Origin of the sequence: Citrobacter sp. MGH 55 (assembly GCF_016906145.1) — a bacterium.
Taxonomy (GTDB): domain Bacteria; phylum Pseudomonadota; class Gammaproteobacteria; order Enterobacterales; family Enterobacteriaceae; genus Citrobacter_A; species Citrobacter_A amalonaticus.
Map to the genome: position 1 here is coordinate 1,654,021 of NZ_CP070239.1, position 109,100 is coordinate 1,763,120.

At 54.4% G+C, this 109,100-nt stretch carries 96 protein-coding genes and 2 pseudogenes; 54 read left to right on the forward strand and 44 right to left on the reverse strand.

The features are described from left to right. Positions 1–1,543 (reverse strand): maltose ABC transporter permease MalF (gene malF / locus JTI98_RS06770; protein ID WP_216082070.1); only part of this gene is annotated, 1,543 nt, incomplete at its 3' end. A 79-nt stretch (positions 1,544–1,622) separates the two neighbouring features. Further along, positions 1,623–2,813, reverse strand: a complete 1,191-nt coding sequence (gene malE, locus JTI98_RS06775) for a maltose/maltodextrin ABC transporter substrate-binding protein MalE (RefSeq protein ID WP_042999028.1) — start codon at positions 2,811–2,813, stop codon at positions 1,623–1,625. A 369-nt stretch (positions 2,814–3,182) separates the two neighbouring features. On the opposite strand from malE, the gene malK reads away from it, so the two are divergent. From malK to ubiA, 5 genes are all read left to right on the forward strand, one after another. After that, positions 3,183–4,292 carry a maltose/maltodextrin ABC transporter ATP-binding protein MalK gene (gene malK / locus JTI98_RS06780; protein WP_042321056.1) on the forward strand — a complete coding sequence of 370 codons (1,110 nt, stop codon included), beginning with the start codon at positions 3,183–3,185 and terminating at the stop codon, positions 4,290–4,292. 74 nt (positions 4,293–4,366) lie between these two features. Further along, positions 4,367–5,692: a maltoporin gene (locus JTI98_RS06785; RefSeq protein WP_042999029.1), complete on the forward strand. Its 1,326-nt coding sequence runs from the start codon at positions 4,367–4,369 to the stop codon at positions 5,690–5,692. Between the two features lie 107 nt (positions 5,693–5,799). Further along, entirely contained in the window at positions 5,800–6,744 is a 945-nt protein-coding gene (malM, locus tag JTI98_RS06790; RefSeq protein ID WP_104445928.1) for a maltose operon protein MalM, read from the forward strand. 179 nt (positions 6,745–6,923) lie between these two features. After that, positions 6,924–7,421: a chorismate lyase gene (gene ubiC, locus JTI98_RS06795; protein WP_042999031.1), complete on the forward strand. Its 498-nt coding sequence runs from the start codon at positions 6,924–6,926 to the stop codon at positions 7,419–7,421. Positions 7,422–7,433: 12 nt separating this feature from the next. Continuing rightward, a complete protein-coding gene (gene ubiA, locus JTI98_RS06800; RefSeq protein ID WP_044253361.1) occupies positions 7,434–8,306 on the forward strand; it encodes a 4-hydroxybenzoate octaprenyltransferase in 873 nt (290 codons plus the stop codon). Positions 8,307–8,436: 130 nt separating this feature from the next. On the opposite strand, the gene plsB is transcribed toward ubiA, so the two are convergent. Then, entirely contained in the window at positions 8,437–10,857 is a 2,421-nt protein-coding gene (gene plsB / locus JTI98_RS06805; RefSeq protein WP_042999033.1) for a glycerol-3-phosphate 1-O-acyltransferase PlsB, read from the reverse strand. Between the two features lie 170 nt (positions 10,858–11,027). On the opposite strand from plsB, the gene JTI98_RS06810 reads away from it, so the two are divergent. The 4 genes from JTI98_RS06810 to JTI98_RS06825 all read left to right on the forward strand — a co-directional run bounded on the left by JTI98_RS06810 (position 11,028) and on the right by JTI98_RS06825 (position 13,878). After that, on the forward strand, positions 11,028–11,396 hold the full coding sequence (locus JTI98_RS06810) for a diacylglycerol kinase (RefSeq protein WP_042999034.1): 369 nt from the start codon (positions 11,028–11,030) through the stop codon (positions 11,394–11,396). A 122-nt stretch (positions 11,397–11,518) separates the two neighbouring features. Beyond that, positions 11,519–12,127: a transcriptional repressor LexA gene (gene lexA / locus JTI98_RS06815; RefSeq protein WP_042321072.1), complete on the forward strand. Its 609-nt coding sequence runs from the start codon at positions 11,519–11,521 to the stop codon at positions 12,125–12,127. 85 nt (positions 12,128–12,212) lie between these two features. After that, positions 12,213–13,538: an MATE family efflux transporter DinF gene (gene dinF, locus JTI98_RS06820; protein WP_216082071.1), complete on the forward strand. Its 1,326-nt coding sequence runs from the start codon at positions 12,213–12,215 to the stop codon at positions 13,536–13,538. Between the two features lie 130 nt (positions 13,539–13,668). Further along, positions 13,669–13,878, forward strand: a complete 210-nt coding sequence (locus tag JTI98_RS06825) for a CsbD family protein (protein ID WP_043001802.1) — start codon at positions 13,669–13,671, stop codon at positions 13,876–13,878. Between the two features lie 77 nt (positions 13,879–13,955). Here the strand turns inward: JTI98_RS06825 and zur are convergent, their stop codons facing one another. Continuing rightward, a complete protein-coding gene (zur, locus tag JTI98_RS06830) occupies positions 13,956–14,471 on the reverse strand; it encodes a zinc uptake transcriptional repressor Zur (protein ID WP_042321076.1) in 516 nt (171 codons plus the stop codon). 281 nt (positions 14,472–14,752) lie between these two features. On the opposite strand from zur, the gene traF reads away from it, so the two are divergent. From traF to pspG, 3 genes are all read left to right on the forward strand, one after another. Beyond that, positions 14,753–16,063, forward strand: a complete 1,311-nt coding sequence (traF, locus tag JTI98_RS06835; protein ID WP_216082072.1) for a conjugal transfer protein TraF — start codon at positions 14,753–14,755, stop codon at positions 16,061–16,063. 84 nt (positions 16,064–16,147) lie between these two features. After that, a complete protein-coding gene (gene dusA / locus JTI98_RS06840; RefSeq protein ID WP_046401382.1) occupies positions 16,148–17,143 on the forward strand; it encodes a tRNA dihydrouridine(20/20a) synthase DusA in 996 nt (331 codons plus the stop codon). 133 nt (positions 17,144–17,276) lie between these two features. Further along, a complete protein-coding gene (gene pspG / locus JTI98_RS06845; protein ID WP_044257370.1) occupies positions 17,277–17,519 on the forward strand; it encodes an envelope stress response protein PspG in 243 nt (80 codons plus the stop codon). Positions 17,520–17,698: 179 nt separating this feature from the next. Here the strand turns inward: pspG and JTI98_RS06850 are convergent, their stop codons facing one another. Further along, on the reverse strand, positions 17,699–18,682 hold the full coding sequence (locus tag JTI98_RS06850) for a quinone oxidoreductase (protein WP_044328615.1): 984 nt from the start codon (positions 18,680–18,682) through the stop codon (positions 17,699–17,701). A 64-nt stretch (positions 18,683–18,746) separates the two neighbouring features. On the opposite strand from JTI98_RS06850, the gene dnaB reads away from it, so the two are divergent. The 5 genes from dnaB (at position 18,747) to JTI98_RS06875 (ending at position 24,032) form a co-directional block, all read left to right on the forward strand. Further along, on the forward strand, positions 18,747–20,162 hold the full coding sequence (gene dnaB, locus JTI98_RS06855) for a replicative DNA helicase (protein ID WP_042321088.1): 1,416 nt from the start codon (positions 18,747–18,749) through the stop codon (positions 20,160–20,162). A gap of 95 nt (positions 20,163–20,257) precedes the next feature. Continuing rightward, positions 20,258–21,337: an alanine racemase gene (alr, locus tag JTI98_RS06860; protein ID WP_216082073.1), complete on the forward strand. Its 1,080-nt coding sequence runs from the start codon at positions 20,258–20,260 to the stop codon at positions 21,335–21,337. 130 nt (positions 21,338–21,467) lie between these two features. Further along, a complete protein-coding gene (gene tyrB, locus JTI98_RS06865) occupies positions 21,468–22,661 on the forward strand; it encodes an aromatic amino acid transaminase (RefSeq protein ID WP_046401383.1) in 1,194 nt (397 codons plus the stop codon). Between the two features lie 174 nt (positions 22,662–22,835). Then, a complete protein-coding gene (aphA, locus tag JTI98_RS06870; protein ID WP_042999042.1) occupies positions 22,836–23,549 on the forward strand; it encodes an acid phosphatase AphA in 714 nt (237 codons plus the stop codon). Between the two features lie 126 nt (positions 23,550–23,675). Further along, on the forward strand, positions 23,676–24,032 hold the full coding sequence (locus JTI98_RS06875) for an MmcQ/YjbR family DNA-binding protein (protein WP_042999043.1): 357 nt from the start codon (positions 23,676–23,678) through the stop codon (positions 24,030–24,032). A 41-nt stretch (positions 24,033–24,073) separates the two neighbouring features. On the opposite strand, the gene uvrA is transcribed toward JTI98_RS06875, so the two are convergent. Continuing rightward, positions 24,074–26,896: an excinuclease ABC subunit UvrA gene (uvrA, locus tag JTI98_RS06880; RefSeq protein ID WP_042999044.1), complete on the reverse strand. Its 2,823-nt coding sequence runs from the start codon at positions 26,894–26,896 to the stop codon at positions 24,074–24,076. A 252-nt stretch (positions 26,897–27,148) separates the two neighbouring features. Here uvrA and ssb1 point away from each other — a divergent pair, with 252 nt between their 5' ends. The 3 genes and pseudogenes from ssb1 (at position 27,149) to JTI98_RS06895 (ending at position 28,865) form a co-directional block, all read left to right on the forward strand. After that, a complete protein-coding gene (gene ssb1, locus JTI98_RS06885) occupies positions 27,149–27,676 on the forward strand; it encodes a single-stranded DNA-binding protein SSB1 (RefSeq protein WP_042999045.1) in 528 nt (175 codons plus the stop codon). A 206-nt stretch (positions 27,677–27,882) separates the two neighbouring features. Beyond that, positions 27,883–28,146, forward strand: a pseudogene (gene tnpA, locus JTI98_RS06890) (IS200/IS605 family transposase); the annotation flags it as partial. Between the two features lie 287 nt (positions 28,147–28,433). Continuing rightward, the gene (locus JTI98_RS06895) at positions 28,434–28,865 is read left to right on the forward strand and encodes a universal stress protein (RefSeq protein WP_042999046.1); all 432 of its coding nucleotides are present in this window, start codon (positions 28,434–28,436) and stop codon (positions 28,863–28,865) included. Positions 28,866–28,930: 65 nt separating this feature from the next. Here the strand turns inward: JTI98_RS06895 and JTI98_RS06900 are convergent, their stop codons facing one another. Continuing rightward, a complete protein-coding gene (locus tag JTI98_RS06900) occupies positions 28,931–31,639 on the reverse strand; it encodes a cation-transporting P-type ATPase (protein ID WP_216082229.1) in 2,709 nt (902 codons plus the stop codon). A gap of 558 nt (positions 31,640–32,197) precedes the next feature. Beyond that, positions 32,198–32,479 carry a YjcB family protein gene (locus JTI98_RS06905; protein ID WP_042999048.1) on the reverse strand — a complete coding sequence of 94 codons (282 nt, stop codon included), beginning with the start codon at positions 32,477–32,479 and terminating at the stop codon, positions 32,198–32,200. A 596-nt stretch (positions 32,480–33,075) separates the two neighbouring features. On the opposite strand from JTI98_RS06905, the gene JTI98_RS06910 reads away from it, so the two are divergent. Further along, positions 33,076–34,662, forward strand: coding sequence for an EAL domain-containing protein (locus JTI98_RS06910; protein ID WP_044326548.1), 1,587 nt, complete (start codon positions 33,076–33,078; stop codon positions 34,660–34,662). 2 nt (positions 34,663–34,664) lie between these two features. Here the strand turns inward: JTI98_RS06910 and soxS are convergent, their stop codons facing one another. Continuing rightward, positions 34,665–34,988 (reverse strand): superoxide response transcriptional regulator SoxS, encoded by a 324-nt coding sequence (gene soxS, locus JTI98_RS06915; RefSeq protein ID WP_042321117.1) that lies wholly within the window; start codon positions 34,986–34,988, stop codon positions 34,665–34,667. 86 nt (positions 34,989–35,074) lie between these two features. On the opposite strand from soxS, the gene soxR reads away from it, so the two are divergent. The 8 genes from soxR (at position 35,075) to mgtU (ending at position 44,484) form a co-directional block, all read left to right on the forward strand. Continuing rightward, the gene (gene soxR / locus JTI98_RS06920) at positions 35,075–35,539 is read left to right on the forward strand and encodes a redox-sensitive transcriptional activator SoxR (RefSeq protein ID WP_042321119.1); all 465 of its coding nucleotides are present in this window, start codon (positions 35,075–35,077) and stop codon (positions 35,537–35,539) included. 254 nt (positions 35,540–35,793) lie between these two features. Further along, positions 35,794–36,462, forward strand: coding sequence for a glutathione S-transferase family protein (locus JTI98_RS06925; protein ID WP_044326547.1), 669 nt, complete (start codon positions 35,794–35,796; stop codon positions 36,460–36,462). A 346-nt stretch (positions 36,463–36,808) separates the two neighbouring features. After that, the gene (gene ghxP, locus JTI98_RS06930) at positions 36,809–38,158 is read left to right on the forward strand and encodes a guanine/hypoxanthine transporter GhxP (protein WP_042321123.1); all 1,350 of its coding nucleotides are present in this window, start codon (positions 36,809–36,811) and stop codon (positions 38,156–38,158) included. 149 nt (positions 38,159–38,307) lie between these two features. Continuing rightward, entirely contained in the window at positions 38,308–39,954 is a 1,647-nt protein-coding gene (locus JTI98_RS06935) for a Na+/H+ antiporter (RefSeq protein WP_042999051.1), read from the forward strand. A gap of 736 nt (positions 39,955–40,690) precedes the next feature. Further along, positions 40,691–41,386: an MgtC family protein gene (locus tag JTI98_RS06940; RefSeq protein WP_042999052.1), complete on the forward strand. Its 696-nt coding sequence runs from the start codon at positions 40,691–40,693 to the stop codon at positions 41,384–41,386. A 155-nt stretch (positions 41,387–41,541) separates the two neighbouring features. Next, positions 41,542–44,274, forward strand: coding sequence for a magnesium-translocating P-type ATPase (mgtA, locus tag JTI98_RS06945; RefSeq protein WP_042999053.1), 2,733 nt, complete (start codon positions 41,542–41,544; stop codon positions 44,272–44,274). 18 nt (positions 44,275–44,292) lie between these two features. After that, complete coding sequence (mgtR, locus tag JTI98_RS06950; protein WP_094030729.1) at positions 44,293–44,385, forward strand: protein MgtR; 93 nt, start codon at positions 44,293–44,295, stop codon at positions 44,383–44,385. Between the two features lie 12 nt (positions 44,386–44,397). After that, the gene (mgtU, locus tag JTI98_RS21150) at positions 44,398–44,484 is read left to right on the forward strand and encodes a magnesium transporter protection protein MgtU (RefSeq protein ID WP_252869633.1); all 87 of its coding nucleotides are present in this window, start codon (positions 44,398–44,400) and stop codon (positions 44,482–44,484) included. Between the two features lie 368 nt (positions 44,485–44,852). On the opposite strand, the gene JTI98_RS06955 is transcribed toward mgtU, so the two are convergent. Next, positions 44,853–45,755, reverse strand: a complete 903-nt coding sequence (locus JTI98_RS06955) for a LysR family transcriptional regulator (RefSeq protein ID WP_042999054.1) — start codon at positions 45,753–45,755, stop codon at positions 44,853–44,855. A 103-nt stretch (positions 45,756–45,858) separates the two neighbouring features. Here JTI98_RS06955 and JTI98_RS06960 point away from each other — a divergent pair, with 103 nt between their 5' ends. Then, on the forward strand, positions 45,859–46,269 hold the full coding sequence (locus JTI98_RS06960) for a CidA/LrgA family protein (protein ID WP_042999055.1): 411 nt from the start codon (positions 45,859–45,861) through the stop codon (positions 46,267–46,269). Then, positions 46,262–46,951 (forward strand): LrgB family protein, encoded by a 690-nt coding sequence (locus tag JTI98_RS06965; RefSeq protein ID WP_044257358.1) that lies wholly within the window; start codon positions 46,262–46,264, stop codon positions 46,949–46,951. Before JTI98_RS06960 ends, JTI98_RS06965 begins: the two co-directional genes overlap by 8 nt. Before the next feature lie 42 nt (positions 46,952–46,993). On the opposite strand, the gene actP is transcribed toward JTI98_RS06965, so the two are convergent. The 3 genes from actP to acs all read right to left on the reverse strand — a co-directional run bounded on the left by actP (position 46,994) and on the right by acs (position 51,148). Next, complete coding sequence (actP, locus tag JTI98_RS06970; RefSeq protein ID WP_044326718.1) at positions 46,994–48,643, reverse strand: cation/acetate symporter ActP; 1,650 nt, start codon at positions 48,641–48,643, stop codon at positions 46,994–46,996. Beyond that, positions 48,640–48,954, reverse strand: a complete 315-nt coding sequence (locus JTI98_RS06975; RefSeq protein WP_042999058.1) for a DUF485 domain-containing protein — start codon at positions 48,952–48,954, stop codon at positions 48,640–48,642. The genes actP and JTI98_RS06975 overlap by 4 nt, the downstream gene beginning before the upstream one ends. A 235-nt stretch (positions 48,955–49,189) precedes the next feature. Continuing rightward, positions 49,190–51,148, reverse strand: coding sequence for an acetate--CoA ligase (gene acs / locus JTI98_RS06980; RefSeq protein WP_044257356.1), 1,959 nt, complete (start codon positions 51,146–51,148; stop codon positions 49,190–49,192). Positions 51,149–51,580: 432 nt separating this feature from the next. Here acs and nrfA point away from each other — a divergent pair, with 432 nt between their 5' ends. The 8 genes and pseudogenes from nrfA (at position 51,581) to gltP (ending at position 59,793) form a co-directional block, all read left to right on the forward strand. Beyond that, positions 51,581–53,017 carry an ammonia-forming nitrite reductase cytochrome c552 subunit gene (nrfA, locus tag JTI98_RS06985; RefSeq protein WP_042999061.1) on the forward strand — a complete coding sequence of 479 codons (1,437 nt, stop codon included), beginning with the start codon at positions 51,581–51,583 and terminating at the stop codon, positions 53,015–53,017. A gap of 44 nt (positions 53,018–53,061) precedes the next feature. After that, positions 53,062–53,625, forward strand: coding sequence for a cytochrome c nitrite reductase pentaheme subunit (gene nrfB, locus JTI98_RS06990; protein ID WP_042999062.1), 564 nt, complete (start codon positions 53,062–53,064; stop codon positions 53,623–53,625). Beyond that, a complete protein-coding gene (nrfC, locus tag JTI98_RS06995) occupies positions 53,622–54,293 on the forward strand; it encodes a cytochrome c nitrite reductase Fe-S protein (protein WP_042999063.1) in 672 nt (223 codons plus the stop codon). Before nrfB ends, nrfC begins: the two co-directional genes overlap by 4 nt. After that, positions 54,290–55,246: a cytochrome c nitrite reductase subunit NrfD gene (nrfD, locus tag JTI98_RS07000; protein WP_044326579.1), complete on the forward strand. Its 957-nt coding sequence runs from the start codon at positions 54,290–54,292 to the stop codon at positions 55,244–55,246. The genes nrfC and nrfD overlap by 4 nt, the downstream gene beginning before the upstream one ends. Before the next feature lie 26 nt (positions 55,247–55,272). Then, a pseudogene (locus JTI98_RS07005) lies at positions 55,273–57,044 on the forward strand (heme lyase CcmF/NrfE family subunit); the annotation flags it as partial. Further along, the gene (gene nrfF / locus JTI98_RS21390; protein WP_371811927.1) at positions 57,026–57,490 is read left to right on the forward strand and encodes a heme lyase NrfEFG subunit NrfF; all 465 of its coding nucleotides are present in this window, start codon (positions 57,026–57,028) and stop codon (positions 57,488–57,490) included. The pseudogene JTI98_RS07005 and the gene nrfF, both read left to right, overlap by 19 nt. Beyond that, complete coding sequence (gene nrfG / locus JTI98_RS07015) at positions 57,477–58,085, forward strand: heme lyase NrfEFG subunit NrfG (protein ID WP_187251340.1); 609 nt, start codon at positions 57,477–57,479, stop codon at positions 58,083–58,085. The genes nrfF and nrfG overlap by 14 nt, the downstream gene beginning before the upstream one ends. Before the next feature lie 397 nt (positions 58,086–58,482). After that, entirely contained in the window at positions 58,483–59,793 is a 1,311-nt protein-coding gene (gene gltP / locus JTI98_RS07020; RefSeq protein WP_044326576.1) for a glutamate/aspartate:proton symporter GltP, read from the forward strand. A gap of 97 nt (positions 59,794–59,890) precedes the next feature. Here gltP and yjcO read toward each other — a convergent pair whose 3' ends face one another. Together yjcO and fdhF are read right to left on the reverse strand one after the other, a co-directional pair. Beyond that, the gene (gene yjcO / locus JTI98_RS07025; RefSeq protein ID WP_042999069.1) at positions 59,891–60,580 is read right to left on the reverse strand and encodes a Sel1 family TPR-like repeat protein YjcO; all 690 of its coding nucleotides are present in this window, start codon (positions 60,578–60,580) and stop codon (positions 59,891–59,893) included. 103 nt (positions 60,581–60,683) lie between these two features. Beyond that, positions 60,684–62,831 carry a formate dehydrogenase subunit alpha gene (gene fdhF / locus JTI98_RS07030; RefSeq protein ID WP_080343192.1) on the reverse strand — a complete coding sequence of 716 codons (2,148 nt, stop codon included), beginning with the start codon at positions 62,829–62,831 and terminating at the stop codon, positions 60,684–60,686. Positions 62,832–63,108: 277 nt separating this feature from the next. Here fdhF and yjdP point away from each other — a divergent pair, with 277 nt between their 5' ends. Next, complete coding sequence (gene yjdP / locus JTI98_RS07035; protein ID WP_042999071.1) at positions 63,109–63,444, forward strand: DDRRRQL repeat protein YjdP; 336 nt, start codon at positions 63,109–63,111, stop codon at positions 63,442–63,444. On the opposite strand, the gene phnP is transcribed toward yjdP, so the two are convergent. The 16 genes from phnP to JTI98_RS07115 all read right to left on the reverse strand — a co-directional run bounded on the left by phnP (position 63,441) and on the right by JTI98_RS07115 (position 75,399). Further along, positions 63,441–64,199 (reverse strand): phosphonate metabolism protein PhnP, encoded by a 759-nt coding sequence (gene phnP, locus JTI98_RS07040; protein ID WP_046401387.1) that lies wholly within the window; start codon positions 64,197–64,199, stop codon positions 63,441–63,443. The genes yjdP and phnP overlap by 4 nt on opposite strands. Before the next feature lie 63 nt (positions 64,200–64,262). Continuing rightward, positions 64,263–64,697 carry an aminoalkylphosphonate N-acetyltransferase gene (phnO, locus tag JTI98_RS07045; protein ID WP_044257341.1) on the reverse strand — a complete coding sequence of 145 codons (435 nt, stop codon included), beginning with the start codon at positions 64,695–64,697 and terminating at the stop codon, positions 64,263–64,265. Further along, positions 64,684–65,238, reverse strand: a complete 555-nt coding sequence (gene phnN, locus JTI98_RS07050; protein ID WP_216082074.1) for a ribose 1,5-bisphosphokinase — start codon at positions 65,236–65,238, stop codon at positions 64,684–64,686. Before phnN ends, phnO begins: the two co-directional genes overlap by 14 nt. Before the next feature lie 2 nt (positions 65,239–65,240). After that, complete coding sequence (gene phnM, locus JTI98_RS07055) at positions 65,241–66,377, reverse strand: alpha-D-ribose 1-methylphosphonate 5-triphosphate diphosphatase (RefSeq protein ID WP_044328957.1); 1,137 nt, start codon at positions 66,375–66,377, stop codon at positions 65,241–65,243. Further along, positions 66,374–67,060 (reverse strand): phosphonate C-P lyase system protein PhnL, encoded by a 687-nt coding sequence (phnL, locus tag JTI98_RS07060; protein WP_054176713.1) that lies wholly within the window; start codon positions 67,058–67,060, stop codon positions 66,374–66,376. The genes phnM and phnL overlap by 4 nt, the downstream gene beginning before the upstream one ends. Positions 67,061–67,132: 72 nt before the next feature. After that, positions 67,133–67,891, reverse strand: a complete 759-nt coding sequence (gene phnK, locus JTI98_RS07065; RefSeq protein ID WP_044328531.1) for a phosphonate C-P lyase system protein PhnK — start codon at positions 67,889–67,891, stop codon at positions 67,133–67,135. Continuing rightward, positions 67,888–68,679, reverse strand: coding sequence for an alpha-D-ribose 1-methylphosphonate 5-phosphate C-P-lyase PhnJ (gene phnJ, locus JTI98_RS07070; RefSeq protein ID WP_252869634.1), 792 nt, complete (start codon positions 68,677–68,679; stop codon positions 67,888–67,890). Before phnJ ends, phnK begins: the two co-directional genes overlap by 4 nt. A gap of 46 nt (positions 68,680–68,725) precedes the next feature. After that, positions 68,726–69,793 (reverse strand): carbon-phosphorus lyase complex subunit PhnI, encoded by a 1,068-nt coding sequence (locus JTI98_RS07075; protein ID WP_042999079.1) that lies wholly within the window; start codon positions 69,791–69,793, stop codon positions 68,726–68,728. Beyond that, positions 69,793–70,377: a phosphonate C-P lyase system protein PhnH gene (gene phnH / locus JTI98_RS07080; protein WP_058587237.1), complete on the reverse strand. Its 585-nt coding sequence runs from the start codon at positions 70,375–70,377 to the stop codon at positions 69,793–69,795. The genes JTI98_RS07075 and phnH overlap by 1 nt, the downstream gene beginning before the upstream one ends. Continuing rightward, the gene (gene phnG / locus JTI98_RS07085) at positions 70,374–70,826 is read right to left on the reverse strand and encodes a phosphonate C-P lyase system protein PhnG (RefSeq protein ID WP_042999081.1); all 453 of its coding nucleotides are present in this window, start codon (positions 70,824–70,826) and stop codon (positions 70,374–70,376) included. The genes phnH and phnG overlap by 4 nt, the downstream gene beginning before the upstream one ends. Continuing rightward, the gene (gene phnF / locus JTI98_RS07090; protein ID WP_044328534.1) at positions 70,827–71,552 is read right to left on the reverse strand and encodes a phosphonate metabolism transcriptional regulator PhnF; all 726 of its coding nucleotides are present in this window, start codon (positions 71,550–71,552) and stop codon (positions 70,827–70,829) included. 20 nt (positions 71,553–71,572) lie between these two features. Next, positions 71,573–72,352: a phosphonate ABC transporter, permease protein PhnE gene (gene phnE, locus JTI98_RS07095; RefSeq protein WP_042999083.1), complete on the reverse strand. Its 780-nt coding sequence runs from the start codon at positions 72,350–72,352 to the stop codon at positions 71,573–71,575. A 97-nt stretch (positions 72,353–72,449) separates the two neighbouring features. Then, positions 72,450–73,466 carry a phosphonate ABC transporter substrate-binding protein gene (phnD, locus tag JTI98_RS07100; protein WP_042999084.1) on the reverse strand — a complete coding sequence of 339 codons (1,017 nt, stop codon included), beginning with the start codon at positions 73,464–73,466 and terminating at the stop codon, positions 72,450–72,452. A gap of 148 nt (positions 73,467–73,614) precedes the next feature. Next, positions 73,615–74,403, reverse strand: a complete 789-nt coding sequence (gene phnC / locus JTI98_RS07105) for a phosphonate ABC transporter ATP-binding protein (protein ID WP_042999085.1) — start codon at positions 74,401–74,403, stop codon at positions 73,615–73,617. Between the two features lie 132 nt (positions 74,404–74,535). Next, positions 74,536–74,982, reverse strand: a complete 447-nt coding sequence (yjdN, locus tag JTI98_RS07110) for a VOC family metalloprotein YjdN (protein WP_044257322.1) — start codon at positions 74,980–74,982, stop codon at positions 74,536–74,538. A gap of 81 nt (positions 74,983–75,063) precedes the next feature. Further along, positions 75,064–75,399, reverse strand: a complete 336-nt coding sequence (locus JTI98_RS07115; protein ID WP_042999087.1) for a zinc ribbon domain-containing protein YjdM — start codon at positions 75,397–75,399, stop codon at positions 75,064–75,066. Positions 75,400–75,927: 528 nt separating this feature from the next. Between JTI98_RS07115 and crfC the strand changes: the two genes are divergently transcribed. Next, positions 75,928–78,282, forward strand: coding sequence for a clamp-binding protein CrfC (gene crfC, locus JTI98_RS07120; protein ID WP_216082076.1), 2,355 nt, complete (start codon positions 75,928–75,930; stop codon positions 78,280–78,282). After that, positions 78,279–79,169: a diguanylate cyclase regulator RdcB family protein gene (locus tag JTI98_RS07125; protein WP_044328369.1), complete on the forward strand. Its 891-nt coding sequence runs from the start codon at positions 78,279–78,281 to the stop codon at positions 79,167–79,169. The genes crfC and JTI98_RS07125 overlap by 4 nt, the downstream gene beginning before the upstream one ends. Positions 79,170–79,186: 17 nt before the next feature. On the opposite strand, the gene kdgT is transcribed toward JTI98_RS07125, so the two are convergent. Further along, a complete protein-coding gene (kdgT, locus tag JTI98_RS07130) occupies positions 79,187–80,185 on the reverse strand; it encodes a 2-keto-3-deoxygluconate transporter (protein WP_042999090.1) in 999 nt (332 codons plus the stop codon). A gap of 700 nt (positions 80,186–80,885) precedes the next feature. On the opposite strand from kdgT, the gene proP reads away from it, so the two are divergent. After that, positions 80,886–82,388, forward strand: coding sequence for a glycine betaine/L-proline transporter ProP (gene proP / locus JTI98_RS07135; protein WP_042321219.1), 1,503 nt, complete (start codon positions 80,886–80,888; stop codon positions 82,386–82,388). A gap of 60 nt (positions 82,389–82,448) precedes the next feature. Beyond that, a complete protein-coding gene (gene pmrR / locus JTI98_RS07140; RefSeq protein WP_042999091.1) occupies positions 82,449–82,538 on the forward strand; it encodes an LpxT activity modulator PmrR in 90 nt (29 codons plus the stop codon). Here pmrR and pmrB read toward each other — a convergent pair. The 12 genes from pmrB to JTI98_RS07200 all read right to left on the reverse strand — a co-directional run bounded on the left by pmrB (position 82,535) and on the right by JTI98_RS07200 (position 98,992). Then, positions 82,535–83,620, reverse strand: coding sequence for a two-component system sensor histidine kinase PmrB (gene pmrB / locus JTI98_RS07145; RefSeq protein WP_042999092.1), 1,086 nt, complete (start codon positions 83,618–83,620; stop codon positions 82,535–82,537). The genes pmrR and pmrB overlap by 4 nt on opposite strands. After that, entirely contained in the window at positions 83,621–84,295 is a 675-nt protein-coding gene (gene basR, locus JTI98_RS07150; RefSeq protein WP_042999093.1) for a two-component system response regulator BasR, read from the reverse strand. Continuing rightward, a complete protein-coding gene (gene eptA, locus JTI98_RS07155) occupies positions 84,292–85,935 on the reverse strand; it encodes a phosphoethanolamine transferase EptA (protein ID WP_216082077.1) in 1,644 nt (547 codons plus the stop codon). The genes basR and eptA overlap by 4 nt, the downstream gene beginning before the upstream one ends. A gap of 98 nt (positions 85,936–86,033) precedes the next feature. Then, a complete protein-coding gene (adiC, locus tag JTI98_RS07160; RefSeq protein WP_044328920.1) occupies positions 86,034–87,371 on the reverse strand; it encodes an arginine/agmatine antiporter in 1,338 nt (445 codons plus the stop codon). A 128-nt stretch (positions 87,372–87,499) separates the two neighbouring features. Continuing rightward, complete coding sequence (locus JTI98_RS07165; RefSeq protein WP_042999096.1) at positions 87,500–88,261, reverse strand: AraC family transcriptional regulator; 762 nt, start codon at positions 88,259–88,261, stop codon at positions 87,500–87,502. Between the two features lie 334 nt (positions 88,262–88,595). After that, entirely contained in the window at positions 88,596–90,863 is a 2,268-nt protein-coding gene (adiA, locus tag JTI98_RS07170) for an arginine decarboxylase (protein ID WP_216082232.1), read from the reverse strand. A gap of 230 nt (positions 90,864–91,093) precedes the next feature. Next, complete coding sequence (locus JTI98_RS07175; protein WP_044327642.1) at positions 91,094–91,729, reverse strand: DUF2238 domain-containing protein; 636 nt, start codon at positions 91,727–91,729, stop codon at positions 91,094–91,096. Positions 91,730–91,873: 144 nt separating this feature from the next. Then, entirely contained in the window at positions 91,874–93,520 is a 1,647-nt protein-coding gene (gene fumB, locus JTI98_RS07180) for a class I fumarate hydratase (RefSeq protein WP_216082078.1), read from the reverse strand. Positions 93,521–93,596: 76 nt separating this feature from the next. Next, positions 93,597–94,937 (reverse strand): anaerobic C4-dicarboxylate transporter DcuB, encoded by a 1,341-nt coding sequence (gene dcuB, locus JTI98_RS07185; protein WP_042999100.1) that lies wholly within the window; start codon positions 94,935–94,937, stop codon positions 93,597–93,599. 635 nt (positions 94,938–95,572) lie between these two features. Beyond that, positions 95,573–96,292 carry a two-component system response regulator DcuR gene (gene dcuR / locus JTI98_RS07190; RefSeq protein WP_042999101.1) on the reverse strand — a complete coding sequence of 240 codons (720 nt, stop codon included), beginning with the start codon at positions 96,290–96,292 and terminating at the stop codon, positions 95,573–95,575. Next, entirely contained in the window at positions 96,289–97,920 is a 1,632-nt protein-coding gene (locus JTI98_RS07195) for a sensor histidine kinase (protein WP_044257312.1), read from the reverse strand. Before JTI98_RS07195 ends, dcuR begins: the two co-directional genes overlap by 4 nt. Positions 97,921–98,041: 121 nt before the next feature. Continuing rightward, positions 98,042–98,992: a nickel/cobalt transporter gene (locus JTI98_RS07200; protein ID WP_216082079.1), complete on the reverse strand. Its 951-nt coding sequence runs from the start codon at positions 98,990–98,992 to the stop codon at positions 98,042–98,044. A 478-nt stretch (positions 98,993–99,470) separates the two neighbouring features. Between JTI98_RS07200 and JTI98_RS07205 the strand changes: the two genes are divergently transcribed. From JTI98_RS07205 to JTI98_RS07250, 10 genes are all read left to right on the forward strand, one after another. Further along, positions 99,471–101,903 (forward strand): DMSO/selenate family reductase complex A subunit, encoded by a 2,433-nt coding sequence (locus JTI98_RS07205; RefSeq protein ID WP_216082080.1) that lies wholly within the window; start codon positions 99,471–99,473, stop codon positions 101,901–101,903. Between the two features lie 13 nt (positions 101,904–101,916). Continuing rightward, on the forward strand, positions 101,917–102,543 hold the full coding sequence (locus JTI98_RS07210; protein ID WP_042999104.1) for a DMSO/selenate family reductase complex B subunit: 627 nt from the start codon (positions 101,917–101,919) through the stop codon (positions 102,541–102,543). Next, positions 102,536–103,309 (forward strand): DmsC/YnfH family molybdoenzyme membrane anchor subunit, encoded by a 774-nt coding sequence (locus tag JTI98_RS07215; protein ID WP_044257303.1) that lies wholly within the window; start codon positions 102,536–102,538, stop codon positions 103,307–103,309. Before JTI98_RS07210 ends, JTI98_RS07215 begins: the two co-directional genes overlap by 8 nt. A gap of 44 nt (positions 103,310–103,353) precedes the next feature. Next, complete coding sequence (locus JTI98_RS07220; protein ID WP_042999106.1) at positions 103,354–103,950, forward strand: molecular chaperone; 597 nt, start codon at positions 103,354–103,356, stop codon at positions 103,948–103,950. Further along, positions 103,947–104,483, forward strand: coding sequence for a ferredoxin-type protein NapF (gene napF, locus JTI98_RS07225; RefSeq protein WP_216082081.1), 537 nt, complete (start codon positions 103,947–103,949; stop codon positions 104,481–104,483). Before JTI98_RS07220 ends, napF begins: the two co-directional genes overlap by 4 nt. 214 nt (positions 104,484–104,697) lie before the next feature. Further along, positions 104,698–105,033, forward strand: coding sequence for a type II toxin-antitoxin system PrlF family antitoxin (locus tag JTI98_RS07230; RefSeq protein WP_042999108.1), 336 nt, complete (start codon positions 104,698–104,700; stop codon positions 105,031–105,033). A gap of 4 nt (positions 105,034–105,037) precedes the next feature. After that, the gene (locus tag JTI98_RS07235; RefSeq protein ID WP_044327726.1) at positions 105,038–105,514 is read left to right on the forward strand and encodes a type II toxin-antitoxin system YhaV family toxin; all 477 of its coding nucleotides are present in this window, start codon (positions 105,038–105,040) and stop codon (positions 105,512–105,514) included. 423 nt (positions 105,515–105,937) lie between these two features. Continuing rightward, positions 105,938–106,468, forward strand: coding sequence for a fimbrial protein (locus JTI98_RS07240; protein ID WP_042999110.1), 531 nt, complete (start codon positions 105,938–105,940; stop codon positions 106,466–106,468). A gap of 68 nt (positions 106,469–106,536) precedes the next feature. Continuing rightward, positions 106,537–107,085: a fimbrial protein gene (locus JTI98_RS07245; RefSeq protein WP_042999111.1), complete on the forward strand. Its 549-nt coding sequence runs from the start codon at positions 106,537–106,539 to the stop codon at positions 107,083–107,085. Positions 107,086–107,148: 63 nt separating this feature from the next. Then, a partial coding sequence (locus tag JTI98_RS07250; RefSeq protein ID WP_216082233.1) for a fimbria/pilus outer membrane usher protein occupies positions 107,149–109,100 on the forward strand: 1,952 nt, incomplete at its 3' end.

Genomic DNA, 109,100 nt, shown 5'->3' on the forward strand with positions numbered 1-109,100 from the left:
AGTCAAATTTCATGCGTGTGGCTTTCAGGTTCACAATCGCCAGGGCGCCGACCAGCAGGAAGATCAGCGTGGCGATTGCCGCCGCCAGACCAAAGTCCTGACCGCCGCCGCCTTCAAAGGCGATGCGATAGGTATAGCTCACTAACAGGTCGGTATACCCGGCTGGCGTGGTCGTTCCGAGGCGATCCGGACCGCCGTTGGTTAACAGTTGAATCAGCACGAAGTTGTTAAAGTTAAAAGCGAAGCTGGCGATCATCAGCGGCGTCAGCGGCTTGATCAGCAGCGGGAGCGTAATCTTAAAGAAGTTCTGGAACGGGCCTGCGCCATCCATTGCCGAGGCTTCGTACAGGTCGTCCGGAATCGCTTTCAGCAAGCCCATGCACAGGATCATCATGTACGGATAACCGAGCCAGGTGTTGACGATAATAATCATCGAACGGGCAGTGGTCGGATCGCTGAACCACGCCGGTTTGATGCCAAACAGCGCGCTCAGCATCATGTTGATTTCACCAAAGCTCTGGTTGAACAGCCCTTTGAAAATCAGAATTGAGATAAACGACGGCACGGCGTACGGCAGGATCAGCAGGACGCGGTAAATGGCCTTACCTTTCAGCGATTCCCACTGCACCAGACACGCCAGCACCATCCCCACAGCGACGGTCAGAATCACGGTCAGCACTGAGAAAACCACCGTCCACACGAAGATGGCGAAGAATGGCTTCTGGATCCCTTCGTCCGTAAAGACGCGGGTAAAGTTATCCCAGCCGATGGTTACGGTGTAGCCTGGACTCAGCTTTTCATCACCCCAGTTGCCGTCCGCATTGATGGACTGGTAATAGCCGATGTCGTTATTGGGACGGTATTTCACGCCGCTCTGGTTGTTGGTCAACATGCCGTCCTCAGCGAGGGTGTACAGCGGCTGCGTACCGGAGAACTGGCGCAGCGAGCTCATGATCACTTTGCTGCCATCGGGCATCACGGCGGTAATCTGATTCAGCGCCTGGCGATTCTGGGTGATGATGCGCAGCGTTGCACGTTCACCGGTTGGCAGGGCGTCTGTCTCTTTCAGCGCCAGCTTTTGTTCGCCACCAAATTTAAAGGCGTCGGAGAGGTAATTCTTTCCGGTTTCGCCGTCGGTGAGGGCCAGTTGCCACTCTTCACCGGCAGGATACAGCCCGAAGTTAAAGGATTTACCCGCCTGATAAGAGCGGTCCATCAGCACCTCTTGGGCGCGTTCGAAAGTGAGCTGGTTGGTGCTGCTGTAGTTGGTAAAGGCAATGGCGATGGTGCAAATCAGCGGAAACAGGACAAACAGTCCCATACCAGCCATGCCAGGGTAAACGTAGCGCCAGGCGTAGGTCTTACGGTTGGCAAAAATGTACAGGCCAGCAGAGCTTAAAATCAGCGTCATGATGGCGAACAGGTACTCCCCCTGTGCATACATTAAAACAACAAGGTAACCCACCAGCAGGCCCAACAGACCTATCACTGACCATTTCAGCGTGTCGCTTTGCCACCAATGTTTCTTTTTAATGACATCCATGGGGATCTTCCTCTACAACGGTGAAATCTTGTCGTGAATGTGCCTGATAAGCGCAGCGCCATCAGGCACATCGACAGCATTACTTGGTGATACGGCCCTGCGCGTCTTTCAGTGCTGCGTCAACGGTCTGACGACCACTGGCGGCGTTGATGACTGCCGTACGAACCGCGTACCAGAACGCAGACATCTGCGGGATGTTCGGCATGATTTCGCCTTTCTGGGCGTTATCCATGGTGGCGGCGATACGTGGGTCTTTCGCTAATTGATCCTGATAGGATTTCAGCGCCACGGCGCCCAGCGGTTTGTCCTTGTTCACTTCTTCCAGACCCTGATCGGTCAGCAGGTAGTTTTCCAGGAACTCTTTTGCCAGTTCTTTATTCGGGCTGGCGGCGTTAATACCGGCACTCAGCACGCCGACGAACGGTTTAGACGGTTTGCCTTTGAAGGTTGGCAGCAGGGTGACGCCGTAGTTCACTTTGCTCTTATCGATGTTCGTCCATGCCCACGGACCGTTGATGGTCATCGCCGTATCGCCTTTGTTAAAGGCCGCTTCGGCGATGGAGTAGTCGGTGTCGGCGTTCATGTGTTTGTTCTTGATGAGGTCAACCAGGAAGCCCAGACCCGCTTTCGCGCCTGCGCTGTCGACGCCCACGTCTTTCACGTCGTACGTGCCGTTTTCAAACTTGAATGCGTAACCGCCGTCGGCAGCAATCAGCGGCCAGGTGAAGTACGGCTCTTGCAGGTTGAACATCAGCGCGCTCTTACCTTTCGCCTTCAGCTCTTTATCCAGTGCCGGAATTTCTTCCCAGGTCTTCGGCGGGTTTGCCACCAGGTCTTTGTTGTAAATCAGCGACAGCGCTTCAACCGCGATCGGATAGGCGATCAGTTTGCCGTTGTAACGCACGGCATCCCAGGTGAACGGATAGAGTTTGTCCTGGAACGCTTTATCCGGCGTGATTTCAGCCAGCAGGCCAGACTGTGCGTAACCGCCAAAACGATCGTGCGCCCAGAAAATGATGTCCGGACCGTCACCGGTTGCCGCGACCTGCGGGAATTTCTCTTCCAGCTTGTCCGGGTGCTCGATGGTCACTTTGATACCGGTGTCTTTCTCGAATTTTTTACCCACTTCGGCCAGGCCGTTATAGCCTTTGTCGCCGTTAATCCAGATAACCAGTTTACCTTCTTCAATTTTGGCCAGAGCCGGTGCGGAAATCATCATTGCTGCGAGGGCGGACAATGCGAAAACGCGTGCGCCAGTCTTGATCTTCATATCTGCCATCCTTTTGGTGATGTGCTCGTGGTAAGACTTCAGTGGTTCAACGTGACTCAGTCTCCTTATTTGACATCCTCTTTCCATCCTCCTTACCCCTACGCCCCACCCGCTCTTTATGTGATCTGTGTTGCAGAAATATGAGTAATGCGTACTGGCGCACATAAAAACAGACTCATTTTTGCGGGGGACATCACGAAATTACGCGATGTCCCCCGGCCAGGGTCTCAGACTTCCTTCCCTCATCCTCCCGACTCCTCCCCCATAAAAAAGCTGGGGGGTGGAGGATTCACGCTCGCAGTGAATCCCGCATAGTCGGGCCATCATGAATGTTGCTGTCAATGACAGGTTGTAACGAAGGGAGAAGGCATGGCGAGCGTACAGCTGCGAAATGTAACGAAAGCCTGGGGTGATGTGGTGGTATCGAAAGATATCAATCTCGACATTCACGAAGGGGAATTCGTGGTGTTTGTTGGACCGTCAGGCTGCGGCAAATCGACCCTGCTCCGTATGATTGCCGGACTTGAAACGATTACCAGCGGAGACCTCTACATTGGGGAAACCCGCATGAACGATATCCCACCTGCAGAGCGTGGCGTCGGTATGGTCTTCCAGTCCTACGCGCTCTACCCCCATTTATCCGTTGCCGAAAATATGTCGTTTGGCCTGAAACTGGCGGGCGCGAAAAAAGAGGTAATGAATCAGCGCGTTAACCAGGTTGCCGAAGTGCTGCAACTGGCGCATCTGCTGGAGCGTAAACCGAAAGCCCTTTCAGGGGGACAGCGCCAGCGCGTGGCGATTGGCCGAACGCTGGTGGCGGAACCGCGTGTGTTCCTGCTCGATGAACCCCTCTCCAACCTTGATGCCGCGCTGCGCGTGCAGATGCGTATCGAAATCTCCCGTCTGCATAAACGCCTGGGTCGCACGATGATCTACGTCACCCACGATCAGGTCGAAGCGATGACGCTGGCCGACAAAATCGTGGTGCTGGATGCCGGTCGCGTCGCGCAGATTGGCAAGCCGCTGGAACTGTATCACTACCCGGCAGACCGCTTCGTCGCGGGTTTTATTGGTTCACCGAAGATGAACTTCCTGCCGGTGAAAGTCACTGCAACCGCCATCGACCAGGTGCAAGTGGAACTGCCGAACCGTCAGCACGTCTGGCTACCGGTCGACAGCCGTGATGTGCAGGTCGGCGTAAATATGTCGTTAGGTATTCGTCCGGAGCATCTGCTGCCCAGTGATATCGCCGATGTCACGCTGGAAGGCGAGGTTCAGGTCGTCGAACAGCTTGGTCACGAAACACAGATTCATATTCAGATCCCCGCCATTCGTCAAAACCTGGTGTACCGCCAGAACGACGTGGTGTTGGTAGAAGAGGGCGCCACATTCGCTATTGGCCTGCCGCCAGAGCGTTGTCATCTGTTCCGTGAAGATGGCACCGCATGTCGTCGGTTGCATAAAGAGCCCGGTGTTTAAGGTGTCCCATTAAAAAAAAGCGCAAAACCCTACGGTGAAGCGTGCAAAGAAAAGCAATGATCTCAGGAGATAGAATGATGATTACTCTGCGCAAACTCCCCCTGGCGGTTGCCGTCGCAGCAGGCATTATGTCTGTTCAGGCAATGGCAGTGGATTTCCATGGTTATGCTCGTTCCGGTATCGGCTGGACGGGTAGTGGCGGCGAACAACAATGTTTCCAGGCAACCGGTGCTCAAAGTAAATACCGTCTTGGCAACGAATGTGAAACATACGCGGAACTTAAACTGGGCCAGGAAGTCTGGAAAGAGGGCGATAAGAGCTTCTATTTTGACACCAACGTTGCCTACTCCGTGGCACAGCAGAATGACTGGGAAGCCACCGACCCGGCATTCCGTGAAGCGAACGTACAGGGTAAAAACCTGATCGACTGGCTGCCTGGCTCCACCATCTGGGCAGGTAAGCGCTTCTATCAGCGTCATGACGTTCACATGATCGACTTCTACTACTGGGATATTTCAGGTCCTGGCGCCGGTATCGAAAATATCGATCTGGGCTTCGGTAAACTGTCTCTGGCCGCCACCCGTTCTCAGGAAGCCGGCGGCTCTTACATCTTCAGCAGCAATGATATCTATGACCGTTACAAAGACACGGCGAACGACGTTTTCGACGTGCGTTTAGCCGGTCTGGAAACGAACCCGGACGGCGTGCTGGAACTGGGTGTTGACTACGGTCGTGCGAACAAAACTGACGGTTACAGCTATGCCGACGGTGCCACTAAAGACGGCTGGATGTTCACCGCTGAACACACGCAAAGCATGCTGAAAGGCTACAACAAGTTTGTCGTTCAGTACGCTACCGACGCAATGACGACTCAGGGTAAAGGGATCCCGCAAGGCTCCTTCACGGGTAACAACTACAACCCAGATACGGAAATTGGCGTCGTTAACAACGAAATCAACAACAACGGTAGTCTGGTGCGTATCCTCGACCACGGTGCTATCTCTCTGGGCGACCGTTGGGACCTGATGTACGTCGGTATGTATCAGGATATCGACCGTGACGATAACAACGGTTCAACCTGGTACACCGTCGGTGTGCGTCCGATGTTCAAATGGACACCGATCATGAGCACCCTGATGGAAATCGGCTACGACAACGTGAAGTCTCAGCGTACCGACGACACCAACAACCAGTACAAAATTACCCTGGCGCAACAGTGGCAGGCTGGCGACAGCATCTGGTCCCGCCCGGCTATTCGTGTCTTCGCGACCTACGCGAAGTGGGATGAGAAATGGGGTTACGACAACGGCATCGCCTACAGCGATACCAGCGCGCGCACCTACAGCCGTGGCGACAACGATGAGTGGTCCTTCGGTGCTCAGATGGAAATCTGGTGGTAATCCGGCACTAACCTGACGTAGCGAGGGGCGTAAGCCCCTCTGTTTCTCGCGGTTTAGCGCGCTATTGCCTGGCCACCGCTGAACCCACGCTTTCTGAGGTGATAACAATGAAAATGAAGAAAAGTCTCGTCGCCCTTTGTTTATCCGCAGGGTTAGTTGCCAGTGCGCCGGGCATCAGCCTGGCTGACGTGAATTACGTTCCACAGAATACCAGCGCCGCACCGACGATTCCGACGGCGGCACTCCAGCAGTTAACCTGGACGCCGGTTGACCAGTCCAACACGCAAACTACACAGCTTTCGACCGGCGGTCAGCGTCTTGATGTCGCGGGCATCTCCGGTCCGGTTGCCGCTTACAGCGTACCGGCGAACATCGGGGAGCTAAACATAACGCTCACCAGCGAAGTGAACAAACAAACCAGCGTCTTCGCGCCCAACGTCCTGATTCTCGATCAGAACATGACGCCTTCTGCGTTCTTCCCCAGCAGCTATTTCACCTACCAGGAACCGGGCGTGATGAGCGCGGATCGTCTGGAAGGGGTGATGCGCCTGACGCCAGCGCTGGGCCAGCAGAAGCTTTATGTTCTGGTCTTTACGACCGAGAAAGATCTCCAGCAGACCACCAAACTGCTCGATCCAGCGAAAGCCTACGCCAAAGGCGTGGGTAACTCGGTGCCGGATATTCCGGATCCGATCGCCCGCCATACCACCGACGGTCTGCTGAAGCTGAAAGTGAAAACCAGCAGCAGTTCCAGCGTGCTGGTGGGGCCATTGTTTGGTTCTTCCGGCCCGGGTCCGGTGACGGTGGGCAATACCGCTGCACCTGCGCCAACCTATGCTGCACCTGCTTCCGCGCCGGTGGTTGCACCTGCGCCCGCGAAGAAAAGCGAGCCGATGTTGAACGACACCGAAAGCTACTTTAACAAAGCGATTAAAGACGCCGTCGCGAAAGGTGACGTTGATAAAGCGCTGAAACTGCTTGATGAAGCTGAACGTCTGGGATCAACATCTGCCCGTTCCACCTTTATCAGCAGTGTAAAAGGCAAGGGGTAATTTCTCCCCACATTGCTGATTTGCAACAACTGGTGCGTCAACTGGCGCACCTTTTTTTTAGCATTTCCTGCGACTTGTTACGTTTCTGTTGCGTAACAGATCACTTAATTATGTTTCCATCTTCCGTAAGCGCTTTTCTGCGATACAATGCCTTTCAGTTATGAAACGGAGAGTCAGGCATGTCACACCCCGCGTTAACGCAACTGCGTGCGCTGCGCTATTTTGAAGAGATTCCCGCCCTGGATCCAGAACAGCTCGACTGGCTGCTACTGGAAGATTCCATGACAAAACGTTTTGAACAACAGGGAAAACGGGTCACTGTGACCCTGATCAGGGAGGGATTTGTCGGTCAAAATGAGGTGGTGGAAGAGCTGACGCGACTGCCAAAAGAATCCCGCTACTGGCTGCGTGAAATCCTGCTCTGTGCCGATGATGAACCCTGGCTGGCTGGACGCACCGTGGTGCCTGAATCCACGCTGTCCGGCCCCGAACTGGCCTTACAACACTTAGGCAAAACCCCGCTGGGGCGTTATCTGTTTACATCATCGACGTTGACCCGAGATTTTATTGAGATTGGTTGTGATGCCGGGCTGTGGGGACGTCGTTCCCGCCTGCGACTGAGCGGTAAGCCGCTAATGCTGACCGAACTGTTTTTACCTGCATCGCCGTTGTACTAAGAGGAAAATAAAATGGAGTGGAGTCTGACGCAAAATAAGCTGCTGGCGTTTCACCGCTTGATGCGTACGGATAAGCCCATCGGCGCCTTACTGCTGCTCTGGCCGACGCTATGGGCTCTGTGGGTAGCGACCCCTGGCGTCCCTCAAGGGTGGATCCTGGCGGTGTTTGTCGCCGGGGTCTGGCTGATGCGTGCCGCCGGATGCGTGGTTAATGACTATGCCGATCGAAAATTTGACGGACACGTAAAACGCACGGCGAACCGCCCACTGCCCAGCGGCGCGGTGACGGAAAAAGAGGCCCGGACGCTGTTTGTGGTGCTGGTACTGCTCGCTTTTCTGTTGGTATTAACGCTCAACACCATGACCATATTGCTGTCGGTTGCAGCACTGGCGCTGGCGTGGGTCTATCCGTTTATGAAGCGCTACACCCACCTGCCGCAGGTGGTGCTGGGGGCGGCGTTTGGCTGGTCGATCCCGATGGCCTTCGCGGCGGTGAGTGAGTCGGTACCCTTGAGCTGCTGGCTGATGTTCCTGGCCAATATCTTGTGGGCGGTGGCCTACGACACGCAGTACGCGATGGTTGACCGCGATGACGATCTGAAAATCGGCATTAAATCGACGGCCATTCTGTTTGGCGAACATGACAAGCTGATTATCGGTATCTTGCAGGTGGCGGTGCTGGCGCTGATGGCGCTGATTGGCTGGCTGAACGGTCTGGGGCTGGGTTATTACTGGTCTGTGCTGGTCGCGGGCGCGCTGTTTGTTTATCAACAGAAACTGATTGCCAACCGCGAACGCGAGGCCTGCTTTAAAGCATTCATGAACAATAACTACGTCGGGCTGGTGTTGTTTATCGGTCTGGCAATGAGCTACTGGCACTTATAAAGCATCTTGCCCGGTGGCGCTGCGCTTATCGGGCCTACCAAACCGTAAGCCGATGTAGGCCGGATCAGGCGGAACGCCGCCATCCGGCAATCTAACATAAAAAAGCCGGTCATCTTGACCGGCTTTTTCTTTACTCGCTCTGCGTCGCGCTCTCGATGGTGAGGCGTACATCCGACGTGATGAGTTCCGCCAACATCTGATACACCTTCATCGTTTCGCCCGGCTCCGCATCGCCGGTATCGCTGATGTAACCCTCGTCACGCAGAGTCAGCACCAGTGAGCTGAACACCGCCTTGTCGAAGAATTCCGGCGCGTTAATACCGTGCAGCACGGACAGACGCTGCGCCACGGTGCGGCTTTCTTTCTCCAGCGTCCCGCGGTTGATCGACGGGTTAGCGCTCAGCAGCCAGAAGGTGATGGCATAACGCTGCAGCGTTTCGCGCGCACCCGCGGCCAGCAGTTGCAGCGTACGGGAATGAGCCGGATTGATATGCAGTTCATCATCCTGAACGGTAATCAGCCCCTGACGCTGCATTTCAGCCGTCAGCGCGTCAATCACGTCTGCCAGCTCATCGCGCTCCCAGCGCAGGAACAGCTCGGCTTTCAGCATCGGGTAGAGCACGTCAACGTGTTGCAGCAACGCTTCGCGGGAAATATGACGATGCTGGGTGACGATCGCCGCCATCAGTGACGGTAGCACCAGCATATGCGCGATGTTATTGCGATAGTAGGTCATCAGCACCGCCTGCTCGCGCGGCAGAATGATGATATCGCCAATGGTATCCTTCTCGACTTCGAATTTGTTCATCTGCAACGCGTGATCGATAAGATCGCTGGCGTTGACAGACGGCACGGTCGAATCAGAGGAATACGGCACGTTGCGCATCAGATCCAGGTAACAGTTGAGCTGCTCGGTCAATTGTTCGCGGGTCAGCGAACGCTGGCGAGACGCTAATAGCGCGGTGCAGCACAGGTTCATGGCGTTCGCCGCACCCGCATTGTTAATACGCACCATCAGCTCCGCCGCAATCCCGTTTACCGTCGGCGTCAGCCAGGCTGGACGCACGGCTTCGATCGGATCGATAGACTCGCGCCACTCCGGCACGTGGTGATTCAGGTAGGTCATCAATGGCATTGGCTCGCCAAAGTTGACGTAGCCCTGACCGAGATTACGCAGCTTGCTCAGGCCACGCAGCATCTGCGGCAGGCTCTCTTTCTCTTTGGTCGCGCCGCGCAGCTCTTTGGCATAGGTTCCTACTTCCATCACGTGCTCGTAACCGATGTAAATCGGCACCAGAGTGATCGGACGGGTGCCGCCGCGCAGCATCGCCTGGATGGTCATCGACAGCGTGCCGGTTTTTGGGTCCAGCAAACGGCCGGTACGGGAACGACCACCTTCGACAAAGTATTCAACCGAGTAGCCGCGGCTGAACAGTTCGCCCAGATACTCACGGAAAACCGTGGAATAGAGCTTATTGCCCTTAAAGGTACGACGAATAAAGAACGCGCCCAGGCGGCGGAAGATCGGGCCTGCCGGCCAGAAGTTCAGGTTGATACCTGCAGCGATGTGCGGCGGCACCAGCCCCTGGTGATAGAGCACGTAGGAGAGCAGCAGGTAGTCCATGTGGCTGCGGTGGCAGGGAACATAAACAATTTCGTGCCCGTCGTGCGCCAGTTGGCGAACGCGTTCTGCGTTGTGAACGTTAATCCCCTGATACAGCCGGTTCCAGGTGAAGCCCAGAATACGGTCGGTCAGGCGAATCATCTCGTAAGAGAAGTTGGCGGCGATCTCTTCCATCAGCGCAATGGCGTTTTGCTGCGCCTTTTCATGGGAGATTTTCTTGCTGCGCGCTTCGTCTTCTACCGCGCGGGCAATCGCTTTGGAGGCCAGCAGCTTGTTGAAGAGATCCTGACGCGCAGGTAGACGCGGCCCCACCGCGGCAAGGCGCTGACGGGCGAAGTGCATACGCGCCACGCGAGCCAGTTTCTGCGCAATGGTTTTATCCGTGCCGTGCTCATCGGCCATTCGGCGCAGAGAGACGGAAGGCGAGAAGCGGACAAAGCTGTCGCGGCCAAGCCAGGAGACGGCAAAGAATTTCTGAATGCCGTTAAGCATGCGCAGCGGCGGGTTAACCTCGCCCTTTTCACGACCCGGAGAACGTCCAAACATCACCGACACCGGCACCATTTGGACATCCAGATCCGGATTGCTGCGATGCAGGTCGAGATAGTTATGGAACAGCTTGATGGATTCTTCTTTCGGCGTGTAATAGGTGAAGACACGCGGTCCGCCGTGAATGAACACATAGCGCGGCAACTGTGTGCCATCGATCTCCAGCGGTTCTAACGGGTCGGGGAGATCGTGCGCCAGACATTGCGCGCGCAGCGTCAGCAAGTCCGCTTTGGAGTTGTACGGTAAAACGTACATAATTGGGCGAGAGGTATCGAGTCCCAATTCCGGGGCAGGATCTGCCGGAATAGACTTGCTTTTTACCAGTACACTTAATGGTAAATTCAGGATTTTGTAGTAAATTCGTGGCCAGCCGGACATAAACGATGTAAAGCCTCTGGTTAATAATGCAATTGCGTTGCAAGGATATCAGAAAGTCATGTGAATTTCTGGTCTATCCCGTCATACTTCGCGCCGCGTTGCCCTAACTCGAATTACATGAGTTAACAAGACAATGTCATTGACGCCAATAATGCAAAAAGGTTCTTTTAATGGCTAATAATACCACTGGATTCACCCGAATTATCAAAGCTGCAGGCTATTCCTGGAAAGGTTTTCGCGCCGCGTGGATTAACGAGGCCGCGTTCCGTCAGGAAAGCGTGGCGGCGCTGCTGGCCGTGGCTATCGCCTGCTGGCTGGACGTGGATGCCATTACGCGCGTTCTGCTGATAGGCTCTGTCATGCTGGTCATGATTGTTGAAATCCTGAACAGCGCCATTGAGGCGGTAGTGGACCGTATCGGCTCTGATTATCACGAACTTTCTGGTCGCGCAAAAGATATGGGGTCGGCGGCGGTGCTGCTTTCTATCATTGTGGCGCTGATCACCTGGGGACTCCTGTTGTGGCCACATTTTCGCTAACGTTTTTCGACCCTGATTCCATAACCGGCTAAATCTGCTGTCGAATGTGTAGTTTGTGGTTCCAAAATCACCTTTAGCTGTATATACTCACAGCATAACTGTATATACACCCAGGGGGCGGAATGAAAGCGTTAACGGCCAGGCAACAAGAGGTGTTTGATCTCATTCGGGATCACATCAGCCAGACAGGTATGCCACCGACGCGTGCGGAGATCGCACAGCGTTTGGGGTTCCGTTCCCCAAACGCGGCTGAAGAACATCTGAAGGCGCTGGCACGTAAAGGGGCGATTGAAATCGTCTCCGGTGCTTCTCGCGGCATTCGACTGCTGCAGGAAGAAGAGGAAGGGTTACCGCTCATCGGTCGCGTTGCGGCGGGCGAGCCGCTGCTGGCGCAGCAGCACATTGAAGGTCATTATCAGGTCGATCCGTCTTTGTTTAAGCCGAACGCCGATTTCCTGCTGCGCGTCAGCGGAATGTCGATGAAAGACATCGGCATTATGGATGGCGATCTGCTGGCGGTACACAAAACCCAGGACGTGCGTAACGGTCAGGTGGTTGTAGCGCGTATCGACGATGAAGTGACGGTCAAGCGCCTGAAAAAACAGGGCAATAAAGTTGAACTGCTGCCCGAAAACAGCGAATTTAAACCAATCCTGGTTGACCTTCGCGAACAGAATTTTACCATCGAAGGACTGGCCGTTGGCGTCATCCGTAATGGTGAATGGCTGTAGTACTCCTGTAGGCCGGATAAGGCGTTTACGTCGTTATCCGGCACTCTCACCACTCTCGTTATGACCTCTTCTCAGGCTCGTCTCCATGCCTTTTTTTGTTTCTGCTGACAAAGCACTCTGGCGCCTCGCCTTACCGATGATTTTCTCCAATATCACCGTTCCGCTGCTGGGACTGGTGGATACGGCGGTCATTGGTCACCTGGACAGCCCCGTCTATCTCGGCGGTGTGGCAGTAGGCGCAACCGCAACCAGCTTTCTGTTCATGCTACTGCTCTTCTTACGGATGAGCACCACCGGGCTGACGGCGCAGGCATTCGGCGCGAAGAATCCTCAGGCGCTGGCTAGGGCTCTGGTGCAACCGCTGATCCTGGCTTTGGGCGCAGGGACATTGATTGCTATCTTCCGCACGCCGATTATCGACCTGGCGCTACACATTGTCGGCGGCAGCGAAGCGGTGCTGGAACAGGCGAGGCGATTCCTGGCCATTCGCTGGCTGAGCGCGCCGGCGTCACTGGCGAATCTGGTTCTGCTCGGTTGGTTACTGGGCGTGCAATACGCGCGTGCGCCGGTGATCCTGCTGATTGTCGGCAATATCCTGAACATTGTGCTCGACCTCTGGCTGGTAATGGGGCTGCATATGAACGTGCAGGGGGCCGCACTGGCGACGGTGATTGCGGAATATGCGACGTTGCTGATCGGTTTGTTGATGGTGCGTAAGGTCTTGCACTTGCGGGGCATCTCTCTCGTCATGCTCAGGCAGGCCTGGCGCGGCAACTTTCGTCGCCTTCTGGCGCTCAATCGTGACATCATGCTGCGTTCGCTGCTGCTGCAACTCTGTTTTGGTGCCATTACCGTGCTGGGGGCCAGACTGGGTAGCGATATCATCGCCGTTAACGCCGTGTTGATGACGTTGCTGACGTTTACGGCCTATGCGCTGGATGGCTTTGCCTACGCCGTGGAGGCGCATTCCGGTCAGGCCTATGGCGCCCGCGATGGCAGTCAGTTGCTGGAGGTCTGGCGCGCGGCGTGCCGTCAGTCAGGTATTGTCGCACTGCTGTTCTCAGTGGTTTATCTGCTCGCGGGCGAACAGATCGTCGCGCTGCTGACATCACTTCCGCAAATCCAGCAACTGGCCGATCGCTATCTGCTCTGGCAAGTGATTTTGCCGTTGGTCGGCGTCTGGTGCTATCTGCTGGATGGTATGTTTATCGGTGCAACGCGGGCGGCTGAAATGCGTAACAGTATGGCGGTCGCGGCTGCCGGGTTTGCGCTGACCCTGCTGGCGCTCCCCGTATTGGGGAATCACGGTTTGTGGCTGGCGCTGGCGGTTTTCCTGACGCTGCGCGGACTGTCATTAGCCTGGATCTGGCGGCGCCACTGGCGGAATGGGACCTGGTTTTCGGCTTCGTGATGGTTAAAGATTCTGAATAGTGAATTGAACCCAGAATCTCTGACTACACTTAATCTCACGTCCAGCAGAAAACGAACGCAGTTGGGCGGTTTACTCTCACTATTCACAGCCTAATAAAGAGGACTTTATGATGAATAAAGACGAAGCCGGCGGTAACTGGAAACAATTTAAAGGTAAAGTGAAAGAGCAGTGGGGCAAACTGACCGATGACGATATGACAGTCATTGAAGGTAAGCGTGATCAACTGGTCGGTAAGATTCAGGAACGTTATGGTTACGAGAAAGACCAGGCGGAGAAAGAGGTCGATAGCTGGGAAAAACGCAACGACTATCGCTGGTAAGCCACCCTTATACCCGTGAGTACAAGGATGTAAGCCCCTCTGTTTGCTTCGGGCGGCATAGCATGCCGCCCACTTCCTTAACGGGGTTTCTTTTTAACCTGAATCGAATGATCGTGCTGACACTCGCCAGGGTGGCGGCAGGCTTCCACTTCCACGCAGGCTGAGCATAATCCGTGTGCTTCAATCACATTGTGGCGCAGGGCAAACCCCATCTTCGCCGCCAGCGTATGCATAATGTCTTCCACGCCCTCCGCACACTCTTCTTTCACCGCACCACAGCGGTCGCAGATAAACATCGCGGAAGTATGAGTTGGCTGATCGAACAGGTAACACAGCACATAGCTGTTGGTGGATTCAACCTTATGCACAAACCCTTGTTCAAGCAGAAAATCAAGTGCGCGATAGACCGTTGGCGGCTTGGCCTGCGGTTCTGATTCTCGCAGCAGGTCGAGCAGATCGTAAGCGCTAATTGCGCCTTCCTGAAGGCTCATCAGACGCAACACCTCAAGGCGCTGTGGGGTCAGGCGCACATTGCGTTGCGCGCACAGTTTTTCAGCTTGCGCCAGCAACTCTTGCGTTGTGGTCTTTTCCATCGGGCACCTCGGATCGCGTGGAGTAAGAAAACCCTCACTTTATCATGTTATGGGAGAAACGCCGAGATCCAGGCCGGCACGATAAATCGCCTGCTAATCTTTCCCTGTTTCGCATTCTCTTCTATACATATTGATGTCTGTCACATAATAAAAACGTTCCAGCAAGTTCTGCATGGAGCGAATAGCGTCATCTTCACCCATTTTATCACAGCAATAGTCCTACTCAGCCGCGTTGATACTGGCTGAGGCATTATTTCACCTGCAAATAAAATAGGTTTACTGTGAATAAAAATTTTAATTTTTCGGTGGTGGCAATTGCGGTCTCGTTCCTGGTTTCCCAACAGGCGAACGCGGCGAATACCTGGGCGGAAGCGCGTAACGACGCGATGGGCGGAACGGGCGTGGCGTCGGCAAATTATGGTAGCGGGGTTCTCATTAACCCGGCGTTGCTGGCGAAAGCGAAGCCTAAAGACAGCGTTACCGTGATTCTTCCGGCGGTCGGTGCACAAATCACCGACAAAGATAATCTTCAGGATGAAATTGATGAGATCAGCGACAAAATCGATTACTACGATGAGGTGGTTGATAATCTGACGCCGCAGGAAGTTTTGCTCAACCCGCGCGGCGTGTTGAATCAGTTTCAGGGCGCGGCACGCGATCTTGCCGATGAACTCGAATACCTGAAAGGGAAAACGGCACGCGCCAATGCAGGGGCGGGACTGGCGGTGAGCATTCCCAATGAGACGCTTTCCCTGGCTTTCGTGGCGAAAGGTTACGCGCATGGACGGGTCAGTTCATCCATTGATCAGGGTGATATTGACTATCTGCGCCGGATTGAGGGCAGCGATACCTATGCGCTCGTTGAAGCCGGGAAGGCGGCGATTGAAGGCTCAGATGAGATAACCAAACACCTCAACTCGACGGCATCGGGACGCGCGGCAATTGTTTCAGATTATGGTATCGCCGTTGCCCGACAGTTTGCGTTCGGCGATGTGCCGGTGTCGATTGGCGTTACGCCAAAACTGCAAAAAACCTGGCTCTACAATTACACCACCTCTATCTATAACTACGACAGCAGCGACTGGAACAGTAGTCGTTATCGTAATGATGATACTGGTTTTAACGTCGACGCCGGGATTGCGGCGGACTTTGGTGAACACTGGACGGTGGGGATCAGCGGGCAGAACCTCATTTCACGCGATCTGGATACCAAATCGATCACTATCACCCACGGCATGACGGGTGAAACGCGAAACTACAAAGACACGTACCAGATTCGCCCGCTGGTCACCGCCGGTGTGGCGTGGCAAAACGAGCTGCTGACGCTGAGTGCAGACGGTGATTTGACCGAAACCAAAGGTTTCAAAAGCGAGGAAAACTCACAGTATGTCGGTGTTGGTGCTGAAGTCCGGCCGCTCGACTGGCTGGCCGTGCGTGCCGGTTATCGTGCTGACGTGAAAGATAACGACAGCAACGTCTTTACCGGCGGCGTCGGGTTTGCCCCGTTCAATCGTGTCCATCTTGATTTGATGGGACTGTATGGCGAGGACGAAACCTGGGGCGCAGGCGCGCAGGTCAGCGTGACGTTCTGATGGGGATAACCGGAGACATTACGTCTCCGGTTTTGCCTGTGCTATAGTAGCGCCCCCAATTTACAGGATGCTCAAAAAACCACCATGTCACCAGAATCACAATCTGCCTTTCCCGCTCACCGTTTTTCCATCGCGCCTATGCTCGACTGGACGGACAGACACTGCCGCTACTTCCTGCGCTTATTGTCTCGCCAGACGCTGCTCTATACCGAGATGGTGACGACGGGGGCGATTATTCATGGCAAAGGCGATTATCTGGCATACAGCGAAGAAGAGCATCCGGTCGCTCTGCAGCTAGGCGGCAGCGATCCGGCAGCGTTGGCGCACTGCGCGAAGCTGGCTGAAGCGCGCGGCTACGACGAGATCAACCTCAACGTCGGCTGTCCGTCCGATCGTGTACAAAATGGCATGTTTGGCGCCTGTCTGATGGGCAATGCGCAATTGGTGGCAGACTGCGTGAAGGCGATGCGTGACGTGGTGTCGATTCCGGTGACCGTCAAAACCCGCATTGGTATTGACGATCAGGATAGCTATGAATTTCTTTGCGATTTTATCAATACGGTGTCTGGCCGCGGTGAGTGCGAGATGTTCATCATCCACGCCCGTAAGGCCTGGCTCTCCGGGTTAAGTCCGAAGGAAAACCGTGAAATCCCGCCGCTGGATTATCCGCGTGTATATCAACTGAAACGCGATTTCCCGCAGCTGACGATGTCCATTAATGGCGGCATTACTTCGCTGGAACAGGCGAAGGCGCATCTTGAACATATGGACGGCGTGATGGTCGGGCGCGAAGCCTATCAGAACCCTGGCATTCTGGCCGCTGTCGATCGCGAAATATTTGGCTCCTCAACTGCTGATGCCGATCCGGTTACGGTGGTGCGGGCCATGTATCCTTATATCGAACGTGAACTGAGCCAGGGCACGTATCTTGGTCATATTACGCGCCACATGCTGGGGCTGTTTCAGGGGATCCCGGGGGCGCGCCAGTGGCGTCGCTACCTGAGCGAAAACGCCCATAAAGCCGGTGCCGATGTTAATGTGCTGGAGCATGCGCTGAAGCTGGTGGCCGATAAGCGTTAGATTTTCACTAAAAAGTAGTCAATTTCACCACGCCCTGCAAAGTTTTGCGGGGCGTTTTGTTGAAAAATCAAGAAATTAAGTTTGGCATGATTTTTGTAATGGTCTGGGCAGGAATTCATTATGGGAGAGCATCATGCTGGAACTACTTTTTGTGCTTGGCTTCTTTATCATGCTGATGGTCACCGGCGTCTCGCTATTGGGCATTCTGGCCGCGCTGGTTGTTGCCGCGTTCGTGATGTTCCTTGGCGGCATGTTTGCACTGATGATCAAACTCTTGCCGTGGCTGCTGTTGGCTGTTGCGGTGGTGTGGGTGATTAAAGCGATTAAGTCGCCAAAAATCCCACAATATCAGCGCAATAACCGTTGGCGTTACTAAAGATGTGAGGGATGCGTCACAACCTGTAACTTTGGCGTCAGAACCAAATAGGAATTGACTACCAAATCTGTCAGTATTGCGCGACTAACAGATTCATCGAGCTGTACCCTACATACAGCCGAACTAAAAAAGAAAGGGCTTCCCAATGGGAAGCCCAATTTCTTTCAGGAGCAAGGGAATCAAGGGATCAGCAAACTCGAACCCTGCGTTGCCCGACTCTCCAGCACTTCATGCGCGCGCCGTGCCTCTTTCAGCGGATATTTCTGACTGTCTGGCACATCCACTTTGATCACGCCGCTGGCGATCAGCGAAAACAGTTCGTTGCTGGCTTCGGTTAACTCTTCCGCGTTGGTGATGTAGCCCTGAAGAGAAGGGCGCGTGGCGTATAGCGAACCTTTCTGATTCAGAATCCCCAGGTTCACGCCGGTCACCGGGCCTGACGCGTTGCCAAAACTGACCATCAGCCCCCGACGCTGCAGACAGTCCAGTGAGGCTTCCCAGGTATCCTTACCGACCGAGTCATACACCACGCGGACTTTTTTGCCGCCGGTTATCTCTTTAACCCGTTCGACAATGTTCTCTTCGCGATAGTTAATCACCTGCCATGCGCCGGCATCCAGCGCTCGCTGCGCCTTTTGCGCGCTGCCGACGGTGCCAATCAGTTTCGCGCCCAGCGCTTTCGCCCACTGACAGGCAATCAGCCCTACGCCGCCAGCGGCCGCATGGAACAGGAACGGTTCGTCGGGCTTGATTTCGTAAGTTTTGCGCAGCAGATAAAAAACGGTTAGTCCCTTCAGGAAAGAAGCGGCAGCCTGCTCGTAAGAGATGGCGTCAGGCAGGATAGCGGCTTTATCGGCCGGTACGTTGTGGACCGAACTGTAGGCGCCGAGTGCGGACTGCGCATACACCACGCGATCGCCTGCTTTAATATGACGGACGTCGCTGCCGACTTTGCTGACGACGCCCGCTGCTTCGGTCCCTAAACCGCTGGGCAGCGCGGGGGGCGGATAGAGCCCACTGCGGATATAGGTATCAATAAAGTTAATGCCGATCGCTTTGTTTTCGACCTGGATTTCGTTCGCCGCCGGATCGGCGGGGGTAAAGTCCACGGCCTGAAGCACGTCAGGGCCACCATGCTTGTGAAATTCAATTCGTGTTGCCATGATTTCTCCAGTATCATCGGAAGATTAGCGTCAACTCACTTTTATCTCGGTAACTCCATTCACTATGGCAGGAAATAAACCCTTCAACAAACAACAGACTGATGTCCGTGATCGCGACCCACAGGTTGCCGGACTGAAAGTACCGCCGCACTCGATTGAAGCGGAACAGTCGGTGTTGGGCGGTTTAATGCTGGATAACGAGCGCTGGGACGATGTCGCCGAGCGCGTGGTAGCGGAAGATTTTTATACCCGTCCACATCGTCACATCTTCACAGAAATGGGGCGGTTGCAGGAAACCGGCAGCCCGATAGACCTGATTACGCTCGCGGAATCGCTGGAGCGACAAGGGCAACTGGACAGCGTCGGCGGCTTTGCGTATCTGGCTGAACTCTCCAAAAATACGCCAAGTGCCGCGAACATCAGCGCCTATGCGGATATTGTTCGCGAACGTGCGGTGGTGCGCGACATGATTGCCGTCGCCCATGAAATTGCGGATGCGGGTTTTGATCCGCAGGGGCGCACCAGTGAGGATCTCCTCGATCTCGCCGAGTCCCGCGTCTTTAAAATCGCGGAAAGCCGCGCCAATAAAGACGAAGGTCCGAAAAACATTGCCGATGTGCTCGACGCGACCGTGGCGCGTATCGAACAACTGTTCCAGCAACCGCACGACGGGGTGACGGGGGTTAACACCGGCTATGACGATCTCAACAAAAAGACCGCAGGCCTGCAGCCCTCGGATCTGATAATCGTCGCGGCGCGTCCGTCAATGGGTAAAACCACATTTGCGATGAACCTCGTCGAAAATGCGGCGATGTTGCAGGATAAACCGGTTCTTATCTTCAGTCTTGAGATGCCCTCTGAACAGATTATGATGCGTTCTCTGGCCTCGCTATCCCGCGTGGATCAGACCCGTATTCGTACCGGCCAACTGGACGATGAGGACTGGGCGCGCATTTCCGGCACGATGGGCATTCTGCTGGAAAAACGTAACATCTATATTGATGACTCCTCCGGTCTGACGCCAACGGAAGTGCGCTCCCGCGCGCGGCGTATCGCTCGCGAACATGGCGGTATCGGGCTGATTATGATCGACTACCTGCAATTGATGCGCGTGCCGTCGCTGTCCGACAACCGTACGCTGGAGATTGCTGAAATTTCCCGCTCGCTGAAAGCGCTGGCAAAAGAACTGCATGTGCCGGTCGTGGCGCTGTCGCAGCTTAACCGCTCGCTGGAACAACGTGCTGATAAGCGCCCGGTCAACTCCGACCTGCGTGAATCCGGCTCCATTGAACAGGATGCCGACTTAATCATGTTTATCTACCGTGACGAGGTTTATCACGAGAACAGCGACCTGAAAGGGATTGCGGAAATCATCATTGGTAAGCAGCGTAACGGCCCCATCGGGACGGTGCGACTGACCTTTAACGGACAATGGTCGCGCTTCGATAATTATGCGGGACCGCAGTACGACGACGAGTAAATCCTCGTCATCTTTTGTGCCGCAGCGGCGTTGACCGTCTTGCTGTGACGCAAATGATTGAGAAGATTATTTCTTTATTAAGGCAAGGAATGACAATGCAAGCGGCAACTGTAGTTATTAACCGCCGCGCTCTGCGACACAACCTGCAACGTCTGCGTGAACTGGCGCCTGCCAGCAAGCTGGTTGCGGTCGTGAAAGCGAACGCTTACGGACACGGTCTGTTAGAGACCGCGCGAACGCTCCCCGATGCTGACGCTTTTGGTGTGGCGCGTCTCGAAGAAGCTTTACGTCTGCGAGCAGGGGGGATCACGCAACCCATCCTGCTGCTGGAAGGCTTTTTTGAGGCATCCGATCTGCCCACCATTTCCGCACAACACCTGCATACGGCGGTCCATAACCAGGAACAACTGGCCGCGCTGGAAGCCGCCGAACTGGATGAACCGGTGACCGTGTGGATGAAACTCGACACCGGCATGCATCGTCTGGGCGTGCTTCCTGAAGAAGCGGACGCCTTCTGGCAGCGCCTGACGCAATGTAAAAACGTGCGCCAACCAGTTAATATCGTCAGCCATTTTGCCCGTGCGGACGAGCCGGAATGTGGAGCGACCGAACGGCAGCTTGATGTGTTCAATTCCTTTTGTGAAGGCAAAGCGGGTCAACGCTCGATTGCCGCCTCCGGCGGGATTTTACTCTGGCCGCAGTCGCATTTTGACTGGGTTCGTCCTGGCATTATTCTCTACGGCGTGTCGCCGCTGGAAAACCAGTCCACAGGGGCCGATTTTGGCTGCCAGCCGGTCATGTCGCTGACTTCCAGCCTGATTGCCGTGCGCGAGCATAAAGCGGGCGAGCCGGTAGGCTATGGCGGAACGTGGATCAGCGAACGTGATACACGTCTTGGCGTCGTGGCGATGGGCTATGGCGATGGTTATCCGCGCGCTGCGCCATCCGGTACGCCGGTGTTGGTGAACGGTCGCGAAGTACCGATTGTGGGTCGCGTAGCGATGGATATGATTTGCGTTGATCTCGGGCCGCAGGCGACAGACCTGGCCGGTGATCCGGTGATTTTATGGGGAGAGGGACTCCCGGTGGAACGCATTGCGGCGATGACTAAAGTCAGTGCTTACGAGCTGATTACCCGCCTGACTTCACGGGTGGCAATGAAGTATATCGATTAAGCGGGCTTGTGGAGTGCCGGATGGCGGTGTAAACGCCTTATCCGGCAATATTCCCACCAGGCGCTCGATCTTCCTCTCCATCCGGTTTATTGTGTCATAACCCCTGCCTGTAAACCTGGAGAACCATCGCGTGTTTCAAAAAGTTGACGCCTACGCTGGCGACCCGATTCTGTCGCTCATGGAGCGGTTCAAAGAAGATCCGCGTAGTGACAAAGTGAATCTGAGTATCGGTCTGTATTACAACGAAGACGGGATTATCCCGCAGTTGAAAGCGGTGGCGGAAGCCGAAGCGCGTCTTAACGCGCAGCCGCACGGCGCTTCGCTGTATCTGCCGATGGAAGGGTTGAATACCTATCGTCATACTATCGCGCCATTGCTGTTTGGGGCTGATCATCCGGTTCTCCAGCAGCAGCGTGTGGCGACGATCCAGACATTGGGCGGTTCTGGCGCGCTGAAAGTGGGGGCCGATTTCCTCAAGCGCTATTTCCCGGATTCCGGCGTGTGGGTCAGCGATCCGACGTGGGAAAACCATATCGCGATTTTTGAAGGGGCTGGATTTACCGTCAGCACCTATCCCTGGTACGACAATGCCACCAACGGCGTGCGTTTCAACGATCTGCTGGCGACACTGAAAACGCTGCCTGCGCGCAGTATCGTCCTGTTGCATCCTTGCTGCCATAACCCGACGGGTGCGGATTTAACGCACGCGCAATGGGATGCGGTGATTGAGATCCTGAAAGCGGGCGATCTGATCCCGTTCCTCGACATTGCTTATCAGGGCTTTGGCGCTGGTATGGATGATGATGCTTATGCTATTCGCGCGATTGCCAGCGCCGGACTGCCTGCCCTGGTCAGCAACTCATTCTCGAAAATCTTCTCTCTGTACGGCGAGCGTGTCGGTGGGCTTTCTGTCGTCTGTGAAGATGCCTCCACCGCAGGCCGCGTACTGGGGCAACTGAAGGCGACCGTACGTCGTAATTACTCCAGCCCGCCGAACTTTGGGGCGCAGGTGGTCGCGACGGTGCTCGGCGATGACGCGCTGAAAGCCAGTTGGCTGGCGGAAGTGGAGGCAATGCGAACCCGTATTCTGGCCATGCGTCAGGAGCTGGTGAACGTGCTAACCGCCACCATTCCGGGCCGTAATTTCGACTATTTGCTGCAACAGCGCGGCATGTTCAGCTACACCGGGCTAAGCGCGGCTCAGGTCGATCGCCTGCGCGACGAGTTTGGCGTCTATCTGATCGCCAGCGGGCGTATGTGCGTGGCCGGTCTGAACGTGGCGAATGTGCAGCGTGTAGCGAAGGCCTTTGCTGCGGTCATGTAATTCCTCTCAGGCCGGTTGAACCGGCCTTTTTCCTTCTATATGTGATCCTCCTCTTTTTCCAGGGTTAAACCGCAGAAAATCCTTCCTTTCATCTGCCGCTGGGGTTATGGTCAGAGAGTTTGTCGAATAGTCGTACTAATAAAATCATAACTAAATGACTTCAAAGGGAAAAATATGCGAAAGATCACACTGGCGTTGAGCGCCATCTGCTTACTTTTCACGTTGAACCATCCTGCCAGCGCGCTGGCTTCTTCACCTTCCCCATTAAATCCCGGTACTAACGTTGCGAAACTCGCGGAACAAGCTCCTGTTCACTGGGTTTCCGTGGCGCAGATCGAAAACACGCTGACCGGTCGTCCGCCAATGGCCGTCGGTTTTGATATTGATGATACTGTGCTGTTTTCCAGTCCTGGTTTCTGGCGTGGAAAGAAAACCTGGTCCCCGGACAGCGAGGCGTATCTGAAGAACCCGGCATTCTGGGAGAAAATGAACAACGGCTGGGATGAGTTCAGTATTCCAAAAGAGGTCGCGCGTCAGTTGATCGACATGCACGTCCGTCGTGGCGACAGCATCTTTTTTATCACCGGTCGTTCGCCGACCAAAACCGAGACCGTATCGAAAACGCTGGCAGATAATTTCCACATTCCGGCGGCAAATATGAATCCGGTGATTTTTGCCGGAGACAAGCCGGGTCAGAACACCAAAACGCAGTGGCTGCAGGATAAAAATATCCGCATGTTCTATGGCGACTCGGATAACGACATTACCGCCGCGCGTGATGCGGGCATCCGTGGGATCCGTATTCTGCGCGCCTCAAACTCGACCTACAGGCCGTTGCCGCAGGCTGGTGCGTATGGTGAAGAGGTGATCGTAAATTCGGAGTATTAACCGGCGGCTGAGCGTCTGCTGTTTTTTTAAACAAAATTGATCTGCCAGCTTTTACCTTTTGCTGTCTTGCTGCACACTGAATAGATGACATTTCAGTGGAGTATTACGCTTGCGAGGGGATTAACGATGACCAATTCGGAGTTACTGCAATACTGCATGGCGAAAATCGGCGCGGAGCAGAGTGTGCACAGTGACTGGAAAGCCACACAAATCAAAGTTGAAGATGTGCTCTTTGCCATGGTGAAAGAGGTGGAAGGTCGCCCGGCGGTATCTCTGAAAACCAGCCCCGAACTGGCGGAATTGTTACGCCAGCAGCACAGTGATGTGCGTCCGAGCCGACATCTCAATAAGGCACACTGGAGCACCGTCTACCTCGACGGCTCGCTGCCGGATTCACAAATTTATTATCTGGTGGATGCTTCGTACCAACAGGCGGTGAATACGCTGCCGGAAGAGAAACGCAAGCTGCTGGTACAGCCGTAAAAAACGCCGTTCAGTGTGGAAGATGAACGGCGTTTTGTCTTTTACAGCATCGGTTTCAGGAAGCGGGCCGTGTGTGAGGCTTCACATTCCGCCACGGTTTCCGGCGTACCGGAGACGAGGATTTCCCCACCGCCGCTACCGCCTTCTGGACCGAGATCCACGATCCAGTCCGCCGTTTTGATGACGTCCAGGTTGTGCTCAATCACTACGATGGTATTGCCCTGATCGCGTAACTGATGGAGCACGTCCAGCAATTGCTGGATATCGGCAAAGTGCAGACCCGTAGTCGGTTCATCCAGAATATAGAGCGTCTGACCGGTGCCGCGTTTCGACAGTTCGCGCGCCAGCTTCACACGCTGGGCTTCACCGCCGGAGAGCGTTGTCGCCGACTGGCCGAGACGAATGTAGGTCAAACCGACATCCATCAGGGTTTGCAGCTTACGTGCCAGCGCCGGGACGGCATCAAAGAATTCACGTGCTTCTTCGATAGTCATATCCAGCACTTCGTGGATGGTTTTGCCCTTGTACTTAATCTCCAGCGTTTCGCGGTTATAGCGCTTGCCTTTGCACTGGTCGCATGGCACGTAAATATCTGGCAGGAAGTGCATTTCGACTTTAATTACGCCATCGCCCTGACAGGCTTCGCAACGCCCGCCGCGAACGTTAAAACTGAAACGCCCCGGCGTATAGCCGCGTGAGCGTGATTCCGGTACGCCAGCAAACAGCTCACGTACTGGCGTAAACACGCCCGTGTACGTTGCCGGGTTGGAACGCGGTGTACGTCCAATCGGGCTCTGATCGATGTCGATGACCTTATCGAAATGCTCCAGCCCCTGCACATCGCGGTACGGCGCCGGTTCGGCGATCGTCGCACCGTTCAACTGGCGCTGTGCAATCGGGAACAGCGTATCGTTAATCAGAGTCGACTTACCGGAACCGGACACGCCGGTGATGCAGGTGAACAGGCCGACCGGCAGCGTTAACGTCACGTCTTTCAGGTTGTTACCGCGTGCGCCGGTCAGTTTCAGCACTTTCTCCGGGTTTGCGGGAACGCGCTGTTTCGGCACTTCAATCTTGCGTTTGCCGCTCATGTACTGGCCGGTCAGGGACTCCGGCACCGCCATAATCGCTTCCAGCGGACCTTCGGCAACCACTTCGCCGCCGTGGACGCCGGCACCCGGACCGATATCAATCACGTGGTCGGCGGCGCGAATCGCATCTTCATCGTGCTCTACCACAATCACGGTATTGCCGAGATTGCGCAGGTGGATCAGCGTCCCCAGCAGACGTTCGTTATCGCGCTGGTGAAGGCCGATGGACGGCTCATCCAGCACGTACATCACGCCGACCAGACCGGCGCCAATCTGGCTTGCCAGTCGAATACGCTGGGCTTCGCCGCCGGAGAGCGTTTCCGCAGAACGGGACAGCGTCAGATAGTTGAGGCCAACGTTGACCAGGAACTTGAGGCGGTCGCCAATCTCTTTGAGGATTTTCTCTGCAATCTTCGCCCGCTGACCGGCGAGTTTGAGATTGTTGAAGAAGTCCATCGCATGTCCGATGCTCATGTCGGAAATGGTCGGCAGCGGTGTATTTTCAACGAAGACGTGGCGCGCTTCGCGCTTAAGACGGGTTCCTTCACAACTGGCGCACGGGCGGTTGCTGATGAACTTGGCTAACTCTTCACGAACGGCGCTGGATTCCGTCTCTTTATAGCGGCGTTCCATGTTGTGCAGTACGCCTTCAAACGGATGGCGACGCACGGAGGTATCGCCACGATCGTTCATGTATTTGAATTCAATACTCTCTTTACCAGAACCGTACAGCACCACTTTGTGTACGTTTGCGCTCAGGCTGGCCCACGGGGCTTCAACGTCAAACTTGTAGTGTTCTGCCAGCGATTTCAGCATCTGGAAGTAATAGAAGTTCCGGCGATCCCAACCGCGAATGGCCCCGCCCGCTAGCGACAGCTCAGGGTTCTGGATCACGCGATCGGGGTCGAAATATTGCTGTACGCCGAGCCCATCGCAGGTCGGGCAGGCGCCCGCCGGGTTGTTAAAGGAGAACAGGCGCGGTTCCAGTTCGCGCATGCTGTAACCGCAGATTGGGCAGGCGAAGTTGGCGGAAAAGAGCAGTTCTTCTGCTTTTTCGTCGTCCATATCGGCAACCACCGCCGTCCCGCCGGACAGCTCCAGCGCGGTCTCAAACGATTCCGCCAGACGAGTGCTGAGATCGTCACGCACTTTGAAACGATCGATCACCACCTCGATAGTGTGTTTCTTCTGCAGTTCCAGCTTTGGCGGATCGGAGAGGTCACACACTTCGCCATCGATACGGGCGCGGATATAACCCTGGCTTGCCAGGTTTTCCAGCGTTTTGGTGTGCTCGCCCTTACGCTCTTTAATCACCGGGGCCAGCAGCATCAGGCGTTTGCCCTCCGGCTGCGACAGGACGTTATCCACCATCTGGCTTACGGTCTGCGCCGCCAGCGGAACATCGTGATCCGGGCAGCGCGGTTCGCCAACGCGGGCAAACAGCAGACGCAGGTAGTCGTGGATTTCGGTAATGGTGCCGACCGTCGAGCGCGGGTTATGGGACGTCGATTTCTGTTCAATTGAGATGGCGGGAGACAGCCCCTCAATATGATCGACATCCGGCTTTTCCATTAACGACAGAAACTGACGCGCATAGGCAGAAAGGGATTCAACGTAACGACGCTGCCCTTCGGCATACAAGGTGTCGAAAGCGAGCGAGGATTTGCCTGACCCCGAAAGCCCGGTCACGACAATCAGTTTGTCGCGGGGGATGACGAGGTTGATGTTTTTGAGATTATGGGTGCGGGCGCCCCGAACTTCGATCTTATCCATTCACCTTTCCCGGATTAAACGCTTTTTTGCCCGGCGCAGCAGGGTGCTACCGGCGATCACAAACGGTTAATTATGACACAATAAAACCTGAATGGATATACAGTATTGGAATGCAAAACGCAGAGTCTTATGTAACAATGTCCGGCTGAGGTTGTTTCGCGGAATCCGCGTCGCAACATAGTAAATTCGCTATTGGTAATGCTACAATCGCGCGTTTACACTTATTAAGAAACGTTTTCAGGAGACTCGATCATGGCCAGCAGAGGCGTAAATAAGGTTATTCTCGTGGGTAATCTGGGCCAGGACCCGGAAGTACGCTACATGCCGAATGGTGGCGCAGTTGCCAACATCACGCTGGCTACTTCCGAATCCTGGCGTGACAAGCAGACCGGTGAAATGAAAGAGCAGACAGAATGGCACCGTGTTGTGCTGTTCGGCAAACTGGCGGAAGTAGCCAGCGAATATCTGCGTAAAGGTTCTCAGGTCTACATTGAAGGTCAGTTGCGTACCCGTAAATGGACCGATCAGTCCGGCGTAGAGAAATACACCACGGAAGTGGTGGTGAATGTTGGTGGTACCATGCAGATGCTGGGTGGTCGTCAGGGTGGTGGCGCACCGGCAGGCGGTCAGCAGCAACAGGGTGGTTGGGGTCAACCTCAGCAGCCACAGGGTGGCAACCAGTTCAGCGGCGGCGCGCAATCTCGCCCGCAGCAGCAGTCGGCACCGGCAGCACCGTCTAATGAACCACCAATGGATTTCGACGACGATATCCCGTTCTGATCAAGCCAGTTTAGCGCTGTGCTAAATAAAAATAGAAAAGCCCCGTTTCTGACGGGGCTTTTTTGTACGCATAAAACCCCAGCCAGGCTGGAGGTTCCGGAAAGCTTTCAATTTTGAGACAGTTATTAAAACCCCTTTTGATTTGTTAAAACCCCTTGCGGTCTGGCAACTGCAAAAGTTAAACAAGAAATCAAAAGGGGGTCCCAATGAGGGACGAAAAGAGCTTAGCGCACACCCGATTGAACTGTAAATATCATATAGTTTTTGCGCCAAAATACCGAAGACAAGCGTTCTACGGAGAGAAACGCAGGGCGGTAGGCAGCATCTTAAGAAAGCTGTGTGAGTGGAAAAACGTACGAATCCTGGAAGCGGAATGCTGTGCAGATCATATCCATATGCTTGTGGAGATCCCACCCAAAATGAGCGTATACGGCTTTATGGCGTATCTGAAAGGGAAAAGTAGTCTGATGCAAATATCAGATCGTATGCGCCTGTTAGGGCGCGGCTAGTAACAGAGCCTTATCGGCGTATCAGAAAAACCTCCGGCTATGCCGGAGGATATTTTTTTGTCAGTTTTTCTCACGCTACGTAAATAAATCTGCAGAGTTATCAGGAAGATAAATAAACTGCCTGAGATCAAATCGTGACGACGATTATCGATTATCCTGCGTTCGCAACTTTCACCCATTAAGACTGAACCTTGCCGGGCTTTTCAGGGAAACACGATCAGCCTGTCAGCGAACATAAGGGAATTAGAATGAACAAATCCATTTTAATGCCGGTTGATATTCTGGCGATGGACCTTTCTGACAAAGCGATTGCCTGGGCCGATCACATGCTCAATAAAGAAGAGGGCGTGCTACATCTGCTGCACGTTTTCCCTAAGCTGCAGGCGTCGCCAATGCGCGGCTTTGCTTCGGATATCAAAAAGTACGAAGAGTACATGACCAACGATGCGCAGGAGAAAATGCTCGCGCTGGCGAGAAAATTCAAAACGCCGCTGGAGAGGATTCGCTTTGAAGTCCGACACGGCAATATTCGCGATGAGGTGAATGACGCGGCAGCGGCGCATAATGCCGAAATGATTATTATCGGCTCACGCAAACCGGGGATTGCCACCCATCTGCTGGGCTCGGCAGCCGCTAATATTTTGCGTTACGCAAAGGTGCCGGTAATGGTTGTTCGTTAATCCGTCATCGTAGACGAACAAGGCCTCCCGTTTTGGGAGGCCTTTTTATTGCCGGATACCGCCGGTTATTTCCGGCGGAATTTGCGGGTGAGGGGTTTCTCAATCTCAACAATGAAGAACAGCGCGATGCCGATGGCAAAGGTAATTCCCCAGTAGCGTAGCGGCAGGGCTTCCGTACCAAACAACATTTGCAGGAACGGCACGTAGATAATCGCCAACTGCAGCAGTAACAGAATACCGCTGACCAGCCAGATGCCTTTATTCATCAGCAGACCGCGACCCAGCGAGAAGCCATCGGAAACGCGGCAGTTAAGCATGTACACCCACTGCGCCGTCACCAGCGTTTGCAACAGGACCGTGCGGATGAATTCCGGGCTGTGACCGCGCGGCTGCAGCCAGGCTTCCAGCATAAAGGCACAGGCGGCAATTAGCGTACCGACAAACCCTACGCGCCAGATAGCAAAGCCATCCATCACGTTCTCATTACTCTGGCGCGGTGGGCGGCGCATGATGTTGCGCTCACCGGCTTCAAACGCCAGACCGAATGACAGCGTGGCGGAGGTTGCCATGTTCATCCACAGGATCAGCACTGGCGTCAGCGGGATCAGATTACCCGCCAGCAGCGCGACGATGATCAGCAGACCCTGCGCCAGGTTAGTGGGCATGATAAACAGGATGGTTTTCTTCAGGTTGTCGTAGACACGGCGCCCTTCCTGTACCGCGCTGGCAATGGTCGCGAAGTTATCATCCGTCAGCACCATGTCGGCGGCCTCTTTCGTCACTTCGGTACCTTTAATACCCATCGCGATGCCTACATCGGCCTGCTTCAGTGCCGGCGCGTCGTTGACACCATCCCCGGTCATGCCGACGATCTCGCCTTTTTCTTGCAGGGCTTTTACCAGACGCAGCTTATGCTCCGGGCTGGTACGGGCAAAGATATCGTAGGTGACGGCCGCTTCGGCAAGTTCAGCCTCATCCATCTGCTCGAGTTCATAGCCCGTCACCGCATGTTTGCTGTTATGGATACCCAACATGCCGCCAATGCTCATGGCGGTTTGCGGGTGATCGCCGGTGATCATTTTGACGCGGATCCCGGCTTGCTGGCAGGCACCGATCGCCGCAATGGCTTCCGGGCGCGGCGGATCCATCATCCCGGCGATGCCGAGGAAAATGAGCCCCTCACTCAGACAGTCATGGGTCAGCGCATCGGCATCAGCACGCGCAGGCTTCCAGGCGGCAGCCACCATCCGCAAACCTTCTTTGGCATAGCGGGCGATTTCGGCCTCCCAGTGCGGCTGGGTAAAGGCTTCCGTGCCGTTCGCGGTTTGTTGCAACCGGCAGAGTTTAAACAGCACATCCGGTGCCCCGGTCACCAGTACGCGCTCGTCGTTGCCGATGCGATAGTGCGTCGCCATATATTTGTACTGGGAATCGAACGGGATTTTACTGCGCAGTTCGCTCTCGACGGCAGGCAGCATGGCCTTGGCGGCCAGCACTTTCAGCGCCCCTTCCGTTGGCCCGCCGGTAATTCCCCAGTGCCCCTGTTCATCGCGAATCAACTGGCTGTCGTTGCACAGATCAATAGTACGCAGATAGCTTTCAAGCAGGCTGCCAGGCGCAATCTCTGCCTGCGCGTCGTTTTCCTCGACGTGGATCTCGCCCGTTGGTTCGTAGCTGTTGCCCTGCACGCGATAATTTTTATCCGCCGTGATGATGGCTTTAACCGTCATCTCGTTCATGGTCAGCGTGCCGGTTTTGTCGGAACAAATCACCGACATGGCACCCAACGTTTCAACGGTAGGCAGTTTGCGGATGATGGCGCGTTTGCGGGCCATGGTCTGTACGCCCAGCGACAGGATGATCGAGATAATCGCCGGTAAACCTTCCGGCACGGCCGCGACAGCCAGGCTAATTAACGAAAGCAGCAGTTCACCCATCGGCATATCGCGCAGCAGCAGACTGAAAATAAACAGCCCGAGCATCATGGCGAGAATAAGGGCAAAAATCGCTTTACCGAGTTTATCCATCTGCACCAGTAGCGGCGTACGGTGCTTTTCGATCTCCGTCATCATCTGGTTGATATGGCCCAGTTCCGTCGCCTCGCCGGTGGCGATTACCACGCCAAGCCCCGCCCCAGCGCTGATGGTGGTGCCAGAGAACAGCAGGTTTTTGCGATCGCCCAGCGGCAGTTCGCCACTCAGCGCCTCTGCCGTTTTGTCCACAACGGTGGATTCACCGGTCAGGATAGCCTCTTCAACCCGCAGGTTATGGGCTTCCATGACACGAAGATCGGCGGGAATACGGTCACCCGCACGCAGTACCACGATATCGCCGACAACCAGATCGGTCGTCGCGACCGTCTCATGTTGTCCGTTACGGACCACGACAGCGGATGCGGAGAGCATATTGCGGATGCTTTTCAGCGATTTTTCCGCGTTGTTTTCCTGAATATGGCCAATCAGGGCGTTGATCACCGCGACGCCGAGGATGACGGCTGTATCCACCCAGTGCCCCATTACGGCGGTGAGGGCCGCTGCGGCGATCAGGACGTAGATCAGAACATCGTGAAAATGGGCCAGAAAGCGTAGCCAGGCGGGTTTACCCGCTTTTTCCGGTAGTGCGTTAAGGCCATCTCTGGCAAGACGTGCGCTGGCCTCATTGTGAGTCAGCCCGGAAGGTTGGCTCTGCTGATTTTTCAGAACCTCCTCAACGGTTAGCTGGTACGGCTTTTTTCCAGCGCATGGCGCAGAATGGAGACGATTGCTGTTCGGCATTCTGGTCAAAGTAAATTTCCTCAAAGAATAAAATTTTAATATTTTGAAACACGCGCATACTATTTGAATAATGCCTTCAGATGTTTGATATTAATCAATGGTGTTTCGGTAAATATTATTTTATCTTTGAGTGAAGATGATATTTCCCCTTGTTTTTTATGAGGGTAAATGGAAGTGTAAATTTAGGAAAGGAGGTGTTTATGTTTGGAATATACAATGCCAAGAGATTGATTTTATTGATTATGTTTGCAATCGCTGTGGCGGCAATTAGCGGTATTTCAACCTATTTCTTTGTAAAATATCTGGGGTGAGAATAATAAAAACAGTCTTCCTTACATAACTTTTAAATCCTGAAAAATAATGACATTAGGGAAATCAGAGACAACGGGGAAATATATTATAAAGCGCAGCCTGCCGAATAAACGGGCCGCGCCATATAAGCGAATAATCGAGGCGGGCTTGCTGAAATCGAAGGGGAATCGAGTGTGTCCACAACAAACACCGACGGGATTATCTGGAAACATTAAAAAAGCCTCCGTCAGGGAGGCTTAGGTGAAATCAGGTCAATACCATCGGCCATTCCGGCGGCGTCTGGCTCATTACTTCAACCATCACGGATTCAATGTTGTTCCAGATGGCGGAGAGATCCATCAGGGTGATGCCGAGTAATCCCGTCGCAAACCAACAGGCGGCGACAACCCCGAGCCCACTGCTGATCACTGCCAGACCAATGTAATCTGAGCGACGAAAACGAATATTCAATGTGCTGGCGAGAAACATGAGCACAGCGCTCAGCAGTTGCCAGCGGAGAAGAACCACGCCAGTGGTTAGGGTAGCCATGAAATATTTCCTCTGAGAATAGCAGGTGCCCTGGACAGCGCGGCGTTTTCACGGGAGGCGTGGCGCACTCTGGCTATCGATGGGCATTCACATCAACACCGAATGAAACATTGTTTTTGTTTCATAATATTTGTGAACTATATCACGGTTAGGCGACCGTTCGCCAGCCTGTCGACTTCTTTTTTGCCTGCTTTATAACCTTAATAAAAACATGGTTATTGATTCAATGATCGACACACTTTCACCGTGGTGCAACCGAAAAGCGCGACGTAATAAAGAGGCAATGGCTTTACCTTGTTTGTATTGTCAAAAAATAAGCAGACGAAGAAATTTAACTTAATTTCATTTTGCGAATGAGCCAACAAAACTTTCATAAAACACGACTCCTTTCGCAGAATGGATTACCCTTAATAAAATTAATCGTCACTGCGGGTTTGCTTTATGGTCGAATATTATCACCATCCTGCAATATCAGACTTTTGCTAATAAAAGTCTGTTGCTAATATTGATAGATTCATGCAACGTAACCACCTGTGTAATTTAGCATCCTGTCTTGATGATAACAGGCATATGAAATGCAGGGATATAGGGCTGAAATGAATCATCGGGTGCGACGCAAGGTGCTGAGGTTCCTCGGGATAATCATGGTGGTTTTGCTCCCCGTGATGCTGGCGCTATGGTTTGCCCACCTGCAAGCAACGTCCCAAACCAGTAAGCAACTGAGCATTTTTGCTCATCTGGCTTTAGATAAAACAGAACTGGTCGTTTTACAGGCAGACTTAGCCCGCGATGCCGCTGAACAGTATCAGGGACAAGCGTGTACGCCGGCGCATCAACAACGAATGTTGAATATTATCCGAGGGCGCCTGTATATCAACGAGTTAATTTATGCGCAAGGCGATCGTTTTTTATGCTCAACGGTAATGGCCCCGTCAGCGCCCTATATTATGCCAACGGCAAACTATAAACGAAAACCCAATATCGCTATTTATTACTTTCGCGATACGCCTTTTTTCACCGGTTATAAAATGACGTATATGCAACGCGGAAACTATGTTGCCGTGATCAATCCATTGTCATATAGCGAAGTGATGTCCGAAGACCCCGAGCTGGCCTGGGGGGTCTATGACACGGTAACCAACACCTTTTTCTCCCTTAGCGAACAGGCCTGGGCGGCTCAACTGTTGCCACTGGTCCAGCGTAATCAGTCTGTCTTCCAGCAGGACGACCGTTTTTATACCGTCGTCCAATCGGATAAACGCCCCATTGCGGTCATTGTGTCGACCTCGATGCAGCGGTTTTATCAGAATCTGTATCAGCAATTGCTGATCGCGCTTCCGTTGGCGGTCATCAGCAGCATTTTGCTATTAATGTTCTGGTCTCGGGCGCGTCGGCAATACTACTCGCCGCGGCGCATGCTCCAGCGCGCGCTTAAACAGCGTCAGCTTTGCCTACACTATCAGCCGATCATTGATATCAAAAACGAGAAATGCGTGGGGGCGGAAGCGCTGCTGCGCTGGCCGGGTTGTAAAGATCAGGTGATGAGTCCGGCGGAGTTTATCCCGCTGGCGGAAAAAGAGGGGATGATCGCGCAGATTACCGACTACGTGGTGGAAGAAGTGTTCAGTGATATGGGGACGTTTCTGGCTGCAAATCCGCAGTTGTATATCTCTATCAACCTTTCCGCATCGGATTTCCACTCTTCACGATTGATTGCCATGATCGCGGATAAAGCGCGCGAACATGGCGTACTTGCGCAACAAATAAAAGTCGAAGTGACCGAGCGAGGATTTATCGATGTGCCGAAAACCACGCCGGTGATCCAGGCATTTCGTCAGGCAGGCTATGAAGTGGCGATTGATGATTTCGGCACCGGCTACTCTAACCTGCACAACCTCTATTCCCTGAACGTTGATATTCTTAAGATCGACAAGTCCTTTATCGATACGCTGACCACCAACAGTACCAGCCATCTGATTGCGGAACATATCATTGAGATGGCGCAAAGCCTGCGTCTGAAAACCATCGCAGAAGGCGTGGAGACGGCGGATCAGGTGAGCTGGCTGCTTAAACGCGGGGTGCAGTACTGTCAGGGGTGGCACTTTGCGAAGGCGCTGCCGCCGCAGGACTTCATTCACTGGCTGCAACAACCGCCCGCACTCCTGATGCAGCGCGGGCAGTAATACTACAGGCGGTGGCGGTAGTCGCTGGGGGTGCGATCAAATTCCCGGCGAAACACGCGGGAAAATGTCTGTTGCGACACATAACCTAAATCCATCGCAATATCGAATATCGGTCGCTCGGTGTTGCGCAGTTCAACGGCGGCCAACAGCAGTCGGCGCTGACGGATATAGTCACCCAACGTCTGGCGCATTACTGTGCGGAACATCCTCTGTAAATACCACTTTGAATAACCTGATTTTTTCGCGACCACATCAATGTTCAGCGGTTGGTCGATATGTTCATCAATCCATTCAATAAGGGTCTGAATAATTTGCTGATGGGACATATTGCTGCCTCCTTCTCAGTGTTCGATTCGTCTATTTGTCTGCGGGCGAGTATAATTCCTCAAGTTAACTTGAGGTAAAGCGATTTATGGAAAAGAAATTACCCCGTATAAAAGCGATGCTCACGCCGGGCGAAGTGGCAAAGCGTAGCGGCGTGGCGGTGTCCGCATTGCATTTCTATGAAAGCAAGGGGCTAATCAGCAGTATCCGCAATAGCGGCAATCAGCGCAGATACCGGCGTGACGTGTTGCGTTATGTCGCGATTATCAAGATTGCTCAGCGGATCGGTATCCCACTGGCGACTATCAGTGAAGCGCTGGGCGTGCTGCCGGAAGGTCATACCCTCAGCGCTAAAGAGTGGAAGCAACTCTCCTCGCAATGGCGCGAAGAGCTGGACCGTCGCATTCATACGCTGGTGGCGCTGCGTGATGAGCTGGATGGTTGCATCGGCTGTGGCTGCTTGTCGCGCAAAGACTGTCCGTTACGTAACCCCGGAGATCGGCTGGGCGAAGAGGGTACGGGCGCGCGTCTGCTGGAAGATGAACAAAACTAAAGCGCCGCAAGGGCGCTTTAGTTTGTTTTCCGGTCTTTGTCTTTCTCTCTATCCCGCTGGTTCACGGGAGGGTTTCCCCCGACGTCAACACCCCTCATTCGAGCACGTGGTGGAGGTTCCGGTTTGTGTTGATACTGTAAGTGTAAGCCGCGTTATCCCGTTTGCCAGTGTATCTGGCGACTTTTTAGGCGAATTTTTTTCGCCATCTCCCATAATTTACTAGAGTGAGTAAGAGGAAATGACGGGAGAACATCATGCTGACGGTGCATCATTTAAATCAGTCCCGCTCGCAGCGCATTCTCTGGGCGCTGGAGGAGCTATCGCTGCCTTACCAGATTGTGCGTTACCAGCGTGAAAAGAACATGCTCGCTCCGCCGGCACTGAAGAAAATTCATCCGCTGGGGAAATCCCCCGTAGTGGAAGATAACGGCGCGATCCTCGCGGAGTCGGGGGCGATTCTCGACTATTTGCAGGACACCTATGACAGCGAAGGGAAGTTTAAACCGGCTGATGCACAATCCGTTCGCCAGTATCGCTTCTGGTTGCATTACGCCGAGGGTTCGCTGATGCCGTTGCTGTTAATGAAGCTGGTCTTCACCAGTCTGGGGAAACCGCCCGTGCCGTTTGGTTTGCGCACGCTGGGCGGCGCGCTGGGGCAGGGCGTACAAAAAGCGTATCTCAATCCGCAACTGGAAACCCACGCGCGCTTTATTGACGCGCACCTCGCTGAGCGTCCGTGGTTTGCCGGAGACCATCTCAGCATGGCGGATATCCAGATGAGTTTTCCTCTTTTTGCGCTACTGGCGCGCGGTGGTATTGCCGATCTTCCCCATATCAGCGCGTGGAAAAAACGCGTGGAAATGCGTCCTGCCTGGCAACGTGCCATTCAGCAGGGAGGACCTTTTGCCATTCCCGGTGGTTGATGGCGGTTTTTAAACCGTCTTGCCTCCTGCATTTGCGACGCGATCCGGCTAACTATGTTGCCGGATTGCGCATTGACGATAACGTTTGCGCATCAGTTGGTGATTTCTTCAGCGTTAGTGCAAGAAATGAGTAAAAAGCGGCAAAGTTCAGTTGAAAATCCTCGTATGATCGCTGGATAATCGTTTGCTTTTTTTTCTACCCGTTTTTTTATGCGCGGAGCTAAACGTTTGCTTTTTGCGACACCCCTCTTTGTCGCGATCAGAGCACAGGGAGTTGACGTTGCGCTGGCAGTGGATTGTCCACCACGCATAAGAACGAATAATAAACTCTCAGGGGATGTTTTCTATGTCTACGCCTTCAGCGCGTACCGGCGGTTCGCTCGACGCCTGGTTTAAAATTTCACAACGTGGAAGCACTGTCCGTCAGGAAGTGGTGGCAGGTTTAACAACGTTTCTGGCGATGGTGTACTCCGTTATCGTCGTGCCTGGCATGCTGGGTAAAGCCGGATTCCCGCCCGCGGCGGTGTTCGTCGCGACCTGTCTGGTAGCCGGTCTGGGCTCTATCGTCATGGGGTTGTGGGCCAACCTGCCGCTGGCGATTGGTTGCGCCATCTCGCTGACCGCCTTCACCGCGTTCAGTCTGGTACTGGGCCAGCAGATTAGCGTTCCGGTCGCACTGGGTGCGGTATTCCTGATGGGGGTGCTGTTTACCATTATCTCCGCCACCGGGATTCGTAGCTGGATCCTGCGCAATTTGCCGCAGGGCATCGCGCACGGTACCGGCATCGGTATCGGTCTGTTTTTACTGCTGATTGCGGCGAACGGCGTGGGTCTGGTTATCAAGAACCCGCTGGATGGTCTGCCCGTAGCGCTTGGTCACTTCGCTACCTTCCCGGTGATTATGTCGCTGGTGGGTCTGGCGGTAATTATCGGTCTGGAGAAACTGAAAGTGCCGGGCGGTATTCTGCTGACTATTATCGGCATTTCTGTCGTTGGTCTGATTTTCGATCCGGCGGTGAAATTCTCCGGAATTTTTGCCATGCCGTCGCTGAGCGATGAAACCGGTAAATCACTGATTGGCAGCCTGGATATCATGGGCGCGCTGAACCCGGTTGTTCTGCCAAGCGTTCTGGCGCTGGTAATGACCGCTGTGTTTGATGCCACTGGCACCATCCGTGCCGTGGCGGGTCAGGCGAATCTGCTGGATAAAGACGGGCAGATTATTGACGGCGGTAAAGCACTGACCACAGACTCCCTGAGCAGCGTGTTCTCCGGTCTGGTGGGTGCGGCGCCGGCAGCAGTCTACATTGAGTCGGCAGCCGGTACGGCGGCGGGGGGTAAAACTGGCCTGACCGCCATTACCGTTGGCGTGCTGTTCCTGCTGATCCTGTTCCTTTCCCCGCTTTCTTACCTCGTTCCGGTGTATGCCACAGCACCTGCGCTGATGTACGTCGGTCTGCTGATGCTGAGCAACGTGGCGAAAATCGATTTCGCTGACTTTGTCGATGCGATGGCGGGTCTGGTGACGGCGGTATTCATTGTACTGACTTGTAACATCGTGACCGGCATCATGATTGGTTTTGCCACGCTGGTGATTGGCCGTGTGGTGTCGGGTGAATGGCGCAAGCTGAACATCGGCACCGTAGTGATCGCCGTGGCGCTGGTGGCGTTCTATGCCGGTGGCTGGGCCATTTGATTCCGAAAGTGATTCCGAAAAACGGGTGGCGTTTGCCGCCCGTTTTTATTTTCAGCACACACTCGTTGTCTTTTGCGATACTCTGAGAAAGGTAAAATTGAGGCACGACGCCTCTCAAACACATAAGAAACATCGCAAACAGGGAACGCATGGAAATCTTCTTCACAATACTCATCATGACCCTTGTGGTCTCGCTGTCCGGGGTATTTACGCGCGTATTGCCCTTCCAGCTCCCCTTACCCCTCATGCAGATTGCTATTGGCGCGCTGTTGGCGTGGCCCACGTTTGGTCTGCACGTAGAATTTGACCCCGAACTGTTTCTGGTCCTGTTTATCCCGCCGCTGCTGTTTGCGGATGGCTGGAAGACGCCAACGCGAGAATTTCTTGAACATGGGCGAGAGATTTTCGGTCTGGCGCTGGCGCTGGTGCTGGTCACCGTGGTCGGGATTGGTTTTCTGATTTACTGGCTGGTGCCGGGCATTCCGTTGATTCCGGCCTTTGCGCTGGCTGCCGTGCTGTCACCAACCGATGCGGTTGCGCTTTCCGGTATTGTCGGTGAAGGGCGGATCCCGAAGAAAATCATGGGTATCCTGCAAGGTGAGGCGCTGATGAATGACGCCTCCGGTCTGGTATCTTTGAAATTTGCCGTTGCGGTGGCGATGGGCACGATGGTGTTTACCGTCGGCGGCGCGACGGTGGAGTTCTTTAAGGTGGCGATCGGCGGTATCCTCGCGGGCTTTGTGGTCAGTTGGCTGTACGGTCGCTCGCTGCGCTTTCTCAGCCGCTGGGGCGGCGATGAGCCAGCGACGCAAATCGTCCTGCTGTTCCTGCTGCCGTTCGCATCGTACCTGATCGCAGAACATATCGGCGTCTCCGGGATCCTCGCGGCGGTCGCCGCCGGGATGACCATCACCCGCTCCGGGGTGATGCGCCGTGCGCCGCTGGCGATGCGTCTGCGCGCCAACAGCACCTGGGCGATGCTTGAGTTTGTGTTTAACGGCATGGTCTTTTTGCTGCTGGGCCTGCAACTGCCGGGCATTCTCGAATCGTCGCTGGTGGCAGCGGAGGCCGATCCGAACGTGGAAATCTGGATGCTATTTACCGATATCATTCTGATTTATGTGGCGCTGATGCTGGTGCGTTTCGGCTGGCTGTGGACGATGAAAAACTTCAGCATGCGTTTCCTGAAAAAGAAACCGATGGAGTTTGGCTCCTGGACGACACGGGAAATTTTGATCGCCTCCTTTGCGGGCGTTCGCGGGGCTATCACCCTCGCAGGTGTCCTGTCTATCCCGCTGCTGCTGCCAGATGGCAACGTCTTCCCGGCGCGCTACGAACTGGTCTTCCTGGCCGCTGGCGTGATTCTGTTCTCGCTGTTTGTCGGCGTGATTATGCTGCCGATTCTGCTGCAACATCTGGAAGTGGCCGATCATTCTCAGCAACTGAAAGAGGAGCGGATTGCCCGCGCGGCGACGGCGGAGGTGGCGATTGTCGCCATTCAGAAGATGGAAGAGCGTCTGGCGGCGGATACCGAAGAGAACATTGATAATCAGCTGCTGACCGAGGTGAGTTCCCGCGTCATCGGTAACCTGCGGCGTCGTGCCGACGGGCGTAACGATGTTGAGAGTTCGCTCCAGGAAGAGAATCTGGAACGCCGCTTCCGTCTCGCGGCGCTGCGTTCAGAGCGGGCGGAGCTGTATCACCTGCGCGCCACGCGTGAAATCAGCAATGAAACGTTGCAAAAACTGCTGCACGATCTCGACCTGCTGGAAGCGTTACTGATCGAAAATCAGTAACACCGTCATGTTGCCCGGTGGCGCTACGCTTACCGGGCATCGACCCGGGCGGCAGATTCAGCGGACCGTCGAATCCCTGACGGATATCTCCTGGAATCGCCTGGTGAGCGAAGCGACGTCATTCTGAGCCATACCGATTTTCAGTCTGTAGAAAAGTAGTCAGGTCATACGTATCCCGCGTAGTGTATGGCAACAACAGGACCGGGAGACGGCAGATTTTAAATTTGCAGCCTTCAGGCTGCTTAGTTCTATCCCGCTATGATTGGTGCATGGTAGGGCAGGATTAGGTGCAGATTGCGGCGATCGTGACGTCGATAATTAATGACGTCTTTGATTAGTGAATTAACCCCGGCTCACGCCGGGGTGGGCTTTGCGCATTAAGGTCATTCTAAACAAATCGTCACTAAAGCGAGATTTTAACTTTACTCGAATAATTGAATGATTATAATGAGCACAAATTCACACAGGAGAAATATGTTGGACAGTCACCCTTATTTAAACATAAAGGCAAGCTGACGTAATTTTTTCTGCGCTGCTTGCCTACCGGCGGGCAGCAATCTCCTCATCCAGACGATTGCATCCCATAAAGAATAACGCAGCATGGCTGCGAGGATAATCGTCATGTTCATGTTTAAAAATACATTATTCCCTCCACCGTCAACGCGACGTTAATCGCCTTTCCGGCGACAATTCGTCGTGTGCTTAATAAAGCACGTAGTTAATTCTTCCAACATAAATGGAGGAAGCTATGTTGATGTTTCCTTATATCGCAAATTTACTCGCTGCGATGCTATTGGGCGCGCTGATTGGCGCTGAAAGACAGTGGCGTCAGCGTATGGCCGGCCTGCGCACTAACGCGCTGGTCGCCACCGGCGCGGCGGTTTTTATTCTGAGCTCCATTTCAACCTCTCCGGACAGCCCTGGACGTATTGCCGCGCAGGTGGTTTCCGGAATTGGTTTTCTCGGTGCCGGCGTCATCATGCGTGAAGGCATGAACGTGCGCGGCCTGAATACCGCTGCAACCTTGTGGTGCTCTGCGGCGATTGGCGTGCTGTGCGGACTGGGCCAGTTCTGGCAAGCGGCGGCGGCAACGCTGATAATCCTCTGCGCCAATATTCTACTGCGCGAAGCGGCGCAGAGAATTAATCAGATCCCCGGCGCGACAGAAGAAGAGAAATGCTACGTTCTGAATATTGTCTGTCAAAGCGAATATGAAAACGCGATTCGTCAGCTATTGCTTAATATCAGTAAAGAGATGACGCTCAGCCTTCAGGGACTGGTGTCAACAGCAGCAAAAGAACAAGGGCATAAAGAAATTCGCATCGAACTGGTGGGTAATACCGACTGCCGCAAAGCGCGAGACCTTATTATGTCAAGAGTTGGCGGGGACGAAAACATTACGTCAGTCCGCTGGTGTGTCGAGGGGAGTTAACCTCGTGGCTATTCTACTCCGACAATCATTTGTCTAAGGAGGGAATAATGAATATTCCCAGGCAATTAAAGTAATAAGCGTTTAATAACGTAAAAATGAATTATGCATAAATCATTTATGCAGGGATAACGACGTCTTAAATTTGAGGATTAATCATGACTGACATGAAAATAGTAAACCGGAAAATAAACCGGTCTGCGTCAGAAAATGATAAGCAGCATAAAAAAAGCTTCGCCATTGAAACCGAGGCATTTAACAGCCCGGATCATACGCTGGCGCGGTTAAACAGCAGTCGCCACGGGCTCACCAACGAAGATGCCCTTGAACGACTGGATGAATATGGCCGCAATGAAGTGGCGCATGAGCAGGCGCCGCCAGCATTGATCCAGCTTTTGCAGGCATTCAATAACCCGTTTATCTATGTCCTGATGGCGCTGGCCGCCGTCAGCTTCGTGACCGATTACTGGCTACCGCTGCGTAACGGCGAAGAGACCGACCTGACCGGGATCATCATTATCGTCACGATGGTTAGCCTGAGCGGGTTATTGCGTTTCTGGCAGGAGTTTCGTACCAACAAAGCGGCGCAGGCGCTGAAATCCATGGTCCGCACCACGGCTACCGTGCTGCGTCGCGGTCCCGGGAATCTGGGGTCGGTGCAGGAGGAGATTGCCATTGAGGAGCTGGTGCCCGGTGACATCATCTTCCTGGCAGCAGGGGATCTGGTTCCGGCGGACGTCCGTTTGCTGGAGTCCCGGGACCTGTTTGTTAGTCAGTCGATACTCAGCGGCGAGTCGCTGCCGGTTGAGAAGTATGATGTTCTGGCCAGCGTTTCCGGCAAAGGGTGTGACAGGCTTCCTGAGCCGAACAAAAATAAAAGCCTGCTGGAGATGGGCAATATCTGTCTGATGGGCACTAACGTGACCAGCGGCAGGGCGCAGGCGGTGGTGGTGGCCACCGGAAACCGTACCTGGTTTGGCTCGCTGGCGAAATCCATCGTTGGCACGCGTACCCAGACGGCGTTCGACCGCGGGGTAAACAGCGTCAGCTGGCTGTTGATTCGCTTTATGCTGGTGATGGTACCGATTGTGCTGCTGATTAACGGCTTCAGCAAAGGTGACTGGGTTGAGGCCTCGCTGTTTGCCCTGGCGGTAGCGGTTGGCCTGACGCCGGAAATGCTGCCGATGATCGTCAGCTCTAACCTGGCGAAAGGCGCTATCGCCATGTCGCGGCGCAAAGTGATCGTCAAGCGACTGAATGCCATTCAGAACTTTGGCGCGATGGACGTGCTGTGTACCGATAAAACCGGCACGCTGACTCAGGACAATATCATTCTTGAGCATCACCTTGATGTCAGCGGTCATGAGAGCGACCGGGTGCTGACGCTGGCCTGGCTGAATAGCAGTAGCCAGAGCGGGGCGCGCAACCTGATGGACCGGGCGGTGCTGCGCTTTGGCGAGGGCAGGATTGCGTCAGCGACCAAAGAGCGTTTTGTCAAACTGGATGAACTGCCGTTTGATTTTGTACGCCGTCGGGTATCGGTTTCGGTGGAAGATGTTCGCCACGGTGACAAAAGTCTGATCTGCAAAGGCGCTGTCGAAGAGATGCTGATGGTCGCCACGCATCTTCGTGAAGGCGATAACGTTGTGGCGCTGGATGAAACCCGACGCGATCTGCTGTTAGCCAAAACGAAGGATTATAACGCCCAGGGCTTCCGCGTGCTGCTGGTCGCAACTCGCAAGCTGGATGACTCCGCTCTGACCACGCCGCTGTGCACCGCCGATGAGCAGGGACTGACGGTTGAAGGGATGTTGACTTTCCTCGATCCGCCGAAAGAGAGCGCGGGAAAAGCCATTGCCGCGCTGCGCGACAACGGCGTGGCAGTGAAAGTCCTGACCGGCGATAATCCGGTGGTTACGGCGCGTATTTGCCTGGAAGTGGGCATTGATGCCCACGGCATCCTGACCGGGGCCCAGATTGAAGCGATGACGGATAATGAACTGGAGCGCGAAGTAGAAAAGCGCGCAGTATTCGCCAAACTGACGCCGCTGCAGAAGTCGCGCATCCTGAAAATGCTGCAGAAAAACGGGCACACCGTCGGTTTTCTCGGCGACGGCATCAATGATGCGCCGGCCCTGCGCGATGCGGATGTAGGCATTTCGGTCGACAGCGCGGCGGATATCGCCAAAGAGGCATCGGATATCATCCTGCTGGAAAAGGATCTGATGGTGCTGGAAGAAGGGGTGATCAAAGGCCGTGAGACCTTCGGCAACATCATTAAATATCTGAATATGACCGCCAGTTCTAACTTCGGCAACGTCTTTTCGGTACTGGTGGCCAGCGCGTTTATTCCGTTCCTGCCGATGCTGGCGATTCATCTGCTGATACAGAACCTGATGTACGATCTCTCTCAGCTCTCGCTGCCGTGGGACAAAATGGACAACGAATTTTTGCGCAAACCGCGCAAGTGGGATGCGAAGAACATCGGCCGTTTTATGCTGTGGATTGGACCGACGTCGTCTATTTTTGATATCACCACCTTCGCGCTGATGTGGTACGTGTTTGCGGCGAATAACGTCGAAGCCCAGGCGCTGTTCCAGTCCGGGTGGTTTATTGAAGGGCTGCTGTCGCAAACGCTGGTCGTGCATATGCTGAGAACGCAGAAAATTCCGTTTATTCAGAGTCGGGCAACGCTGCCGGTGCTACTCACTACCGCGGTGATTATGGCGATCGGGATCTACGTTCCGTTCTCGCCAGTGGGAGCGATGGTCGGGCTGGAGCCGCTGCCGCTAAGCTACTTCCCGTGGCTGGTCGCGACGCTGCTCAGCTATTGCCTGGTGGCGCAGGGCATGAAGCGTTTCTATATCAAACGTTTCGGTCAGTGGTTCTGATGATAAGGAGGCGCTGAGATGAACCGTTCTCCGGACACTATCGTCGCGCTGATATTTTTCCTGATGGGGCTGCTGGTGCTCCTGTTAGCAATCTGGCAAATCTTGTTCTGAAAGGGGGGCGCGATGCACAGAGGATCGCTGGATAAAGTCTTTATCCGGGTGGTGATTATCGCATTTATCATTATTTTGCTGACAATCTGGATTAGATAAGGGCTTTTTGTCTCGCCTGTTTGCCGGGCAGCGGCTAACGTCATGCCCGGCCTACTGTTCACGTACAGGAAATTGAATTTTTTCAGCCCTGGAATGTGGTGGTTGAAATTTGACCATTTTTTATTGGTACGCCAGCAGACAAACCGGCACTACGAGAGGATGGTCATTTCGGCATTTTAAGGCAGTTTTTTGTACTATTCAGCGAATAGCAGGCGGATCTTACCTGCGTCAGGCCGGGATATACCTCATCAGACCGATCTCGCGCGCATGGGTTTTCAGTCCCTGAACATTCAGACCTGTCACCGCATGGCGGTAAACCATCACTTCTGTGCAAATCGATATCGCACAGGCCACCGGTGGCGCGATGCTTACCGGGCAACTGAGGGCACTTGCTCCGCCCAAAAACCTTCGCAGCACGATAACCACGCTTTGGCGCTGTGTGAGAGATACACCCCTTCGCGCCAAATCATCCCCAACTGCCAGCGCAACTCGCTTTCCAGCGGGATCCAGCGCAGCGTATTTTTGTCCAGCCGTTCGCAGATGGGCTCCGGCAGAATGGCAATCCCCACGCCCGCCTGCACCATCGCCGCAAGAAAGTCCCACTGTCCGCTGCGTACCGCGATACGCGGCTTGACGTCATGCTCACTGAACAACTGCATTAACTGGCGGCTCAGGGCGAAATCTTCGTTGTAGATTAACAGCGGATGCTCGGCCAGCGCTTCTGGCGATACGGACTGGCAGGTGGTCCACTGACCGGAACGTGGCACCAGTACGCACAGGGGGTGGCTGAATACAGGTAACGTCGCCAGACCACTTTCTTCTTCCACGGGTAGCGCGGTCATCGCGACGTCCAGTTCACCATTCATCACCGCCTGCTGCACCGTTAACCCGCCAAACTCGGAAACCTTGAGCTCTACGCCGGGGTAACGCTGGCGAAACAGGCCGATCGGTCCGGCCATCAGCATGCCGACCATCGGCGGGATGCCAAGGCGCAGCAGCCCTTTGTTGAGATGGTTGATGTCGCCCAGTTCGGCTTCCAGTTGACGAAACTCGGCCAGAATCGCCAGCCCGCGTTCAAACACCACGCGACCGGTATCGGTGAGCAATAGCTTGCGGCCGTCGCGGATCAGCAGCGTACAGTTCAGTTCATCTTCCAGATTTTTCAACATCTTGCTGATGGTCGGTTGGGTGACAAAGAGCTTCTCTGCTGCGCGGGTGAAGCTCTGTTGGCGCACCACTTCAACAAAATAACGCAGCGTTCTGATATCCATGAGTATTCCTTCCGACTATGCCTGTAATGATTTTAATTCATTTCAGTCATCGGCGGGGTCTCTCTATACTGGCGTTCCCTATTATTTTTCAGGATGTTCCCTCATGGCTGTGGCGATAAGCCGCGTTACGCCTGCCGTTTTGCAACGACTTCAGGTTCCGGTTCAGGTACTGCTGTATGCAGGTTTGTTTATCGTTGCGCAATATCTTGTCTCCTGGCTGCATCTGCCGTTACCGGCCAATCTGGTGGGGATGGTGTTGATGCTAGCGCTGATTGTCTGTCGCATCCTGCCGCTGAGCTGGGTTCGCGCCGGGGCGCGCTGGCTACTGGCGGAGATGCTGCTGTTTTTTGTTCCGGCGGTCGTGGCGGTGGTGAACTATGCCCATCTGCTGCTGGTGGACGGCTGGCGGATTTTTTCGGTCATTGCGATCAGTACGCTAATGGTGCTCGGTGCCACGGCATGGGTGGTGGATAAGGTCTATCGCTATGAGATAAGCAGGTTAAACCGTGACTAATCTCCAGCTCAGCGTGCTCTGCCTGGCGATTACGCTGGTTATCTATTTCGCCAATAAACGTCTGTACCGTCGTTTTCGTAAGCTGCCGTTGATGCCGCTGGTCCTCACGCCCGCGCTGCTGGTGTTGATGCTGGTGTTGGGGCATATCTCCTGGCAAAGCTATATCGGTGAATCCCACTGGTTGTTGTGGCTGCTTGGCCCGGCAACGATCGCCTTTGCCGTGCCGGTTTACGACAATTTCGCCATCATCAAACGTCACTGGATGTCACTGACCGCAGGCGTGGTGACGGCAACGGTGGTCGCGGTGACCAGTTCCGTCTGGCTGGCGCGCTTATTTACCCTGCCGGACGAAATTCAGCGCAGCCTGGCGGTGCGTTCGGTGACCACGCCGTTTGCCCTTGCGGCGGCTGAACCATTGGGTGGGCAGCCGGATTTAGTGGCGCTGTTCGTGGTGGTAACCGGCGTCTTTGGCATGGCAGTCGGGGATGCGCTGTTTTTACGTCTGTCGATTCGTGAAGGGATGGCGAAAGGCGCAGGATTTGGCGCGGCGTCGCACGGCGCGGGAACGGCGCGCTCGTATGAGCTTGGTCAGCAGGAGGGCGTGGTTGCCAGCCTGGTGATGATGCTTTCCGGTGTGGTGATGGTGCTGGTCGCCCCGCTGGTGGCAAGGCTGATGTTCTGAGAATGGATCCCCGGTCAGCGTGACCGGGGAAAAGCGTGTCGATTAGTGGGCGCGGCCTTGTTCGACGCCGAAGCCCGTCTGGGAACGGATAAACTGAGCACGGAACTGCTCACGCTCGCGATTCCCTTCTGCCGAGTTATCCGTGGCAGAGAAGAACCAGATCCCCAGGAATGCCACGGTAATGGAGAACAGCGCCGGGTATTCATACGGGAAGATAGCTTTTTCGTGGCCGAGGATTTGTACCCAAATGGTGGGGCCAAGAACCATCAGCACGACGGCCGTCAGCAGACCCAACCAGCCGCCCATCATCGCGCCACGCGTGGTCAGCTTCGACCAGTACATGGAAAGCAGGATGATCGGGAAGTTGCAGCTCGCGGCGATAGCAAACGCCAGACCCACCATGAAAGCGATGTTCTGATTCTCGAACAGCACGCCGAGAATAATCGCAATCACGCCCAGCACCAGCACGGTGATTTTCGACACCCGCAACTCTTCACGTTCGGTCGCCCCTTTACGGAACACGTTTGCATACAGATCGTGAGAAACCGCAGATGCTCCCGCCAGCGTCAGGCCAGCGACGACCGCCAGAATGGTGGCGAACGCCACGGCGGAAATAAAGCCGAGGAACAGGTTACCACCCACCGCATTCGCCAGATGTACCGCCGCCATGTTGTTCCCGCCAATCAATGCGCCCGCCGCGTCTTTATACGCCGGATTGGCACCGACCAGCATGATGGCGCCAAAGCCGATGATGAAGGTCAGGATGTAGAAATAACCCATAAAACCGGTGGCATAGAACACGCTCTTACGCGCTTCGCGGGCATCGCTTACCGTGAAGAAACGCATCAGGATGTGCGGCAGGCCTGCCGTACCAAACATCAGGCCGAGCCCCAGTGAGAGCGCGGAGATTGGGTCTTTCACCAACCCGCCTGGGCTCATAATCGCAGAGCCTTTCGGGTGAACCGCCATCGCTTCGGTGAACAGGTTATTGAAGCTAAAGCCGACGTGCTTCATCACCATAAAGGCCATAAAGCTGGCGCCGAACAGTAGCAGCACGGCTTTGATGATCTGCACCCACGTGGTTGCCAGCATGCCGCCGAACAGCACGTACATCATCATCAGCACACCGACCAGCACCACCGCAATGTGGTAGTTCAGGCCGAACAGCAGTTCAATCAGTTTGCCCGCACCGACCATTTGTGCAATCAGATAAAGGGCAACCACCACCAGCGAACCGCAGGCCGACAGAATACGGATCGGGCCTTGTTTCAGGCGATAAGAGGCCACATCGGCAAAGGTATAGCGACCGAGGTTACGCAGACGCTCGGCGATCAGGAACAGGATGATCGGCCAGCCGACGAGGAAGCCCAGCGAGTAGATCAACCCGTCATAGCCGGAGGTAAACACCAGTGCGGAGATCCCGAGGAACGACGCCGCCGACATGTAATCGCCCGCAATTGCCAGTCCGTTCTGGAAGCCGGTGATATTTCCGCCCGCCGTATAGTAGTCGCTGCGTGAACGTACGCGTTTAGAGGCCCAGTACGTAATACCCAGCGTAAACACAACGAAAATCAGAAACATGACAATCGCCTGCCAGTTGGTTGGCTGGCGTTGTACTGCACCGCTAATGGCATCCGCCGCGTTGGCCGCGAAGGGTAGTGTGGCGGCAAGCGCCGTCAGGACTCGCTTCATAATGCGTTAACCTCGTGCAGTACTGCCTTGTTCAGACGGTCAAATTCGCCGTTCGCCCGCCAGATGTAGATGCCGGTCAGAACGAAAGAGATCAGAATCACCCCCACGCCAATCGGAATACCCCGGGTGACGCTGGTTCCCTCATGAAGCGGGGTTCCCAGCCAGCCAGGCGCAAAAGCAATCAGTAGAATAAAGCTGATATAGACCACCAGCATGATGATCGACAGTATCGTGGCAAACCGTTGCCTTTTTTCAACTAATTCCCTGAAACGCGCACTGTCTTCTATCCGCTGATAAATGGTGTCATTCATCACAGAGTCTCCAGAGGCCCCCTGAGTCTTTCACGCCACAGATGCGTTGGCCGCACTTGCCCACCCCAGTCACATAGTGAACGATGTGACCGGAGATGTGCTCGCTTGCCGTCTTCCTGTGACACGAAATCCTTTGGGGAGGTTTTTATATTTCCCCTCCCAATGAAGAGAGGGTAGGGTCAGAACTTGTAGGGGCGTAGGCCGGATCAGCGTAACGCCATCCGGCATCTTTTTGTTATGATGGCATCGCGATGGCCTGCTTCTCTTCGAGCAGCTTCTCTACCACGCCAGGATCGGCGAGCGTCGAGGTATCGCCCAGATTGCTGGTATCGCCCGCCGCGATCTTGCGCAAAATACGGCGCATGATTTTGCCGGAACGGGTTTTTGGTAGTGAGTCGGTCCAGTGCAGCACGTCTGGCGTCGCCAGCGGGCCAATCTCTTTACGTACCCAGTTGCGCACGTCGGCGTACAGTTCAGGCGACGGCTCTTCGCCGTGATTCAGCGTCACATAGGCATAAATCGCCTGGCCCTTGATGTTATGCGGAATGCCGACCACCGCCGCTTCGGCAATCTTCGGATGCGCCACCAGCGCGGATTCAATTTCCGCCGTGCCCAGACGGTGACCGGAGACGTTCAGCACGTCGTCAACGCGCCCGGTGATCCAGTAGTAACCGTCTTCGTCACGACGCGCGCCATCGCCGCTGAAGTACATGTTTTTAAAGGTTGAGAAGTAGGTTTGCTCAAAGCGTTCATGATCGCCGAACAGCGTACGCGCCTGTCCAGGCCAGGAATCGGTGATCACCAGGTTGCCTTCGGTGGCCCCTTCCTGCGGATGGCCTTCGTTATCCACCAGCGCCGGCTGCACGCCGAAGAACGGGCGGGTAGCGGAACCCGCTTTCAGTTCGGTTGCGCCCGGCAGCGGGGTGATCATGAAGCCACCGGTTTCGGTCTGCCACCAGGTATCCACCACCGGGCATTTTTCGTTACCGATCTTTTTCCAGTACCACTCCCACGCTTCCGGGTTGATCGGCTCGCCAACAGATCCCAGAATGCGCAGCGATGAGCGGTCAGTGCCCTCAATCGCCTTATCGCCTTCCGCCATCAGGGCGCGGATCGCCGTCGGCGCGGTGTAGAGAATATTGACCTTATGCTTATCCACCACCTGGCTCATGCGCGCCGGCGTCGGCCAGTTCGGCACGCCTTCAAACATCAGCGTGGTAGCGCCGCAGGCCAACGGCCCATACAGCAGGTAGCTATGTCCGGTAACCCAACCCACATCGGCGGTGCACCAGTAGATATCGCCCGGATGGTAATCAAACACATATTTAAAGGTCGTTGCGGCATATACCAGATAGCCGCCGGTGGTGTGCAACACGCCCTTCGGTTTACCGGTGGAGCCCGAGGTATAGAGGATGAACAGCGGATCTTCGGCGTTCATCTCTGCGGGTTGATGCTCAGGGCTGGCTTTTTCAATCAGATCGCTCCACCACAGGTCGCGACCTTCCTGCCACTCGATGTTGCCGCCGGTGCGCTTGAGTACAACCACATGCTCGATGGTTTTCACGTTCGGGTTTTTCAGCGCATCGTCGACGTTTTTCTTCAGCGGAATGCTGCGACCGGCGCGCACGCCTTCATCAGCGGTAATCACCAGCTTCGAACTGGAATCAATGATGCGACCGGCGACCGCTTCCGGCGAGAAACCGCCGAAGATCACCGAATGTATGGCACCAATGCGGGCGCAGGCCAGCATCGCGACGGCGGCCTCTGGCACCATTGGCATATAGATCGCCACCACATCGCCTTTTTTAATCCCCAGATCCTGCAGCGTATTGGCGAAACGGCAGACATCGCGATGCAGTTCGCGATAGCTAATATGTTTGCTCTGCGAGGCGTCATCGCCTTCCCAGATGATGGCGGTGCGTTCGCCATTTTCCTGCAGGTGGCGGTCGAGACAGTTGGCCGCCAGGTTCAGCGTGCCGTCCTCATACCATTTAATGGAGACATTGCCCGGCGCGAAAGAGGTGTTCTTCACTTTCTGGTACGGCGTGATCCAGTCGAGAATTTTTCCCTGCTCGCCCCAGAAGGTATCTGGCTCGTTAATAGATTGTTGATACTTCGCTTCGTACTGCTCCGGATTTATCAGGCAACGATCCGCAATGTTTGCGGGAATAGCGTGTTTGTGAATTTGGCTCATGGCTTTTGTTCTCCTTGTAGGATGTTAATAATATGTCTCACAAACGTTAAATGTAGGGGCTTTGACAGTTTTGTTTAGCTTTTGCGCGACAGATCACGCAATACAGGAATTGTGCAAATTAACGGCAATACGTTTTTTGAAGGAAACCAACAAAAGTTGGTAAAATCTTTCCGTTACAGAGGGTTATGTTAATTATTCACGAACGGTGATCGAGGTCGAAAAAGAGGAAAGGAGTAGAGAAAAAACGGCTTGACTAACTCTAAAGTGGTATTTTACATACACTTACAATTGATTAAAGACAACATTTTGAGTGTGGTTTTTTTGTTACATCTAGATTAGGGCAATGTCATGGCGGTGTGTGTGGTTATCGTCATGGATAGAATAAAAAAGAACCGTCATTGAACGCAATGGCGCAATCTGGATGAGACCTCTATGGCAAGGATTACACTACGCGCACGTCGTTTCTTCAGCCTGATCGTACCGCTGTTTTTCATTTCTGCGGTTTATGCTGAGCAAACGCCCGAACCCGCAAAATCAGTAACCGTTGAAGCGAAGAATGAAGTCTTCGCCCCTCAGCATCCCGATCAATACCTCTCATGGAAAGCGACTTCAGAGCAATCAAAACGCGAAGACGCGTTAGCGGAAGATCCCCGTCTGGTAATCTTGTGGGCGGGATATCCGTTCTCCCGTGATTACAACAAACCGCGTGGGCACGCCTATGCGGTGACCGACGTGCGTGAAACCTTACGTACCGGTGCCCCAAAAAATGCTGAAGACGGTCCATTGCCAATGGCCTGCTGGAGCTGTAAAAGCCCGGACGTGGCGCGTTTGATCCAGAAAGATGGCGAAGACGGCTACTTCCACGGCAAATGGGCGCGCGGCGGCCCGGAAATCGTGAATAACCTGGGCTGCGGCGACTGCCATAACACGGCGTCACCTGACTTTGCGAAAGGTAAACCTGAGCTGACGTTGTCTCGTCCGTATGCGGAACGTGCGATGGAGACCATCGGTAAGCCTTTCGATAAAGCCGGTCGTTTCGACCAGCAGTCGATGGTTTGCGGGCAATGCCACGTTGAATATTATTTTGACGGCAAAGACAAAGCCGTGAAGTTCCCGTGGGATGACGGCATGAAAGTCGAAGACATGGAGAAATACTATGACGCCATTACCTTCTCTGACTGGACCAACTCGCTGTCAAAAGCGCCGATGCTGAAAGCACAGCATCCGGAATATGAAACCTGGAGCGTGGGTATTCACGGCAAAAACAATGTGACCTGTATTGACTGTCATATGCCGAAAGTGCAGAACGCCGAAGGAAAACTCTATACCGATCATAAGATTGGCAATCCGTTCGACAACTTCCCGCAAACCTGTGCGAACTGCCATACCCAGGACAAAGCCTCTCTGCAAAACGTGGTCGCTGAGCGTAAGAAGGCAATCAATGGGCTGAAAATCAAAGTTGAAGATCAACTGGTTCGTGCGCACTTCGAAGCGAAAGCGGCCTGGGATGCGGGAGCAACGGAAGCGGAAATGAAGCCGATTCTGAGCGATATCCGTCACGCGCAGTGGCGCTGGGATCTGGCCATTGCCTCTCACGGTATCCATATGCACGCCCCGGAAGAAGGTCTGCGGATGTTAGGTATCGCGATGGACAAAGCCGCCGATGCGCGGACTAAGCTGGCGCGTCTGTTGGCAACCAAAGGCATCACCCATGAAATCGCAATTCCGGATATCTCCACCAAAGAGAAAGCTCAGGCGGCCATTGGTCTGAATATGCAGCAGATTAACGCCGATAAACAGGACTTTATCAAAACGGTGATCCCGCAGTGGGAAGAACAGGCGCGTAAAAACGGTTTGTTAAGCCAATAACCCCATTCCGCCTCGCAAGGGGCGGATAACTCAACGGAGTGAATATGAGCGTATTACGTTCGTTATTAACTGCTGGGGTGCTGGCGTCAGGTCTGTTATGGAGCCTGAGTGGAATAACCGCCACGCCAACGCCGCAGGAATCGGAACGCTGGGAGGTGACGCCACAGCGTAGCCCGGATGCCGCGTGTCTGGACTGTCACAAGCCGGATACCGAAGGGATGCATGGTAAGCATGCGTCCGTGACCAATCCGAACAATAAACTGCCGGTCACCTGTACTAACTGTCATGGCAAGCCATCGCCTCAGCACCGTGAAGGGGCGAAGGATGTGATGCGCTTTAACGAGCCGATGTACAACGTGGAGCAGCAGAACAGCGTTTGTCTGTCCTGCCACTTGCCTGAACAGTTGCAAAAAGCGTTCTGGCCGCACGATGTCCACGTGACTAAAGTGGCCTGCGCCAGTTGTCATTCGCTGCATCCGAAGCAAGACACGATGCAGACGTTAAGCGATAAAGGACGAGTTAAGATTTGCGTCGATTGCCACAGCGATCAGCGTAACAACCCGAACTTTAATCCGGCGTCTGTGCCCTTGCTTAAGGAGCATCCATGAGTTGCTCTCGTCGCCAGTTCATCACCGGCGTCGGCGCGCTGGTGGCCGTCAGCGGTACTGCAGGACGCGTGGTGGCGAAAACGTTGAATATCAACGGCGTGCGATACGGCATGGTGCATGATGAATCATTATGCATCGGCTGTACCGCCTGTATGGATGCCTGTCGGGAAGTCAACAACGTGCCGGAAGGCGTGTCGCGACTGACCATCATTCGCAGTGAACCGCTGGGCACGTTTCCGGATGTGAAGTACCGCTTCTTCCGCCATTCGTGCCAGCACTGCGATCACGCGCCGTGCGTTGACGTCTGCCCGACCGGGGCGTCGTATCGCGATGCCGCGAATGGCATCGTGGATGTGAACCCGGATCTCTGCGTCGGCTGTCAGTACTGCATCGCCGCGTGTCCGTACCGCGTGCGCTTTATCCATCCGGTCACGAAAACAGCGGATAAATGCGATTTTTGCCGTAAAACCAATCTGAAAGCGGGCAAACTGCCTGCCTGCGTCGAGTCTTGCCCGACGAAGGCGCTGACGTTTGGTAATCTGGACGATCCTGACAGCGATATTTCCCGGCTGCTGCGGCAGAAAACCACCTATCGCTACAAGTTGGCGCTGGGTACCAAACCGAAGGTCTACCGCGTTCCCTTTAAATATGGGGAGGTGAGCCAATGACAAACGCATCTGCTTTCCACTTTGAATCGCTGGTGTGGGACTGGCCCATCGCCATCTATCTGTTTCTGATCGGCATCTCTGCCGGACTGGTGACGCTGTCAATCCTGCTGCGCCGTTACCATCCGGAGGCGGGTGGAGCGGACAGTACGCTGCTGCGTACCACGCTGGTCGTGGGGCCGGGGGCGATTATTCTCGGCCTGCTGATTCTGATCTTCCACCTGACGCGTCCCTGGACCTTCTGGAAGCTGATGTTCCACTATAGCTTTACGTCGGTGATGTCGATGGGGGTTCTGCTATTCCAGCTTTATATGGTGGTGCTGATTCTGTGGCTGGCCATCATCTTTCAAAAAGAGGTGATGGCTCTGCAACAGCGTTGGTTCCCCCGTCTGGGACTGGTGCAGAAAGTGTTGACGCTGTTAACGCCGTTCAACCGTGGACTCGAAACGCTAATGTTGGTACTGGCGGTGCTGCTGGGTGCCTACACCGGTTTCCTGCTTTCGGTGCTGAAATCGTATCCGTTCCTGAATAACCCGATCCTGCCGGTGCTGTTCCTGTTTTCCGGGATCTCCTCCGGTGCGGCGGTGGCGCTGATTGCGATGGCATTACGTCAGCGTGGTAATCCGCACAGTACCGAGGCGCATTTTATTCACCGCGTGGAAACCCCGGTGGTGTGGCTGGAGATCTTCCTGCTGGTCGCCTTCTTTGTGGGGCTGGCTCTGGGCGATGACGGCAAAATGCGCGCGCTGTCGGCGGCGCTGGGTGGCGGCTTCTGGACCTGGTGGTTCTGGCTCGGCGTCGCGGGGCTGGGACTGATCGTTCCCATGTTACTGAAACCCTGGGCCAACCGCGGTTCGACGTTTCATGGTGTGCTGGCGGTCTGTGGTGCCAGCCTGACGGGCGTGCTGTTACTGCGCTTTTTCATTCTTTATGCTGGACAGCTCACGGTTGCATAAGCATGGCTGTGAGGGAAAGGTGATTTCTGGACGTACTCCTTCCTGAAGCCGGTTTTCTGGCACTGTTATTCAGCCTCGGGGTCAACGTGTTGACCCCGCTTGCCGTACTGGCAGGTGAACGCCAGCGCTGGCAGAGCGTAATGCGTCTGGCGAGCGTGGGCGTCTGGGCGCAATTTGCGTGCCTGCTGCTCGCCTTCTTGATTCTGGTGTTCTGCTTTCTGACCAGCGATTTCTCCGTTATCTATGTGGCCCAACATAGTCACAGCCTGTTGTCGTGGGGACTCAAGCTGGCGGCGGTGTGGGGCGGTCACGAAGGATCTCTGCTGCTGTGGGTGTTATTTCTGTCCGGCTGGAGCGCGCTGTTTGCCTGGCGTTATCGCCGCGAATCTGATCCTCTGTTTCCCTTCACACTCGGCGTACTCTCGGCGATCACCGCATTGCTGCTGCTGTTTGTGGTGTTCTGGTCCGATCCGTTTGTCCGTATCTTTCCGCCAGCGATAGAAGGGCGCGATCTCAACCCGATGCTGCAACATCTGGGGCTGATCCTGCATCCGCCATTGCTGTATCTGGGGTACGGCGGCCTGATGGTCGCTGCCGGAGTGGCGCTGGCGTCATTGCTGCGCGGTGATTTCACGACGTTGACCGCCTGGGTGTGCTGGCGCTGGGTGCTGCCCGGTTGGTGTGCGCTGACGCTTGGCATCATTCTCGGTTCATGGTGGGCCTATTGCGAACTGGGGTGGGGCGGCTGGTGGTTCTGGGACCCGGTGGAAAACGCGTCTTTATTACCCTGGCTTTCTGCCAGTGCGCTGCTGCACAGCCTGTATGTGTCGCGTGAACGCGGCATTTTTCGCCACTGGTCGCTACTGCTGGCCATTGTTACGCTTATCCTCTCTTTGCTGGGCACGCTGATTGTCCGTTCCGGTATTCTCGTTTCTGTACACGCTTTTGCGCTGGATAATGTGCGCGCCGTGCCGCTGTTTGCCCTCTTTGCCATTCTGAGTCTGGCCGCGCTCGGCTTGTACGGCTGGCGCGCGCGGGCTAACCAACAGGCCGTTCGTCTGAGCGGCTGGTCACGCGAAATGCTGATTTTGGCAGCGCTGCTGCTCTTTTGCGCGGTGCTGCTGATCGTACTGATTGGAACGCTCTACCCGATGATTTATGGCCTGCTGGGCTGGGGACGACTCTCCGTTGGCGCGCCCTATTTTAACCGCGCCACCTTGCCGTTTGGCTTGCTGATGTTGGTGGTGATCGTGACAGCGATGGTCAGAAGCCGGAAGAGGGCCGTACACCGCCAGCTTCCGGCGCTGCTGGCGCACGCAGGTGTGCTGGTTTTTGCCGCGGGGATTCTCTTCTCCAGCGGCAGTCGTCAGGAGGTAAGCCTTAACCTGAGCCCAGGTCAGCAGGTTGAACTGGCGGGGTACACCTTCCGCTTTGAACGGCTGGATCTGGCCGCGAAAGGGAACTACACCACCGAAAAGGCACTTATTACGCTGTGGCAGGGCGAGAAACGAATAGGTAGCATGACGCCCGAGCGGCGCTTTTATTCCGCCCGTCGCCAGCAAATGATGGAACCTGGCATTCACTGGGATCTGCTTCATGACTGGTATGCGGTGATGGGTGAAAAAACGGGCGAGGAGCGGTATGCCCTGCGCCTGTATGTGCAAAGCGGCGTGCGCTGGATTTGGGGCGGGGGGCTGTTGATGATTGCCGGGGCGCTGCTCAGCGGCTGGCGTGGGAGAAAGCGCGATGCGTAATGAACCGCGGTTTTTGTCGGGGGGATTGCCGGATGGCGGCGCATGGTTTAAGCACGGCGCAGGCCTGATAAGCGCAGCGTCATCAGGCACCATCATTGCGTTTATCTTACTGCTGGTTATCTCCTTTTCCGCTCACGCTCAGGTGGTTGATACCTGGGCTTTTGAGAACCCGCAGCAGCAGGAAAAGGCGTTGTCGATTGCCAGCCAGCTTCGCTGTCCGCAGTGCCAGAATCAAAACTTGCTGGAATCCAATGCGCCGGTTGCGGTCAGCATGCGCCACCAGGTCTATACGATGGTGGCAGAAGGGAAAGATGAAGCTGAAATCACCGCCTGGATGACCGCGCGGTATGGTGATTTTGTCCGCTATAACCCGCCGCTCACCGGGCAGACGCTGCTGCTGTGGGCATTACCGTGCCTGCTGTTGCTGCTGGTTGTAGGGATTTTGTGGCGCGTCAGCAGGCGAAAAGGGGGCAACGATGAGACAACCTGAACCGTCACGCCCGATGCCTGTCAGACGACTGACTCTGGCGGCAGTGCTGATGGTCATCGTCTGTCTGTGCGGCTATCTGCTGTCGCCGAAATGGCAGGCCGTGCGAGACGAACAACGACGACTGGCCGATCCGCTGCATGAATTCGCAGAAACCGCGACGCCGGAGGCCCAACTGATAGCCCTGCAAAAACAGATTCGCGCCAACCCCCAGGACAGCGAAAAGTGGGCGCTCCTCGGCGAGTATTATCTGTGGCGCAATGATTACGATAATGCGCTGCTGGCTTATGGTCAGGCGCTGCGTAACCGTGGAGAGAATGCGGAGATCTATTCGGCGCTGGCGACCGTGCTCTACTACCAGGCCGGGCAGCACATGACGCCGGCGACCCGCGAGATGATTGATAAGGCGCTGGCACTGGATGCCGGGGAAGTGACTGCGCTGATGCTACTGGCGTCGGATGCATTTATGCAGGCGGATTACAAACAGGCGATTTTGCAGTGGCAAAAAGTCCTGGATTTGAATTCGCCGCGGGTGAATCGTGCGCAGCTGATAGACTCGATAAATATGGCAAAGTTATTACAGAACCGACAGAAATAGATTTGTGATTTTGCGCGATTTATCTGTTTAAAAAACAGGCAAATGAACCTCGCCGCCAAAATAATTCATGACGGTTATAATTCAAAAACGCAGATTTAAAAATCTTTCCATAACAAATAGTTATGCAATATAAACCCGATAAATTCGCGTTATTATGCATTATTTCAGCGAAAAGCCCTGTTCTTAAAGGGTTGCGCAAGATGCCCTGCAAATGGTACTGATTATACACCCGTCATACTTCAAGCTGCAGGTGTGTTGGCTTCCTGCAACTCGGACTATTTAGGGTATAGCGTTAAAAAACTCTACTAACCAACGCAACACAATTCATACCCTTTCAGTATGTATCCATTCCTGCGCGATGAACAGGAGTGGCGTTCCATTGAGGAAGTTCGTCGTTATGAAAAGTTTTAAACTCAGTCTGGCCTGGCAGATCCTGATTGCCATGGTGCTGGGCATTTTACTCGGCAGTTATCTGCATTATCACAGCGACAGCCGCGAGTGGCTGATTGCAAACCTGCTCTCTCCGGCAGGGGATATCTTTATCCATCTGATTAAAATGATCGTCGTGCCGATTGTGATCTCCACGCTGATTGTCGGGATTGCCGGTGTCGGCGATGCGAAACAACTGGGACGTATCGGCGCGAAAACCATTCTCTATTTCGAAGTGATCACGACGATTGCCATTATCCTCGGGATTACGCTGGCGAACGTCTTCCAGCCGGGTTCCGGCATTGATATGTCGCAACTGGCGACCGTGGACATTTCGAAATACCAGAACACGACGGCAGAGGTGCAAAGCCACGCGCATGGCCTGATGGGCACCATTCTGTCGCTGGTCCCGACAAACATCGTTGCTTCGATGGCGAAAGGCGACATGCTGCCAATCATCTTCTTCTCGGTGCTGTTTGGTCTGGGGCTTTCCTCGCTACCGGCAACACATCGTGAGCCGCTGGTGACGGTGTTCCGCTCCATTTCCGAAACCATGTTTAAAGTGACGCACATGGTCATGCGCTATGCACCCGTCGGGGTATTCGCGCTGATCGCCGTGACCGTGGCGAACTTCGGTTTTGCCTCGCTGTGGCCGTTGGCGAAGCTGGTGCTGTTGGTTCACTTCGCGATCCTGTTCTTCGCGCTGGTGGTGCTGGGTATCGTCGCGCGTATTTGCGGACTGAGTATCTGGATCCTGATCCGCATTCTGAAAGATGAATTGATTCTGGCGTATTCCACCGCCAGCTCTGAAAGCGTACTGCCGCGAATTATCGAGAAGATGGAAGCCTACGGTGCGCCAGCCTCGATCACCAGTTTTGTGGTGCCGACCGGCTACTCGTTTAACCTCGATGGCTCGACCCTGTACCAGAGTATTGCGGCGATCTTCATCGCGCAGTTGTACGGTATCGACCTGTCGCTGTGGCAGGAAATCGTGCTGGTGCTGACGCTGATGGTGACATCGAAAGGGATTGCTGGTGTGCCGGGCGTCTCCTTCGTGGTACTGCTGGCAACGCTTGGTAGCGTGGGCATCCCGCTGGAAGGCCTGGCCTTTATCGCCGGGGTCGACCGTATTCTCGACATGGCGCGTACGGCGCTGAACGTGGTGGGTAATGCGCTGGCGGTGCTGGTGATTGCCAAGTGGGAACACAAATTTGACCGCAAAAAAGCGCAGGCCTACGAGCGCGAAATGCTGGGGAAATTTGATAAGACCGCCCAGTAACGGTAAACGGTCTGCCGGATGGCGCTGCGCCTTATCCGGCCTACGAGTCAACATCGCTTGTAGGCCTGATAAGCAAAGCGCCATCAGGTAATCTGAGTCAGCCGTTCGTTAATCGGTCAAACTCTTCGCAGCCAGTATCGAAACCTTCGGTACAGCTCAGATTCAACCAGTGCAGCGCCTTCTGTTTATTCTTCTCAATAAAGCCCTGTTCGCCGTTCAGAAACATCATTCCCGCCCAGTATTCGGAATACCCGGTGCGAGAGATGGCGGAACTGCGTTTGAAGTACCAGGTCGCTTTATCATCATCAGCCTGAATCCCGACGCCGTTGGCGTAAATCAAACCGAGCAGCATTTGTGCATCTACGGCCACATCACTCTCCAGATTTTCAGAGGCGTTTTGCAGCAGGGAGATGGCTTTGGGGTAATCGGTTTTACCGGCCTGCGTATTCACCAGAATGCGTGCCAGCGTAATTTCGCCCGCTTTACTGCCCGCCCGGGCGGCCTTCTCCGCCAGCATTTTTGCTTCCGGGTAATCCAGACTGACCGGATTAGTGATTTTAATCTGCGCCAGCAGCGCACAGGCGTCCGCATCGCCATTGTCGGCGGATTTCTGTGCCCAGTATTCGGCTTTGCTTAAATCGCCGAAGCTAAACCAGCTGTCAGCAAGGTAATATTGCGCGCGTTTGTCACCTGCCTCTGCGGCCTGCAAATACTGGCTTCCAGGCTCAGGATCGGCAGCACGGGCAAAGAATGTCATCAATAACATCAATGCAAGAAGTGGTTTCATTATTAAGTTTTAATTAGGGTACGGAATGGACAGTATAAAGAGATCGTATGGATAAAAAAACAGCCTCCAGGGTGGAGGCTGTTGAGATGCATCAACGTTGTGGTTAGCCCATTGCGGTTTCGCGCAGGCGAGCCTTCAGCTTGTTATATTCATCAATCACGTACTGCTCGGCGGCGGACTGATTGGCAATCGGCTCCACGCGCACGGCGCAATACTTGTACTCTGGCGTTTTGGTAATCGGGCTTAAGTTCTCGGTCACCAGCTCGTTACAGGCACCAATCCACCACTGGTAGGTCATATAGATAGCCCCTTTGTTCGGGCGCTCGCTGACCTGCGCGCGGGTGATAATTTTGCCTTTTCGCGAGTGAACCCACACCAGCGCTTCATCTTCAATGCCCAGACGCGCCGCATCGGCCGCGTTGATTTGCGCATAGCCCGGTTCGTCGGCCAGCGCGGCCAGAGCCGCACAGTTTCCGGTCATCGAACGACAGGAGTAGTGGCCGACTTCACGCACCGTCGACAGTACCATCGGGTACTCGTCGGTGAGTTTATCGATCGGCGCAACCCAGTCGCAGGTGAAGAACTGTGCCATGCCGTTCGGGGTATCAAACTTCTCTTTAAAGAGGTATGAGGTCCCCTGATCGGCGTCTGACGTGTCGCGGCAAGGCCACTGGATGTAGCCCAGTTCGCCCATCTTCTCGTAAGTCGCCCCGTAGAAATCCGGGCACAGATGACGCAACTCATCCCAGATCTCCTGGGTGTTGTTGTAGTGCATCGGATACCCCATCCGGGTGGCGATCTCACTGATGATTTGCCAGTCGGTTTTCAGATCCCACTTCGGCTCAACGGCTTTAAAGAAGCGCTGGAAACCACGGTCAGCAGCGGTAAAGACCCCTTCATGCTCGCCCCACGACGTCGACGGTAAAATGACATCTGCCGCCGATGCGGTTTTGGTCATAAAGATGTCCTGTACAATGACCAGTTCCAGATCCTCAAAGCCTTTGCGCACTGCGGAGAGTTCCGCATCCGTTTGCAACGGATCTTCGCCCATAATGTACGCCGCACGCACTTCGCCATGCGCCGCACGGTGCGGCAGCTCGCTGATGCGATAGCCAGTGTGCGCAGGCAGGCTGTCCACGCCCCAGGCTTTGGCGAATTTCTCGCGGTTAGCCGGATCTTTCACATACTGATAGCCCGGATAGGTATCCGGCAGCGCACCCATATCGCACGCGCCCTGAACGTTGTTCTGGCCACGTACCGGGTTAACGCCCACGCTGGGCTTACCGAGGTTGCCGGTCAGCATCGCGAGGCTGGTCAGTGAACGCACGGTTTCTACACCCTGATAGAACTGGGTGACGCCCATGCCCCACAGGATGGTCGCGCTTTTCGCACCGGCATACATCCGCGCCGCCTGACGAATTTCACTCGCGCTAACGCCGGTTATCTCCTCGACGGACTCCGGCGTATAGCCTTCGACAATCTTGCGGTACTCTTCAAAACCTTCCGTACGGGAGGCGACAAACGCCTGGTCGTACAGATTTTCTTCAATAATGACATGGCCCATCGCGTTCAACAGTGCGATATTCGAGCCGTTTCGCAGTGCGATGTGCATGTCGGCAATGCGCGCGGTTTCAATTTTGCGCGGATCGCAGACGATAATTTTCGCCCCGTTACGTTTAGCGTTAATCACGTGATTCGCCACAATCGGGTGGGAATCCGCCGGGTTGTAACCGAAGATAAACACTAAATCGGTGTTATCAATTTCGTTAATGGCATTGCTCATTGCGCCGTTACCGACCGACTGGTGCAGACCTGCAACCGATGGGCCGTGTCAGACGCGAGCGCAGCAGTCAACGTTATTGGTACCAATAACGGCGCGCGCAAATTTTTGCATGATGTAGTTGGTTTCATTCCCGGTGCCGCGCGACGAGCCGGTCGTCTGGATGGCATCAGGGCCGTATTTCGCTTTGATGGCGCTCAGGCGTTCGGCGACGTAATTCAGCGCTTCATCCCAGGAAACTGATTCCAGTTTGCCGCCACGCTGGCGACGAATCATAGGCGTTTTCAGGCGCGGGGTCAGGATCTGGGTATCGTTAATAAAATCCCAGCCGTAATAGCCCTTCAGACACAGAGTACCCTGATTGGTTTTCCCCTGCGCCGCCTCAGCCCGGACGATTTTGCCGTTATCGACCACCAGGTTGATCTTGCAACCTGATGCGCAATACGGGCAAACCGTGACGACTTTTTTCATCGGTCTCGCTCCAGTTAATCAAATCGCGCATACACGCTTGTCGACCTGAGTATGCATCTTTTATGCCACATTTTAATTGGGGGCTTTCCCTGATATTACGGATAATTTTTGGACAAAACCCTGACGAAAAACAGGCTGTCGTCATATTTGACGTGACGATTTGGCGTTGTGCCGACGCAAGCTGTAGCGGAACCCGATACGAAATTGAGATTCCTCCGCTACTCGTCGCACAGGGCGATAACTAACGTAGAAACCGTCCCCTTTTGAGGCTGGTTTTATGAAACGCACCCTGACACTCTTTTTATTCAGCCTGCTGTCGCTGGCTACCGTGCCGGCACAGGCCGATATCATTGATGATGCTATCGGCAACATTCAGCAGGCGATCAACGATGCTTATAAGCCTGACAGCGATAGCGGGCGGGATTACGAGGATTCGCGCGACGACAGGTGGCAGAACGAAATGAGCGACGATCGCCGCAGACAATATGATGATCGCCGCCGTCAGTTTGAGGATCGCAGACGGCAGCTTGATGAACGTCAGCGCCAGCTCGATCGTGAACGCCGCCAACTGGAAGATGAAGAAAGCCGAATGGAAGAGGATTACGGGCGTTAATCGACCATAATCTGCATCCCGTCATAGCCTGCTTCAAATCCGTCCGGGAGCGGGTTATCCATCAGCCAGACATCGAACGCGTGGCTGATATGCGTGAGGATCACCTGCGGGCAGCGAATCACTTCATTAAGCGCAATGACCGTATTTAAATCACAGTGATTGCACGGCGGTTGGGGACGTGGCGGATGGCTACAGTCGATGACGATAACTTGTGGCTGATTGTTGAGCAGAAAGGTGAGCGTTTTATCGGGCAGTCCGGCGGTGTCAGACAGCCATGCCACGCGGCTGTGCGCTGTCTCCAGAAGATAACCCAACGTCAGCTTTGAGTGATTCAGCGGTAGCGGTGTGACCTGCAATCCTTGTAACTCAAACACCACAAACGGCTCGACGGTGTGGCTAAAGTCGAGAATGCCGGGATGCTTAAACAGATCGTCGCACCCCTGTTCGTCCGGCGGGCCGTACACCGGGATGGACGCACCGACGCCCCAGCGTAGCGGAAACAATCCCTGTACGTGATCCATATGATAATGGGTGAGTAAAAACTGTCGAAAGCTGCCCGCCGGCCAGTCGTCCATCAGGTGCGGTATGCCCGCATCCAGCAGCGTCACCGTATCGTTGAATTTGACCACGCCGCTACACGGGCGTCGGCGATACGGTTCCTGCAGGCGTGCGCGGCGACAGGCTGCACAGTCGCAGCCAAACGCGGGTACCCCTTGCGCACCGCCGGTGCCGCTTAGCGTGATGCTCAGACTCATCGTGATTCCCCTTGTCGTATCGTGCCGGATGGCGACGCGAGCGGCTTATCCGGCCTACGTATCTCACAATGCTTTTGTGAAGCGAAAATGACTTTGTTCGTAGCCTTCGCGCCGATAAAAACGGTGGGCGTCATGACGCTTCACGCTGGTGGACAGCTCTGTCATCTCTGCGCCTGCCTCGCGGGCTTCCTGTTCTGCCCATGCCAGTAACTGGCTACCGATTTTCAGACCCCGTGCCTGCGGCATCACCACCAGTTCCTGAATCTCGCCAATCCAGTTGGCGTGGTGTAAATGATACTGCAGATGCAGGCCAATGAGTCCAACCGCCTGGCCCTCAAGCAGCGCCAGCTGATAACGCAGTCGGTCATCCTGCAAATTGGCGGTGAATCCGGCGCAAAAGGTCGGGTAATCAAACTGGGCTTGCTTCAGTTCGCAGATGAGCGCGTACACGGCCCCGGCGTCTTGTCCGGTGGCGCGACGAAGTTCACAGGCAGACATGGCGTGGCTCCTTGCGCCCCATTAACGTTAACAGCGAATCGACGGACTGGTGCAAACTGCCGTCGTTATTGAGCGTATGGCAGCCAAACGGGGCGTAGCGGGCGGCGCGTTCGAGACGCGCAGCGATCTCGGGTTCGCTTTCCCTCCCGCGCACCTGTAAGCGCTGGCGCAAAATCGTAGAGGAGACCTGCAAGCAGACCGGCAGCAGTGCCGTGCCGTAGCGCGCCTGCGCCTGGGGAAGATGCGCGCGTGAGCCGTTGACCACCACGTCGAAGCCGCCGTTAAGCCAGAGATCGATCTCCACGCCGACGCCATAATAAAAGCCGTTAGCATGCCAGCTTAGCGCCAGCAGGTTATGTCCGGCGCGGGTGAAAAACTCTTGCTCGCTCAGGGCGACATGATTTTCGTTCCCGGCATTCGCCGCGCGAGTGATATAACGGTGCGCCACCAGGAGTTGCGCATGTTCTTGCTGACGGAGTGCGGTCAGCAGACTGTCCTTCCCGGAGCCGGACGGCCCCATCAGCCAGATCAGTTTTCCCATACTCAGAACACCCTCTTTCCCTGGCGCCAGACGTGGTCGATGTGGATGTGATCGCCTTTACGGTGCGCCAGTACCAGATCGGCGCGCTTACCTTCGGCGATTACGCCGCGATCGCGGAGACTGAGCGCCCGCGCCGGGTTGGCGGTCACCAGGCGGATCGCCTGCGGCAGGGTGAAACGGTTAGCCGCGTCGTCTGCAACGCGAAACGCGGCATCCAGCAGGCTGGCGGGGTAGTAATCTGACGAGAGGATATCCAGCAATCCCAATTCTGCCAGCGTGTGCGCCGCGACGTTGCCGGAATGAGAGCCACCGCGCACAATGTTCGGTGCGCCCATCAGTACGTTCATGCCGTGCTGGCGCGAGGCTTCTGCGGCTTCAAACGTGGTGGGAAATTCGGCGATCACGCTGCCAAGCTGGTGGGATTCCTGCACATGCCCGGAGGTGGCGTCATCATGGCTTGCCAGTGCAATGTTGCGCTCGCGGCACAGTTGCGCGATGGCAGTCCGGTTGGGCTGCGACCAGCGAGCCGCCAGGGCCAGTTGTTCCTCTTCGTAACGCGTCATCTGTTCATCGGTCAGCGAATATTTACCCTGATAATATTCACGATACTTCTCGCGGTTGGCGAACTGACGCTGGCCCGGCGAGTGATCCATCAGCGAAACCAGCGTAACCGGTTCGCGGCTGACCAGCTTCTCGAACAGCGGCAGCGTGGTGTGGTGCGGCAGTTCGCAGCGCAGATGCAGGCGATGCTCGGCGCGGTTCACCCCACGCTTTTGCGTCTCCTCCACGGCGTTGATCATTTTCTCCAGGTTTTCCAGACGATCGCCGCCGTCGCGGACATCGCCAATCGCCACCGCGTCCAGCACGGTGGTGATACCGCTGGCGACCATCAGCGCGTCGTGGCTGCTCATTGCGGAATGCGCGGGCCAGTCCACTTTCGGCCGTGGGGTAAAGAATTTGTCGAGATTATCGGTGTGCAACTCAATCAGCCCCGGTAGCAGCCAGCCGCCTTCTCCGTCCAGCGCTTGCGGAAGACGGCTCTGACTTTGCGCAAACGCACGAATCACGCCATCCTGCATTTCCAGCGATCCCTGCACCACTTCATCTTCCAGCACCAGCTTTACATTATTGATAATCATGGTGTTGTTCCCATCAGGTGCAAACGATCCGCTACGCGGTCGCGCACAGTTTGATCGTGAAAAATGCCGACAATGGCCGCACCGCGCGCTTTCGCCTCTTCAATCAGCGCCACCACGGCGGCACTGTTTCTGGCATCCAGCGACGCGGTCGGTTCGTCGAGTAACAGAATCGGATAATCGACGATAAATCCGCGCGCGATGTTCACGCGCTGTTGTTCACCGCCGGAAAAGGTTGATGGGGCGAGGTGCCACAAGCGTTCCGGCACGTTCAGACGGGTCAACAGGCTTGCGGCTTTGGCGGCGCACGCCTCGCGCGGTACGCCGAGATCCAGCAGCGGCTGCATTACTACGTCCAGCGCGGAGATCCGTGGGATCACCCGCAGAAACTGGCTCACCCAACCTATCGTGGCGCGGCGGACTTCCCGCACTTTGCGCGCCGGAGCGTGCACCAGATCCACCCATTCGTCGTGATGGCGAATGTGAATATGCCCCTCGTCGGGCAGATAATTGGCATACAGCGAACGCAGCAGCGTCGATTTTCCGCTGCCGGAATGGCCATGTAGAACGACACATTCACCGTTTTTGACTTCCAGCGAGGCATTTTGCAGCACCGGCAGGCGCACGCCGTTTTGCTGGTGGAGCACAAAGGTTTTACTGACGTTTTCAACGCGGATCGCGTTCATTTTTAGCCTCTTTAAGCATTTGTGCATTCGATTGCCGGATAAGGCGTAGCCGCCATCCGGCAAAACAAAAAATCAGTTCTGCAATACGGACGACACCAGCAACTGGGTATACGGATGATGTGGATCGTCGAGCACGCGGTCGGTTAATCCACTTTCCACCACCTGACCCTGTTTCATCACCAGCAGACGATCTGCCAGCAGGCGCGCCACGCCTAAATCATGGGTGACAATCACCACCGCCAGATCCAGTTCCACCACCAGCCCGCGCAGCAGATCCAACAGTTTCGCCTGGACGGAGACGTCGAGACCGCCGGTCGGCTCATCCATAAATACCAGCTTCGGGTGGGTGACGAGGTTGCGGGCGATCTGCAGACGCTGCTGCATGCCGCCGGAAAAGGTGGTCGGTAGATCGTCGATACGAGAGGCCGGAATTTCGACCTCCTCCAGCCAGCGCTGGGCGGTGGCGCGGATCTCGCCGTAGTGGCGTGCGCCGGTCGCCATCAGGCGTTCGCCGATATTACCGCCCGCCGAGACCTGACGACGCAGGCCATCCAACGGGTGCTGATGTACCACGCCCCATTCAGTGCGCAACAGGCGGCGGCGGTCGGCTTCGCTCATGGCGTACAGTGAACGGCTCTGGTACTGAATCTCGCCCGACTGCGGCGTCAGGCGCGAGGAGAGGGATTTCAGCAGGGTGGTTTTGCCGGAACCGGACTCCCCGACAATGCCCAGCACTTCGCCAGGCCACAGGTCAAAAGAGACCTCGCTGAAGCCTTTACCCGGCGCGTAGAGATGAGTCAGGTTATTAACCGAAAGCAGCGGTTGCGTCATTGGCTGAGTGCCTCGCTCTGTTGGCGGCAGTAGTCGGTGTCGGAGCAGACAAACATGCGTTTGCCGGTGTCATCGAGTACCACTTCATCAAGATAACTGTGCGTTGAACCGCAGATGGCGCAGGGCTCATCCCAGGTCTGTACGGTGAACGGATGATCGTCGAAATCGAGACTTTCCACGCAGGTATACGGCGGTACGGCATAGATGCGTTTTTCGCGTCCCGCGCCAAACAACTGAAGGGCGGGCATCATGTCCATCTTCGGGTTGTCGAATTTCGGGATCGGCGACGGGTCCATCACATAGCGTCCGTTGACTTTCACCGGGTAGGCGTAAGTGGTGGCGATATGGCCGAAGCGGGCGATATCTTCATACAGCTTCACCTGCATGATCCCGTACTCCTCCAGCGCATGCATAGTGCGGGTTTCCGTTTCGCGAGGTTCGATAAAACGCAGCGGTTCAGGGATCGGCACCTGGAAGATCAGGATCTGATCTTCCGTCAGCGGCGTTTCCGGGATCCGGTGACGGGTCTGGATTAACGTGGCGTCTTCCGTGCGCTCGGTGGTATTGACTCCGGTGACGCGTTTGAAGAAGTTGCGGATCGATACCGCGTTGGTGGTGTCATCTGCGCCCTGATCGATAACCTTCAGCACGTCCGGTTCACCAATCACGCTGGCGGTAATCTGGATCCCACCGGTTCCCCAGCCGTAAGGCATCGGCATTTCGCGGCCACCGAATGGCACCTGATAGCCGGGGATCGCCACCGCTTTGAGGATCGCGCGACGGATCATGCGTTTGGTTTGCTCATCCAGATAAGCAAAGTTGTAGCCGAAGAGGTTAGTGGTCACGGGCGGCCTCCTGTTGCAGGCGTTTGAGCAGTTCCAGCTCGGCCTGGAAATCGACGTAGTGGGGGAGCTTGAGGTGCGAAACAAAACCCGCCGCCTCGACGTTATCCGCGTGCGCCAGCACGAACTCTTCGTCCTGCGCCGGTCCTGTGACCGTTTCATCGTAGTCGGGTGCCTGTAGGGCTCTGTCCACCAGCGCCATTGCCATCGCTTTGCGTTCGCTCATGCCGAACACCAGTCCGTAGCCGCGGGTAAAGTGAGGCGCATCGTTGTCCGGGGCGACAAAGCCGTTGACCATTTCACATTCGGTCATCAGCAGTTCGCCGACGTTGACCGCAAATCCCAGCTCTTCCGGTACCGTTTCCAGCGCAACGTAGCCACTACGGATTTCGGCTGCGAACGGGTGATTGCGCCCGTAGCCGCGTTGGGTGGAGTAGGCCAGCGCCAGCAGATAGCCCTCATCGCCGCGCATCAGCTGTTGCAGGCGTGACGCACGGGAGCAGGGGTAAACCGGCGGCGTGCGGGTGATGTCATCCGGCGTGGCGCCGTTATCTTCTTCGGGCTTCGCCAGCCCTTGATTCGCCAGCAGAGAAAAGACGTGCGGGGCGGCGTCCTGCGTACTTTCTGCAGTCCGCAGCGGCGGCGTTTCGCCATTCGCCAGCAGCGTAAAATCGAGCAGACGATGGGTGTAGTCGTAGGTTGGTCCTAACAGCTGTCCGCCCGGAATATCCTTGTAGACTGCCGAGATACGGCGTTCCAGGCGCATTTCCCCACTGTTCAGCGGTTCGCTTACCGCCAGCTTTGCCAGCGTGGTGCGGTAAGCGCGCAGCAGAAAGATGGCTTCGACGTTATCGCCACTGGCCTGCTTGAGCGCCAGCGCCGCCAGTTCGCGATCGGCAATGCCGCCTTCGGTCATGACGCGATCAACAGCCAGATTCATCTGCTGTTCGATCTGCGCCACGCTCAGTTCGGCAACGGCATCGTCGCCCCGGCGTCGCTGCTCCTGTAACGCATGGGCGTTGGCTATCGCCTTCTCGCCCCCTTTGACGGCTACGTACATCAGCACACCTCCACATGGGTGGTTCTCGGGATAGCCAGCAGCCGTTCGCCGCAGGTGAGGATGAGGTCAACGCCCAGCGGGAACGGATGCGGGCGTTCGGTGAGTTCGTGGATCAGGCAGTCTGGCAACTGCGGTGCGATCATTCGCTCTTCGGCGATACCTGCCCCGGTCAGGCGTAACATCCGCCCACCGCTCAGGCTGGAAACCTGCACGATGAGCGTGGCGCTGTTTTCTGGCGCGACCGCAGAACCGGCAGAAAGCGCATTAAGCTGTTCGCTGCTGATGCGCTCGTCGGCTACGGCAAAGGCCGCCAGTTGGGGTTGTTCGACCATCGGCGCGTTGGTGTGAAAACGCAGGTTCTGGCTGGCGATGTCGTTATTCATCGCAGGCGACAGCCACACCGGCGTATCGCCGTCGACTAACGTCAGCAGGACGCTGGTGGTCGCCAGATTCAACGGCTGCCAGCCGTGTTTCAATTGATGTAAGGCAACAATCACCCCCGGTTCGCTCATCGCTTTCAGCAGACGGCGAAAGCTGTGTTGGGCGTCCTGGACGGGCAGGGTAAAGGCGGTCTGTAGGGTCATTCGTTATCTCCGCGCACCAGCGTAAAGAAGTCGACCCGGCTGGCGTTGACTTCGGCGCGACGGGCGGTGATTTCCGCATCGCGTTCTGCTTCCAGCGGGCTAATTAAGGTTTCCATCAGGTTCTGGAAATGTGTCTGTTCCTGCAGTAAAGCGTCGATAACGGCGCACTGCTCGGCGTGGCGTTTGTTGCGTCCCAGCAGGTAGCTGTAACCCAGCGTGCCGCTTTTCAGGCGAACCACCGCGCGGGTCAGCGTGGTGTCTCCGGCAAAGAAACGGTTGCCGGTGCCGCCCATGCGCGCCTGAATTTGCATCAGTCCGCATTCCGGGGGGCGAATCAGTTCATATTCCGGTGCCAGCGTTAACGCCTGGAGTCGCGCATTCAGGGCATCGGCCTTGCTGTAAGCCAGCGCGCGCATCCAGCGCTGGCGGGTGGCGGTATCGAAATGCATTCAGTGCTCCATAGTGAATTCGATCATGTCGGCGCGGGTCAGGCTGACGGAATACTCCATCGCACGTTCCTCGCCTTCACGGTGGTTCAGGGTGCGCACGCAGAGCAGCGGCGCCATGTTGGGGATTTCCAGCACCTTGCTCTCTTTCGCCTGCGCACGCCGGGCGCTGATGCGCGTCTGGGTGCGCTTGAGCGTCAGGCCGGACTGTTCGCGCAAATAGTCGTGCAGTGAGCCGTGGTTAAAACCCTGCAGCAGCGGCCAAAGGGCCAGGTCGGAAAAGTAATGGTCAATCAGACACAGGGCGATGCCGTTCACCCGCCGCAGGGTGCGCAAGTGGATGACGTTATCGCCTTCCTGCACGCTGAGCGCATCGGCAACGTGACGGGAGGCCGGGCGCAGTACCGCCAGCCGTTTTTCGCTGGTGGGATGACTTCCCTGATCCAACAGGTTCTGACTGAAGCGTGCCTGGGCGTTAAGCGGATAATCGAACGGGCGCATCAGCACCAGTACGCCGACGCCCTGACGACGCTGGACCCAGCCGCGTTCCACCAACTGATCGATGGCGCGGCGCAGGGTGTGGCGATTAACCTCATAACGCGCGGCAAGCTGATGCTCGGCGGGCAGATAGTCGCCGCAGCGGTAATGTTGACGTAGCTCCTGCTCAAGTCTCGCGGCAATCTCCTGATAACGCGTCGGATAACTGGTCGGATGTGTAGACAAGTGCATAGCAATCAATGCCTCGCTAATCAGATAAAGTGCTTACGTAAACGCTGGGAGAGAAAATCCAGCAGGCTGACGGTCACAATGATTAACACCATCAGGGCGCAGGTTTGCTGGAACTGGAAACCGCGAATTGCCTCCCACAACGTGACGCCAATGCCGCCTGCGCCCACCATCCCGACGACAGTTGCTGAACGGACGTTGGATTCAAAGCGGTACAGCGAGTAGGAGATCAGCAGCGGCATCACCTGGGGCAGTACACCGTAAAGAATTTCTTCAATTTTGTTAGCGCCAGTGGCGCGAATGCCTTCAACCGGACCGGGTTCAATGGCTTCCACCGCTTCGGACAGCAGCTTGGAGAGCACGCCGGTGGTATGGATAAACAGCGCCATGACGCCCGCAAACGGACCGAGGCCGACAGCGACCACAAATAGCATCGCAAACACCATTTCGTTAATGGCGCGGCAGGCATCCATCAGACGGCGCATCGGCTGGTAGATCCACCAGGGCACGAGGTTGTCGGCGCACATCAGGCCGAAAGGAATGGAGAGGATCACGGCCAGCGCGGTTCCCCAGACGGCGATTTGCAGGGTCACCGCCATTTCGCCGAGGTAGTCCTGCCACTGGCTAAAGTCCGGCGGAAAGAAGTCGGCGGCAAACGTCGCCATGTTGGCGGAATCCTGAATCAGCGTGAGCGGGGCCATTTCGGCGCCTTTCCACGACACGACCAGCACGGCGAGCAGAATGGCCCAACTGACGAGCGAGAACCAACTGCGCTTTGGCGGGGCAACGGTGATGGTTTGCATGTTTAGCTCCGTGCGTACGTTATTGGCGGATGGCGGCTCCGCCTTATCCGGCCTACGTTTGTAGGCCCGGTAAGTGAAGCGCCAGCGGGCGTCAGGTTTACTGCACCGCTTTGGTGACGCTGGTCATGGCGCTCAGCGCCGCGGTCAGACGGTCAAGATCGTCCAGCTGCGCTTTAATCGCAGACGATTTGCTGGTCTTCTCTTCAGCGTTCAGTCCTTTGTTGTCCTTCACACCCTGCATCTCTTTAAACAGGGCGAGCTGGCGAATCGGCACCAGTTGCAGGTCGCTGGAGGCGCGGAACGGCGCCCAACCCAGGCGTTCCAGTACGGTTTTTTCTTCCGGCGTTTTGCCGTAGTTCATGAAGAAGTCGTACACCTTGTCCTTGGTGGCTTCAGAGAGGTTCTTACGCCAGACGATCGGATCGCCTGGGATCAGCGGCGACTTCCAGATAACCTTCAGCGCTTTCAGCTTGTCCGGCGCGGACGTTTTCAGCTTATCGAGGTTCTCGGTGTTGTTGGTGGCGACATCCACCTGCTTGTTGGCGACCGCAAGGGCGTTAGTTTCATGACCGGCGTTGACGGTGCGTTTGAAGTCGCTGGCGGCGATATTGTTTTTCGCGAAGACGTAATAGCCAGGGACGAGATAGCCGGAGGTAGAGTTAGGATCGCCATTACCAAAGGTGAGATCTTTGCGTTTGGCGATCAGATCGTCGAGGTTGTTGATCGGACTGTCCTTGTTGACGATCAGCACGCTCCAGTAACCCGGCGATCCATCGGCGGCGACGGTCTGGGCAAAGACCTGGCCGTTGGCGCGATCCACGGCTTCCATTGCTGACAGGTTGCCGTACCAGGCGATGTCGACTTTATTAAAGCGCATACCCTGGATGATCCCGGCGTAGTCCGGCGCGAAGAAAGCGTTCACTTTCACGCCCAGTTTCTTCTCCATATCCTTCAGGAACGGGTCCCATTGGGGTTTCAGGTTTTGCTGTGATTCGGTCGAAATAATGCCAAAGTTCAGCGCTTTTTCCTGCTCTTCGGCAAAGGCGGGACTGAGCAGAGTACTGACGCTGAACATGCTGGTAAACGCCAGCGCGGCAACGGCCTTGTAATTCATGTTTTATCCTCACGTTGTTCCAGGCTATTTCACTTGCCAGCCTGAGTTCGGGCAGTGCTCAACATCCTCACGTACTATATGTACGCTCCGTTTTTCCGCGCTGGCCGCCTCCAGTCTGTCTGCGTCAATAACGCCTGGTCTTTTTGAATTAAGCAGCCTGCGCGTTCTGTTCGACGCGGTTCATGCTGCGGTAGAGATGGTCAAATCTTTCGTTATCAAAGAGCTGGCTGCTGCCGTCGTAGAAAACGTGTCCCTGACGCAACGCGACAATCCGTTCGCAGTAGCGCAGGGCGTAATCCACCTGATGCAGCGTGACGACGACGGTAATACCGTCGGTCTGGTTGATGTCGCGCAGGGTGTCCATCACGATGCGCGCGGATTCCGGGTCCAGTGAGGCAATCGGCTCGTCGGCGAGGATCACTTTGGCCTGCTGCATCAGCGCCCGGGCAATGGCCACGCGCTGCTGCTGACCACCGGAGAGCGTAGAGACGCGCTGGTACGCAAAGTGCGCCATCCCGACGCGGGTCAGTGCCTGGAGCGCGCGCTGTTTCTGCGCTGCGCTAAACCAGCTAAAACAGGTGCGCCAGAACGGCGTGCTGCCGAGCGCGCCAATCAGCACGTTCTCCAGCACCGTCAGGCGATTCACCAGATTGAATTGTTGGAAGATGTAACCGGTATGCGCGCGGCTTTTGCGGATATCGCGCGCCAGTCGACCTTCGTGTTGAACGGTGCGACGAAGGAGTTCGACGCGGCTACCTGCTGATTTATCGCCGGTAATCAAACCGCTCAGATGACGTAAAAGGGTGGATTTGCCGGAACCCGACGGCCCCAGCAGAGCGACCATTTCACCGGCACAGATGTTCAGATCAACCGCATGCAGCGCCTGATGCTGATTGAACGTTTTGGAGAGTTTTTCGACGCGAATGATCGTTTCCATGATGCGGCCTCTCTAAAAAAAGTGGCCCTATCGTGGCGGATCAATATGACGTTTGGGTTAAGGGGACGTTACCTGCCGATGAAGAGTTAAGGTGAGTTTGATGACAGAACGGGAGGCATGCCTCCCGTGAGGTTACTCGGTTGGCTGGGGTTGTTTGACGACGTTGATCATCCACGGTACGCCGTAGCGATCGCTGACTTTGCCAAAGCCATGCGCCCAGAAGGTTTCCTGCCAGTCCATTTCGATTTGACCCTCTGCGGCGAGATTGTCAAACCATTGCTTCCCTTCGTTGACATTTTGCGTGTCGAGGACCAGAGTGAAACCTGAATAGTGAGCGTTTCCTGTGGGAATGCTATCGCTCATCATGATGTCGCTATTGGCAATGCGCACGTTGGCATGAGCGATAGCGGTATCGGGGAATGTCATTCCGGACGGGCAACCGTCTTCGCTGTCCTGCGCCGGTTTGGGCATTTCACCGAAGCTGATTTTATAAAGGAGTTCTGCACCCAGCGTCTTTTGATAGTACGCGATGGCGTCGGCACAGTTTCCGGCAAAAGAGATGTAGGGACTTAACGACATAATCTTTACCTCAGGTAAGAGAAGCCAGTTAAGTGTAGTTATCGCAGGCCCGGTAAGCGAAGCGCCACCGGGCAATTTACATCAGTTCTTTTTCACGAATTCTGATTTCAGCTTCATCGGACCAAAGCCATCAATTTTGCAATCGATGTTGTGGTCGCCTTCCACCAGACGAATGTTTTTTACTTTCGTGCCGATTTTCAGCATTGAAGAGCTGCCTTTGACTTTCAGATCTTTCACGACGGTGACGCTGTCGCCGTCAGCCAGCAGATTGCCGTTGGCATCTTTAACGATCAGTTCGTCGCTGTCATGCGCTGGTTCTGCATCGTTCCATTCATGGGCGCATTCCGGGCAGATGTACATGCCGTTATCTTCGTAAGTGTATTCGGAGTTGCATTGTGGGCAGTGGGGTAATGACATGTCGATATCCTCAAAAGTCAGCAAGGGCAAAAGCGCCCAAAAAATGGCAGATTGCCGAAAAAGGACGCAATTATACACAAAATCCTTAACGTTGTCGGGACTACTCTGTTTTTAAGGTAAATACCGTACTGTGACCTAACCTGTCTGCCAGACAGAAAAAAAGCGCTATTATTTTTAAGGGAAATTGCTACCGTTTGTTATTTGAGATAAGGTGACGAGAAATATTCTAACTAATTGGCTGAGCGAGTTTTACTTAGGGTTCGTTTACCTCACCTTGCCCCTTAATTCTGGTAGGTGAAATTAACCAAAATTGGCCTTGGTTTTTATAAAACTGAACTACGATTTTTTACTTTCTTATGCCACTGAGTGTTATTCAAAAAATAGCAATTAAAATAATAAATTCATTGATATCAATAGATTAATTAATAAATTCTTTTTTCCATACGTAATTATTAAAGCCGAGAATTCACTAATAAACGAAACGGCTAAATAAAAGCAATAAAAATTTGCGTTAAGGAAACATTTTTTATGTACACACAGACAATATATGAATTGAGCCAGGAAGCGGAACGCTTGCTGATGCTCTCTTTAGAGCATCTTAAGACCGTAAAAAAAATGCCAACGGCCACTCTGGAGAGCACTTCATCATTAAAAAGTGAGGACGATCTCAACGTTCAGCCCATGCATTTCAGTACCCGGGGTGTCGAGGCACAGCAGGCCACGCTGAACAATGAGTTGCGAAAAATCTCGCGACTGGAAATGGTGCTGGCGATCGTCGGCACCATGAAAGCGGGAAAATCGACGACGATCAATGCCATTGTCGGCACGGAGGTGCTGCCCAATCGCAACCGTCCAATGACCGCGCTGCCGACACTCATTCGCCATACGCCTGGTCAGAAAGAACCGGTGCTGCATTTTTCCCACGTTGCGCCCATCGATGCGCTGATGAAGACCCTGCAAGAGAGCATGCGCGCCTGCGATCGGCAGAATCTGACGCAGGTGCTGGAAATTGATAAAGACATGAACGGCCTCATGCAGCGCATCGAAAGAGGGGAAGCGTTTGAGCGCCATTATCTTGGTGCACAGCCGATCTTTCACTGCCTGAAAAGCCTTAACGATTTGGTGCGCCTGTCGAAAGCGCTGGAGGTCGATTTTCCCTTTTCTGCCTATGCGGCGATTGAACATATTCCGGTGATTGAGGTGGAATTTGTGCACCTGGCGGGGCTGGAGAACTATCCGGGTCAACTGACGTTACTGGACACACCCGGGCCAAATGAAGCCGGGCAGCCGCATCTGCAAAAAATGCTCAATGAGCAACTGGCTCGCGCCTCCGCCGTTCTGGCGGTGATGGACTATACGCAGTTGAAATCGATTTCCGATGAAGAGGTGCGTCAGGCCATTGCCGCAGTGGGAAAATCGGTGCCGTTGTATGCGTTGGTGAATAAATTCGACCAGAAAGATCGCAACAGCGATGATGAAGAACAGGTGAGGGCGTTGATTTCCGGTACCCTGATGAAGGGTTGTATTAACCCGGCGCAGATTTATCCGGTCTCCTCGATGTGGGGTTATCTGGCCAATCGGGCACGCCATGAGCTGGCAAACCACGGTCATCTCCCGGATCACGAAGAGCAGCGCTGGGTACAGGACTTTGCTGAAGCCGCGCTCGGTCGGCGCTGGCGAAGCGCCGATCTGGATGATATCGAACACCTGCGTCATGCGGCGGATTTGCTGTGGGAAGATTCGTTGTTTGAACAGCCGATCCAGACCTTAATTCATGCCGCCTATGCCAATGCGTCGCTGTATGCGCTGCGTTCCGCCTCGCATAAATTGCTGAATTACGCCCACAGCGCCCGCGAATATCTGGATTTCCGCTATCACTGTCTGACGGTGGCCTTTGACACGCTGCAGCAAAATATCATGCGTCTGGAAGCGGACATGCAGCAACTGAAAGTGAGCCAGGACAGCGTCAGCGACGAGATCCGCCATGAGGTCGGGCTGGCGCTGACGTCGGCCAACGACTTTCTCAACCAGCAGCAGGCCACGATCTTGCGCAACATCGGGACTTTTTTCAGCCGTGAACAGATCCTGAAATTGTCGTGTGGCGATAGCTGGTCGCCGCTGCCGCAGGCGGAGCTTGACGGAGAGGTGTTGGTGCTGCATGACGAAGCGCAGGCGCAGGTGATCCTCAGTAAACTACGTTCCACCTGTGAGGGCGTCCTGCTGGCGGCGCAGGAAAACATCAGCCGCGACCTGGCGATGCGTTTTGAACAACTGGAAGCCACGCTCAGCCGGTCACTGAATGAGGCGATGCGCCCTATCGAAATGCGGGTGAAAGAGGAGTTGAGTCATGCGGGGTTTCGCCCCCGAATCAGCTTTCCGGCCTTTCACGCCTCCATGTTTAACTTCACGACGCGCCAGTTATTCAGCGAGGCGATTGCCCAGCAGGACCGCGTCGATAGTGACGAACCTCGCGTGAGCGGGGTGCGTGAAACCTTCTCTCGTTGGCTGAATCAGCCGAACTGGAGCTGGAATGATTATGTCGAAGCGAAGACACGCTATCTGATTGATATTAATGCGCTGCACCAGAGTCTGGCGGAGTACGTCAGCCACTTCTGCCAACAAATTCGTAAAGCTTTAGCCGCGCAGGTCGATGTTTCAGTTACGGCAGGTATGGCAACGTTTTTTGCCGATTTCTCATTGTGCCTGGCGGGATTACAGGAGAGCCTGCGCGAGAGTTTGCTGGTTCGTCAGCAGAATGAATCGGCTGTTCAGAGTCTGAGTCAGCAGTTGCAGCACAGTATTGCCACCACCGCCTGGATTTATGAAGACTCTCGCCTGCTCCGTGACGACATTCAAACCCTTTTTGTGGCCGAACACACATGACAAACGCGTTACTGGATGGCCCCGGACGGACGCTGGAGTGTATCCACCCGAAGTTTATGGTCGATCTGGTTCAGGGAGAAGAACCGAAACGGGCTGACGGCACATTGCAACAGCAGCAGTTTCGCGAGCGCCTGACGCAGGAGATTCTGTCCCAGACGCAGTTGCGGGCGTGGGCGATGGCCGGGATGTTCAGCGAGCATCTGATGATGCGCCTGAAGCTGGTGGAAAAGCTGGCGGGTATGCTCGATCCGGGGCATCTGGCGCTGACGCGGATCGCTGCGCGACTGCAGGTCCTTCAACAGACGGATCTCTCTCGCGGACCGTCCGTCCCAGGACTGGTTCAGCAACTTACCACTCTCAGCGAATGGTTTCGCCAGCGCAGTGCCTGGAAGGAGAAGGCGCTGAGCCAGCGTGGTCTCACGGTTCAGGCCGGGGAACACAGTGAACAGGTATTTACCCGATGGCTGGCGGGGGCGTATGAAGGATGGTCGCTGCCGGGGCGGTGTTTTATTGCGCTCGAAGAGTTGCGTTGGGGACCGTTTGGCGATGCCTGTCGTCTGGCGAATCCTGACGTGGCGGCGATGCTGAAAGATAATCTCCGGGCGATGGCGACAAACTATCTGGCCCACAGTATCAATGCCGCACCGACGACGCGTCACTATTATCATCAGTGGTTGAGTACCACCGCGACCGCCGGTTCAGTTGAGTACAGCGACATGCTGAGCTGGTTGGGAGACTGGTGTGAGGCGGATAAACATCCGGTGTGCTGGTCTGTGACGCAGCGCTGGCAGCCGGTTGCGTTGGGTATGCCGCGACTCTGTTCGGCAAAGCGACTGGTGGATGCGATGGTTGAAGAGGTGTTTCCACCCTCTCCCCTCAGGTTTTGAGAGGAGAGGGCTGATGATTAGTGGTGTGCGGATTCCGCTGTCGTTTCTTCCACACCAGCAGGAGCCGGTAGCCTGGCGAAGCGTTTGGCGTAGAGCGCGGTAATAATCGGCACCAGAATCGCCGTGACCACTACGCTGGCAGCGACCAGCGCCGTTGCGGAGGCGGCAACCGGTTCAAACGCCGGGTTGATTTGCGCGATGATCACCGGGTTGGCAACGGCGGCACCTGCCGCAGAGGACGCCGCGACACCTGCAGTACCATTACCACCACCGATCACGCGGTCAGCAATAATCAGTGGAATACCGGTAATGACAATGACCGCCACACCCAGCAGGATGCCCAACAGACCGGTATCAACAATCACACCCAGGTTAATGGTGTTACCCAGCGCAAAACCGAAGAACGGAATCAGTACCGGCGTTGCTTTGCTGAAGAACGCACGCAGATCGTGGTCAAGGTTGCCCAGCGTGAAGCCGATCAGGAACGGCAGTACTGCGCCGATAAAGTGATGCGGTTCAAAGGAGCCCAGACCCGCAGCGCCCAGAATCACCATTGTCATCAGCGGACCGGATTCCAGCGACATCAGAACGAATGCGCCGGACTCTTCTTTCGTACCGTACTGGTTCATCAGGCTGGCATACAGACCGCCGTTGGTCATATCCATCGCGGAAACAATCGCCAGTACGGAAAGACCGGCAAAGAAACCGGTCTGAATACCGGTATCCGGAATAAACGAGGCGGCAATCATTGCCACTACCCACGCTACGGCAATTTTGGTAATGACCAGCGTGCCGGATTTACGCAGAACCGTACCGGTTGCGCGTAAATCAATTGATGCACCAATACAGAAGAACCACACAGCAAGAATCGGTACCGTGCCGGTAATCATGCCTTTTGTAAAGGAACCAAAATAAGCACCGGTATTCGGTGCCAGGGTATTTACAACCGCACCCAGCAGCAATGGAATCAACATCATCCCACCAGGGATGCGTTCAATGGTGGCTTTAATTCTCATAAATGTCCTCACTTCTTGCCCGTGGAACATACGGGTAAGGTGGCAAAAAATATTAAAATTCAGAAGGTTGTATCTGGAAAGTATGCAGGAAAACCTACATTCTCTTTATGTTCTACGTAGCGATTGCACCGTGTATCGGCGTTTTTCGCTTCCCGGTGGTATTGCAACGACTATTATCTTGCATTCATTGGAATGTTGATTCAATCAAAGCGAAACGATGTTTTAGTTATCTTTGTCACATAATCAATGTAAACATTCCCGCGCGATCTGAATATTTAAAATTACCGTAAAGAAGTTGTGAAAAATGAGAGGGAATTGCCTGGCAGAATAATAATAACTGCAGTGACTTTTTATGAAGCAAGCACAACAAAATAGAGGTCGAAAACGTAAAAAAGAACAACTCTGTGCTTTAAAAAAAGAGACTCAGGATCACCTTATTTACCTCCGTTGACGAAACCTAAACATATATGTGAAGTTGATCACAATTTTAAACACTGGTAGGGTAGATAGCTCATTAACCGCCCAAATCAGGCGTCAACAGGTTCGGTTGTACAGACCTTAACCAGTCCGTGTAAGTAAACCTGCTACGCTTGTTACAGGAGTTGCGTCTGAGCAACCCCGCGCTCGACGGTGACGTTGCGCCCAGTGCGCCAGTGCAGTCGATATGCCGCGAGACAGGGCTTAGTCTACGAGGACAGCTATGCTGAAAAGGAAAAAAGTAAAACCGATTACGCTTCGTGATGTCACGATTATCGATGACGGTAAATTGCGAAAGGCGATTACCGCTGCTTCGTTGGGTAATGCGATGGAGTGGTTTGATTTTGGGGTTTATGGCTTTGTTGCCTACGCATTAGGTAAAGTGTTCTTCCCGGGGGCTGACCCCAGCGTGCAGATGATTGCCGCCCTTGCTACTTTCTCTGTTCCCTTTCTGATTCGTCCGCTCGGTGGTTTGTTCTTCGGTATGCTCGGCGATAAATATGGTCGCCAGAAGATTCTTGCCATCACCATCGTGATTATGTCGATCAGTACCTTCTGTATCGGTCTGATACCGTCCTACGCCTCGATAGGCATTTGGGCACCCATCCTGCTGTTGCTGTGTAAGATGGCGCAGGGCTTCTCCGTCGGCGGTGAGTACACCGGCGCGTCTATTTTTGTGGCCGAATATTCCCCGGACCGTAAACGCGGCTTTATGGGAAGCTGGCTGGACTTCGGCTCCATTGCCGGGTTCGTGCTGGGGGCGGGTGTGGTCGTCCTGATCTCGACGGTGGTCGGAGAAGAGAACTTCCTGGAATGGGGCTGGCGTATTCCGTTCTTTATCGCCCTGCCGTTAGGGATTATCGGACTCTATCTGCGTCATGCGCTGGAAGAGACCCCGGCGTTCCAGCAGCACGTCGATAAGCTGGAACAAGGCGACCGCGAAGGCTTGCAGGACGGACCAAAAGTGTCCTTTAAAGAGATCGCCACTAAGCACTGGCGCAGCCTATTGGCCTGTATTGGCCTGGTGATTGCTACCAACGTCACCTACTACATGCTGTTGACCTATATGCCGAGCTATCTGTCGCATAACCTGCATTACTCTGAAGATCACGGCGTGCTGATTATCATCGCCATTATGATCGGGATGCTGTTTGTCCAGCCGGTGATGGGACTACTGAGTGACCGTTTTGGCCGTCGTCCATTCGTGATCATGGGTAGCATCGCGCTGTTTGCGCTGGCAATCCCGGCCTTTATTCTGATTAACAGTAATATCATCGGCCTTATTTTTGCCGGTCTGCTGATGCTGGCGGTGATCCTCAACTGCTTCACCGGGGTCATGGCGTCTTCATTGCCAGCCATGTTCCCGACACATATTCGTTACAGTGCGCTGGCGGCGGCATTTAATATTTCGGTACTGATTGCCGGTCTGACGCCAACGCTGGCGGCCTGGCTGGTGGAAAGCTCGCAGAATCTGATGATGCCTGCTTACTACCTGATGGTGATTGCGGTGATTGGTTTCATTACCGGTATCACCATGAAAGAGACCGCGAATCAGCCGCTGAAAGGGGCAACGCCCGCCGCCTCGGATATTCAGGAAGCGAAAGAAATTCTCGGTGAACACTACGATAATATCGAGCAGAAAATTGAGGATATCGATCAGGAGATTGCGGACCTGCAGGCGAAGCGTACGCGCCTGGTGCAGCAGCATCCGCGAATTGACGAGTAAATTAAGGTTTGCTTAATCTCTGACTGGCACACTCTCTTCCATACCCTGGAGGAGAGTGTGATGAAACAGCGTATTTATGAAAGTGTAACGACCGTATTCAGCGTACTGATTGTCAGTAGCTTCCTGTACATTTGGGTCTCAACCTACTAAACCTTCTTCAATAGCACCGAGGCGCGGGTTCCGGTGGTTCCACTGCGATTTTGCAGGAAAAACTGCCCGTGGTGCAGCTGCGTAATGCGGCTGACGATGCTTAACCCCAGACCGATTCCACCGTAACGGCTGTCCATGCGGACGAAGGCTTTGCTGAGTTCGCCGCACTTGCTTTCATCGATCCCCGGTCCTTCATCTTCTACCGCCATTGTCATTGTTGCTTCGTCATCAACGTTCAGCGTAATGGCGATGGTGGTGCCTTCCGGACTGTAGCGATGGGCATTTTCCACCAGATTACGCAGCAGCATCCGCAGCAGCGTCGCGTCGCCCTGAACAGCCGCATCGTCCTGACTGTCAGGCAGCAGGAGTGTCTGTTCGCGCTGTTCCAGCATCGTGCTCAGCTCATCGTAAGACGGCAGGATCACATCTTCCAGCAATCTGACATGCTGATAATTTCCCGATGAAAAAGACTGACCCACGCGGGCGAGTTGTAAAAGCTGCGAGACGCTGTCCATCATTTGATCAAGACGACCCAGCAGCGGCGCGACATCCACGTGATGCGCTTTTGACAGCAGTTCCAGATGCAAACGGACGCCCGATAGCGGTGTTCGCAGTTCGTGCGCCACGTCGGCGGTAAACAGACGCTCGTTTTCGATGGTCGTGGTCAGTCGATTGACCAACTGGTTGAGCGCCGAAACGACCGCTTCAATTTCGACCGTTGAGCTGTGAATGTCGATAGGGGAGAGATTATCCGCCGTGCGGGTTTCTAATTCGTGTTGCAGGTTGGCGAGCGGACGGGTAATGCGGCGAACGGCCTGATAGCAGATGAACAGCGTTAACCCCACCATAAACAGGCTGGGGACGATCAGACTGGCGACCGCCTCGCGGATTTCATGCATGATGTGGCGATCGTTATTGCGGTTATCCCGCAGCGCCTGTTCAAACAGCTGGATCTGCTCAGTGCTTTCATGCCAGAGCCAGAAGGTGCTGATGAGCTGGAAAACCAGCAAAATCATGCCGATGGTGATCATCAGCCGCCGACGCAGGGTCATGGGCTGGCGTAGAAAACGCTTCAGATTCAATTAGCTTTCCTCAGTCGCGGTCGCCACCAGCATGTAGCCAAAGCCGCGCACGGTACGAATACGGGATTTGCCCACTTTATCGCGCAGGTTATGGATATGCACTTCCAGGGTATTGGTGGACGGTTCGTTATCCCAGTTATAGATGTCGTTATAGAGAATTTCCCGGTGCACCGGGCTTCCCGATTTCAGCATCAGACGCGACAGCAACGCGTACTCTTTAGGGGTAAGAATTAACTCCTCTCCCTCTTTCCACACCTGTCGACGGCCCATGTTCAGCGTCAGGTTGCCGACGACCAGTTCACTCTCGCCCTGGTTATTGTGACGACGCAGCAGCGCGCGGATCCGAGCGTGCAGCTCTTCCAGCGCAAAAGGTTTCACCAGATAATCGTCGGCCCCGACGTCCAGCCCGGAAATCTTATCGCCGAGCGTGTCCCGCGCAGTAAGGATCAGCACCGGCAGGGTATATTTTTTCTGCCGGATGCGAGCAAGGAAATGCAGGCCATCTTCGTCAGGCAGGCCGAGGTCCAGCACCACCAGACTGTAATGACCGGTTTCCAGACATTGCTCAGCCGCACGGGCGGTCGACACGCCATCGCAGGCGTACCCTTCGGTTTGTGCCGCCAGAATCAGGCCCTGCAAAAGCAGCGTATCGTCTTCAACAATCAGTATTTTCATTGCGTGGTTCTCCTGCAGGGCTGCAGAATATCATCTGCGGCCTGATATTGCGTGGTCTGTACGCCGGTCAGTCCCAGCATGGTCGAGAAAAGATTGTCCTGCGAGTAATCCTGAGTACGCGCCTGTTTTTGCAGGCAACTGGCATCAACCTGATAGCGCTGCTGATAATCCTCTGACAGCCACAGCAGCATCGGCACATGCTTCTGGGAGTCTGGCGCAATGGCATACGGCAGGCCGTGCAGATAAACGCCGTTTTCACCCAGCGACTCGCCGTGGTCGGAAAGATACACCAGGCTGGTGGTAAATTTATCCTGATGCGCTTTCAGAAGATTAATTGTTTTATCAACAATATAGTCGACATACAGCACGGTATTATCGTACGTGTTCACTAATTGTTCCTGTGAACAGGTCTGGATTTCATTGGTATCGCAGGTTGGGGTAAATTTCCTGAACTGCGGCGGGTAGCGGTTGTAATAGGTCGGGCCGTGACTGCCGATGGTATGCAGTACAATCACCCCGTCACCTTGCAGGCTGTTGATGTACTCTTCCAGACCGTGGAACAGAACCTCGTCATAGCATTCGCCGTCGATGCATTCCCCTTTCAGGTTTAACGCCGTCATATTCTGATGCGGCACGCGGTCGCAGGCGCCTTTACAGCCGCCATCGTTGTCATTCCACAGTACGTTAACGCCCGCGCGCTGGATAATATCGAGCATCCCTTCCTGATGCTGCGCCAGCTCTTCGTCGTAATGCTTACGCGGCATGTTAGAGAACATGCACGGTACAGAGACCGCCGTGGCGGTACCACACGACGTGGTGCGCGGGAAGTAAACCACATTATCTTTTGCCAATAGCGGATTGGTTTTGCGGGAGTAGCCGCCGAGCGAGTAGTTTTCGCCACGTGAGGTTTCACCGACGATCAGGATAGTCAGATTTTTGCGCTTCTCTTGCTGCATCACCGGATTACGATGGGCATCTTCCCCGATGCGTACCAGCGGCAGGTGTGCGAGGCGCTGATGGGAGTACCATGACCAACTGGCGACAATGCCGTTAGATGGGCTGAGAGCTTTGACCAGTTCTTTATTGTTGCGAAACAGTGAGGCGTAATCTTTATAGAAAAAGGCCGCCACCAGCACGATCAATAACACGGATACCAGCACGTTGGCAGCGCGATACAGCACGCTGCGCAGGACAGGCGTGGTCGGTTTGATTTTAATCCAGCAGGCAACGATGGCCGCCGCAATGCCGCTAAGACCGAGCGTGAGCACCATTCGCGGCGTCATCAGGGCGAACGTTTCGGCAGGCGTCGTATCCACCATATTGGCAATCATTGAGCGGTCAATGATGATGCCGTAAGTCATGATGAAATACTGCGCTGACGCGGACATCAGAATAAACAGGCAGGCCAGCAGGCGGTTCAGCCACAGGAAAGAGGCCAGCGTCAGGACAATATTCATGACGCTGAACGCCACCACTGGCATCGACAAGAAGACCAGGATGTTACGCAGAGAATCCAGCGGCAGATCCTGCACAACCTGTTTGTAGAACGCGATGTTCAGACAAACAGACAAATAGAATGAAACCAGTAGTAACCAGGCCAGCAGGCTGAGAAGAGGTCTTTTGATAATGCGCTTTAACATGGTGGAGCTTCCGTAGACTAATTAGCGCAGATCCTCGCAAAGTAAAGTTAAGCCAACCTTAAGAACTTAAGGTTGGCTTCATCGTGTAAAAGAGGGGATTAATTGCGGTTAACCGGCGCATCCAGTGGGAAGGGGTTTTTGTGGATCCGGTTGTAGTTCAGGGCGTACAGCGCGGTGATGATCATCAGGGTCACGAATGACCACATCACCTCTTTCGCGCCAGACCCCACCACAGCCCAGATGCAGTAAATAAAGGCCACAAAGGTTACCAGCAGATAGAGCGGACGCGCTTTGCCGAAGTGTCCGTGACCGAGCAGCAGCAGCGCGGCACAGGTGTACAAATACGGCACCAGCGTAAAGATGACGGACACTGAAGAGACGAGACCAAACTCTTTCGCGGCGTTCGGCGACATACTGCTGAACTGGAAGATAGTCATCAGAATCCCGACAATAATCAGCCCGGCAACCGGTGTGCCCGCCTTATTTACACGGGCAAAAATCGGTGGGAACAGACCGTCATCGGCGGCGGCTTTCGCGGTCTGTCCGGCCAGCAGCGTCCAGCCGCCCAGCGAACCTAAACAGCCTGCTGCCGCGCAGAAGGAGACAATCGCGCCGGCGGTGTTACCCAGCGCCATACGTGCCGCATCACCGAACGGTGAAGCGGAGACGCGCAGCGCGGCGTTAGGGATCATCCCCATGATGGCGGTGGTGGAGAGCACGTAGCACACAGCCGCGATCAGCACCCCGCCAATGGTGGCAATCGGCACATTGCGTTTCGGGTTTTTGACCACCCCTGCCGCTACCGAGGCACTTTCGACCCCGATGAATGACCACAGGGTGACGTTAAGGGTGCTCTGAATCGCGCCGAAGGTGTTCATGCCGCTCACGTTCCAGGCCGCCATGTAGGTTTCGCCACGGAACCAGAACCAGCCAAACACCGCGATACCGACGATGGGGACCAGCGCCAGCACGGTGGCGACGGCCTGAACGCGGGTGATCATTTTCGGACCGACAATATTGAGCAGAACGAAGATCCACAGCACCACGACGCAGGTCAGGGTCAGCACCAGCGGATCTTTCAGAATGGGGAAGAAGTAGCTCAGGTAACCGACGCCGATAACCACCATCGCGATGTTACCGATCCAGCAGGCCAGCCAGTACAGCACGTTGGTCTGGTAACCGAGGAACGGCCCAAAGCAACGACGAGCATACGCGTAAGAACCGCCGGGACTGGGATCTAAGGACGACATTTTTGCGTAGACCATCGACAGCGCCAGCGCGCCGATAATCGTGACTAACCATCCGTAGATTGCAATCCCGCCGGTGGCGGCCAGGTTCGCAGGGAGCAGGAAAACCCCTGAACCCATGATATTCCCCGACACCATTAAGGTGACGGGGATTAAGCCCACTTTGTGAGCATCAGCATCCGAGGACATAATTAATCTCCTGAAGGGAACAATAAATGATGTCTCATAATACGCCTTCAGGTGTCGGTTGAATTATGTGCGACGTGGGTTATCGCTAATGCTGATATTATCGTAGCTCATTACAAAATGCTCAAAAATCACGCTGCCGTACGGTCTTTAAACTGGCTGACATAATGTAGCGGGGTCATGCCATAATACTCTTTGAACACAGAGATAAAGTAAGATGTACTGTTATAACCACACAGTTCGGAGACCTGGGATATATTCTTGCCATCCATCAGAAGTTGATTAACGGCGTAGCGCATGCGGCAAGTGGTGATGATTTGACTGTAGCTGGTATTTTCGCTTTTGAGTTTCTTCTTTAACAAACTCGGACTCAGACACAGACAACGGGCGACCTGATTAAGATTCCACGCTTTATGAATGTCACTCTCGATAATATGGTAAACGCTGTCGCTGACGCGGTTTCGCAACATAAACATCAGCAGGGACAAAAACTTCTTACTGTCGAGAAAGCGGGATAACACGGCGAACAACAGGCAGCGTGTACGTTCTTCTTCGCCAGGGCTGTCGGTATGCGCAATGCTGTGTTGTGCTGCCACCCGGAAGACATCGGGGGTCACACATTCAGCGGTTAATACCGGTGAGGAACTCCGTTGCCAGAGTGGAATATTTGAAAGATCTTTATTTAAAAAGCGAAGATAATCTTTAATTATATCTCGGCTAATATGTGCGACCAGTGCGTTATTAATCGATGAGATATCGATGATATTGTTTTCACAGGCGATGAGTGCCATATGATTCGCTTTTAAATTGATAGCCTCTTTACCGTTTACTCGTAGCCAAACGTCTTTTTCGGTTAACACGACAATGCAAGGATTATTGCTGAAAATTCTCATACCCTAACTCCCGAATATGAACATAAAATATCCTTTCTCGCCAAAGGGGAGAGATAAAGCAGATATTTCGATTTGTATGACGAATGAAGTCCGCATTAAAATAATGGTTTTGTCTGGAAATACAATAGGCGACAGATAATTGCTATGTACAGAAACTTTTACGCGGTGGAAACCATGCATAAGGGATAAAAAAAAACGCGGGGAGCACCCGCGCAAAAAGGTATGACAATGGTAGTTTTTCTCAGCAATACTCAGGAAACGCTCGTCATAACCCTACGGCCTAAACCAGGCTGCGTCAGGGTGGCCATGTCATGACGCAGTCGTCGGAATAGATTTACGCTTTCACGCACATTACGTGATAGACGCCATCAATGATTTCAGTGCCTTCGGTTTCATGTTCGAAACCAGGGAAGTGGTGATCCCAGGACTGCAGGGCGCGGAGATAGCCCACCTGCGGACTGTTTTCATCACCGAAGTTCTCGCCGGAAAGCAGCATCGGAATTCCCGGCGGATAAGGGATCACCGAGTTTGCTGCAATGCGACCCGGCAGTTTATCAATGGCCACCATTTCGATGTTGTCGTTAACGATAGCGTTATAGGCTTCACGCGGCGTCATTGCGGCAACCGGCAGGCCGGAATAGGCGGCGTTGAGTTTCGCGCTTGGGTTGTTTTCCCGCAGCCAGGCGAACATCCGATCGCCCAGGTCGTGAATGCCCATATTGGCGTAGGTTTCTGGGTGTTCGTCGACCAGTTCCGGCATGACCTGCGCCAGTGGGGTGTTGGCATCGTAGTGATGTTTAAATGAGCACAGGGTGTTGATCAGGGTTCCCCATTTCCCACGGGTGATGCCCATCGAGAACAGGAACATGATCTGGAAATCGGTGGTGCGGGTTGGTACGATTCCGTGACGTCCAAGCCAGGCGGTGACCAGCGCGGCAGGCACCCCCGTCTCTTCCAGTTCGCCGTCGTCACCCATCCCCGGTGCGAGAATGCTGACCTTGATCGGGTCAAGCATGCTCCAGTTATCGGGTAAGTCTTTAAAGCCGTGCCAGGATTCGCCCGGACGCATCACCCAGCAGTTCTGGTCTGTTGCCAGCAGTTTCGCCGGTGCGTCAGCAAAATCGAATGTTTTCCCGGTCTGCGGATCGGTGACCACTTCTTTGTTCCACGGCTTGAAGAACCAGTCGCCGTCGGCGCTGAACTCTTTATACAGACGCGCCATGGCCTGGCGGAAGTCGATGGCTTCGTCGATCACTTCCTGAGTCAGCGACAGGCCGCTGTTGCCGTCCATCATGGACACCGCCACATCGTTGGATGCGCAGATGGCATACAACGGCGAGGTGGTGGCATGCATCATGTACGCCTGATTGAAGCGGGAAAAATTCACTGCGCCGCGACCTTCACGCACATGGATGTAAGACGCCTGAGAGAGGGCGTTCAACAGTTTGTGCGTAGAGTGGGTGGCAAAAACGGTAGGACCACTGTGATCGCCCGGTTCACCGCGCATCGCATAGTGGTCGGCGTAAATTGGGTTAAAGCGGGCGTAGCCGTACCAAGCTTCGTCGAAGTGAATGCGGTCGGTAGTTTGCGCCAGTAACGCCTGTGCGGATTTCGCGTTATAGCAGACACCGTCGTAGGTACAGTTGGTCACCACGCTATAAGACGGTTTTTGTCCTGTCTTCTCTTTGGTCAGCGGGCTTTCGCTGATTTTTTTCTGTAAGGTTTCCGGCTGCATTTCCTGTGGGTAGATAGGGCCAATGATGCCGTAGCGGTTACGGCTGGGCACCATATACACCGGTTTCGCCCCGGTCAGGATCAACCCCTGTTCAATCGATTTATGGCAGTTACGATCCAGCACCACCACATCGTTATCGGTCATACAGGCCTGCATAATGGTGCGGTTGGAGCCGGATGTCCCGACCACGACGGACCAGGAACGGTCTGCGCCAAAGACCCGTGCAGCATATTTTTCGCTTTCGCCAAAGGCCCCGGTGTGATCAAGCAGAGAACCCAGCGAAGCACGTTCAATCCCCATGTCGCTGCGGAACAGGTTTTCGCCGTAATAATCATGATAGAAGCGACCGGCAGGCGTTTTGGTAAAACCCACACCACCCTGGTGGCCCGGTGCGGCCCAGGAGTATTCATGGATATCACTGTATTTCATTAGCGCATTGAACAGCGGCGGCAGCAGTTGCTGACGATAACGGGTCATGGCGGCGACCGCGCGCCCCGCGATAAAGTCAGCGGTGTCTTCGAGGATCCAGGCGAACTCATCGACAAGCTCCAGCATATCGCGGTCCAGCGAGGCGGTGGCTTTCTCTCTGTCACCTAACAGAAAGACCGGCACATTTTGCTGGCGCTCATGAAGCTTACCGATCAGTTCTCTGACATTTTGATGTTCATCAGGCTGTTCCATTTGATAGCTGAACATCAGGCAATCAATGGCTTCGTTTGCCGACAGGATGGCGTAGCCGTCGTCGAAAGACGTGGACTTAATGACGGTAATATTTTGCCGACTTAAGGCGTCTGCCAGACGTTCCACGGCCTTGCCAACCCAGGTGTCCTGATGCAGAAATTCACTTTCAACAATTAATACTTTCATCATCTCTTACCCGGTTGTGGAGGAATCTGTGATGCGGGCAAGTATTATCCTGACGAAAAAAGGTGTAAAGAGGGCGCGAAACGACGGGGATTCATCAATAATTGTTTATAAACAATGGTTTAAAGTGATTTGCCAGCCGTTTTTGACGGTGGTTTATCGACAGCTGAACTATTTTTTGAGCTGATAGTGATATCGCCGGAGCCTGTGTATGCCTCCGGCAGATAAATACGTTATGCGTCGGGGGGCGTTAATCCATAGCGCTGCAACTGACGGCTATGCACTCCCGCCAGCAACGTTACCGTAGTCAATGAACCCAGCAACGCGCAGAACATGTCTGACTGGGTATCCCACGGGTCGCCCTGCGTGCCAAGGAAATCGTCCGCGCCTTGTCCCATCGCCAGCGCGGCCCACCATTCAATTAACTCATAGGTGGCACTGATCGCCAGCGCCACGCAGCAAACCAGAAATGACAGCATCTTCCCGCTGCGAACAATCTCTGCGCGTAGCAGAATTTCGCGCGCCACCAGTGCCGGAACCAGGCCCTGGAAGAAATGGCCGAGTTTGTCATACGGATTTCGGCTTAAGCCCAGCCACTCCTGCACTTCAAAGCCCACAGGGACTTTGGCATAGGTGTACATACCGCCCACCATCAGGATGATGGCGTGGAAAAAAATCAGGGTATAAAGCAGAGGAGTGAGCGGGTAGCGCTTTACGGTTGTCAGCAGCAGCGGTATCACAATTATGACCGGCGTAACTTCCATCAGCCAGGTGGTTTTCTCACCTGCCGAGAAGCCAGTGTAGATCAGGATAAGCGTCAGGATCAGTGCGCCGATATTCAGCAGGATGGGGTTAAATGTGCGGATCATGGTGATTTCGCAAGTTGTGGAAAAGGCTACTATTCACCGAAGTGGTCGAAAATTCAATGCCAGCCATGACGGGAAAAGGTGGCCCGGGGGGATCACCGGACTGCCTTCAAACGTTGAGAGCAGTCCGGTGCCGGGCCGAAGAGGTTATTTCGCGCAGTTAGCGCACTGCTTGTTCACTATCTGCTGGAAGAAATCGTTGCCTTTGTCATCGACCAGGATGAACGCCGGGAAATCTTCCACTTCAATTTTCCAGATCGCTTCCATACCCAGCTCCGGATACTCAACGCATTCCAGATGCTTGATACTCTGCTGCGCCAGAACCGCTGCCGGGCCGCCAATGCTGCCCAGATAGAAGCCGCCGTGTTTGTGGCAGGCATCCGTCACCTGTTGGCTGCGGTTACCTTTTGCCAGCATGATCATGCTGCCGCCGTGCGATTGCAGTAGATCAACATAGGAGTCCATTCGGCCTGCGGTGGTCGGTCCTAATGAGCCTGACGGATAGCCCGCCGGTGTTTTTGCCGGACCGGCGTAGTAGATCGGGTGATCTTTAATGTACTGCGGCAACCCTTCGCCAGAGTCGATACGTTCTTTCAGCTTCGCATGCGCAATATCACGACCGACGATAATGGTTCCGGTCAGCGATAGACGGGTGGAAACCGGGTACTGCGAAAGCTGTGCCAGGATCTCTTTCATCGGGCGGTTGAGGTCAACTTTCACCACTTCGCCTTCACCGGCCTGACGCAACGCTTCCGGGATGTACTGACCTGGGTTGTGCTCCAGTTTTTCGATCCAAATCCCTTCGCGGTTGATTTTGGCTTTGATGTTACGATCCGCCGAGCAGGAAACGCCCATGCCGACCGGACAGGAGGCACCGTGACGCGGCAGGCGGATCACGCGGATATCGTGGGCGAAATATTTACCGCCAAACTGCGCGCCAAGACCGAGTTTTTGCGCCTCTTCCAGCAGTTCCTGTTCCAGTTGTGTATCACGGAACGCCTGACCGTGCTCGTTGCCTTCGGTCGGCAGCGCATCGTAGTAATGCGTGCTGGCGAGCTTCACGGTTTTCAGCGTGCTTTCTGCGGAAGTACCGCCAATCACAAAGGCGATATGGTACGGCGGGCAGGCTGCTGTTCCCAGCGTTCGCATCTTCTCAACGAGGAAGTTTTTCAGCTTGCCCGGGGTGAGCAGCGCTTTGGTTTCCTGGTACAGGTAAGTTTTGTTGGCGGAACCGCCGCCTTTCGCTACGCACAGGAATTTATACTCATCACCATCGACGGTGTAGAGGTCGATCTGTGCCGGCAGGTTGGTACCGGTATTCACCTCTTTGTACATATCCAGCGCGGCGTTTTGCGAATAGCGCAGATTGTCTTCGATATAGGTGTTGTACACCCCTTTTGACAGCGCCGCTTCATCACCGCCACCAGTCCAGACACGCTGGCCTTTTTTCCCCATGATAATGGCCGTGCCGGTATCCTGACAGGTCGGCAGAATGCCTTTGGCGGCGATTTCAGAGTTTCTCAGGAATTGCAGGGCAACGTATTTATCGTTTTCGCTGGCTTCGGGGTCATGAAGAATGGAGGCGACTTGTTGCTGATGTTCGGGGCGGAGCATGAAGGAGGCATCGTGAAAGGCTTGTTGCGCCAGCAGCGTCAGGGCTTGCGGCTCAACCTTCAGTATGGACTCACCTTCAAACTCACTCACGCTGACATAATCGGAAGTGAGCAGGTAGTACTCTGTTTCGTCTTTCCCCATCGGGAAAGGTGCCTGATAGAAGAACGCTTTATTTGACATGTGCTTCCAGCCTATTGATTTCTTTTAATATCATAAGTGACGTGCCGCCCGGTGACGGACGGCACGCGGGAGACCTTTACAGGAATCCGTACATGGCAGCAAAGATCCAGCCAAAGACGCAGGAGACGCTCACGCCAATCAAACCCGGGAGAATAAAGCTGTGGTTGATGACGAAGCGACCAATGCGGGTGGTACCTGAACGGTCGAACTGAATGGCGGCCAGATCGCTCGGATAGGTCGGCAGAATGTAGTAGCCGTAGCACGCCGGGGCAGACGCCACGATGTAGGCTGGGTCAACGCCAATCGCCAGCGCGACCGGAACGATAGCCGCCAGCGCCGCTGCCTGAGAGTTAACGAATTTAGACACCAGCAGCAGAACAATCGCATAGGCCCACGGATACTCTTTCACCATGTTACCCAGCACACCTTCGATTTCTGTCATGTGCGCGCCGAACATGGTTTCCGCCATCCAGGCGATACCGTACACCGCCACAATCGCGATCATACCTGAACGGAAGACTTCGTTTTTAGAGATTGAAGCGGGATTGGTTTTGGTCAGGATAATAATCAGCGCGCCGGTCAGCAGCATGAACATCTGGATAACCAGCACCATCGACAGCGCTTTGCCACCGAATGAAGGGCGAAGTTCAGAGAAGGCACCCAGGATAGCGACGACAGCAATGGCGGCAAGGAAGATCCACATCGCCAGCCAGTTGCTTTTCGGCAGCTTTTTGTCCAGCAGCGTAGCGGTATCGCCATACACGTAGTGATGGTTTTCCGGTACGGAGATGAATTTCTGGAAGTCTTCATCTTTATCCAGATCTTTACCACGGAACCAGCTGAAAATACCGATAGCCAGAATACCAATCAGCGTGGACGGGATAGTGATCGCCAGCAGGTCGAGGAATTCGAGGTGTTTGCCTTCAAACGTCACATTACCCAGCATGGCAACCAGAGAAACCACCGCCACCGATACCGGACTTGCAATGATCCCCATTTGTGCGCCGATGGAGCTGGCGGCCATCGGACGTTCCGGGCGGATGTTATTTTTAATCGCCACGTCGTAAATGATGGGCAGAATCGTGTAGACCACGTGGCCGGTACCGCACAGGATAGTCAGGGTACAGGTCACAAACGGGGCAACGATAGAGACATATTTCGGGTTGCGGCGCAGCAGTTTCTCTGCGATCTGCAACATCACATCCAGACCGCCTGAGGCCTGTAGCGTTGCTGAGGCCGCGACCACGGCGATGATCACCAGCATGACGTCAACCGGTGGTTTACCCGGCTGGAGGTGGAAAACGAACACCAGAATGACTAGGCCGATACCGCCTAACAAACCCAGCGCGATACCGCCCTTTCTGGCACCATAAAACAAACATATTAATATTATGAGAAGTTGTATACTAAATAGCATTTATTTACCCTCGCGATAAAACCAGTCAATTTTGATAAATGGATCACAGCCATGTTCTGTTTTTTGTGTAATGGGCGCAGAGCCTGGCTAATATTCGTTTCGTCTGAAAGTGCGATTAGTTTTTAAACATCGAATAACGTTATTCCTAAGGACAGGAAAACTCTTATCGTTTTTTTCAGGCTGTTTTCAGAGAGCACGACTCTCTGGCGATGGGCAGTGTTGAAAAAGAAGAGCAGAGGCAGGTTCGGGCTATTTTTTGTATCTTTATGAAAAACATGAACATATCATCTGCTCACAGAGTGTGCTTATCCTTAAGATGTAGCATGAGCTCCGTTGCTACCGTTTATCGTTTTTGTTAATCCGTCCGGTTATTTCCAGACTACTCCTTTGTGATTAAAAATACACACTCTGCGCAGGGGATAATACTTTATTAACTTTTGTTAGCGTTTTTGAAATTAAAAACAATGGCGTGTCGGATAATAATAACGCATTGAAAAATGTGGAATGATGCAATTATATTTGATCTGGCACAATTTCTGAATTTGCAGGAAGTAACCTTAACCTTTTTATTTTTTCATTATTGTAATAATTGTTACCAATATATAACGAAATAATGCAAGGTTAAGATTTATCTTCTACTGACAATATTGCTTAAGTAAAGAATAATGTTCTGCCTGAATACGGTAACGGTAAACCGGCCTGCCCGTAACGCCATAATGGATGCTGGTAACCAGAATATGACAGTTGACCAGCCAGATAAGATATTTGCGGCAGGAGACACGAGAAATATTCACCGCATTTGCCAGTTCATCAGTTGAAAACTCATAATCCTGATGTGCATCGATCCACTGACACAGCGTGCGCAGCGTCTGCGGCGTCAACCCTTTCGGCAGGCGGCGGGTGTCCTGCTCACTGGACGCATTGCCGTGAATCAGTTGGTCCAGCTCTGACTGCTCATAATACTGGTGCTTATCCATGTCCCTTTTCTTTTGCAGCCAGCTGGTGAGGGCTTCCTCAAAGCGTGAGGCCTGAAACGGCTTGATTAAGTAATCAACAACGCCGTAGTGCAACGAATCCTTGATCGTCATGGCATCGGCGGCAGAAGAGATAACAATGACATCGCTTTTGCAGCCAGCGGCATGCAGAAGCGGTAGCAGGTCCAGCCCGTTCTCTTTCTGCATGTAAATATCCAGCAGAATCAGGTCAATCTGAACATCGCTATTAAAAATAACCTCTTTGGCTTTTTCCAGCGTTGAGGCGGTTCCGCAGCACTGAAAACCGGGGATCTGTGCGACATAGCGGCGGTTTAACTCCGCGACCATGGCGTCGTCATCGATAATAAAGACATTGATCATGTGCTGGCCCTCTCCCCATCCCAGGGTATTTGTACAAAAAATTGTGTGAAAACGCCAGGTTCGGATTCCACAAAAATATTGCCACCAAGACTTTCAACTTGTTGTTTAACAAGCGCTAAACCAACGCCGCGTTCAGTTCCTTTAGACGAGACGCCTTTATCAAAAATAGCGTCAAGGCGGTGCGGTTCAATGCCGGGACCATCGTCACTGACTTCACAATGTAGCCAACCATTGCGATAGTATAAGGAGACGCTGATCTCACCTCCTGACTGCTGTGCTAACGCGTCGATCGCGTTTTCAATCAGATTTCCGAGCGCGGTAATCAATACCGCAATTTGATCTTCATTGCCGCTGTCCGGTACCTGGCTGTCATGGCTAATCACCAGTTTGTGCCCTGAATCGGATGTGCGATTAATCTTACTAAGTAAAAAGCCAGCAATGACCGGCGATCTAATTTTGCCTAACAGTGAGCCGATCTCTTCCTGATAGTTGTTTGCCGTCTTAATAATATAGTCTTCAAGCTGCTTATAACTCTTCAGATGTAACAATCCCAGAATCACATGTAATTTATTCATGAATTCGTGGGATCGTTCACGGAGTGAGTCGGCATAGTTCACCATGCCATCCAGTCGCTGCATCAACTGGCGAACTTCCGTTTTGTCCCTGAAGGTGGAGATCGCGCCAATAATCTTGCCGTCGCTGCGAACCGGGACGGTATTAATGAGCAGCAACCGATCTTTGATGTTGATCTCTTCGTCGCGGTGCGACGTACCGTCGCGCAGCACTTCGCTGAGATCTACCACCTGCGACCATGCATGGCTGAGCGTGGAAAACTGGGGGTCATCCTGTGACTTACGGTAGTTCAGCAACTCCTGGGCGGCCTCGTTGATTAACGTCACTTCGCCTTTGTCGTCAACGGCGATGACCCCCTCTTTGATTGATTGCAGCATCGCCTGGCGCTGTTCAAACAGGGTAGAAATTTCATACGGTTCCAGGCCAAACAGGATGCGTTTGAGCACTTTCACCAGCACCCATGTTCCCAGCAGGCCAACCAGCACGCCAAAAAGTACGGACCAGAGGATGCTGCCGCGACTGTCGTTAATCTGTTCGGTCACCCGACTCAGTTCCAGGCCGATCGCCACCACCCCAATCTGGTGGTGATTGTCGTCATAAATGGGGGTGAAAACGCGCAGCGCCTGGGCGAGAAAGCCCCGGTTGATGGCGATATTCTCTTTGCCATCCAGTGCCAGCAAAATATCGTCGCCCTTAAACGGTTGTCCGATGCGCTGGGCTTCCGGATGAGAGTAACGCAGGCTTTTCATGTCGGTGACAACAATGAACAGCATATCGTTTCGCTTGCGCACCGCTTCGGCAATCGCCTGAATCCCGCTATCCTCGGGTTTTTTCATCAACCCCGCACGGATCTCCGGCGAGTCTGCCAGCGTCCGGGCAACGGCCAGCGCTTTGTCTGCCAGCGCATCACGCGTCATGTGGCTGATTTGTGAGAAGTAGAACAGATGGACGACCAGCAAGACAGAAAACAACACGGCGCTGACCATCAGTATCACCGTCGTACCGAGTTTCATCGGCCGTTCACGTAGCTTGCGACAAGGCAGGGAGTGTCTCATGGTGGTCCCGGGTTCACAGTTCGTGTGGATATTATCCCTATTGGGACGCGTAATTCAAAGGTGGCAGGGAAATTCACTGGGGCAGGTGTCCCATTATCGGATAATTATTACGCAGGTCGGGTCAGCAACCTGCGGCAATATAATCGCCGTTGGCGCTAATCGGGATCACCGTTAAGAACAGAATTGTGGCAAACAGGATCAGCACCACACCGCCGACTATTTTCGCTGCAGGCGCAAGCCATTTCAGAGCGGGATGTCCTGTACCGAACCATGTGAGTGTCTGATTTCGGGCATAACGTACCGCCAGAGACAGTCCCATGATCGACAGCGCAGTGCCAAAGGACATGGTCATCACCGCTGCAATGCCCCAGGTGACGATACCGAGAGCATTGGAAAACAGCAGGATCATGATTGCCCTGCTGCATGGTCGGGCGCCGATGGCGAGAATCACCCCCAGCCGGGTTTTCCAGTTACCGTCCACCAGCGTCTGCCCGACGCCGTGATGCCCGCAGCCGCACTTCTCGTCATGGCTGTGCAAGGGAGTAAATCGGATGAAGGTTATCGGGCGTATGGATTTAAGTGCCTGATAAATGAGAAACGCGCCGAATCCGGCGATCAGCGCAGCGCTGATTTTTTCAACGTACCATCGGCTGGTGCTCAAATCGCCGGCTGCCAGGTTAAAGCCAATCGCGAGGATAAACACAAACAGGATCGCACTGACTCCTTGCATCAGACTGCCAATAAAAGGCACGACCCGCGCAGCCAGCAGGCTTTCCTTATTGGTACTCAGATAGGTCGTCACGATGAACTTTCCGTGTCCCGGTCCGATGGCATGCAGTACGCCGTACAGAAACGCCCCCGTCAGTAACCAGAAACCGCCGCTGTACTGATGATTATTCAACTGCAGCAGATACATCACCAGATAGCGATGCAGGGTGATTTGCGTCGCCAGACACCACTGAATAAACGCCCCCCAGTGCAGATGTAGGGTATAGCCGATCCCAAACAGTGTCAGCGTCAGGAGTCCTGCCAGCGACAGGCGCAGAGAGGGATGGCGTCCGGATACGATCATGATTCAGTCTGGCTATGGGGATGATGAAACAGTATAGCCCGTTTACGGTAAGAACTCAGTTCACGCAGAAGGCTTTCTTCTTTTTGTATAACAAAAAATCATATTATTGCTAAATTAGCATAAAAAGTAATATGTTCCTCAACGTCAGGAATATTCCTTTTGACCAGGAATACTCTTTTTGGCATACGTTCCAAAAATAAGAATATTATTGTGCTTGCCTGACGGAATATATAATCGCAATATAATTAACTATACAATGATTATGCTGTTGTTCTGTTTTTATCTCTTATATGTTTCCAAAAATGTCATCTTCAGTTAAATCACTGCTTTTTATCAGATGAAAAATGATAAGAGTGTCATGGTTTTACCACTTTATTTTTCCATAAAAGCGCGTTTGATCATAATCAACCATCAGCCGTGTTTAGCCCTATATGATTACTTATTAATAATAACTATGGATGCAATGTGAGAAAAAAAGATGGAAATAAAAAAGTGGCTAAACACAACGCTGTCCCGACGGGATGCGGTGACAGGCACCGCAAAAATAGGTGCCGCTGTTGCACTCAGTAACGCGATTACGTTGCCTTTCTCTACCACCGCGCAGGCTGAAACGACCGACGCTCCTGCGCAAGGCGGCAATGGCGAAACCGTTCGCCACAGTGCCTGCCTGGTCAACTGTGGCAGCCGTTGCCCGCTGAAAGTGATCGTTAAAGATGACCGCATCGTGCGTATTGAACCGGAGGATGCAAAAGACGACGCGGTATTTGGCGAACATCAGATTCGTCCGTGTTTGCGCGGTCGTTCCAGTCGCTGGCGGGTATATAGTCCGGACCGGATTAAATATCCGATGAAACGCGTAGGTAAACGTGGCGAAGGGAAATTCAAACGTATTTCCTGGGATGAAGCGACAGCATTTATCGCTGCAGAATTAAAACGCGTGACGGAAAAATATGGCCGTGAGGCAATTTATTATAATTATCAGTCGGGCGCTTATTATCATACCCAGGGCACGCCTGCCTGGAAACGTCTGCTAAATCTTACCGGCGGCTATTTAAATTATCATAACACCTATTCCACGGCGCAAATTGCCACCGCAACGCCCTATACTCACGGCGTGTATGTCGGAAGTCACTTTACGCAAATTGCGCATTCCGATCTGGTGGTGCTGTTTGGTCTGAATTTGTCTGAAACGCGCATGTCTGGCGGCGGACAGGTAGAAGAGTTACGTCGTGCGCTGGAAGCCTCGAAAGCGCGGGTGATTATTATCGATCCGCGTTATACCGACTCGGTAGTTACCGAGCATGCCGAGTGGCTGCCGATTCGCCCGACGACCGATGCCGCGTTGGTGGCCGGTATCGCGCATACGTTGATTACCGAACAGTTGATCAATGAAGCCGAGGTCAATAAGTACTGCGTGGGCTATGACAGCAGTACGCTGCCTGAAGGCGCTGCGCCGAATGCCAGCTATAAAGACTACGTGATCGGTAAAGGTGATGACGGTATCGCTAAAACGCCGGAATGGGCGGCGGAGATCACGGGGCTTCCGGCAACGCGCATTCGCCAACTGGCGCGCGAAATCGCTTCGGCTCGTGCCTGTTACATTTGTCAGGGCTGGGGGCCGCAGCGTCACGCTAACGGCGAGCAAACCGTGCGCGCCATTCAGACGTTACCCGCACTGACGGGTCACTTTGGCCTGCCGGGTACCAATAACGGTAACTGGCCTTATGGCACCCCTTATGGCGTACCGCTGTTACCGATTTTGACCAACCCGATCAAGACCTCCATTCCGTGCTATCTGTGGACGGATGCGATTCAACGCCCGGAAATGATGACGGCCACCACGATGGGGGTGAAGGGGGCGGATAAACTGAAAACCGGCATCAAGCTGTTCTTCAACCAGGCCGGTAACACGCTGCTGAATCAGCACGGTGAAACCAACCGCACGCGCAAAATTCTCGCGGATGAAAGTTTGTGCGAAACCATTATCGTCATTGAAAACCACATGACGCCGAGCGCGAAGTACGCCGATCTCCTGCTGCCGGAAACCAGCTATCTCGAAGCGGAAGATCTGGTGGACAGCTCCTATGCCACGGGGTCTCACAACTACATGATCGCCTTGCAGAAAACGGTCACGCCGATGTGGGAAGTACGTAGCACCTACGATATTTGTGCTGATATCGCCGGGCATCTGGGGCTGCGTGAGCAGTACACCGAAGGGCGGACACAGGCGCAGTGGGCAGAAATGCACTATCAGCAGATCCGCGAGAAACGTCCGTACCTGCCGGAATGGTCGGTGGCGAAAGAGATGGGGGTTGTTGACCAGCGCATCGCAACCGACAAACAGAGCCTGGCGTTTGCTGATTTCCGTGCCGATGCCGTGGCCAATCCGCTGACCACGCCGTCCGGCAAGATTGAGATCTACTCGCAGGCGCTGGCCGATCTCGCGAAAGCGTGGACGCTGCCGAAAGGCGATCGCATCCCGGCGGTACCGGAGTTCTGCGCGGTGACAGAGTCGCATCTGAACAAAGCGCTGACCGCGAAGTATCCGCTGCAGTTAAGCGGTTTTCACACCAAAGGCCATACCCACTCAACCTATACCAACGTGTTGATGCTGCATGAAGCGGTACCGGATGAAGTGTGGATCAACCCAATAGATGCCAGCGCACGCCAGTTGAATTCTGGCGATCTGGTGCATGTGTTCAACGATCGCGGCGTGGTGGCGATTCCCTGCAAGGTGACCCAGCGGATTCTGCCGGGTGTGGTGGCGATGCCACAGGGGGCGTGGACCCGTCTGGATAGCAACGGTGTGGACGTTGGCGGATGCATCAATACCCTGACCAGTCATCTGCCGTCGCCGTTGGCGAAAGGGAACCCGCAGCATACCAACCTGGTTGAAATCAAACGCGCTTAAGGAGTGATCCGCAATGAAACAGTATGGCTTTTATGTTGACTCCTCGCGCTGCTCAGGCTGTAAAACCTGCCAGGTCAGCTGTAAGGATAATAAAGATCTGGACGTCGGCCCGAAATTCCGCCGGGTCTATGAATACGGCGGCGGAAGCTGGGTGAAAGAAGGAGAAAGCTGGCACAACGACACCTTTACCTACTACCTCTCTATCGCCTGTAACCATTGTGATGAGCCAGTCTGCGTATCAGGCTGCCCGACCGGCGCGATGCACAAGCGTGAAGAAGACGGTCTGGTGCTGGTCGATGACAGTATCTGCGTGGGCTGCCGCTATTGTGAAATGCGCTGCCCGTATGGCGCGCCGCAGTTTGATGCTAAGGCCAAAGTCATGCGCAAATGCGACGGCTGTCTCGACCGACTGGAGCAGAATCTGCGCCCCATCTGTGTGGATTCTTGTCCGCAGCGAGCGCTGGATTTCGGCCCAATCGATGAACTGCGCGCGAAATACGGTAGCGAGAACGAAATTGCGCCGCTACCCGCCGCGTCGTTTACCCATCCTAACCTCATCATTAAGCCGCATCCGAAGGCCAAACCTACGGGCGATAAGGAAGGGGCCATTATGAACATGGGGGAGGTGCGCCATGCATGAGTTACCGCTGGTCTTTTTTACCGTCTTTACCCAAAGCGCAGTGGGGGCATTTATTCTGCTGCTGATTGGCGGCACCCTGGGGCAGATCGAGGCGCGACGGATGGCCGTCGGCCTGTTCTGTGTCATGTGTCTGTTTGGGGTTGGGGTGCTGCTGGGGGTAATCCACGTCGGACAACCGCTGCGTGCGCTGAATATGCTGCTGCGCGTGGGTCATTCGCCGATGAGCAACGAAATTGTGCTGTCGGCAGTGTTTGCCACGCTTGGAGGGCTGGGTTCTCTCGGTCTGCTGCTTAACCGTGGCGCGACTGCGCTGTGTAAAGCGCTGGTATGGCTGGCTGCGGTGGTGGGCGTAGTCTTTATTCTGGCGATCCCGCAAATCTACCAGTTGCCGACGGTGGTTACCTGGCGCACCTCGTATACGACGGTGATGATGGTGCTGACGCCGCTGATTGGCGGCGGCATTCTGGCCGGGTTGTTCGGGCTGCGTCTGGGATTGTTGGTGAGCGTACTGGCGATACTCGTAAGTTTCTGCCTGCGACCGGGGTATGTGTCGACGCTGATGAGTGCGGACGACGCGTTAACGGCGGCGCAAACCAGTTGGTTTACCGCACAAGCGGCGCTGCTGGCGCTAGGCATTGTTGGGGTGGTGACCTGGGCGCGGTTGAAGTCCAGTGTCACGGTTCTGGCGATGACCGCCGTGGTCGTCATCGTGGCTGAGCTAGTGGGCAGGATTGCATTCTACAATCTGTGGACGTTACCGATGTAACCTGTGAGCGGCTTCGGCCGCTCTGTTTTCAGGAGGAGCCAGAGATGACCCCCGATGCTGTATTACCGAGGATCCTCGGTGCACTGTTTTATTACTCTCCCGGACGACCGGAGGTGAAAGCGCTGTTCGACAGTCTGCCCATGCTGCCCGATCTGTATCCGTGGCGCGATCCGGTGCAGATTGCCAGACTGTGTGCTGACTGGCCGCTGCCGGATGATGAAGAACTGGCGTGGCAATTTTCCGTGCTGTTCGAAGGGCAAGGGGATATGCCCGCGCCGCCATGGGGTTCCGTCTGGCTGGAGCGCGATAATCTGCTGATGGGCGATACCACCGCGGAATACCGCGCGTTTTTACAGTCGCAGGGAATGGCATTTGACTCGCGCCAGAGCGAACCCGAAGATCAGTTTGGCCTGATGCTGTTAGCCAGTAGTGCGCTGCTGGAGGCCGGTAAAGACGCGGCGGTAAATCAATTATTCGCAGTGCATCTGCTGCCGTGGGGATATCGCTATCTGGAACGCGTGCAGGACAGCGCGGTGAGCCCGTTCTATGCGCGTCTTGCCGCCGTAACGGCGTGTTATCTGCAGGAGATGGAGCAGCAACGCGCGTTACAACCTGCGGTGAAACGGCTGTACTTCGGATGAACAAGTCAGAGAAATATTATCAGGCGCTGATGACGCATCGGCACGTCAGTCGGCGTGGACTGTTTCGCGCGTTTGTCAGTGCGGCAAAGCACACTGCGCCGGAGGGGGCATCAGTGCCTCAACTTGCGCATTCGTTGCCGCCGGGAGCCGTGCCTGATGCGCAGTTCATCGCGCAATGTACCCGCTGCAACCAGTGTATCGATGCATGCCCGATGGGGATTCTGACCCGTCACGAAGACGGCTACCCGCAACTGGCTATTGAATATGCCAGTTGCGATGGCTGTGGGGCGTGCATTGTCGCATGCCCGAGTGACGCGCTGTGCGTACAGGCGCGTTTTGATACAGGCCTGCGCCCAACGTTCAGCGCTGCCTGCGTTAATCCGGTGCGCTCGTGTAACCAGTGTGTTGAGGCATGCCCCGAACTGGCCTGTACCCTCGGCGCGACGGGGATCCCTGTGCTGGACAGCGAGCGTTGTACCGGCTGCGGTGAATGCCGGGTACAGTGTCATGTTGATGCCGTCAGTCTGAAATAATCCTTCCGCCCGGATTTGCGAGAAGGCTTCCCGTTTTGATCTTTTCCTCCTTTATAGGCTTTGAATCCTTTGTCATTGCGAGTTTCTGAGTGTAACGTTCAGCTCAGTGAGTTCTTTGCTAACAATGCAACTACATTGCAATGCGTTTGCATTGTTTTTCTGGCGAGCCTACAATGCGTTTAAAATTTGTACACAGTAACGCAAAGGGATAAATATGTTCGCCTATGTTCGCTCTGAAGACATTGCCATTGAAGCGGATTCTAAATTGACGGAACGACATCAAACGACTATCCCTGCGTCGATCAGGGACGCTTTACATCTTCGCAGTGGTGATCGTATTCATTACACATTGCTTTCCACGGGTGAAGTACTGCTTTCAAAATACAGTGAAGCAACGGAGGACGGTGTGATGCGATCATTCCTGGACTTCTTATCACAGGATGTGGCGAATAACCCACAAACGCTGAAGAAGCTGGATTTATCCCGTGGCTATGAACTGGTTGATGGTATCGACGTCAATCTTGATGATGAAATCAGCGACGAAGACTGAAAAAATGGATTTTCCCACATGGCTGAACGGGTGGACGATCTACGCTCATCCCTGTTTTATCGATCAATACAACGCGCTGGTCGCACGTGTTGAAGACCTTAAGCACAGGTTTCCAGATCCCATTGTTTTCCAGAAGAAGAAAGAGACCAAGGTGCTGGCGCATTTATTGAAATCCATTGCCAACATTACCCACGAACCCCGAGCTTCTGTTTACCGGCCTGGCGACAGTATAGGGAAAGCTTATACAGACTGGTCGAGAGCGAAGTTTGGTGTGGAACGGTATCGCTTATTTTTCCGTTATAGTCTCGAGAGTAAGATCATTGTCATCGCATGGGTGAATGATGAAGGGTCATTGCGCACCTACGGCAGCAAGACCGATGCCTATAAGATTTTCGGGAAAATGCTCGATGAGGGGAATCCACCCGACGACTGGCTAAGTTTGCTTCAGGCTTGTCAAAACGACGGGAAGGAACATCTTTGAGCTCTACTGTTGATACTTTCACCTTAACTATTCCAATAATTTACTGAATCATTATTTTATTTCCGGTATTATCGGGAATAATCTTAATCTCCTCATTGTTTTTCAATTCTATATCCGCTAAAACCCATCGTGTATTTCGGATTTATCACACCACTTCGCGAGATATAAATCCACCTTTCCTTTCCCTGCGAGTTAACAATGCGTATCTATCCCACAGCAAATGTAGTGCTTTGTATGGAAATTTTGATTTGGTAGCATTTTCATCAGTTCAAAGGAGTGGTGGTAATTAATATTATTGCATTTTTAATTATTGCCAGGACATTTCCAGAACAAAACCAAGAGTTGATTACAGCAGGACGAAATAACGAATGCGACGTGATGACTCTTTATTTCTCAGGATATTGGTACAAACAGGAAATTGTTATGAAAATGAATAAAGTTGCTATGGCTGTTGCGTTCAGCGCCGCTCTGGGTTCTATGTCTGTTTTAGCTGACACAACGAACGGTGTGATTGAATTCCAGGGTGAACTGGTAAATACCGCCTGTGGTCTGGCACCAGGTTCAAGCCCGGTGACCGTTGATTTTGGTCAGATTCCTGTTTCTGCACTGGCTAACGGTGCTCGCGCCGGAAACGTACACCAGAACATCGAACTGCAGCACTGCGACATCACGGTAGCGCAAACTGCAGAAGTGACTTACACCCCGACCAGCACCAACCCAACTGACGCCACTCTGGCGGCCTTTACTTCAGGCACCGCGTCTGGTGCGGGTATCGGCCTGCGTGACAGCGCCAGCCAGGATGTGGTGTGGGGCACTGCAACAACACCTGTCCAGCTGGTTAATGGCACCAACACCATTCCGTTTGTGGCCTATGTGAAAGCAGAAAGCGCAAGCGCAACCGTGGCTGCTGGTTCCTTCCAGTCCACCGTGAACTTCGAGATTGCGTACCAGTAATTGACCTGAAGTGATGAGTGCGGGGCGTGTTCCCGCACTTTCTCCATCGTAGACCAGGGAGGGACAAAGTGAAAATAAACAATACGCTCCTCATTGCCGTCTATTTTTGCGCTCTGGTCGGGTCGGCTTCGGTTTCAGCATCCACCGTCACGCCGGGTAAATTAGCCATGAGCGGTGAACTGATTGAGGCGGCATGCAGCCTTGACCCGAACAGTCGGGATATAGAGGTTGAGTTTGGTAATGTTTCTGCCAGCCTGATTAATCGTAATGATGAAGGCAATATTACGCGGCCAGTGTTGATACGCCTGACAGGATGTTCCGTGGTGAAACGAGGCAACGATGGTTCACTTTATCCTTATGCTTCGGTCACTTTTATGGGCAATGCGGCGGCATCCGATCCCACCACATTATTAGTCAGTGGTGACGCCGATGGCTTTGGTATTCGTCTACGTGACAGTCAGGGTGAAATATTAACGCTGGGTCAACCCTCTCCGGAATATGAACTGAGCGAGACCGATAACGTTTTAAAATTTTCCGCATCGCTGGTACCGGTTCAAAAATATATAAAAGCGGGCGAGTTTACTGCCGTTGCGCAGTTTTTTATGGATTACCACTAACAGCATAACAATAACCTGGCAGGAAGCAGGACGTTTTTAACGGATTTATTCGGGATGAAAATCATGTCGGTAAAAATAAAAACCCCTATAACGATGATTGCTCTTCTGGTAATGAATAGCTGCTATGCAGCGACAACCAGTGCTGAGGAGAGCGTTGAGTTTAATACCGATGTCCTGGATGCAGCGGAGCGCACGCAGATTGATCTGTCGCGTTTTGCAACCGACAACTATGTCACGCCTGGTGATTATTTGTTGGATATCCGTATTAACGGTCAGCCGGTCGGTCAGGAGAAAATTCGTTATATCGAGGCTCCTGAAGGCAAGCGCACGTTGCCGTGCATCAGCGGTGACCTGCTGGACAAACTGGCGCTGAAAGATGAGGCCCGCGCGCAAGTCACCCAGCTCTATGAGAACTGCTATTCCCTGCAAAGTCTGCCAGGGGCGAAATTAAGCAACTATGCTGGCGTGCTTGAAATTACCGTGCCGCAGGCGTGGATGAAGTATAACGATCCGAACTGGACGCCGCCTGAGCGCTGGGATGAAGGGATCGCGGGTCTTCTGTTTGACTACAGCCTCAACGGGCAACTCACCCGCCAGTTCAACGGCCAGGAAAACTACAGCGCGGTTTCAGGCTATGGCCAGGCGGGCGCGAACATCGGCGGCTGGCGTGTGCGCGGTGAATATCAGACCAGCTATTACAGCCAGAACCATCAATTCGATTTCGACTGGAATCAGATCTACGCCTACCGTCCTTTGCCGATGATGGCGGCGAAACTGACGCTGGGTGAGATCTACCTGAATTCGCAGGTTTTCGATACCGTGCGTTTTACCGGGGTCAACCTTGCCAGCGATGAGCGGATGCTGCCACCGGCGTTACAGGGCTATGCCCCTGAAATTCATGGTATCGCCCGTACTAACGCCAAAGTGACCGTCAGCCAGAGTGGGCGCGTCATCTATGAAACGACCGTACCCGCCGGGCCGTTCAACATTCAGGATTTGCGCAGTTCAGTGCGCGGCACGCTCGATGTACGCGTCGAAGAACAGGACGGCTCGGTCTCCACTTTCCAGGTGAACACCGCCAATATTCCGTATCTCACGCGTCCGGGCTACGTTCGTTACAACATCTCAGGCGGTACGCCGTCCCGTTACAACCATAAAATGCAGGGCCCAACGTTCCTTTCCGGCGATTTCTCCTGGGGGGTCAGTAACGCGTGGTCGCTGTATGGCGGCTTACAGTCTTCAGGTGAAGAGTACACCGCGGCGTCGTTGGGTATCGGGCGCGATCTCTATGCGTTTGGCGCTATTTCCATTGACGCCACCGAGTCGTGGAGCCGTGAGCCAGACGGCAACCGGCTGAAAGGAACCTCTTACAAGCTGAGCTACGCGAAAACCTTCGACGAATACAACAGCTCTATTACCTTTGCGGGCTACCGCTTCTCGCAGGAAGACTTCCGCACAATGGCGCAGTATCTCGATGAACGCTATCAGGGATACGACCACATCGGGCGTGAAAAAGAGCTCTATACCATCACCGGGAATAAAACCTTCTGGGCTGGCGAAGCAGGGAAGGCGACGACCGTCTTCCTGACCTGGACGCACCAGAACTACTGGGATAAGCGTAGCCAGGATCGTTACGGCATGTCGGTGGGGCGCGCCTTCCGCATTGGCGACATCAACGGTATCACCGCCAACCTTTCCGCTTACCGTACCGATTACAAAGGGCGCAAAGACGATTCGATCTCCTTCTCGCTGTCGGTGCCGATTGGCGACAACAAATGGGCGGGTCTGGATATCCAGACCAACAACGGCAAAACCAGTCCGATGGCGTCCTACACCGACAACAGTGATTACAACAACTTGTGGCGTATTCGTGCCGGTGCCAGCCAGAGTGGTAACGCCAGCGTTGACGGCTATTACCAGCATCGTTCGCAACTGGCGGAAATCAATACCAATGCCAGCTATCAGCAGAGCCAGTACATGGCGCTGAGCACGACCCTGCGCGGTGGCTTCACGGC

Coding starts and splice junctions, on each gene's coding strand:
- pmrR (WP_042999091.1), top strand. CDS start 82,449: ATGAAACAGCGTATTTATGAAAGTGTAACGACCGTATTCAGCGTACTG.
- phnD (WP_042999084.1), bottom strand. CDS start 73,466: ATGAATTACAAGGCCGTTGCCGCGCTGGCGTTTACCAGCATGTTCAGC.
- plsB (WP_042999033.1), bottom strand. CDS start 10,857: ATGTCCGGCTGGCCACGAATTTACTACAAAATCCTGAATTTACCATTA.
- soxR (WP_042321119.1), top strand. CDS start 35,075: ATGGAAAAGAAATTACCCCGTATAAAAGCGATGCTCACGCCGGGCGAA.
- yjcO (WP_042999069.1), bottom strand. CDS start 60,580: ATGAAACCACTTCTTGCATTGATGTTATTGATGACATTCTTTGCCCGT.
- dnaB (WP_042321088.1), top strand. CDS start 18,747: ATGGCAGGAAATAAACCCTTCAACAAACAACAGACTGATGTCCGTGAT.
- JTI98_RS07075 (WP_042999079.1), bottom strand. CDS start 69,793: ATGTACGTAGCCGTCAAAGGGGGCGAGAAGGCGATAGCCAACGCCCAT.
- JTI98_RS06825 (WP_043001802.1), top strand. CDS start 13,669: ATGAATAAAGACGAAGCCGGCGGTAACTGGAAACAATTTAAAGGTAAA.
- zur (WP_042321076.1), bottom strand. CDS start 14,471: ATGGAAAAGACCACAACGCAAGAGTTGCTGGCGCAAGCTGAAAAACTG.
- phnL (WP_054176713.1), bottom strand. CDS start 67,060: ATGAACGCGATCCGCGTTGAAAACGTCAGTAAAACCTTTGTGCTCCAC.
- phnC (WP_042999085.1), bottom strand. CDS start 74,403: ATGGAAACGATCATTCGCGTCGAAAAACTCTCCAAAACGTTCAATCAG.
- basR (WP_042999093.1), bottom strand. CDS start 84,295: ATGAAAATACTGATTGTTGAAGACGATACGCTGCTTTTGCAGGGCCTG.
- JTI98_RS06910 (WP_044326548.1), top strand. CDS start 33,076: ATGAATCATCGGGTGCGACGCAAGGTGCTGAGGTTCCTCGGGATAATC.
- JTI98_RS07220 (WP_042999106.1), top strand. CDS start 103,354: ATGACCCCCGATGCTGTATTACCGAGGATCCTCGGTGCACTGTTTTAT.
- phnK (WP_044328531.1), bottom strand. CDS start 67,891: ATGACGCAACCGCTGCTTTCGGTTAATAACCTGACTCATCTCTACGCG.
- lexA (WP_042321072.1), top strand. CDS start 11,519: ATGAAAGCGTTAACGGCCAGGCAACAAGAGGTGTTTGATCTCATTCGG.
- JTI98_RS06850 (WP_044328615.1), bottom strand. CDS start 18,682: ATGGCAACACGAATTGAATTTCACAAGCATGGTGGCCCTGACGTGCTT.
- mgtU (WP_252869633.1), top strand. CDS start 44,398: ATGCACAGAGGATCGCTGGATAAAGTCTTTATCCGGGTGGTGATTATC.
- JTI98_RS06925 (WP_044326547.1), top strand. CDS start 35,794: ATGCTGACGGTGCATCATTTAAATCAGTCCCGCTCGCAGCGCATTCTC.
- yjdN (WP_044257322.1), bottom strand. CDS start 74,982: ATGTCGTTAAGTCCCTACATCTCTTTTGCCGGAAACTGTGCCGACGCC.
- JTI98_RS06895 (WP_042999046.1), top strand. CDS start 28,434: ATGAACAAATCCATTTTAATGCCGGTTGATATTCTGGCGATGGACCTT.
- yjdP (WP_042999071.1), top strand. CDS start 63,109: ATGAAACGCACCCTGACACTCTTTTTATTCAGCCTGCTGTCGCTGGCT.
- proP (WP_042321219.1), top strand. CDS start 80,886: ATGCTGAAAAGGAAAAAAGTAAAACCGATTACGCTTCGTGATGTCACG.
- napF (WP_216082081.1), top strand. CDS start 103,947: ATGAACAAGTCAGAGAAATATTATCAGGCGCTGATGACGCATCGGCAC.
- actP (WP_044326718.1), bottom strand. CDS start 48,643: ATGAAGCGAGTCCTGACGGCGCTTGCCGCCACACTACCCTTCGCGGCC.
- phnG (WP_042999081.1), bottom strand. CDS start 70,826: ATGCATTTCGATACCGCCACCCGCCAGCGCTGGATGCGCGCGCTGGCT.
- phnM (WP_044328957.1), bottom strand. CDS start 66,377: ATGATTATCAATAATGTAAAGCTGGTGCTGGAAGATGAAGTGGTGCAG.
- JTI98_RS06785 (WP_042999029.1), top strand. CDS start 4,367: ATGATGATTACTCTGCGCAAACTCCCCCTGGCGGTTGCCGTCGCAGCA.
- JTI98_RS07175 (WP_044327642.1), bottom strand. CDS start 91,729: ATGATCCGCACATTTAACCCCATCCTGCTGAATATCGGCGCACTGATC.
- eptA (WP_216082077.1), bottom strand. CDS start 85,935: ATGTTAAAGCGCATTATCAAAAGACCTCTTCTCAGCCTGCTGGCCTGG.
- phnJ (WP_252869634.1), bottom strand. CDS start 68,679: ATGATCCGTCGCGCGATCCTCAAAGCGGTGGCGATCCCCGGCTATCAG.
- JTI98_RS07210 (WP_042999104.1), top strand. CDS start 101,917: ATGAAACAGTATGGCTTTTATGTTGACTCCTCGCGCTGCTCAGGCTGT.
- adiA (WP_216082232.1), bottom strand. CDS start 90,863: ATGAAAGTATTAATTGTTGAAAGTGAATTTCTGCATCAGGACACCTGG.
- nrfC (WP_042999063.1), top strand. CDS start 53,622: ATGAGTTGCTCTCGTCGCCAGTTCATCACCGGCGTCGGCGCGCTGGTG.
- crfC (WP_216082076.1), top strand. CDS start 75,928: ATGTACACACAGACAATATATGAATTGAGCCAGGAAGCGGAACGCTTG.
- JTI98_RS07125 (WP_044328369.1), top strand. CDS start 78,279: ATGACAAACGCGTTACTGGATGGCCCCGGACGGACGCTGGAGTGTATC.
- JTI98_RS07200 (WP_216082079.1), bottom strand. CDS start 98,992: ATGATCGTATCCGGACGCCATCCCTCTCTGCGCCTGTCGCTGGCAGGA.
- phnO (WP_044257341.1), bottom strand. CDS start 64,697: ATGTCTGCCTGTGAACTTCGTCGCGCCACCGGACAAGACGCCGGGGCC.
- JTI98_RS06955 (WP_042999054.1), bottom strand. CDS start 45,755: ATGGATATCAGAACGCTGCGTTATTTTGTTGAAGTGGTGCGCCAACAG.
- JTI98_RS06905 (WP_042999048.1), bottom strand. CDS start 32,479: ATGGCTACCCTAACCACTGGCGTGGTTCTTCTCCGCTGGCAACTGCTG.
- pspG (WP_044257370.1), top strand. CDS start 17,277: ATGCTGGAACTACTTTTTGTGCTTGGCTTCTTTATCATGCTGATGGTC.
- JTI98_RS07240 (WP_042999110.1), top strand. CDS start 105,938: ATGAAAATGAATAAAGTTGCTATGGCTGTTGCGTTCAGCGCCGCTCTG.
- JTI98_RS07115 (WP_042999087.1), bottom strand. CDS start 75,399: ATGTCATTACCCCACTGCCCACAATGCAACTCCGAATACACTTACGAA.
- fumB (WP_216082078.1), bottom strand. CDS start 93,520: ATGTCAAATAAAGCGTTCTTCTATCAGGCACCTTTCCCGATGGGGAAA.
- JTI98_RS06935 (WP_042999051.1), top strand. CDS start 38,308: ATGGAAATCTTCTTCACAATACTCATCATGACCCTTGTGGTCTCGCTG.
- JTI98_RS07165 (WP_042999096.1), bottom strand. CDS start 88,261: ATGAGAATTTTCAGCAATAATCCTTGCATTGTCGTGTTAACCGAAAAA.
- JTI98_RS07235 (WP_044327726.1), top strand. CDS start 105,038: ATGGATTTTCCCACATGGCTGAACGGGTGGACGATCTACGCTCATCCC.
- alr (WP_216082073.1), top strand. CDS start 20,258: ATGCAAGCGGCAACTGTAGTTATTAACCGCCGCGCTCTGCGACACAAC.
- phnH (WP_058587237.1), bottom strand. CDS start 70,377: ATGACCCTACAGACCGCCTTTACCCTGCCCGTCCAGGACGCCCAACAC.
- JTI98_RS07230 (WP_042999108.1), top strand. CDS start 104,698: ATGTTCGCCTATGTTCGCTCTGAAGACATTGCCATTGAAGCGGATTCT.
- kdgT (WP_042999090.1), bottom strand. CDS start 80,185: ATGAGAATTAAAGCCACCATTGAACGCATCCCTGGTGGGATGATGTTG.
- ssb1 (WP_042999045.1), top strand. CDS start 27,149: ATGGCCAGCAGAGGCGTAAATAAGGTTATTCTCGTGGGTAATCTGGGC.
- phnF (WP_044328534.1), bottom strand. CDS start 71,552: ATGCACTTGTCTACACATCCGACCAGTTATCCGACGCGTTATCAGGAG.
- nrfB (WP_042999062.1), top strand. CDS start 53,062: ATGAGCGTATTACGTTCGTTATTAACTGCTGGGGTGCTGGCGTCAGGT.
- nrfD (WP_044326579.1), top strand. CDS start 54,290: ATGACAAACGCATCTGCTTTCCACTTTGAATCGCTGGTGTGGGACTGG.
- adiC (WP_044328920.1), bottom strand. CDS start 87,371: ATGTCCTCGGATGCTGATGCTCACAAAGTGGGCTTAATCCCCGTCACC.
- malE (WP_042999028.1), bottom strand. CDS start 2,813: ATGAAGATCAAGACTGGCGCACGCGTTTTCGCATTGTCCGCCCTCGCA.
- dcuB (WP_042999100.1), bottom strand. CDS start 94,937: ATGCTATTTAGTATACAACTTCTCATAATATTAATATGTTTGTTTTAT.
- JTI98_RS06960 (WP_042999055.1), top strand. CDS start 45,859: ATGGCTGTGGCGATAAGCCGCGTTACGCCTGCCGTTTTGCAACGACTT.
- JTI98_RS07195 (WP_044257312.1), bottom strand. CDS start 97,920: ATGAGACACTCCCTGCCTTGTCGCAAGCTACGTGAACGGCCGATGAAA.
- JTI98_RS06875 (WP_042999043.1), top strand. CDS start 23,676: ATGACCAATTCGGAGTTACTGCAATACTGCATGGCGAAAATCGGCGCG.
- soxS (WP_042321117.1), bottom strand. CDS start 34,988: ATGTCCCATCAGCAAATTATTCAGACCCTTATTGAATGGATTGATGAA.
- JTI98_RS07205 (WP_216082080.1), top strand. CDS start 99,471: ATGGAAATAAAAAAGTGGCTAAACACAACGCTGTCCCGACGGGATGCG.
- gltP (WP_044326576.1), top strand. CDS start 58,483: ATGAAAAGTTTTAAACTCAGTCTGGCCTGGCAGATCCTGATTGCCATG.
- JTI98_RS06900 (WP_216082229.1), bottom strand. CDS start 31,639: ATGCCGAACAGCAATCGTCTCCATTCTGCGCCATGCGCTGGAAAAAAG.
- acs (WP_044257356.1), bottom strand. CDS start 51,148: ATGAGCCAAATTCACAAACACGCTATTCCCGCAAACATTGCGGATCGT.
- malK (WP_042321056.1), top strand. CDS start 3,183: ATGGCGAGCGTACAGCTGCGAAATGTAACGAAAGCCTGGGGTGATGTG.
- mgtA (WP_042999053.1), top strand. CDS start 41,542: ATGACTGACATGAAAATAGTAAACCGGAAAATAAACCGGTCTGCGTCA.
- JTI98_RS06975 (WP_042999058.1), bottom strand. CDS start 48,954: ATGAATGACACCATTTATCAGCGGATAGAAGACAGTGCGCGTTTCAGG.
- ubiA (WP_044253361.1), top strand. CDS start 7,434: ATGGAGTGGAGTCTGACGCAAAATAAGCTGCTGGCGTTTCACCGCTTG.
- ghxP (WP_042321123.1), top strand. CDS start 36,809: ATGTCTACGCCTTCAGCGCGTACCGGCGGTTCGCTCGACGCCTGGTTT.
- phnN (WP_216082074.1), bottom strand. CDS start 65,238: ATGGGAAAACTGATCTGGCTGATGGGGCCGTCCGGCTCCGGGAAGGAC.
- dinF (WP_216082071.1), top strand. CDS start 12,213: ATGCCTTTTTTTGTTTCTGCTGACAAAGCACTCTGGCGCCTCGCCTTA.
- mgtR (WP_094030729.1), top strand. CDS start 44,293: ATGAACCGTTCTCCGGACACTATCGTCGCGCTGATATTTTTCCTGATG.
- phnP (WP_046401387.1), bottom strand. CDS start 64,199: ATGAGTCTGAGCATCACGCTAAGCGGCACCGGCGGTGCGCAAGGGGTA.
- dcuR (WP_042999101.1), bottom strand. CDS start 96,292: ATGATCAATGTCTTTATTATCGATGACGACGCCATGGTCGCGGAGTTA.
- nrfG (WP_187251340.1), top strand. CDS start 57,477: ATGAGACAACCTGAACCGTCACGCCCGATGCCTGTCAGACGACTGACT.
- malM (WP_104445928.1), top strand. CDS start 5,800: ATGAAAATGAAGAAAAGTCTCGTCGCCCTTTGTTTATCCGCAGGGTTA.
- ubiC (WP_042999031.1), top strand. CDS start 6,924: ATGTCACACCCCGCGTTAACGCAACTGCGTGCGCTGCGCTATTTTGAA.
- JTI98_RS06810 (WP_042999034.1), top strand. CDS start 11,028: ATGGCTAATAATACCACTGGATTCACCCGAATTATCAAAGCTGCAGGC.
- uvrA (WP_042999044.1), bottom strand. CDS start 26,896: ATGGATAAGATCGAAGTTCGGGGCGCCCGCACCCATAATCTCAAAAAC.
- dusA (WP_046401382.1), top strand. CDS start 16,148: ATGTCACCAGAATCACAATCTGCCTTTCCCGCTCACCGTTTTTCCATC.
- nrfA (WP_042999061.1), top strand. CDS start 51,581: ATGGCAAGGATTACACTACGCGCACGTCGTTTCTTCAGCCTGATCGTA.
- phnE (WP_042999083.1), bottom strand. CDS start 72,352: ATGCAAACCATCACCGTTGCCCCGCCAAAGCGCAGTTGGTTCTCGCTC.
- JTI98_RS07215 (WP_044257303.1), top strand. CDS start 102,536: ATGCATGAGTTACCGCTGGTCTTTTTTACCGTCTTTACCCAAAGCGCA.
- aphA (WP_042999042.1), top strand. CDS start 22,836: ATGCGAAAGATCACACTGGCGTTGAGCGCCATCTGCTTACTTTTCACG.
- JTI98_RS06940 (WP_042999052.1), top strand. CDS start 40,691: ATGGAGGAAGCTATGTTGATGTTTCCTTATATCGCAAATTTACTCGCT.